Genomic DNA, 111161 nt, shown 5'->3' with positions numbered 1-111161 from the left:
GAGACTGACCCGGCCGCGCAGGCGCGCGGTGCGCGCCACGAACACGCTGTCCTCGACCTCCGGGGGGAGCCCGGGCTCGGCGGCCGAGCTCTCGCCCATCCGCTCGCGCAGGCGCTCGGCGCGTTCGGCGACCTCGTCGGGACCGACCGGCCGGCTTGGCCGCGCGGGGCTGCCGGCATAGGCGTGGCCGCCGTCGAGCTTCATGCGGGGGAACACGGTCGTGCCAGCCTCGATCACGGCGTTGTCGCCGATCTCGGCCCCGTCGAGGATCACGACGTCGTCCTCGATCACCACGTCGGAGCCGACCGTGCAGGCATGCACGACGCTGTTGCGCCCGACCGTGACCCGGTCGCCGACCCGCGTCCCGTGGGTGAGGGTGGCGATATGCACCGTCGAGCGGTGGCCGAGCCAGAACCGGTCCCCGAGGGTGATGGTCTGCCCGTCGGCGCGGATCACCGCCTCGTCGCCGATCCAGGCCTGCGCGCCGATGCGGGCGGCGCCGATCACCGTGCTGCCGCGCCCGCACCAGACCGGGCGGCTCGCGAAATCCGGCAGAACGCCCGCGTAGGGCAGGATCAGGTCGGGGGTCACACGGTCATCCTTCTCCGCCGATCGCGCCGCCGCGCCCGCGACCGGGGCGACGGCGGCTCGCTGTGCCATATAGAGGCGCGGCCGAGTGTGACAGGCGCCGGCGCAGCCCGCGCCGCCCGAAGACCACCGGACGAGCATCGTAGGACCGGACCATGACCGCCCCCGCCCCGAGCGTCGCCATCCAGGCCGAACCCTTCGACACCGCCGCCGAGATCGCCCGGATCGGCGCCGCGCTCGGCGGCCGGGCCGGGGCGGTCGTCACCTTCACGGGTCTCTGCCGGGACGAGGACGGGCGCCTCGCCGCCCTGGAGCTCGAACATTATCCCGGCATGGCCGAGGCCGAGATCCTCCGGGTCGCCGAGGCGGCCGTCACCCGCTGGCCGCTCCAGGCGCTGCGGGTCATCCACCGCCACGGCCGCGTCGTACCAGGCGACGGCATCGTGCTGGTGGTGACCGCCTCCAGCCACCGGGTCGCGGCCTTCGAGGCGGCGGATTTCCTGATGGACTATCTCAAGACCCGCGCGCCGTTCTGGAAGCGCGAGCACCTGGCCGACGGCACCACCGGCGGCTGGGTCGAGGCCGCCGCCCATGACGATGCGGCGGCCGAGCGCTGGCGCTGATCCGGCCTACAGGATCGCGTTGAGGAACACCGCCACGACCGCGCCGGCGATCGCGAGGCCGAGGATCACCACGCTGCTGAGCTGGTCCCCCGTATCCACGGTCCGGCCAGGGCCGAGGGAATGGGTGTGGGGCTCGTTGCTGCTCACGCGGTTTCTCCCGGATGCGCCCGGCTCCCGTCGAGAGCGGTCACGCGGGCCGACAACGCGTGAAACGCCGTCTGGTCGCGGGCCGCCGCACACAAGCTTGGTCGGGCGCCGCACTTGACCCAGGCCGGCCCGGAGCGTTCGTGAGCCCGCGGTACGGGAGCGATGATGACGGACGGTAAGCTTCAGGATCTGGACGGCCCGGTCGGGCCCTGGCGCGGTGCCCTGCCGCTGGCGGCTTCGGGGATCGCCGTCGTGTGCTTCACGGCGCTGCTGGCGCTCGCGTGGATGTCGGTGGGCACGCTGCTGCTGATCTTCGCGGGCGTGCTGCTCGGCGTGTTCCTCGACGGCCTGACCCGGGGGCTCGGCCACGTCCTGCCCCTGCCCCGGGGCCTGCGCCTGACCATCGCCAGCCTGGCGGTCGCCGTCGCGGTGCTCAGCTTCGGAACCTATGGCGGCGCCACCGTCGTCCAGCAGGGGCGCGACCTCGGCACCACGATCAAGGACCAGGCCGGCACGGTCTCGGGCTGGCTGTCAGAGCGCGGCATCGACGTGCCGAGCCTCGCCCCGCAGGGCGGCGGCAAGGACGGCTCGACCGAGTCCAACCAGAAGGAAGGCGGCCTCGGCGGCCTCGCCAACGGCCTCCTCAAGGGCAGCAGCTCGATCGTCTCCGACGCCGGCAGCGTCCTCGGGCCGGCGGCGGCCGTGATCCTCGGGCTGTTCGATGCGCTGGGCAACCTGCTGGTGATCGCCTTCCTGGGGCTCGCCTTCGCGGCCGACCCGAAGGCCTACCGGGACGGAGCGCTGCGCTTCGTGCCGCCGCAGAAGCGCCCGCGCGCGGCCAAGGTCCTCGACGGCGCCGGCGAGACCCTGCGGCACTGGCTGTTCGGCCAGCTGATCATCATGGCGGCGATCTTCCTCTGCACCTGGGCTGGGCTGGCCTTCCTGGGGATCGGCGGCGCGCTGATCCTCGGCCTCCAGGCCGGGCTGCTGGCCTTCGTGCCGACGGTGGGACCGCTGGTGGCGGGCATCGTGATCATCCTGGCGGCCCTGGCCTCGGGCCTCAAGGCGGTCATCGGCGCGGTGGGCGTCTACCTGGCGGTGCAGTGCCTGGAGAGCTACGGCCTGACGCCGTTCATCCAGAAGCGGGCGCTGGACATCCCCCCGGCCACGATCTTCGCCGGCCAGCTGATCCTGGGCGTGATCTTCGGGCTCTGGGGCATCGCCCTGGCGCTGCCCCTGATGGCGGTGATCAAGGTCCTGCTGGAGCAGCTCTACGTGGAGGACACGCTGCACGAGCCGGCGAGCAGCTGAGGCGCGGCACGGGGAACCCGCTGCTCACGGTTGAGGCGAGTGGGCTTGACCGAAATGATGTCCGACACGGGTCGATTGACGCCTGTCCGCTCCCGATCGGGCGTTGGGATAAGCAGAAGCCCCCTGTCGGTGCAGAACGGTCATCGCAGCGATCGGGTGACCTCGACGATGCCCCGGGCAGGACGGTTCAGGTGGACGGGCACGGGCCCCGCGCTGGTGATAGCCACGGTGGGGCAGAGGCGGAGTCGGTGCGCTCGATCGAAGAGCGGCTCGAACCATACCTCCGATCGCCCAGGTGGTTCAGCGACCGTGCTGCTGGTTGGCCGTTCGGAAGGGCGGGGCGGTCGATGTGGATCGGTCGTGTCCAAGCGGACCGCGATCGACCAGAGCGTGGCCGGACGACAGTCGGGCCGCCGATCCGGAAGTTCAAGCCGAAGGTCGGCTAGTCCTCGCGGCCCGCAATCATGCCGTCTGACTGGCGCCGGATCTCCTCGGCCAGGGCGTAGAGCAACATGCGCGAAGCCGTCTGCATCTCGGGCGAGCCGTGGCGCATAATTGCCTCGTGGTTGTCGATGCAGGCGCCTGCCATCGCATCGAACGCGTCGGGCGTCTTCGCCTCGCTTTCCGGTGGCGTCTCGGTGACCATGCAACCATCCGATCGCAGCGCCGGCGCGTCATCGCACAGGACTCGTATGTACGAAACCACACTTAAGGGCTATATCGACGAGGCGTCGGCAGGCGCTTCCAGTGCACAGGATGGAGGCCGCCTTGGCGGGAAACGCAGTCGATCACGGCAGCAACGGCGTCATCCAACCTGCGAGCATGCTTGGGCGCATAGCGTCAGCCCTCGGCGAACCCGAGGCGGCGCTCTTCGGCGAGGCGAGCGCATGGAGTGAGCTCGACGAGACGTGCGAGATGCTGCGGGTGTGGCATGCTCTGCAGGGGGCACAAGCCCGCCGGACGGTTCTCAACTTCGCGCACGCCGTCGCCGCGAAGGCCGACGCTTCACATCTTGGTATGCGGACAGCCAACGATCAGTCCGGATCGGCTGAGCCTGCACTGAGCTTGCCGATCGAGGCGCTCGCAGCCGAGACCGGCTAGGGCTCCCACCGCTCGCCCATCACGACTTCAGTCAGCAATGCCCACCCGGTCAGGAATAGGAATCACGGTTTCCGCCCGGCGGTCCCGCGAATCTGCCGCTTCTTGGCCAGTCCGAGGTCTGGCACCAGCAGCATGACGCTCACGTGCGCCCCGCGCTGCATGCCCTGCGAGGACAGGGCGCAGGCTCGGAGGGCTTCGCGTTGAAGACTGCGGAGCGGGGCTCGGATCTGGAAGGGCATGCGGCTGAGCGCCGGCCTTCAGCGAGGACCCCAGCAAACACGTTGCTGATAATACCCCGCATGCAAATCAGTTATGTTGCAACGGTTTTTACAGTCACCTGATTGACTTCCCTATGTCGAGCAGCGCATCCCTGCGCTTGTTCGCACTTTAGGCTGGTTGCTACCATTTGATCCATTCATTGAGCCGGATGCGGTCCATGCAGCTTGGTCTTTCGACTGGAGCATGCCGATGTCTCATGATCACTCAAGGAGCACCAGGACCCAGCAGTGTATCGCGGACGCGCTCGGAACAGGTGTAGAGAATTTCTTCACCGAACGCAGCGAACCGCAAGATTTACACGAAGTCGTTGAACTGCTGGCCGCGTTCGATCAGATCGTCGATCCAAGCGATCGCAAAGCTTGCATCGATTTCGTCCAGTCGGTCTTGAAACGTCAGAGGACGGCTTGACCAACATCTCAATGAAAACGCCGCTCTGGGCGATCGGATTGTCGAGCCAGCACCCGTCCGACCTCGAAGAGCGCTGCATCGATCAGCTTGCGCAGAATGGGCGAGCCGATCTGATTCATCAGCGGCCGAACCGCGATCAGGGCATCTGCGACACGATCGATTGTGTCCATCTGCTGATCGGCGGACTTTTGGGTCTCAAAGTAGCTATCGGTCAGATCGAGCGCGACGCCTATGCAGCGTAGGCCGCGACCATGCTCGTCGATCTCGACACGGCCACGCGCCACCACACGGCGCACGCAGCCTTTTCCATCGAGTGTCTTGAACTCCGCCTCGAAACGGCCAGCGGAGCGGTGCGCTTCTTGAACAAGATGAGCGACGCGTACTTGATCGTCGGGATGTATTCCACCCAAGAAAGATGTCATCGGCAGACCAGCTGCTGCATCCTTCTCGTCGAGCCCGAGAAAGTCCGGCAGCGCACCCGTTAGCTCGATGGTTTGGGTCGTGAGATCTGTCTCCCAGATGCCGATATAGCCTGATGCTTCGAGAGCGGCTTTCAGAGAAGGTGACATCTATTGCCCCGCAGGTCGCGCCGACCCGGACTAAAACGACCTAAGGTAGCAACAGGAAACTCGTATCGCAGTTCCAAGCTTAGCCTTGACGCGTCGGAACACGGGCACACCCTGCCAACCGTGAGCGGATCGAAGGACGGAGCGACAAAAGTCAGTTTCGGCGACCTGGCGACCCTTCCGACTGCGCGCGGCCATGGTGGCGGGCTGGCCTAGGCCGATCGCCTTGGCAAGGGCAGAGCCCTGCTCGGCGTAGCTCGGAGCGACCATCGGGTAGTCGACCGGCAGGCTCTAGCAGGCGCGATAGCTCTGAGGGCTCAGGCCTTTGGCGGTCAGAAGCCGCATCGAAGTCTTGCAGGTCTTGCCGCCGACGAAGCTCATGAGGCCGTTCTTGGGTGCCGATTTTCGGAACCTGGCAGCCGTTGGCTTCTCGATTCCGACTTCCTGCGATGCCTGATGGTCCGTATCCGGACGCTTGGTACCCGCCGCGGGGCGCCGGTTCCGACGCCAAGCCGAAATTGCCCGACGACAGACCAACGGCTGTTTTCGGGCCGCGCCCGTGTCGATCCAGGCGGCCGGGTTGTGCCGAATTCAGCCATCGCGCAGCCGAGCCTCGGAGCCAGAGCCGCGGACGGTTCAGGTCGAGAACCACCCGTGCGTCCTCTTCCGGGTTACGCTCCGCGCTGGGCGCACGGACGGTGTAAGCCCGCCGCGCCTGAATCCCCTGTCGTGCGCCTCCAGCCGGCGACCCGTCAGCCGCGCAAGCCAGCCTCGATCATCCGGGCCACCGCCAGCGCCCGTCCGTCGTCGCCGAAGCGGCCGATCACCTGCACGCCCACCGGCAGATGGTCGCCCGGCACCGGCACGTTCACGCAGGGCACGCCCATCAGGGTCCAGAGCTGGTTGAAGCGCGGGTCGCCCGTGGAGGCCAGGGTCGCGGGGGCCGGGCCGGGGGCCGAGAAGGTCAGGATCGCGTCGTAGTCGGCGAACAGGCCCTTGAGCACCCGGCGGGCCCGGTGGGCGTGGCGGCGGGCGTCGTCATATTCCGCGGCCGCGATCGCGGCCCCGGCATCGAGATGCTCCCGGACCCGCGGCGGCAGGGCGTCGCGATGCGAATCGTACTCCCAGGCCAGCGCCAGCCGGCCCTCGTAGTTCTGGATGATCCGGTGGCGCTCGAAGGCGAGCGCCAGCTCCGGCGGCAGCGCGAGGTCGGTCACCTGCGCGCCCGCCCGCTCGGCGGCCTGCCGCGCGCGGGCCAGGGCGGCCTCGGCCTCCGGCTCCGGGGCCTCGGCAAAGTCCTGCCGCACGAGGCCGATGCGCGGGGCCGAGCCCGGCTCGGCCCGGGCGATCTCCGGGCGGCCGGTCACCAGCGCCAGGGCGTGGGCGACATCCGCGACCCCGGCGGCGAACAGGCCCACGGTGTCGAGCGCCCAGGAATAGGTCTTGACCCCGACCGTCGGGATCAGCCGGAAGGATGGCTTCACCGCCGCGCAGCCGCAATAGCTCGCCGGCCGGATCACCGAGCCCGCGGTCTGGGTGCCGAGCGCCAGGGGCAGCAGCCCCGCCCCCACAGCGGCGGCCGAGCCCGCCGAGGACCCGCCCGGGGTGTGGCCGGGATCATGCGGATTGACCGTCTCGGTCGGATCGCTGCTGGCGAAGGCCGTGGTGGTGGTCTTGGCCAAAGCCACCGCGCCGAGGCCCTTCAGACGCGCCACCACCGCGGCATCGCCCCGGGGCCGCCAGCCCGCGTAGAGCGCGGAACCCATCTGGGTCGGCAGGCCGGCGCTGTCGATGATGTCCTTCACGCCGACCGCGATGCCGGCGAGCGGGCCGGAATCCGGGATCGCGGGCGTGTCGTCCAGCGTCACCAGCGTGCGCAGCTCGGGCTCCCGCGCCGCGATCGCCGCGCGGCACAGGTCGATCGCGCCCGAGGGCGTCAGGGTGCCGGCGTCGATGCGGGCGCGGAGATCGAGGAGTGACAGCATACTGTATTCAGGCCCGGGGCCGGCTCGCTGTCAACCGATCGGCCACAGGCCGGGCCATTCCCGAATCGGCGTTGACGAACGCTTTACGCGGTCGTGCGCATCGTCTGGGTCATGTGGCGTGGCGTATCCCTATTCTCCGCCCTGGCGCTGTTCGGCGCCGGGCTTACCGCGTGCTCGATCAACCGGTTCGAGCGGCGCGACCCATGGCGCGACCAGGCGGAGCAAGTCTGCCTGGCCAAGAAGCTCGTCGAGCAGACCGAGTTCATCACGCCGATCGCGGCGATGGACGGGCCGGGCCCCTGCGGCATGCAGCAGCCCTTCCGGGTGACGCGGCTGGCCGGCGGCACGGTGGTGATGAAGCAGCGGATGACGCTGGGCTGCCCGGCGCTCGCCGAGGCCGAGGCCTGGCTCGCCGACACGATCCAGCCAGCCGCGGACCTGTATTTCGGCGTGCCTGTGGCCGAGATCAACGCCGGCTCCTATTCCTGCCGGGGGCGCAACAACCAGCCCGGCGCCAAGCTCTCCGAGCACGGCTTCGGCAACGCGATCGACGTGATGTCGATCAAGCTCGCCGACGGCCACGTCATCACCGTCAAGGGTGGCTGGCGCGGCACGGAAGCCGAGCAGGGCTTCCTGCGCGAGATCTTCCTGGGCGCCTGCCAGCGCTTCACCACCGTGCTGGCCCCGGGCTCCAACGTGTTCCACTACGACCACATCCATGTCGACCTCGCCCGGCACGACCCGCGCGGGCTGAAGCGGATCTGCCAGCCGTTCATCAAGTTCACGCCCCAGCTCGGCACCGGGACCGAGCGGCCCCTGTCGCGCCCGCTGCCGCCAGCGCGCCAGCCGGCCGCCCCGCAGGCGCCCGTGGACGTCGAGGAGGATGATCCCTACGGCGTCTCGCCGATGTCGAAGGCCGCGAGCCCGACCCAGGTGGCCCGCGCGCCGGCGCGCGTGCCGGCCGCGCCCTCCGCCTACACCGCGGCGCCGCCGGTCCGGCCCGCGCCCCGCGTCGCCGCCGCGGCGCCCGAGGAACCGGCGCAGGATGACGACGAGCCGCTGCAGCTCGGCGCGCCGCCGTCGAGCACGGGGCCGATCTACTGAACTGCGGCCCCGGATTGCGGGACGATCGCAAGGTGGTAGTCTCGCGGCTTCCGCGGAGGGGGCAATGCCGGCGAGCTATATCCTGGACGAGCAGGACGAGCGGTTCGTGCGCGAGATGGTGGAGACCGGGCGCTACGCGTCGGTGAGCGACGTGATGCGCGACGGGCTCCGCCTCGTCGAGGAGCGCGAGCGGCGTCGCACCGCCAAGCTGGATGCCCTCCGTCGGGATATCCGTGAGGGCTTGGACAGCGGTCCCTCCGCGCACTTGGATATCGAAGCCGTCAAGGCCGAAGGGCGTCGCCGCTTGGCTGCCGTGCAATCCGCTTCCGGGCGCGGTGACTAGGATCGTCCGGCGCCCGCGCGCCGAAAAAGACCTTGTGGAAATCTGGGCTTACATCGCGCAGGACGACGTGCGGGCAGCCGACCGGCTGGTCGATCAGATCCAGGCCAAGCTCGTGTTGGTCGCCGATCGTCCGCTGATCGGCCGCGCGAGACCGGAATTGGCTGACGCGCTGCGAAGCATCGCGGTTGGAAACTACGTCTTGTTCTATCAGCCGACGCCCACCGGTATCGACCTCGTCCGGATCCGCAGCCGATATCTGGATCTGGATGCCTCCGACGTCGTGCCTTGACGCCGCGCTGCCGTCGATTCGGGCTGGCAATCCGCTACCGTTCAGGGGGGCAGCCCTGGTCGGTACGCCCTGCACCGGGACCGTGGCACCTGCGCCGCACCGCCCGGTAAACCGTCGGTTCACCCCTGAGCCGACTTGACTGGCGCCCCCGCCGAGCCATCGTCTCGCGCATGCAGGACAGCACCCCCGTCGAGGCACGCGCCATGCGCCCGATCCTTCACAGCCTGGCCCTCGGGCTGGCCCTCCTCTCCGTCGCGCAGCCGGCCCTGGCCCGCTCGGCCCGGGAGGATATCGAGCCCGCCGAGGAGCGGATCTTCCCGTTCGACGCGCAGATCCCCGGCTGCCAGGACCCGAGCGTCCTGGAGCAGGTCTCGACCAACTTCGCCGAGAAGGAGGCGAAGTACTGGAACTCGTCGATGACGATCCGGTCGTTCGACACGATCGAGCGCACCGCCTGGCGGCCCTGGGGGCTGGACACCTATCCCCGCCGGTTCTGCTCGGCCACCGTCACCACCTCGGACGGCGTGCGCCGCAAGGTCGATTACTCCGTGCGCGAGAGCCTCGGTATCATCGGGGCGACCTGGGGCGTCGAGTTCTGCGTGCACGGCCTCGACCGCGACCTGGCCTACGCCTACGCCACCGCCTGCCGGATGGCGCGGCCCTGAGGATGCGCGCCCGCGCCGCCTGCCTCGCCGGCCTGCTGCTCGCCGGGCCGGCCGCCGCCCAGGACATCGGCGGCTTCAGCCGCCGGGGCGAGCCGGGCGCGTTCGATTTCTACGTGCTGGCCCTGTCCTGGTCGCCGACCTATTGCGCGGGCGTCGGCGAGCGCCGGAACGATGGGCAATGCACCCCCGGCCGCGGCCTCGGCTTCGTCGTGCATGGGCTCTGGCCGCAATATACGCGGGGCTACCCGCAGAACTGCTCCGCGGTGGAGCGGGCGCCGACCCGGCAGGCGCTCGAGGTGGCCGGGCAGGTCTACCCGAGCGAGGGGCTCGCCCGGCACGAGTGGCGCGCCCACGGCACCTGTTCCGGACTCGATCCCGCCAGTTACTTCCAGGCCGCCCGCGACGCGCGCCTCGCCGTGACGATCCCCGACGGTCTCAAGGGCGGCGGCGGTCCGCAGAGCCTGGCGCCGATCGAGATCGCCCGCCAATTCGTGGCCGCCAACCGCGGCCTGCGCCCCGACATGATGGCGGTGACCTGCACCCGCGGGCTGCTCCAGGAGGTGCGGATCTGCTTCTCCAAGGACCTGCGCGGCTTCACCCCCTGCCCCGAGGTCGCCCGCGGCAATTGCCGCGCCCCGGAGATCACGCTGGACGCCGCCCGCTGATTTATTTGGCCGGTGTCGCGGTTTGAGGCTGGACCCGGGTCGCGCGATCCGCTTCAGGGCGCAGCCATGAACTATCGGCACGCCTTCCACGCCGGCAACCATGCCGACGTACTCAAGCACCTCGTCCTGGCGCGGGTGCTCGCGCATCTCGGCCTCAAGGACAAGCCGTTCCGGGCGCTCGACGCCTTCGCGGGCCTGGGCGTCTACGACCTGACCGCCGACGAGGCCGCCCGCACCGGCGAGTGGCGGGACGGCTGGGGCCGGATGGAGGCGCCCTTCGCGCCCGACATCGAGGCGCTGCTCGCGCCCTACCGGGAGGCCGTCGCGGCGGTCCAGGCCCGCTACGGCGCCAGCGCCTATCCCGGCTCGCCCGCGGTGATCCGCGAGGCCCTGCGGCCCGGCGACAAGGGCGTGTTCGTCGAGCTGCACCCGGAGGACGCCGCGACCCTGCGGGGGCGCTACGAGCGCGACGGCCGCACCAAGGTGCTCAGCCTCGACGGCTGGACCGCCGTCAACGCCCAGATCCCACCCCCGGAGCGCCGGGGCCTCGTGCTGATCGACCCGCCCTACGAGGTGCCGGGCGAGATCGAGCGCCTTGGCAGCCATCTCGCCCGCGCGGTGGCGAAATGGCCGACCGGGATCTTCCTGGCCTGGTACCCGATCAAGGACGCGGCCGCGATCGACCGCATGGTCCGCGACCTCGACGCCGCCCTGCCCCGCCCGGCCCTGCGCCTGGATCTCTTGATCGACCGGCCGGACGACCCGACCCGGCTGTGCGGAAGCGGCTTGATCGTGGTCAATCCGCCCTGGCGCCTCGCCGAAGAGGCGTTGTTGTTCCTGCCGGCCCTAGCTCAGCGGCTGGCCCGGGAGGAGTTCGGTGGGTTTCGCTGTGATTCGATCGGCCCCGCAAGCTGATTCGTCACTATTGAGATGGGTGAGCGCCGCCGCGGCAATTCTTTAAGAGATTTCGCGCCCGCGCGGCCGCCGCTGTTGTGGCGACAAAGACACATTTCTCAGCAGACCCACGCGCTACCCTCAAGAATGACTAAAAACTAGGCAAGTGCCATTTGTTTGTTTTTGTGTCACCGGCACGTCGGTGTCAGCTTGGCAGGGAACCAATTCCAACGAGCTGCGAAATCATGCTGAAGCGATCCACCCTGGCCGGCTTGGCCACCGTGCTGCTCACCTCGACCAGCATTCTCGCGGCCGATCTTGCAGCCCCGGCACCGGTTCCCGTCGCGCCTCCGGCCGAGCCCTGCAAGGCCACGCTGCTGGGCCCGGCCTACGCCGGCGTGATCAAGGCCAACCCGAACCCGACCTGCTTCTCGGCCGGTCCGCTGGGTGACCTCTATGTCGGCGGTGCCGTCACCGGCTACGCCTACACCCAGACCAACCCGTTCGCCTCGTTCTCGACGCCGGCCGCCCCCAACGACCGGGATCGGGCTGCGCGGGTCGACTTCTCGAACCTCCAGGGCATCATCCAGAAGCCCGAGGGCGCGTTCCAGTTCTACATCCAGGCCGGTGGCTACTCGATCCCGCAGCTCGGTTTCCCGACCCTCGGGACGTTCACACAGACCGACCTGCTGTTCGGACCGGTGCCCGTCGCCTACGGCAAGATCCAGATCAACGATGAATGGTCGATCCAGGGCGGTCGGATGTTCACCCTGATCGGCACCGAGCTGCTGTTCACCTACCAGAACCTGAACATCAACCGCGGCCTCCTGTTCGTGCAGGAGAACTTCATCAACCAAGGTGTGCAGGTCAATTACAGCAGCGGCCCGCTCTCGGTCTCGCTCGCCGGCACCGACGGGTTCTTCTCCAACGAGATCACCTGGTTCACCGGCAACGTCGCCTACAAGCTCGACGACTTTAACACGATCGGCGTCAACGGCGGCCTCAACGTCGGGCGCACCAATGCCCTCGACCGCAGCGCGCGCTACCAGTTCGCCACGCCGAACGCGCAGCAGAACAGCGGCATCTTCAACATCAACTACACTTACGCGAACGGTCCGTGGATCATCTCGCCGTACTTCCAGTTCACCAACGTCGAGCGTGATCTGCGGGTCGGGATCGGCAACACCGCCTCGACCTATGGCGGCGCCCTGCTGGCGGCCTACTCCTTCACCGACAACTTCTCGCTGGCCGGCCGCGTCGAATACACCGAGCAGACCGGCGTGCGGGGCTCCGGCGGGACGAACCTGCTCGGCTTCGGCGCCGGCAGCAACGCCTTCTCGGTCACCGTCACGCCGACCTTCACGTTCGACCGCTACTTCTTCCGGGTCGAATACGCCCACGTTGAGCTCGGCGGCATCACCCGCGGGAATCTGGCCGAGGGCACGCTGGGTACCGGCTTCGGCCGCACCGGCAACCGCACCTCGCAGGACCGCTACATGGTCGAGACCGGCATCACCTTCTGAGCCGATTCTCCAGGCCGGCCCTCGGGCCGGCTCTTCCAACAACCCTCGGGCGTGAGCCCGGGGGTTTTTTCGTGCGCGCGGAAAAGCCGTATTCATCGCGGAGGATTTGTTTTCTATCGTCATGATCCATGAAATTTAATATATAAGCTCCCTATATCGGCATAGGTGGGATTTTTTCTATCGTATTTTGTAGTATCAAATATGTGACTCGTGACATGAAAAACTTGCGCCTCCGGCCTCGTATCACGTATTGTTCTTTGCCCGTCGTTCGTGGGCAGGTCGAGGACATCTGGAAATGCCGGTGATCAAGGTTTTGTCGGACACGTTGCGGAGCGTTGCCGCACCCGGCATGTCGCCGAAGGCGTTGCGCGCCGCCGTCCGGGAAAAGCATCCCGATGCGTCCAAGAAAGATATCGTGCGGGCAGCCTTCTATGCCTTGATCGAGGAACAATCGCAGGACCCGTCCTGCCTGGCCGAGCTGCACGGTTTTGCCCTCGTCGAGCGCGTCTCCGAGGATGAGCGGACCATCAAGGTTGAGGGCCACAAGAAGAAGCGCCGGGTCGCCAAGACGGCCGAGGCTGCGACCGCCGAATTGGCCGAAGCGCTGAATTAGCGCTCGTTCCCAGGGCGTAGCGCTTGGGACAAGCGCTCGGATTCTGATTCCCCCGCTCCCTGACGCCGTGCCGTCATCGACGTGGACGGTCAGCGCCTCAAAGGCGGTCGCGGCCGTCCTGCGCCGCGGAGAATCGGGATCGGTCCCGATCAGCCCCGTTGGAGCAGGCGTCGCCCGGGACGATGCCCCTCCTCCCCGGTGTCGCGGAAACCGAGCTTCTGCAGGAGGCCCCAGGAGGCGACGTTGCCGGGGCGGCATTCCGCAACGATGATGCGCGCCGGGAAACGCCGTGCGAGCAGCGCGACGATTGCCGAGACCGCCTCGAAGGCGAAGCCGCGCCCGCGTGCCGCGCCCCCGACCCAGTAGCCGATCTCGATCGCGCCGGGGCCGCGCAGATGGGTGCCCACCACGCCGACGAGGTTCGGCCCGACGGACTCGTGGGATGCCGCCTCACGGGCCTCCGACGCGTCCGTGTGGCGCATCCAGGCCCCGAGGAAGCGGTCCTGGCCGCGGGTGCCGCTGCGGATCAGGTCTTCGGCATCGCGTACCGTGAAGGGGGCCGGCAGGAAATCGACCGCCGCGGTGATCGCCGGATCGTCGGTGATCCGGCGCAAATCCTGGGCATCGTCGGGCCCCAGCGCCGCGATCGACAGGCGGGCGGTCTCGATCCCGGGCAGGTCGGCGAGGCTGTCGCGGGTGGCGCGGATGGTAAACATCTCTGCGATGTGGGGTGCCGGCCGTGCCGGAAAAGGCACGGTTGTGCCCCCCGATTTCATCCCGCGCAGGCTTCGACGATCCGTGTGGCACAGCGCGGGGCGGTCACGGATAAGCTGGACGGGAACGGTTGCTTAACCTGAATCCGTCTTCATTGCGGCATCAAGTTGCGTCAGGCAAACGGGTGTGTCGATGCGGGTGCGCGGTACGGGTCGAGGGTTACGGACGCTGTCACGCGTCGCCCTCATCGGCATCATTGGTGGCGGTGCCGCCGCCTGTTCCTCGGACGCATCGCGCCTGAGCAACCCATTTTCCAACCCCTTCTCGTCGGAGCCTGCCGCCACCGGCAGCCTGCCGGAGGGCAGCCTCAAGCCGGCGCCGGCGATCCGCACCGGCCGGATCCAGTCCGAGGCGCTCGGCGCCCCCGGTGCGGCCCCGCGCCCGGCGGCCACGGCGATCCCGGCCCCGACCCCTGCGGCCGCGCCGGCCACCCGCGTCGCCTCCACCGGCGCCCCCGGCTGGAGCGCACAGGGTGGCACCCAGATCACGGTGTCGAAGAACGACAGCCTGAACCAGATGTCGACGCGCTTCGGGGTCCCCGCCTCCGCGATCCTGTCGGCCAACGGCCTGTCCAATGCCAGCCAGATCACCCCCGGCCGGCAGATCGTCATCCCGGTCTACAACGCCTCCGGAATGAACCCGGCCGCGGCCCCGATGACCGCGCGTCCGGCCCGGGCCGTCGAGGAGAAGCGTGAGGACGCCCGGCAGATCGAAGCGAAGGTTCCCTCCAAGCGCGAGGACGCCAAGGAGGCGGCCAAGCGTGAGGAGGCCAAGCGCGAAGAGGCCAAGCGCGAAGACGCCAAGCGGGCCGCCGCCGAGAAGGAGGCGGACCGCAAGGAGGCGCTCGCCCGGGATACCGCTGCCCGCAAGGTCGCGGATGAGAAATTCCGCAAGGAGGCTTCCCTGAAGGAGGCTCCCCTGAAGGAGGCCGACAAGAAGAAGCACGTCCGCCCGGGCCAGGCCGCCAAGGCGGATGAGAAGAAGGCCGATCCGAAGGCGGACGCGAAGGCCAAGGCCGAGGCGAAGGCGATGGAAGCCAAGGCCGAGGCCAAGGCGGCCGCGAAGGCCGAGGCCACCCAGAAGCTCGCCGAGGCCAAGGCCGCCAAGGAAGCGGCCCAGAAGGCCGCCGCCGCGGAGAAGCCCGAGAAGGTCGCCGCCAAGGAGGCGCCGAAGCCGGTCGCCGCGGCCGCGCCGGCCAAGCCCGAGCCCGCCGCCACCGGTTCCGTCGCCGATGCGACCCCGTCGGAGAGCTTCCGCTGGCCCGCCAAGGGCCGGGTGATCTCGGGCTACGGCACCTCGGGCAACGAGGGCATCAACATCGCGGTGCCGGAAGGCACGCCGGTGAAGGCCGCCGAGGAGGGCACCGTCGCCTATGCCGGCTCGGACGTGAAGGGGTACGGCAAGCTGGTGCTGGTGCGCCACGCCAACGGCTTCGTCTCGGCCTACGCCCATAACGGCGAGATCGACGTGAAGCCCGGCGACAAGGTCAAGCGCGGCCAGACCATCGCCAAGTCCGGCGCCTCCGGCAACGTGACCTCGCCGCAGCTGCACTTCGAGATCCGCAAGGGCGGCTCGCCCGTGGACCCGATGTCCCAGCTCGCCAGCAACTGAGACGGCGCGACGACACCTTAGGCGGCGGTCCCGAGAGGGGCCGCCGTTTTTGTTGGCGCCGCGCGACCGAGGCTCAGTGCCCTCAGCGCACCTGCGTGCTGAAATTCGGCTGGGGCTTCAGCTTGCCGTCCTTGCTCTGGGCTGCGACCGCCGCAGGCAGGAACTCGGCGAGGGCCGTCGGCACCCGCCCGGCGGGCAGGTTGAGGTCGTAGGCCAGCCGCTCGGTGACCGCCTCCGGCAGGCAGCCGGCAATGGCAGCGGCCGGGATGGGGCGGTTCTCACCGGACCCGATCCAGGACTCGACAGCGTCGCCGTGGCCGGCCTCGCGCAGGCGATCCAGGAAGGCGACCAGTCCGCCGGGATAGAATTTCGCCAGCGCCAACGCGAGCTTGCCGCTGCCGGCGTTCACGACCGCCCGGTCGGCTGCCGCGACCACGTCGCCGATCAGGGTCTTCACACCGTCGAGCAGGCCCATCGCGTCGTGTCTCCTGGTTCCGTCACCGCGCCCAAGGTCGGGCGTATCGGCCCGGCGGCAAGAGCGCATGCGGAAATTGCGCGGGGAATCGGTTAGGGTGCCGGATGCAGGGGGGGGAGCGTTCCGTGAAACGCGTGCTGGCCGGTGTTCTCGACGTCGCCTACCGGGAAGTCGGTCCTCCGGACGGGACGCCGGCGGTGCTGCTCCACGGCTTCCCGTACGACATCCACGCCTATGACGCGGCGGCCGAGCGCCTGGCCGGATCCGGGGTGCGCTGCCTGATCCCGTATCTGCGGGGCTACGGGCCGACCCGGTTCCGTGATCCCGCCACCCCACGCTCCGGCGAGCAGGCGGCCCTCGGTTCCGACCTCCTGGCCTTCCTGGACGCGCTCGGGATCGAGCGGGCGGTGCTCGCCGGCTACGATTGGGGCGGCCGGGCGGCCTGCGTGGTCGCGGCCCTCTGGCCGGATCGGGCCGCCGGGCTGGTCAGCTGCGGCGTGGGCTACAACATTCAGAATATCCAGGCCTCCGGCAAACCGGCCGCGCCGGATGTCGAGCACAGGTTGTGGTACCAGTATTATCTCCACGGCGAGCGCGGTCGCGCCGGCCTGGCAGCCAACCGCTCGGAATTCTGCGCGTTGTTGTGGCGGCTGTGGTCGCCGACCTGGCGGTTCACCGAAGAGATGTACGCCCGGACCGCCCGATCCTTCGAAGAGAACCCGGATTTCGTGGACGTGGTGGTCCACTCCTACCGCCATCGCTTCGGCCTGGTCTCCGGCGATCCGACGCTCGTCGCGATCGAGGCCCGGCTGGCATGCCAGCCGCCGATCACGGTACCGTCGGTGGTCCTGCTCGGCGCCGACGACGGCGTCGGCCCACCGCCGGCGACCGATACCGACGCGGCGCATTTCACCGGGCCCTACCGGCGCGCCGTCGTCTCGGGGGTCGGACACAACTTTCCCCAGGAGGCACCGGACACCTTCGCGGAGGCTGTGCTCGGCCTGCTGTGAGGGCCTGAGCAGGGGGCGTTGCTTTCGGGAAGCCCCTGGCTATAGTCCGCGCGCTTTCAGACAGGTCTGCGGACGCCGCAATCGGCGGCAGGCCTGCGTGCCAATCGCAGGAGACGCTCGTTGATCACCCCCGCCTTCGCGCAAGGGGCCGCTACGGCCGCTGGCGGAGCGGAGATCGCCTTTCAGGTGATCCCGTTCGTCCTGATCTTCGTGATCATGTATTTCCTGATCCTGCGACCGCAGCAGAAACGGGTCAAGGACCACCAGGCGCTGATCAAGGCGGTGCGCCGGGACGACACGATCGTCACCAATGGCGGCCTCGTCGGTCGCGTGACGAAGTCCGTGGACGACCAGCCGGAGATCGAGGTCGAGATCGCCCCGAACGTCCGCGTCCGGGTCGTGCGGACGATGATCTCCGAGGTCCGCGCCAAGGGCGGACCGGCCAAGGCCGCCTGACACCTTTCATGAAGCGGCCGGCGTAAGTCGCCGGCTTGACAGAGAAAACACCGGCCGATGCTGCGCTTCTCCCGTGCGAAGATCATCACGACCCTCGCGGCGATCCTGATCGGCTTGATGCTCGCGGTGCCGAGCTTCTTCACGCCCGAGCAGCGCAAGGGCTTCGTGGCGAGCCTGCCGTCCTGGTTCCCGACCTGGATCGTCCCGACCCGGGGCATCGTACTCGGCCTCGACCTCCAGGGCGGCTCGCAGCTGCTGCTGGAGGTCGACCAGAACGAGCTGATTGCCTCCCAGGCCAAGGCCCTGCGGGACGACGTGCGCCGCACGCTGCAACAGGAGAACGTCCGCGCCGACGGCGGTATCGGCCTGCTTCAGCGCGGCGTCCAAGTGAAGGTCGCGGACGATGCGGCCCGAGCCAAGGTCCTGCCGAAGCTGCAGGACTTGTCGCTGCCGATCACCACGTCGATCGGCCAGACCGCCGCCCGCACCCTCGATATCACTGAGCAGCCCGGTGGCGTGATCCGCCTGACACTCACCGACGCCGGCATCACCGACCGCACCCGCCGGGCGGTCAGCCAAGGCATCGAGGTCATCCGGCGCCGGCTCGATTCCACCGGCACCACCGAGCCCTCGATCCAGCAGCAGGGCGCCGACCGGATCCTGATCCAGGTCCCGGGCGAGCAGAACCCGGAGCGGCTGGAGAAGCTGCTGGGCTCCACCGCCAAGCTCGAGTTCCGCATGCTCGCCGACAGCCCCTCGGGCGACGTCGACATGCTGCCCTCCAAGGACGAGAAGGGCGCCAAGGTCCCGGTCGAGCGCCGGGTCATGGCCGATGGCGGCGAGCTGACCGACGCCCAGCCGGCCTTCGACCAGCAGTCGCACGAGCCGATGGTCAGCTTCAAATTCAACCTGCGCGGCGCCCAGCGCTTTGGCCAGGCGACCTCGGAGAATGTCGGCCGGCGCATGGCGATCGTGCTCGACAATGAGGTGGTCTCGGCTCCCGTGATCCGCTCGGCGATCACCGGCGGCTCGGGCCAGATCACCGGCAACTTCACGGTTCAGCAGGCCAACGACCTGTCAGTCCTGCTCCGGGCCGGCGCCTTGCCGGCGAAGTTCACCGTGGTCGAGCGCCGCGTCGTCGGCCCTGGCCTCGGCCGGGACTCGATCCAGGCCGGCAAGCTCGCGACCCTGGTGGCGGCGGGCCTCGTGGTCTGCTTCATGTTCGCCACCTACGGCACCTTCGGGTTCATCGCCAACATCGCCCTGATGGTCCATGTCGGGCTGATCCTGGGCCTGATGTCGGTGCTCGAGGCGACCATGACCCTGCCGGGCATCGCCGGCATCGTGCTCACTATCGGCACGGCGGTGGATTCCAACGTGCTGATCTACGAGCGCATGCGCGAGGAGAGCCATGCCGGCCGCTCGCTGATCTCCGCGCTCCAGGCCGGCTTCGACCGCGCCTTCGCGACGATCATCGACTCGAACTCGACCATGGCGATCGCCGCGCTGATCCTGTTCTTCCTTGGCTCCGGGCCGGTGAAGGGGTTTGCCGTGGTGTTCATCCTTGGCATCCTGACCACCGTCATCACCGCCGTGACGCTGACCCGGATGATGATCGCGGTGTGGTATAAGACGTTCAGGCCGAAGGCCCTGCCGTTCTGAGGCTTCAAATCTTCCGAGGAGGTTGGCCGGGCGATCCGACACAGACCTGTCATCCCGGGGCCGCGCAGCGGAGCCTGGGATCCAGAGCCGCCAACGGCGCCCGATCCTGCCGCCACCGCGCGTCTGGATTCCGGGCTCACCTACGGCGCCCCGGAATGACGGAGCGAGCGGGAAGAACCCGCGTCGATCATCCGGCGCCCCCGCGCGCCCGATACGCGAACCGAGACGAAAAAATGCGCCTGCTCCGCCTCTGGCCCGATGAATCGCATTTCGACTTCATGCGCTTCCGGCGGCTGACCTTTCCGCTCTCGGCGGTTCTGTCGCTCGTCACCGTAGTGCTGTTCCTCACCATCGGGCTGAACTTCGGCATCGACTTCAAGGGCGGCACCCTGGTCGAGCTGCAGGCCAAGTCCGGCACCGCCGACGTGGCCGCGATCCGGCACACCGCGGTGGGCTTCGGCTTCGGCGAGCCGGAGGTGCAGGAACTTGGCAACCAGGGCACCGTGCTGGTGCGCCTACCGCTCCAGCCCGGCGAGCAGGGCCAGACCGCCGTGATGAACAAGGCGCATGCCGCCTTCGACGCTGATTACGATTTCCGCCGCACCGAGACCGTCGGCCCGCGCGTGTCGGGCGAGCTGGTCCAGTCCGGCACGCTCGGCGTCGTGCTGTCGGTGGTCGCGGTGCTGCTCTACCTCTGGTTCCGGTTCGAGCGGGAGCTGGCGCTCGGCGCCATCGTCGGTACGCTCCACGACATCGTCCTGACGGTGGGCGTGTTCATCATCACCCGCATCGAGTTCAATATGACCTCTATCGCCGCGATCCTGACCATCGTCGGCTACTCGCTCAACGAGACCGTCGTGGTGTTCGACCGGACCCGCGAGCTGATGCGGCGCTACAAGACCATCCCCACGGTCGACCTGCTGAACCTGTCGATCAACTCGACCATGTCGCGCACCGTGATGACCTCGATCTCGTCGGGCCTGTCGCTCCTGGCGCTGGTCCTGTTCGGCGGCGAGGCGATCAAGGGCTTTGCCATCGTGATGCTCTGCGGCGTCGTGATCTGCACCTACTCGGCGATCTTCGTCTCGACTCCGGTGTTGATCTATCTGGGGCTGATGCTCTCGGGCGCCCGGGCGGCGGCCGAGCGCTCCGGCGTCCCGCAACCCGCCGAGTAATTTTTGACGCGATGGCCGAGCCGGCGAGTCCGAAAAACTTTGACTCCGGCTTCGTGCCGGGGCGCCACATCATCGACACCTATGGCAATGGCGGCTTCCGCTTTGCCGGGATGTCGCATCGCGGCTCGCTCCTGCTTCTGCCCTCGGGCGTGCGCGCCTGGGACGTGACCTCTCCGAAGGCGATCGACCGGACCGCGTTGCGGCCGGTCCAGGCCGAGGCGGCGGGGATCGAGTTGCTTCTGGTCGGCACCGGCCTCGACATCGCGGCCATCGACCCGTCCCTGCGCGGCTGGCTTAAGGATGCCGGCGTTGGCCTCGACGTGATGCAGACCGGGGCGGCGGCCCGCACTTACAACATCCTGGTGGCCGAGAACCGCAAGGTTGCGGCCGCCCTGATCGTGGTCGATTGATGCCGGAGGTCGACGACAAGCCTGCCGAGACCGGCCTGCCCTTCGCGCAGGCCCATTGCGAGCAATTGGCCCGGGAGGGCGACCCCGACCGCTACTATGCGACCCTGTTCGCCCCGGCCGCCGCCCGGCCGCACCTCTTCGCGCTCTATGCCTTCAGCCTGACCATCGCGCGGGTGCGCGAGGCCGCCTCGAACCCGATGGCCGGCGAAATCCGCCTGCAATGGTGGCGCGATGCGCTCCAGGGCGAGGCAAGGGGCGATGTCCGAGCCAACCCGGTGGCCGCGGCCCTCGAAGAGGCGATCCGCGTCAACCGCCTCCTGCGCCAGCCCTTCGTGGACCTGATCGACGCCCGGGTGTTCGACCTCTACGAGGACCCGATGCCCCGGGTGAACGACCTGGAGGGCTATTGCGGCGAGACCGCCTCCGCCCTGTTCCGGCTGGCGAGCCTGGTGATCGGCAACGGCACCGAGCCCGGCGGCGCGGGCGCTGCCGGCCATGCCGGCGTGGCCTACGGCCTCACCGGCCTGCTGCGCGCCCTGCCCTGGCACGCCCGCTCCGGCCAGGTTTACCTGCCCGCCGATGTGCTCGCCCGCTACGGCGTCACCCGCGAGGACATCACCAGCGGCCGCGGCGGCCCCGGCCTGCGCCGGGCCTGCGCCGACCTGCGTGACCTCGCCCGGACCCATCTCAAGGCCTTCGAGGCTGCCCGCCCGACTATCGCGCCGCTCGCAGGCACGGCGTTCCTGCCGGTGGCCCTGGTCGAGCCCTACCTCGCGACGATGGAGCGGGCGAGCTACGACCCGCTCAACACGATCATCGACCTGCCGCGCTGGCGCAGGCTGTGGCGGCTGTGGCGGGCGTCGCGACGGATTGGGTGAACACCTTCGAGCGAACGACCCTCACCGTCATTGCGAGCGCAGCGAAGCGACCCAGGGAAACGCTACCGTTCTGAGATCGCGCGCTGCCCTAGGTTGCTTCGCTACGCTCGCAATGACGGCGTAGAACGGGAACGTCACAGCACCCGCGCCAACCCGGGCACCAGCGCCGCCAAACGCGTTGGCGGGCCGAGTTCCGGTTCGGCCTCCGGGCTCGACAGGGTCGCGATCCGGCAGCGGCCATCTGGGCTCAGGCCGGTCACCAGGCGGCCCCCCGGTTCGAGGGCGGCGCGCCAGTGCGGCGGGATGGCCTCGACGCTGCCGTGGACCAGGATCCGGTCGAAGCCGCCATCCGGCAGCTCCGGGGCGAGGCCATTGGCCTGGACCACGTGGATTTCGGATTGGTCGGAGAGCCGTACAGCGGCCTCGCGGGCGAGCGTCGCATAGCGCTCCAGGCTCAGGACAGCGCCGGCCCCGAGCTTCGCTAGGAGCGCCGTCGTATAGCCCGAGCCGGTGCCGATCTCCAAAACCCGGTGGCCAGGCTCGACCCGCAGGAGCGCCAGCATCTGCGCCACCAGGGTCGGCGCGGTCATCGAGGCGCCGCAGGGCAGCGGCAGGGCGATGTCCCGCCGGGCCTGGGCGCGATGGGCCGCGGGGGCGAAGGGTTCCCGCGGGACCTGCTCCATGGCCCTCAGGATCGCGGTGTCCCGCATCCCCCGGCCCCGGAGCGCCATGACGAAGGCCGCGTTGCCGGCAGCCTCCTCAAGGCCGCCCAGGTCGATCACGCCGCGAAGGCCTGCGCGAAGCGGGTCAGGGTCGGCTCGTCCGTGAGGTCGAGGCGCAGGGGCGTCACGGAAATCCGCTTCTCCGCGATCGCCTTGAGGTCCGAGCCGTGGCCCGGCTCGAATCGGGCCTTGGCGAAGGCCAGCCAGAAATACGGATTGCCGCGCCCGTCCACCCGGGCGTCGATCGAGAGCAGCGCCTGGTTGCGGAAACCCTGCGCCGCCACCGCGACGCCCTGCACTTCCGCCGGCTCGCAATCCGGGAAGTTCACGTTGATCAGGATGCCGGGCTCGATCCCGGTCTCCAGGATCTTACGGACGACCTTCGGGCCGTGCTCGCGGGCGCAATCCCATTTGAGCGCGCTGCGGCCGCCGGCCCCGTAGGCCTGGCTCAGGGCGATCGAGCGGATGCCGAGGATCGTGCCTTCCATGGCGGCCGCGATCGTGCCCGAATAGGTCACGTCCTCGGCGACGTTCTGGCCGCGGTTGACCCCCGACAGGATCAGGTCCGGCCCGTGATCGCCCAGGATGTGGCGCACGCCCAGGATCACGCAATCGGAGGGCGTGCCCTTCACCGCGAAGCGCTGCTCCGAGACCTGCCGCAGGCGCAGCGGGTCGTTGAGCGAGAGCGAGTGCGAGACGCCGGATTGGTCGCTCTCCGGCGCCACGACCCACACGTCGTCCGACAGCTCCCGGGCAATCTCCTCCAGGGTGGCGAGCCCCGGCGCGTGGATGCCGTCGTCGTTGGTGACTAGGATGCGCATCAGCGGGCCCCTTCGATCCGGTTGAGCCCGCCCATATAGGGGTGGAGCACCGACGGGATCGTGATGCTCCCGTCCGGGTTCTGATAGTTCTCCATCACGGCGATCAGGGCGCGGCCGACCGCGACGCCTGAGCCATTCAGCGTATGGACATAGGCCGGCTTGCCGTCCTTGCCCCGGTAGCGCGCGTTCATCCGTCGGGCCTGGAACTCACCGCAGACGGAACACGAAGAAATCTCTCGGTGGGTGCGCTGGCCCGGCACCCAGACCTCGATGTCGTAGGTTTTCTGAGAGGCGAAGCCCATGTCGCCGGTGCAGAGCGTCATCACCCGGTAGGGCAGATCGAGTTTCTTGAGGACCGCCTCCGCGCAGGTGAGCATGCGCTCGTGCTCGTTGTCGGACTCGTCCGGCGTGGTGATCGAGACCATCTCGACCTTGTTGAACTGGTGCTGGCGCAGCATGCCCCGCGTATCCCGCCCCGCCGCCCCGGCCTCGGCCCGGAAGCAGGGCGTGAGCGCGGTGAAGCGCAGGGGCAGTTCTTCTTCGCGCAGGATGGATTCGCGCACGAGGTTGGTCAGCGGTACCTCCGCGGTCGGGACAAGCCAGAAATGCTCGTCGCTGACCGGTGCGGCGTCTTCTGCGGTCTGATCCGACTGGCGCTGCAGCGCCTTGACGTAATCCAAGCCCTTGAAGACCGAGAATTGATCGTCCTCGAACTTCGGCAGCTGCGCCGTGCCGAACATGGCCGCATCCCGCACCAGCACCGGCGGCGCGACCTCCAGATACCCGTGCTCCTGCGTGTGCAGGTCGAGCATGAACTGGCCGAGCGCCCGCTCCAGCCGGGCGAGCTGGCCCTTCAGCACCACGAAGCGCGAGCCGGAGAGCTTGGCGGCGGAGTCGAAATCCATCAGCCCGCAGGCCTCGCCGAGCTCGAAATGCTCCTTCCCCTCGGTCAGGCGCTCCCGGGTCGAGGCGTGGCTGCGGTAGAGGACGTTGCCGTGCTCGTCGGCGCCGTCCGGCACGTCAGGCTTCGGGCGATTCGGGATCGCGGCGAGCTTATCGGCTAGTGCCCTGTCGGCCTCACCTTCCGCCGCCTTTAGGGCCGGCTCGGCGGCCTTGAGGGCGGCGACCTCCGCCATCAGGGCCGCGGCGCGGGCCTCGTCCTTGGCCTTCTTGGCGCCGCCGATCTCCTTGGCCAGCGCGTTGCGCCGCTCCTGGTTGGCCTGGGCCGCCGAGACGGACGATTTCCGCGCCTCGTCGAGGGCGATCAGCTCGGCCGAGAGCGGCGCGAGGCCACGGCGGGCGAGGTCGCGGTCGAAGGCGTCCGGGTTGTCCCGGATGGCTCGGATGTCGTGCATCGTGTCGGCTCGGATCGGCGCGCAGGCTCGGGGCGCGCGGCCCCCGCTTTGCCGCATCGCGTCCGGTGGGACAAGCGCGGCACGGCTACTCCCTCGGCGGCGCGATCTTCAACTGGTCGATCGCCCAGAGCCAGGTCCCGTCCGGCTGCGCCCGGGCGACCTCCACCGAGAGCGCGCCGTTGGGCAACCGGGCGAAGGTGAGGGCGAGATCGCCGTTGCACACGGGCTCCAGCGTCTCGGGAGCCGGGAACTCGGATTTGCGCCCGAGCAGGTTGGCGTAGAAGGCCCGGATTTCGTCATGCCCGGTGGCGACCACACGCCCGACCGCCAGCACCGCCCCCGGCTCGTAGAGCGCCACCAGCCCCTCGACATCGCCGGCATTGGCGCGTTGGTTGAAGAGTTCGGCCAGCGCCGCCGGCTCGGTTGCAGCGTCCCGGTTGTCTTGGGCCATGCGTCGCTCCTGTGAAGGCTAGGGGGGTAACGGTTTCGGGGCGAAGGGCGGATCATCCCGTCCGCAGAAACGAGGCGCGGCGGTCTTCGCCCGCGGGACATTCGGGATCCGGCCTGGGGCCGGTCATGCGAGTCGCCGCCCGCCGCCATCCTCCACCGAGACGGCGACCGGGATCCCGGCCTTCACGCTCTCCGAGACCGTGCAGAAGCGCTGGAACTGGTCGAGCACCCGGTCGATCCGCGGCATCGCGTCGGATTCCGCGCCAAGAAGGATGCGCACGTCGATCCCGGTGATCCGCAGCCGGCCTTCCGGATTGCGCGTGACCCGGCAGGCGGCCTCTGCAGCGACGCCCTGGGCGTCCTGCCGGAACTTGCCCAGGGCGAAGACCAGGCTGGCGCACAGGCAGTTCGCCACCCCGGCGATCAGCATTTGCTCCGGGACCGGACCGGTGCCGCCGCCGATCGGGGGCGCCTCGTCGGTGAGGAGGCCGGGCAGGGCGGCGCCGAAATCGACCGTAAAGACGTAAGCGCCGACCTGGGTGATCCGGATCGTCGGTCCCGCTTCCATCGGCGCCCTCCCCGGCTTCTTGAAGGAGCCAACGCTCGATCACGAGGCGTGTTCGGCCCCGGGCCGATGCAATCGTCGGCCGGATGATTTTCGGAGCCGAACGCCGTAGTACGGTTGCTCCTCCGACCCGGCAGCCAACCCCCCCCGATCCGATGACGAGCCTCGAGACCCTGATGCCGCTCCTGGAGCGGATCGCCACCGCGCTGGAGCGGGCCGCCCCGCCCGCCCCGCCGGCCTTCGACCCGAACGCCGCCGACGCCTTCCTGTGGGGACCCGAGCGGCGGCTCACCCCGGTGCCCCAGGTGGCCCGGGTGGAGATCGGCCTGCTCACCGGCATCGATCGGGCCCGCGACACCCTGATCGAGAACACCGAGCGCTTCGCCCGCGGCCTGCCGGCCAACAACGCCCTGCTCTGGGGCGCCCGCGGCATGGGCAAGTCCTCGCTGGTCAAGGCGGCCCATGCCGAAATCAACGCCCGCCGGCCCGAGGGCGCGCTGCCGATGAAGCTGGTGGAGATCCACCGGGAGGATATCGAGGCCCTGCCCGACCTGATGGCGCTGCTGCGGCCCGATCCGCATCGCTGGCTGGTCTATTGCGACGACCTGTCCTTCGACGGCGACGACACCTCGTACAAGTCGCTCAAAACCGCGCTGGACGGCGGCATCGAGGGCCGGCCGGGCAACGTCCTGTTCTACGCCACCTCCAACCGCCGGCACCTGCTTGCCCGCGACATGGTCGAGAACGAGCGCTCCACGGCGATCAATCCCGGCGAGGCCGTGGAGGAGAAGGTCTCCCTCTCGGACCGGTTCGGTCTCTGGCTCGGCTTCCACAAATGCAGCCAGGACGAGTTTCTGGCGATGATCCGCGCCTATGCGGAGCGCTACAGCCTCGACCTGCCGCCCGAGCGCCTGCGCGCCGAGGCGCTGGAATGGGCCACCACCCGCGGCTCCCGCTCCGGCCGCACCGCCTTCCAGTTCATCCAGGATCTCGCCGGGCGGATGGGGAAGGTGCTGGATTGAGACGCTCCGGCGCCTGAAGCATCCGGCCCGCGCTCGCCCCCGTCATTGCTAGCGGAGCGAAGCAACCCAGGGCTACGCACCCTCCTGGGATCGCGCGCTGCGCTGGGTCGCTCCGCTCCGCTCGCGATGACGGCTTGGCATCTCAAAAGTCGATGGAAGCCGACAGCCACAGAGTGCGCGGGGCGCCCAGGATGAGGGCGCCGTTCGGGTTGGCGATCCAGTAGTGGTTGTCGGTGACGTTGCTCATCGTCGCGCGCAGCGTGACCGGCTTGTCCTGCACGAGCGTCGCGTAGCGCAGGCCGAGATCCAGGGTCGTCCAGTCTGGGATCTTCGAGAAGGGCAGGTTGGTGAACGTCGTGCCGGCATAGGACGCGCCGGTATAGACCACTGTGGCGATCGCCGTGAGGCCACGCAGGACCGGCGTGTCCCATTCGAGGCCCGTGGTGGCCTGGAAGCGCGGTGCGCCGGTTGCGGGATTGCCGTCGTAGAGGCCGCCCCGGGTCCGGCGCCAGCGGGCGTCGAGCAGGGTCGCGCCGACGATGACGCGCAGGTCGGGCACGATCTCGCCGAAGATCGTCCCCTCGAAGCCGCGATTCCGCTGCGTGCCGCCGACGCCGAAGACATTGGTCACGGGATCGACGTTCCCGGCCGGCTGGGTGATCTGGAAGGCGGCCAGCGTCGCCCCAAAAGTCTTGAAGTCGAGCTTCGCGCCGATCTCGTATTGCCGCGACCGGGCCGGCGGGAAGGTCTGCGTGGAGTTGATCGCGGAGCCGGGCGCCTTCAGCGCCGTCAGGCCCTGAACCGCGTTGGCGTAGACCGACAGCACCTCGGTGGGCCGTACCACCAGGCCGAAGGCCGGGGTCGTCGCGCTCTTGTCGTAGGTGTTGCTCAGGAGGCCCGTGACCGGGGCGTAGGTGCCGAGCTCAATCTCCTGCCGGCGGGCGCCCACCATCAGCTCGACCAGCCCGTCGGCCACCACATCGTGTCGGCCACGGCGTAGCTCGTCATCCGGTCGTAGCTCGCCCGGCCCCGGGGGAATGCAGATTTCGGTTGCCCCGGCCAGGCCAGGCGGACAGGCGCGTAGAGGTTGGAGTCATAGTCCGGGTAGGTGATCTGACCGAGCGTCAGATCCTGGTCGAGATACGTCGCGGTGAACACGGCCTCGTGCTTGATCCAACCCGTCTCGAAGCGCGCCCGGGCCCCCGCCTCGCCCGACAGCGTCGACGTGTCGCCGGTCTGGAAAATCGAGTTCACTTTGGTCCGCCCGGTCCAGTCCAGGAGGGTGAAGGCAGGATTCTCTTGCTTGTCGTAGATGAACCGGTTGCCGCCGAGCGCCGCGAACAGCGTGATGTCCGAGGTCAGGTCGAATTCCGCCCGCCCCAGAGTGGTGAGGCTGTCGGAACGGGAGAAATCGAAGTTCTGGGACATGTTCCGGCGCGGGTCGGGCGCCCGGGGGATACGCAGGCCCGGCACCGGATTGCCGCCGCGGGTCTGGGCGTCATAGGCGTCGTGCTGATAGATGACGTCGAGGAACAGGCGGAGGCGGTCGCCGTCATAGTCGAGGGCCAGCGAGCCGACGCCGTTGCGCTGGGCGGTGCGGTCGATCGGCGTGGCGCCGCCCAAACCTGCGCCGTTGATCCGCACGCCGATCTGCTTCGTGTCGCCGTAGCGCCGCGCCACGTCGATCTCTGCGCCGCCCCGCGTCGTGGAGGCGTAATCGACGGTCGCCCGATTGAGCGGCTCGTCGCCCGCGCGCTTGGTGACGACGTTCACCGTGCCGGCGACGCTGCCGAAGATTGAGGCCCCGAACAGGAACGCCGCCGGACCCTTGAGCACCTCGATCCGTTCGAGAGGGGCCGGATTGATCCGGTAATCCGGCACGAGGCCGTACAGGCCGTTCAGGGCGAACTCGCGGTTGTCGACTCGGAAGCCGCGGATCGTCAGCGCGTCGTAGCGGTTGCCGCTGCCGATCGAGGCACGAACCGATGGATCCGTGCGCGTCAGGACATCGCCGACGCTGACCGCTTGGAGGTCGCGGATCGTCTTCTCGGTGTAGCTCGCCGTGCTGAACGGCGTCTGCATGTAATCCCGGTTGCCGAGGATCCCGAGCCGGCTGCCGCGGGCGACCTGGCCACCGGGAAAAGCCTTCGGCAGGCCGCCCGCCTCCCCCTGCCCCACCCGGCCCGCTGTCGGATTGTGCGATTCGACCGAGAGCGTTTCGAGTTGGACCGAGGTTATTTCAGGGTGGATCGAGTTTTCCTGCGCCGTCGCGGCGTGGTTCGCCGTGAGGAGAAGCGTTGCCAGGGGTGCAATATGGCGGATGTATATGCTGGGCATGAAAAAGCGAGCGCCGATCCAGTCGCGAAACCATGTCGGCGATCGATTCCTCTGTCCGAACAGCGGACCGGAGTGGGAATCAACATTGCACCAACAGATCGCCGCTAGCAGTGGCAAGATGTTGGATCAAGAAATTAAACCTAGATTTTATCGATTGTAATTTGTCGAACAAAGATACTATTTGAATATTTTTCATAACTCTGTGGTATAGATTTGTTGATGCCGTGAATTTTCAATATGCGTTGCCTTAAAAGCGTTGATATCCAATCTTTTGCTTTGTCCAAGGTTGTCGGAGCGCAGCGTAGCTCTCGAAGGATCCCTGCACCCGGCTGCACGGGTCCTGGAGAAATCCCTTCGAGGTCCGCTTCGCGGGCGCTTCAGAATGACGTTGTTGTATGGACTCGCCGGGTATTGCGGAGGGCGGCGGGGATTTGGATATCCGGCGCTGCTGCGCGGGGCCTACCGCCCGCTCGATCCAAACCCGCCCGCACCCCGGCCGGAGCCAGACCCGGGCTCGTCTTCCAGCATGGTCAAGACCGGCCGGGTCACGCGTGTAAAAACCAGCTGCGCGATCCGGTCCCCGGGCTCGACCCGGATCGGATTCGCGGCGTCACGGTTCCAGGCCGAGACCATCAGAGGGCCTTCGTAATCCGCATCGATCACGCCGGTCCCGTTGCCGAGCACGAGGCCGTCGCGATGGCCGCGGCCGGAGCGGGGGAAGATCAGGCCGCACCAGTCGGGGTTGCGGATCAGCACGCTGAAGCCGGCCGGGATCAGGGCCGGCGCGCTCCCGGGCGACAGGACCAGTGGCTCGTCCAGGCAGGCATGCAGGTCGAGGCCGGCGGCAGCCGCCGAGCCCCAGCGCGGAAACCCCCAGCCCCGCAGCCGTGGGTCGAGGATGCGCAGGCCGACTTCCGGCAGCAGGCTCACGCGCCGAACCGCGCGATCACCTCGGCCACGGTCAAGATGCGCCGGGCGGCTTCGACATGCAGGCGCTCGACCATGCGCCCGTCCAACGCGATGACGCCCTGGGCCTGATTCTCCGGCGCGTCGAAGGCCGCCACCACCCGGCGCGCTTCGGCAATGTCCGCCTCGTCCGGTCCAAAGGCGGCGTTGGCCGGGCCGATCTGGCTCGGATGGATCAGCATCTTGCCATCAAAACCGAGATCGCGACCTTCGGCGCATTCCGCCTCGAAACCGGCACCATCCCGCAGGTCGGTGAAGACGCCGTCGATCGCCTCGATCTCGTAGGCCCGGGCTGCGGCCAGGACCTGCATCAGCCAGGGGCGCAGGGCTGCCCGCCCCGGGGGGCGGATCCGGGCCGCGGTCACGAGGTCGTTGGGGCCAATCACCAGGGCCGCGAGCCGTCCATCGACGTCCCGGGCGGCGCCGGCGATCTCGGCGGCGTTGACCACCGCCATCGGGGTCTCGATCATCGCCCAGATGCGGGTCGCAGGGGGAGCCTCTAGCCGGCGCAGGCGTGAGCCTACGGCGATCAGCGCGTCGGAGCTGCGCACCTTCGGCACCAGGATCGCGTCGGCCCCGGCCCCGGCCAAAGCCGCGAGGTCGGCCTCGCCGGCCTCGGTTTCGGGCGGGTTGATCCGCACCACGACCTCGCGCGGGCCGAAGCCCCGTGCCGAGACTACGGCAGCCACCGCGGCGCGGGCCGCTTCCTTACGCTCCGGGGCGACGCCGTCCTCCAAGTCGATCAGAATCACGTCGTCGGGGAGCGTGCGCGCCTTCTCGAGGGCACGGGCATTCGAGCCGGGCATGGCCAGCACGCTGCGGCGGGGACGGATCTCGCTCATCACGCTTCTCCCGGGCCGGCGGAACACCCTCCAGATCGCCGATAGCTTTCCGCCGCGTCCCGGGCAAGAACGCATCGTGGGGCAAGACGATGCGTTCACGATCGATTGCGGGGGCGGGATGGCGCGCTGGGTCGCGGGGCTCGACGGCTGCCGGGGGGCCTGGGCGGGGGCGCTCCTCGACCTCGACGATCCGGAGCGGCACCGCTGTGCCCTGTTTGCCGACGTGGCGAGCCTGCTCGATGCGCCGGAGCAGCCGCTGATCGTCGGCATCGACATGCCGATCGGGCTGCCGGACCGGATCCTTGGGGGTGGCCGGGGCGCCGACCGGGCCGCCCGGGCCCGGCTCGGACCCGCCCGATCCTCGGTCTTCCCGATGCCGCCCCGCACGGCTGTCTACGCGCCCGATTACGATTCCGCGAAGGCCGCCTCGCGGGCGGCCAGCGAGCCGCCCTTCGCGCCCTCGATCCAGGGCTACAATATCTTCCGCTCCGTTCGCGCCGTGGACACGCTCCTGCGGGCGCGGCCAGAGCTGCTGTCGCGGGTCCACGAGGTCCATCCGGAAGTCGCGTTCCACGCCCTCAACGGCGGCCGCCCCCTTGGTCTGCCGAAGAAGGGTGTTCGGGCTCGAGAGGGCTTGGCCCTGCGCCGGACTCTGCTTGACGCGGCCGGCCTTCCGGCTGCCCTCCTCGACGCCCGGGTGAAGGGGGTGCCAGCCGACGACCACCTCGACGCCCTGGCCGCCCTGGTGGTGGCCCGGGACATCCTCGATGGATGCGCTGTGCCGTTGCCGGACTCGCCGGAGCGAGATGCGTATGGCCTGCCCGTGGTGATCTGGGCACCCGCCGTGCGGGAGTGCCGATGAACCCCCTCGAAGCCGGGCCGTGGCGCTGAATTCTGCTGGATCACGCCGACGACCGGTGTGCGTTCGGACCGTTGCGCTCTAGCTCAGTCCCATGAGCGCCCCGCATCCCCTCCCGATCCGCCATGTCGCCCGGGCGATCGTTCTCGATCCGCAGGATCGGATCCTGCTGATCGCCTACGCGTCGGTCCATGCGAAGGGGCCGGACGGCGAGCCGCTGCAGTTCTGGTTCATGCCGGGGGGCGGGCTGGAACCGGGTGAGGACCACGTCACCGCCTGTCGGCGGGAACTGGGCGAGGAGATCGGCCGCGACGATGTCGCGATCGGCCCGCAGGTCGCGGCTTGCGACGGCCCGTTTCACCTCTTCCGCCAGTCACGGGACGCCCGCGAGCGCTACTTCCTGGTCCGCCTGCCCGACGACCGGGTCGATACCAGCCGTCTCGCCGAGACCGAGGACAACCCGGTGATCGGGACCCGCTGGTGGCCGCTCGCCGCGTTGCGGGGCAGCAGTGAGCGCGTCGAGCCGGCGGGTCTTGCCGATCTCGCGATCGATCTTGCCGCAGGGACTATTCCGACCCGGCCGCGCGTTCTGACTTGGCACGATCAGTGATCCCGATCTCGCATGTGCGAGATCATCGAACCCGATGGAGATTGCATGTTCCCTGAATTCCTGACCGAGGGCTACCGCGCGTTCCTGGCCGACCGGTTCCCGACCGAGCGCCGACGCTTCGCGCAGCTCGCCCAGAGCCAGGAGCCCCAGATCCTGGTGATCAGCTGCTGCGACAGTCGCGTGGCTCCCGAGGCTATCTTCGACGCCGGCCCCGGCGAGCTGTTCGTGATCCGCAACGTAGCCAACATCGTGCCGACCTACGAGCCGGACGGCGCCTATCACGGCACCTCGGCGGCCATCGAGTTCGCGGTCCAGGCTCTGGAGGTGAAGCACATCGTCGTGCTCGGCCACGCCACCTGCGGCGGCATCAAGGCCTTCGCCAACAAGGCTGCGCCGCTCTCGAGCAGCAACTTCATCGGCAAGTGGGTCTCGCTCGTGGCGCCTGCCGAGGCGAAGGCAGGCGATTCGAGCGCACCGGACTACCTGACCCGGATGGAGCACGCCATGGTCAGCCAGAGCATGGAAAACCTCTTGAGCTTCCCGTTCATCAAGGAGCGGGTCGAGGGGGGGCGGCTCAACATCCACGGCGCGCATTTCGGCGTGGCCAACGGTGTGCTGCTGGTGCGTGATTCCGAGACCGGGGACTTCCATCCGGCGGTGGACCAAGCCGGCCGGAAGGTTCTGCCAACCGCAGTCGCTTGCGATTGAAGAACTGCGTCACGGCAAGGCGCCGGGCCCGATCGCGATTTGGAAGGGCCCGGCCCATAGGACGGTTTGACCGGTAAAGGCTCCGTCGGGCGGCGTAGCCGCGCGCGGGATCCCCAGGCCTCCTGCTCTTCCTGTGGGGCTGGGCGATCGTAGATCGCTCGGCCTCGAAGAACGCTCCCGTTATCTTGGCGATCCCTGGAGAGCCCTTTCGAGGCCCGTCGACGCACTCATCAACGTCTTCGGGATCAGACAAAAAAGGCGGCGGGCCTGCGCCCACCGCCTCGCGCTGTGCCGCCCGGCCGAGGCCGGGCGATCCAACAAATTACATGGCGCCCGGCAGACGCTGGGCGTTGTCGTAATGCATCTGCAGGGTCGGGAGTGCCTGCTGGGCGTAGTTGCGCAGGGCCGGGCTCGGGCCACCCTGGGCATAGGCCTGGGTCATGGCGATCGTCATCTGATGCGCCTGGATCTGCTGGTTCGCATAGAGACGGTCAAAACGCGGGCCGGCCGGGGTGGACGACAGCTCGGCGAGCATCGCCTGCTGCTCGGGGCTTGGCGGGACAACCGTGGACGCGCCGGTCGCCATGGCATCGCCGCGGCCGAGGCGGCTGCCTGCCTGCGCACCGTTGGCTGCACCGGTACCGGCGCCCTGGAGACCGCCGACAGGACCGCCCGCCAGGGTGCCGCCGACCACGCCAGTCGCCGCGCCGACGCCGGCACCGACAGCGCCGCCCGCCACTGCAAGCGGGGCGGTCACGAGGCCGCCGAGGCCTTCGTCGCGCGCCGCCATGTAATTGTTCTCGCCGCCGGCCAGGGCAACGTTGGCAGCGCGGTGGTCACGGATCGCCTCTTGGGCGTAGGACCGGATCTTCGGATTGCGCGACTTCGACAGCGCGATCTGCGAGGACTGGATCTCGAAGGCGTTCGCCTGCATCGACTGCAGACGGAAATCGTTGGCACCCTGCGCGAAGGCCGGGGTCGACAAGGCCAGGACGAGCGCGGACGCAGCAGCGTAGTTCTTCAGCATGGGAACCTCGAGTTCGAGTGGAGACGCGAACCGGCACACTGGGCCAGGGGCGGAAGCCTGGACCTCATCCGAGGACCAAGATCTCGCAGCCGAAACCGTGCGGCGACACGTTCGCGAATTGGTTCGACAACGGGGCTATCGGCCTATGGTTCCTGCCGTTTTTTGCTTAGGGCCGGGGATTAAGGAGACTCTACTGGTGCAATCGGCTCCGTGATCCTGATCGAAGTTCAGATCCTGCGCGCGGTCGCTGCCCTGATGGTGGTCTGGCACCACGCGCGGCACGAGGCCGAGCTGATGGCCGCACGTGGCGCGGGGCCGGCCCTCGATCCCGGTACGCTTCTGCCGTGGTGGGGCGGGGTCGACTTGTTCTTCGTGATCTCGGGCCTCGTCATCGTGCATGCGAGCGGAAGACTCTTCGGAGCGCCCGGCGGGCGGGTCCGTTTCCTGGCCCACCGGGTCGCCCGGGTGGTGCCGCTCTACTGGCTGGTGAGCCTGCTTTATCTGGCGCTCGCCCTGGCATGCCCCGACCTCCTCGGGGATGCGGCGACCCTGGTGCGGGTGCCCGGCACGATCCTGGCCGGGTTCCTGTTCTGGCCGGCGGCCAGGCCGGACGGCATCGTCCAGCCCCTCTACGGACTCGGCTGGACCCTCAATTACGAGGCGTTCTTCTACGCGTTGTTCGCCCTCGGCCTCGGCTTCGGCCGGCGCGGTGCCGTGGCCTGGCTCGCCCTGGCCCTGGTGGCGCTGGTCGCCGTAGGCGTTCTGGTGCCCAGACTGCCGGTGCCGGTCCGGTTCTGGGCGAGTCCGATCGTGCTGGAATTCTTGCTCGGCGCCGGGCTCGCCCTGGCCCACCGCGAAGGCTTCGCGCCGAAACGTGCGCTGCGCCTCGGATTGGCGATCTTGGGATGCCTCGGGCTGAGCCTGGCCGCCCGCCTGCTCGTCGGCGACGGGGCCGCCGACGGCGTCCTGCGCCCGCTGCTTGTCGGCCTGCCGGCTTGTCTGCTGGTGGCCGCCGCGCTCGGGCCGAAGCGGTCGGCAGCTCAGGTCGCGGCGCTGCCGGTGCTGATGCGCGGGCTGGTGCGTCTCGGGGACGCTTCCTACGCCCTCTACCTTGTTCATCCCTTCGCTCTGCGTCTCGGGCGCGAGGCGTTGCTTAGGGTCGGCCTAGCCCCGGCCCTGCATCCCTGGGGCAGCCTCGTCGCGATGCTCGCCCTCAGCGTCGTGGCGGGTCTGCTGGTCCATCGCTACGTCGAGGGGCCCCTGACCCGGTCGCTGCGGGCGCGTCTCGATCGCGGCGAAGCGCAAAACCGTGTGCGCGCCGCCTCAGTCCCGGTTCCCCCCGGGCACCGGGCGGATTAGCCTCACGCGGTGGAGGAGGATGCTGCGATGAAGACCTTGCTCGTTCCCGTCGCGATGCATGACGGCCTGACCTCCGTGTTCGAGACGACCCGGCTCGCGGCGTCGCGCTTCGGGAGCCTGATCGAGGGCGTGTCCCTGCGACCGGCGCTCGCCGAGTACGTTCCGGTCGACATGGTCGGCGGCATGACCTGGCTGCGCGACGAGGAGGCCGATCGGGCCGAGGCCGAGGAGGCGGGTGGCCGCTTCGTCGCTTTCATGGACGCCGCCGGCATTCCGCGGCACGCCCGCGACGGGCTCTGCATTCCCGAGAAGGTGGCCGATGCCGGACCGCGCTATCGCTGGCGGCAGGACGTGCCCACTGGCGACGCGTTCCTCGGCCAATATGCCCGGCTGTTCTCGGCCACCGTCGTCGGCCGCCCCGGGACCACTGACAACGCCCCGCGCATGACCACCTTCGAGACCGCCCTGTTCGAGGGCGGCCGCCCGATCTTGCTGGCCCCTCCGGTCGCCCCCACGACGTTGGGCGACGCCATTCTGATCGCCTGGAACGGCTCCACCGAGACCGCTCGCGCGGTGGCTTTCGCCATGCCGTTCCTGCGCCGAGCCGAGCGGGTGCTGGTTCTCAGTGTCGAGGGCGGGATGGTCCCGGGGCCGAGTGCGCAGGACCTCGCGCAGGCCCTTGCGTGTGAGGGTGTGGCAGCCTCGCACCGGGCCCTCCCGGCCGGCCGCCGCGCGCCGGGCGAGACCTTCTTGGCGGAAGCCAAGGCGTTTGGCTGCGATCTCCTGATCAAGGGCGCCTACACCCAGAGCCGCCTGCGCCAGATGATTTTCGGCGGTGTCACCAGCCATGTGCTGGCCCATGCCGACATGCCGGTTCTGCTCGCACATTGATCAGATCTGGAACCGCCGTGCGCCCCTGGCGTTCGGCCACCGCAGCCGGATCAGGATCCCCGTGACGACAGCCGTGACCCGACTCCTTCTCGCCTCCCTATTGATGGTCGCTGCCGCGGCCGCCGTACAGGCGCAACCCACCACCGCCCGGTTCCGCGGCACGGTGGAATGGGCCGAGGCCGACCGCCTCCAGATCCGCCGACCTGGCGGAAGCAGCCTCACCCTGCGGATGAACCCGCGCACCCGCGTCTTCGCGGTGACCGAGGCGGCCCTACGCAACATCAAACCCGAGAGCTACGTCAGCGTACTGGCCGGGCCTGGGGCCGAGCCCCTGCGGGCCAAGGCCGTAACGCTGTACTCGCCTTCGGAACGTGGCTTCGAAGCGGGGACCCAGCCCTGGGATACCGATCCGGGCGCAACCTTCACGGCGGGCTGGGTCGCCGATCTGAAGCGCGGCCGCCCACTTCAGCTGACTTTGGGCTATGGCGGCGGTCAAGCGAGCTTCACGGTGCCGCCTGGGACTCCGATTACTGCGATCGCACCGGGCGAGAAGGCCCTGCTCGAGCCCGGCGCGGCCGTCACCTTGTTCACCCAGTCTGGACCGGACGGCGCCCTCTCGGTCGGTACGATCGCGGTGGGCCGACAAGGGGCCGTGCCGTCATTCTGACCGGCGGGCCCCAGGTTGATGTCGCGTCACCGATCCGCGCATCCGAGAGGCGCGCCGCGGCGTAAGCTGCGCTACATCGTTTTCCCATGACCGAGTCTGCCTTCGCCCTCGATCCGCGCCTCACCGCCGACACCGTCGAGGTGGGCGACCTCGCCCTGTGCCGCGTACTGCTGATGGATGATGCCCGGTTCCCCTGGCTGATCCTGGTGCCGCGCCGGCCCGATGTCTCGGAGATTACCGATCTGTCCGAGGCTGATGCCGCGGATCTCTGGCGGGAAATTCGCATCGCCACCGGGGTGATGCAGGCGCTGTCGAAGCCCGACAAGGTCAATGTCGGGGCGCTCGGCAACGTGGTGGCGCAGCTCCATGTCCACGTGGTCGGCCGCTTCCGCTCCGACCCGGCCTGGCCTGGGCCGGTCTGGGGCTTCGAGACGCGAAAGCCCTACCCGTTCCATGCCCGCGCCCAGCTGATCGAGCGCGCCGGCGCCCTGTTCTCCGCGGCCTGACCCTTCCATGACCGATCCCCGCGACACGCTCGGCTTCGTCCGCAACCGCCTCGACCGGCACTCGGCCGAGCAGCCGGAGGAGGCGGTGCCGGCCTTCGATGCGCCGGATGCGCGCCTCGTCCTGATCTGCGGCGACGGGATCGTGCTGCGGGGGGCGACCGCGCTGATCACCACCGCGGATGCGCCCGAGTTGCTGGGGACGCGGATCTTCCTCGGCCATCGGGACGGAGAACCGGTCTTCGCCGCCTCGGCGCCGGCCGAGGCCGCAGAGGGCTTCGCCGCGGGCGAGATCCGCACCCTCGATCTGCGCAGCATCGCCACCGAGTCCGCCGTGGAGGCCGAGGAGCTGGGCCTGCTCGCCGTGGCCAAATCCATGCTCGACTGGCATGCCCGCCACGGCTTCTGCGCCAATTGCGGAACCGCCACCGCGGCGAAGGCCGGTGGCTTCCGGCGGGAATGTCCGGCCTGCAATGCGCATCATTTCCCCCGGGTCGACCCGGTGGTGATCATGCTGGTGCGCCGGGGCGAGACCTGCCTGCTCGGCCGGGGGCCGCATTTCCGCCCGCACATGTACTCGTGCCTCGCCGGCTTCCTTGAGCCTGGCGAGACCATCGAGGACGCGGTGCGCCGCGAGGTTTTCGAGGAGACCCGGATCCGGGTCGGCGCCGTCACCTATCGGACCTCGCAGCCCTGGCCGTTCCCGTCCTCCCTGATGCTGGGCTGCGCCGCCGAGGCCCTCGACGGCGCCATCGTGACCGATCCGACCGAGCTGGAGGACGCCCGCTGGTTCGACCGCGCGGCCGTCGCCGCCATGCTGGCCGGCACCCATCCCGAAGGCATCCAGGCCCCGCCGCCGATGGCGATCGCCAACTGCCTGATGCGGGCGTTCGTGGCGGGTGAGACCTGAGCGTCCGCTTGTTCTAGCCCTTCCCACCCGTCTGCCGGCTGGGGTCGTCGGCGGGGTTGATGTAGTTCAGCCCGAACGGGCCGGAGCCGTTGACCTGCAACTCGACAGGCTCATCGGTGGTCCAGAGGGAATGGGGCATGTCCTCCGGCAGGAAGACGAAGCCTCCGGCCTTCAGCGCCGCGCCCTTGGACTTGTCGAGCGTCTCCCCGTGCTCGTGGTAGATCGAGCCCGACAGGATCGTCAGCGTCTCCGCCTTCGAATGCGTATGCGGCGCGATCACCGTGTTGGCCGGGAACTTCAGCCGCAGCACGAACGGGCCGGGCTTGGCCGGATCGCCGGCGACCTGGCTGATCTGCGTGCCCTTCGGCAGGTTCGCCGGCCCCGGTCCGTAGACCACCGACGCCCCGTCGGGCTTCACCACCATCCCGGGCGCGTCGTGATCGGCCGCAAGGGCCGGCCCAGCCGCGACGAGCATGGCCGCGACACCGAGCCAAGAACGGGTTGTCATGGAGCGCCTCCCAATTCCCGCGGGCGTCTTTCGCCCCCGCAGCCCTTTTCTGGCGCTGGCTTGGCGGTTTCCCAGGCGCGGGCGCTGGCGCAGATCGTCGCGGCTTGTCCCATCATTGCTTCGCTCCGCTCGCGATGACGGACTGGAATCATCGACCAGATCCAGATCACGCTTGAGGCAGGGGAGAGCGCGAGATCGAAACAGCCCTCAGATCGCCACCCGCGTCGGCGCGGCCTCAGCCGGTACCGCGGCCCGCATTTCCGAGAACGCCTCGCCCACCATCAGCAGCGCCGGCCCGTCGAATCCGGCTGCCTCGACTCGGTCGGCGAGGTCGGCGGCGGTGCCGCGCAGTGAGGCTTGGTTCGGGCGGCTGACGTTGAAGACCAGCAAAGCCGGCGTCGAGGGCGCCAGCCCCTCCTCCACCGCCCGGGCGAGCAGCGCCCGCAACGTGCGCTTCGGCATGTAGACCACCGTGGTCACGCTCGGATCGGCGAGCGCCCCCCAGTTGAGGTCGTCCGGCAGGGCGCCGCGGCGGTCGTGGCCGGTGACGAATTGCAGGCGGCGGGCGGCGTCGCGGTGGGTCAGCGACAGGCCCAGCGCCGCCGCCGCCCCCTGCGCGGCCGAGATCCCCGGCACCACGGTTACGGGGATGCCGGCGGCCCGGCAGGCGTCGATCTCCTCGCCGGCCCGGCCGAACACCAGCGGGTCGCCGGATTTCAGGCGCACCACCTGCTTGCCGGTGCGGGCGAGCTGCACCATCAGGGCGTTGATGTCATCCTGGCGGCAGGACGGGCCATGTCCGGTCTTACCAACGAGCATGGTCCGCGCCTCGCGGCGGGCATAGTCCAGGATCTCGGGAGCGACGAGATCGTCGTACAGGATCACGTCGGCGTTGCGCAGCGCCCGCAGGGCCTTGAGAGTCAGCAGCTCCGCGTCGCCCGGACCCGCCCCGACCAGGGTCACCGCGCCGCCCTTCGGCGCCGCCTCGGTGTCGCCGAGCAGCTCGGCCAGGTCCTGCTGCGTCGGCGCTCGGTCAGGCTCCGCGAAGGCGCGGTCGGTGAAGCGTTCCCAGAAGCTTCGCCGCTCACTGAACCCGTGGAACCGGGCGGTGACGCCGTCCCGCCAATCGCGGGCGGCTCCGACCCAGCGGGCGAACCCGCGGGGCAGCATCGCCTCGATCCGGGCGCGTACGGTCTGGCCGAAGACCGGGGCGGCGCCCTCCGTAGAGATGCCAACCACCAGCGGCGAGCGGTTGACGATGGCGCCGAACTTCACGTCGCAGAGATGCGGCCGGTCCACCGCATTGACAATGGCGCCGGCGCCCCGGGCGGCGGCCACGAAGGCGACGCAGTCGGTCTCGTCTTCCATGGCGCCGATGCAGAACGCCGCGCCCCAGAGGTCGTCCGGCGTCCAGGCGCGCTCGTGCAGGTCGACGTGCCCGTCAACGATCTCGCCCGGCACCGCGCGCAACTCGTCGCTGGGTTCAGGTGCGTAGACGTCCACATGAGCGCCGGCCGCGGCCAGGAGCTTCACCTTCCAGGGCGCCCCGCCCGAGGAGCCCGCCAGCACCACACGCTTGCCGCGCAGGGGCACAAATACCGGCAGCACCGCCAGCGGCTCGAGGCCGGCGGATTGGGTCTCGCGGGGGGCGCGGGCTGCGCGCAGGGGCACGGGCGAATCGGTCACGGGTCTGTCCTGAGCCTACATCGTGCCGGTCATCCCACCAGACAACCTCATCCGGCGTGTCGCGTCGCGGCCGCAAAGGGAGCTCCAGGGATCATCGCGAGCGCTGGAGGGCTCCTTCAAGGCGATCGCTTCGCGCCCGCGCCTCCTGATGAGGGGAGTGGTGGGACGGGCCGATCTGTTCTCGATCGGGCGTATATCAAAGAATCATGCGGCGCGGGCAGTCTCGGCCGTCAGCATCTTCCGGATCTCCGGGATGCAGGAGCCGCAATTGGTGCCGGCCTTGCAGGCAGCGCCCACCGCCTCGACCGACCCGGCCCCGGCCCCGATCGTGGCGGCGATCACGTCGGCGCCGACGCCGTGGCAGGCGCAGACCACCGGCCCCGCCGAGGCGGTAGCGGCGCGGCCGGAGAGCAGCGCCCGGCGCTCGGCGGCCTCGGGCTCCTCGATGGCGAACAAGGCCTTGGCCGCCTCCCAGTCGGGGCGCGCCTCCGCGGGGGCGTAGGCCAGGCACGCGACCAGCCGCGCGCCATCGTAGACGGCGCAGCGGTAACGGTCGCGGGCGTGGTCGGCATATTCGGCGAGCTCGAAGCCGGCGAGCGCCTCGCTCTGGATGAACCCCCGGACCATCAAGGCCACAGCGCTGGAACTCGCCGCGGTGGCGAATTGCACGCCCCAGCCGCCGGTGATCGACGCCCGCGCCCACCACCAGCCCTCCGGCAACGCCACCTGCCGGCGCGACAGCAGGAAACCCCGGGCCCGGTAGGCGACGGGCTCAAGGGCGGCCGGGGTCGCCTTCAGCTCAGGCTGGCCCGAGACCGGATCCGGCACGCCGCGCACCAGGGCGCCGACCCGCGCCTTCGACGCGTAGGCACTGCCCCAGTGCATCGGCATGAACAGGCAGCCCGGCACCACGGTGTCGGTGATCATCACCTCGAGCTCGGCCGCGCCGTGCTCGGTGCGCAATCGCGCGATGCCGCCCTCGGTCAGGCCGAGTCTGGCCGCGTCGTTCGGATGCACCTCGACGAACGGGACGGCGCGGTGGGCCGAGAGGCGCTGGCTCTTCCCTGTCCGCGTCATCGTGTGCCAGTGGTCGCGCACCCGGCCGGTGTTGAGCACGAAGGGAAAATCCTCCGAGACCGCCTGCGCCAGGCCCGGCGGCTGCACGGCTACGAAGCGGGCGCGCCGGTCGAAGGTGTAGAACCGGCCGTCGCCGAATAGCCGGGCCTTGCCCTGCGGCGCGCCTCGGGGCCCGGAGCGCTTCGGGATCGGCCATTGCACCGGCAGGGTGATGTCGTAGGCGGCGTCGCTGATGTCGGTGAGCGCGCCGAGATCGAAGTCGCGGGTGCCGTTGTTCTCGTAGGCCGAGAGGCCGGCATGCTCGCGGAACACCGCGGCAGCCGAGGAGAACGCGAAGGCCCGGTTGTGGCCCAGCCGACGGCCGACCTCGGACAGGACCGCCCAATCGGCTCGCGCCTCGCCGGGAGCGGTGAGGAACCGGCGCTGCCGGGAGATTCGCCGCTCGGAATTGGTGACCGTGCCGTCCTTCTCGCCCCAGGCGAGGGCCGGCAGCAGCACCGTGGTCTTGCCGAGGCCCAGCACAGTGTCGGAATCGGCCATCACCTCCGAGACGACATAGAGTTCGAGTCCCTTCAGGGCGTCGCGGATCCTGTCGGCCTGCGGCATCGAGACCAGCGGGTTGGTGCCCATCACCCACAGGGCCTTGATCTTGCCGCGGGCGACCGCCTCGAACAAGGCTACGGCCTTCATGCCCTCGCCGGTGACGATCCGGGGGGCGGCCCAGAACCGGCGCACCCGGTCCACCTCCTCGGGGGCGAAGTGCATGTGTGCGGCCAGCATGTTGGCCAAGCCCCCGACCTCGCGCCCGCCCATGGCGTTGGGCTGGCCGGTGAGAGAGAACGGCCCCATCCCGGTCTCGCCGATGCGGCCGGTGATAAGGTGGCAGTTGATGATGCTGTTGCCCTTGTCGGTGCCTTGAGCCGACTGGTTCACCCCCTGCGAGAAGGCGGTGACCACGCGGCGGGTGCCGGCGAACAGGTCGTAGAAGGCGGCGATGTCGGATGCCGGCACACCGGTGGCGGCGGCGACCGCGGCCACATCCGGCGCAATGCTGTGGGCGCGGTCGAGGGCGGCATCGAGCCCGGCCGTGTGGGAGTCCACAAAGGCCCGGTCGCGGAAGCCGTTATCGGCAAGGTGCACGAGCAGGCCCGAGAACAGAGCGACGTCGCTGCCGGGTTTGATCCCGAGGAACAGGTCGGCCTCCTGGCCGGTCTGGGTCCGGCGCGGGTCGATCACCACGAACTTCGTGCCCCGCCGGGCCTTGGCGTCGGCCATGCGCCGGAACAGGATCGGGTGGCACCAGGCGGTGTTGGACCCGACCATCACGATCAGGTCGGCCTCGTCGAGATCCTCATAGCAGCCCGGGACCGTATCGGAGCCGAAGGCGCGGCGGTGGGCCGCCACTGCGCTCGACATGCACAGCCGTGAGTTGGTGTCGACATGAGGGGTGCCGATGAAGCCCTTCGCCAGCTTGTTGGCGACGTAATAATCTTCGGTGAGAAGCTGCCCCGAGAGGTAGAAGGCGATCGAATCCGGCCCATGCGCCTCGGCCACCGCGCGCAGTTTTTCGGATACGGTCGACAGCGCCGCGTCCCACGAGGCCTGGACCCCATCAACCTCCGGATGGAGCAGGCGGTTCTCCAGCGACAAAGTCTCGGCCAGCGCCGAGCCCTTCGAGCACAGCCGGCCGAAATTGGCGGGATGCTCGGTGTCGCCCGCGATGGCCGCGCCCCCGCTCCCGTCCGGGGTCGCGAGGACGCCGCACCCGACCCCGCAATAGGGGCAGGTCGTCCGCACCGTCGGGTCTGCCACGGACAGGGTCATGGCTGGGTCCTCGAAAGTTTTTTGTTCGACATCCGCCGCAAGAGGCGGGCCGCCTATTCCCTCCCCCCTCTGCGGGGGAGGGTGGCCCTCGCGTCAGCGCGGGCCGGGAGAGGGGAGCGACGTATCCGGACAAGTCGCAACGGGCTTCAGATCCTGAACCGTCGCGCTGCCCCTCTCCCGCCCCGCATACGCGGGGCACCTTCCCCCGCAGAGGGGGGAGGGTTTTGCGCTCAGTACACGTCGGCCTGGTAGCGGCCGGCCTTCTTGAGGGCGCCGAGATAGGCAACCGCATCCTCGGGGCTCTTGTCGCCGAACTGCGCCGCCACGTCGATGATCGCCCGCTCCACATCCTTGGCCATGCGCTTGGCGTCACCGCAGACGTAGAAATGCGCGCCGCCTTCGAGCCACTTCCACAGATCGGCGCCGTTCTCGCGCATCCGGTCCTGGACGTAAGTCTTCTCGCTGCCGTCCCGGGACCAGGCAAGCGACAGGCGGGTCAGGATCTTGTCGTCCTTCAGCTTGTTCAGCTCGTCCTTGTAGAAGAAGTCCATCGCCTGGCGCTGGTGGCCGTAGAACAACCAGTTGCGGCCGGGCGCTTGGGTCGCGGCGCGCTCGCGCAGGAACGACCGGAACGGCGCGATGCCGGTGCCGGGGCCGCACATGATCACGTCCTTGGACAGGTCCGCCGGGAGGGCGAAGCCGTGGGCCTTCTGCAGGTAGATCTTGACGTGGGTCTGCTCGGGCAGGCGCTCGCCGAGATGCGTGGAGGCGACGCCCAACCGCAGCCGCGAGCGGTGATTGTAGCGCACTGCATCCACGGTCAGGGACACAATCCCGGTATCCATTTTCGGCGATGACGAGATCGAGTAGAGCCGCGGCTGCAACTCATCGAGGGCTTCCAGGAAGACCTCGGCATCGGGCCGGGCACCAGGGAACTTGTGCAGGGCGCCGAGCACGTCGAGATAGGCGGCGTCGCCGTCCGGATCCTCGCCGGAGGCCAGAGCCTGCGCTTTCTTGCGGGCCGCGCCCGAGGTGAGCAGCGACAGCAGCTGGTAGAGGTTGTCCGGCGCGGCGCCCAGCGCATAGTCTTTGAGGAGGTGATCGCGCAGGGTCTTGGTCCCGATCATCCGCTCGGGCCGGGCGCCGAGTTCGGCGATCACGGCGTCGACCAGCGCCGGGGCGTTGGCCGGGAACAGGCCGAGCGAGTCGCCGGCCTCATAGGTGATCGGCGTGCCGTCGAGACCGATCTCGATGTGCCAGGTCTCCTTCTCACCGCCCGGATCGTTGAGGCGGCGACGGGACAGGAACAGGGCCTCGACCGGGTTCTCCCGGCAGAAGCCGAGCGGCCCGAGATCGGCCGCCGGCTTCGGGGCGTCCTCCTCGGCCTTCGGGGTAGCCGGCGCGCCGCCGGCGGCGCCGAACTCCTCGTCCAGCTTCTTGAGCATGCGCAGGGTCTCCTTGCCGCCGGGCTGGCAAAGATTCAGGCGCTCCTCGTTCTTCAGGAAGATCGCGTTGGCGTAATCGGCGCAATTGTAGCCGCACTGGCCGCAATCCTGCTGGGCCATGGCGGCCATCAGCTTCTGCGGCTCGGGGCGGTCCTTGGCCATCGCCATCCGGTCGACGATCGACACCGAGGGGTCGTGCCAGGGCGCGTCGTCGTTGTCGGCGAGCTTGGGGCCGCCCGGGAGCGCCTCGCCCTGCGCAAGGGCGGTCGCCCCGGTAACGGCGGGGCCGAGTAGGGCGGCAAAGTAGCCCGAAAGCCACGAGCGCTGGTCGGCGTCGAAGGGGGCGGTCTCGGGGATCAGGACGAGGGGGGGCGCGACGTGCTCACTCATGCTGCGGCCTTCAGGGCTGGCTGTTCCTCGGCGGCGTCCCGCAGGGCTTCGGCGCCGGTGCGGGCGGTGAAGGACTGGAAGCTCTCGTCCGGGCTTTCCCGGCGGGCCAGGTAGGTGCGCAGCAGCGCCTCGACGCGGAACGGCGCGTCCTCGGCCTTCACGGCCTTCCAGATCTCGGTGCCGATCTTCGGGTTCTCGGCGAAGCCGCCGCCGACCACGATGTCGTAACCCTCGACGGTGTCGCCCTCCTCGGAGACGACCACCTTGGCGCCGATCAGCCCGATATCGCCGATGTAGTGCTGGGCGCAGGAATGGTGGCAGCCGGTGAGGTGGACGTTCACCGGGACGTCGAGCTCGGTGACGGTGCGCTCGACATGGTCGGCGATGATCAGCGCATGGCCCTTCGTGTCGGAGGCGGCGAACTTGCAGCCCCGGGCGCCGGTGCAGGCCACGAGGCCGGAGCGGATGCCGGCCGCCTTGATGGTCAGCCCGAGCGCTTCGACCCGGCTCTCCACCTCGGCCACCCGCGCATCGGGAATCCCCGAAAAGATGAAGTTCTGCCAAACGGTGAGGCGGATCTGGCCGTCGCCGCACTCCCGGGCGATCTCGGCCAAGGCACGGACCTGATCGCTCGTCATCTTGCCCACCGGCAGGACCACACCGATCCAGTTGAGGCCGGGCTGCTTCTGGGCGTGCACACCGACATGGGCGAACCGGTCGGTGGGCCGGCGCGGCGCCACATGGGCCGGATCGACCCGATCGAGCTTGCGGCCGAGCTTGTCTTCGACGGCGGCGAGGTACTTGTCGAAGCCCCAGGCGTCGAGGACGTACTTCATCCGGCTCTTGTTGCGGTTGGTCCGGTCGCCGTTCTCGATGAACACCCGGATGATCGCGTCCGCCACCGCGTTGCAATCCTCGGGCTTGAGCACGATGCCGGTGTCGCGGGCGAGGTCCCGGTGGCCGGAGATGCCGCCGAGCACGAGGCGCATCCACACGCCCGGCGCCACCGCGGCGCCCTCCAGCACCTCGATCGCCTGGAAGCCGATATCGTTGGTCTCCTCCAGGGTCGGCATCACGCCGCCGCCGTCGAAGGCGACGTTGAACTTGCGCGGCAGGCCGTAGAGCGAGCGGTCGTTGATGATCCAGTTGTTCCAGGATTTCGCCAGCGGGCGGGTGTCCAGCAACTCCTGGCTGTCGATGCCGGCGGTGGACGAGCCGGTGACGTTGCGGATGTTGTCGGCCCCGGAGCCGCGCGCCGTGAGGCCGATATCGACGAGCCCGTCGAGGAACGGCTGGGCGTGCTCGGGGCTGATCTCGCGCACCTGGAGATTGGCGCGGGTCGTCACGTGAACGTAGCCGCCGCCGTGCCGGTCGGCGAGGTCGGCCACACCGGCGAACTGCCAATGGTGCAGGATCCCGTTGGGGATCCGCAGGCGGGCCATGTAGCTCACCTGGTTCGGGGCGACCCAGAACAGGCCGTGGTAGCGCCAGCGGAAATTGTCCTCGGGCTTGGGCTGCTTGCCGGCGGCGGCCTCCGCGATCAGCCGGTTATGGCTATCGAACGGGCTCTCGGCGCGCTTCCACTTCTCCTGCTCGCAGAGCTTGCCACCGTCCTTGACGGTTTTGTCCTGCGCCTTGATGTGGATCGCGTCCGGCCCGGTCGGCTCGGCCGGCGCGGCCGGGCCCTGCCCGATCGCCAGGCCGCCGGTCAGGCGGGCCGCGGCGACGCCTGAAGCGAAGCCTTCGAGGTAGCGCTTCTGCTCTGGATTGAAGCCGTCCGGGGCGGTCTGTGTGGTGGTCTCGGCCATCTGCGCCTCCCTAAGCAGCCAATTGCTCGGGCGCCGGGCGCCCGAACATCAGATCGTCGACGTTCTCGACCGGATCGCCGGAGCGGATCAGGCCCTTGCAGGCACCTTGCTCGGCGATGTCACCCACGAACACGGCGCCGATCAGCTTCCCCTCCCGCAGCAGCAGCTTGCGGTAGAGGCCGGCGCCGGGATCGGACAGGACGATCGCCTCGGCATCCTCGGGCGTGTCCACGAGGCCGGCCGAGAAGACCGGCAGGCCCGAGACCTTCAGGCTGGTCGCGAGCGACGTGCCGCCATAGGCAGCGCTTTCACCGGCTAGGTGCCGAGCCAAGGTATCGGCCTGCTCGTAAGCCGGTTCGACCAGCCCGTAGATGAGGCCACGATGCTCGGCGCATTCGCCGAGCGCGAAGACACGTGGATCGGAAGTGGTCATCCGGTCGTCGACCTTGATACCGCGGCCGATCTCCAGCCCCGCCCCCTGGGCCAGGGCCACCGAGGGGCGCACGCCCACCGACATGACCACGAGGTCGGCCGGAAGGACGGACCCGTCGGCGAGGACGAGGCGCTCGACCTTGCCGTCGCCTTCCACCTGGGCGGTGTCGGCCTTGAGGATCACCCGGACGCCGCGGGCCTCCATGGCGTGCTTGACCAGCCCGGCAGCATGATGATCGAGCTGGCGCTCCATCAGCCGATCCATGACGTGGAGCAGGGTCGTATCGACGCCCAGCCGCGCCAGCCCGACCGCGGCTTCCAGTCCGAGCAGGCCGCCGCCGATGACGATGGCCTTGGCGTGCTGGACGGCAGCCCTGCGGATCGCCGCCACATCCGCGAGATCGCGGAACGTGATGACACCCGGAAGGTCCATGCCGGGCTTTGGCAGCCGAATCGGCAGGGATCCCACCGCCAAAACGAGCTTGTCGAAGGGCAGGACATGGGTCTCGCCAACGAGGACGAGGCCGTTCTCACGGTCAATCTGGGTGACCGGCGCGCCGGTGATCAGGCGGATTCCGTGGGCCGCATACCAGTCCAAGCCGCGGAATTCGCAGGCGGCCTCGTCGACTTCGCCGCCGAGCAGCGATGAGAGCAGAACGCGGTTATAGGCCGCCTGCGGTTCGGCGCCGACGCAGGTCACGTCGAAGCGGCCGGGGGACCCTTCTGTCAGGCGCTCCAGGAATCGGAGCGAGGCCATGCCGTTGCCGACCACGACGAGCCGCTCGCGCGGCAGGCCGGTCTCGGCGCGCGCATCGTGTACGCTGGTGTCCATGGGGGATGTCGCCATCTCTGGATCGCGTCTGGACCTCGATTGCAGGGTCGTCGGCGGACCGCCCACGAAAAAGCCGCTGCCGGTCATCCCCCGGTGCAGGCTTCTGCCTCAGGAGAACCGGATCAGCGGCCTCGCTGACGGCGCTGCCCGTCGCCATTGACGGACACAGAGAGGCTTGCAGAACTCGTGCCAGGCACGAGCACTCAATGTAAGCTATTCCGAGCGTTATAGAAAAGACGACCGTGAGGGAGTGGTCTCGATCGCAAAGGGCGATGACCGCACTGCACAAAAAGCAGGCGTAAGGTCGCCTAAACGATCAGCGCAGCTCAAGGCGAGCGGGTGTGATCGATGCTTGTGTAGCCGATCATGGACAATGGTCGGAGCGCATGCCGTCGTAGATGTTCACACGCGGCGTCTGCGCCTGTGAAATGGCGCCTCAATCGGCCGTCCAAATCGAACGGCTCACGACGAGATCGCGACGGCACGACAATTCCCCGGAGACAAAGTCTGGCCGGGTGATCCAAAGTCGTTGATGGATCAGATCAATGTCGAGAGCATCGCCAGCAGGCCGAGTGTTGGCATGGCGCCGGCCACGAGGACCCAATACCAAGAGGGGACACCGCCAGGACGGCGATTGTCGTTGCTGGCACGCGGCGCCTTTGCGCCACGGCGAACATAGCGTCGAAGTTCGACCCGCATACGCGGATGCGATGTCGACGATTCGGTATCGAGTTTACGGCATCCGGGCATGGCGAACACGTAACGGCCGAAACCCAGCAACGTTCCGCGCTTGAGTGTGTTCGCACAGCGCATCGATGATACGCGTCTCGCCTTACCCGCTTCCTCAGAGAGCCAGGGCGGCTTGGTACAGATCGGGCCGGTAGACTGCGTCCGCCTCCGTTTCGAGGTGGTCTTCGTGAGAGATCTGCCGCGAGGCGCGCATCTGGGCCACGAGCCAGCGGGCGGCCCCGGGGCGTGGCTCCTGTACGGAGGCGCTGAGGTCAAGATGCCCGCGCGCCGGCCGAAAGCTGCCGGCCGAATCCTGGATCGCGTCGCCCGCGAAGGCCCGGCCGATCAGCTCGGCATCGAGGTTGAGGTAGCTCCGATGCGCCAGGCGGTGAATCAGATCGGCGCGATTGGCCGGATCGGCGCACCATTGCCCGGCCCGCGCCACCGCCCGGACCAGGGGCAGCGTCGCGTCATCGAGCCGCGCTGACACGGCCAGCACCTTCTCGGGAGCGTCGGGGGCGAGGTCGCAGCCGAGCGCCGCGATCCGCCCGTGGCCCGCCGCCACGGCCACGTCGTTCCAGGGAGCGCCCGCGCAGTAGCCGTCGACCAGATTGCGGGCCAGGGCTTCGACGCTGTGCTGGGGCGGAACCACGACCATCCGGAAGGCCGACGGATCAAGGCCGCCGGCCTCGGCGAACAGCCGTAGCTGATAGCTGTGGCAGGAGAACGGATGCACAGTCCCGAGCGTCAGCGGCCGGCCGGCGTGCCGGCGCGCGGTCGCGATCCGGGCAAAGGCGTGGGCAACATCCACCAGGTCTTCGCTCACCGGTGCCATCGCGGCCCAGAGCCCATGCGACACCGTGATGGCGTTGCCGTTGACGCTGAGCTGGAGCGGGACCACGAGGTCGGACGGTGGGCCGGACAGGGCGAGCCGGCTCGCCAGGGCCAATGGAGCCAGCATGTGGGCGCCGTCGAGATGGCCGAGCGCGAGGCGGTCGCGCAGAGTTGCCCAGGAGGGTTCGGCGGAAAGGTCGAGGTCCAGCCCCTCGGAGCGGGCGAAGCCGAACTCGTGGGCCGCGATCAGCGGCGCGGCATCGCAGAGCGGGATATAGCCGAGCTGGAGCCTCATCCGAGCAGATCCGCCGTAGTGACGATGGCCCGGGCGATGTCGGCGATCTTCCGCTTCTCGTTCATGGCTTTGCGCCGCAGCTGCTTGTAGGCCTCGTCCTCGGTGAGCCCCTTCAGGTTCATTAGGATGCCCTTGGCGCGCTCGATCAGCTTGCGGTCGGCCAGCTCGCCGCGAGCCTCGGACAATTCGCGCTGCAGCCGCGCGAAGGCGTTGAAGCGCAGGATCGCAATGTCGAGGATCGACTTGATCCGCTCCGCCCGCAGCCCGTCGACCACGTAAGCCGAGATCCCGGCATCGACCGCCGCCTGCATCATGGTCGTGTCGGACCGGTCGACGAACATCGCCACCGGCCGCTCGACCTGCCGGGAGACACCGGACATCTGCTCCAGGATATCGCGGCTCGGGCTTTCCAAATGGATCACCACGACGTCGGGCCTGAGGGCGGTTATCCGCTCCAAAAGGTCGGCAGTGTCGGGGATCACCACGATCCGGCCGATGCCGGCGGCGCGCAATCCCTCCTCCAGGATGGCCGCGCGGGCGCGGCTCGGATCGATCACGGCGACGGTGAGATTGGATTCGGTCATCGGGGCCCGATCGGGGCGGGTCTTCTCAAGAGGGTGGCCCGGTTCGGGCACCCCCAGCCAAGCCAATGGACCAAGCAAAGTGTATGCCCCGCGGTCGCCGTCAGCGTTACCGCCGCGCAATGAAACGGTCCAGCTTCCGCCGCAATGCTGAGGCTACCTTTGCGACCTCGGAACTATCGCGGGGATCGGTGAAACGGATGCGCAGGCCAGACCAGCTTGCCCTGACGGATGCCACCTCCGGGCGCGTGTCGATGCCGTTTCTGCCCACGGTGGTGGTGGTGGCGATGCTGGGCGTCGCCTCGCTGTACTGCCCGTCGTCGCAGACGCCGCCGGAGGCCCTCACCGAGCTGAGCGTGCCCGAGGCTCCCTCGCCCACCGCCTTCGTCAAAACCGCGCCGGCCTCCGTGCCCGTCCGCCGCCCGGCAGCCCTGGCGTTCGCCGAAGTCTATCCCCTCGCCCCGCCGCAGCCGGCAAGGCCGGTGCTTGCGGCCCGGGCGACGGCGCATATCGCGACGGTGGGCCGCCATGCCTGCCCGGGTCGCCGCTGCCCGGAGACGCCCCAGCGCGTGATCGATCCGCTGGCGGCCGGCCGCGCGGAGGCCGCGGATTCCGACGAAGCCGGACTGCTGCCGCCTGCCGCCCTGCCCTTCGCCGCCTCGGTGGTTGAACGGTTGGCGCCCGCCGCCCGGGTCGTTGGCGATGCGGCCGATCTGGTGCGCGACGGCGCGGCCGCCTTGCACGGATCCGTTGCCCTGGTGGTGGCCGATTGCCTGCGCTGACGCGCGCGTCAGACCAACGGCACCGCACAGCGGCCCACTCGGCTTGCCGCGCAACCGCCCCTGGACCTCGCAACCGGGCGTCCTAGGTGCGTTGCAGCGGATGGCCGGGGCACCTGGCCTCGCGGGAGCCGGGGCCGGATGGCTGCACGCATTGAGGATTATGCGCTCGTCGGGGATTGCCGCAGCGCCGCGCTGATCAGCCGGCAGGGCAGCGTCGATTGGCTGTGCTGGCCGCGCTTCGATGCCGCTGCCCTGTTCACGAGCCTGCTCGGCACTGAGTCCCATGGCTTCTGGAAAATTTTCCCCGAGGCCGAGCATGTCGAGACCAGCTGGGCTTACCGGCCCGGTAGCCTGGTGTTGGAGACCCGGCACAAGACCCGGCTGGGCGAAGTGCTGGTCACCGATTTCATGCCGGTCGGCGACGGCTCCCATCTGGTGCGCTTGGTCGAGGGCGTGCATGGCCGCGTCGCAATGCGGATGGAGATGGCGGTCCGCTTCGATTACGGTTCCGCGGTACCCTGGGTCTCACGCTCGGAACTGGGGGATCTGCGCGCCGTCGCCGGACCGCACAAGGTGGTGTTGCGCACCGACGTCCACCTGAAAGGCTCGGATGCGCAGACCACGATCTCCGAATTCACCGTGCATGCCGGCGAGCGGCACCGCTTCGTTCTAAGCTATGGCGCATCTCACGAGGACGATCCGACCCCGATCGAGCCGCGCAAGGCCCTCGACACGACCGACCAGGCCTGGCGCGAATGGTCGGAGCGCTGTGCGGGGGGCACGGCATGGGATCGGATGCTGCAGCGCTCGCTCCTGACCCTGAAGGCACTGATCTACGAGCCCACGGGCGGCATTGTCGCCGCGCCCACCGCTTCCTTGCCCGAGGGCCTCGGCGGCGAGCGCAACTGGGATTACCGCTTCTGCTGGCTGCGCGACTCGACGTTGACGCTGATCGCCCTGATGGACGGCGGCTATATCGACGAGGCGCGCAACTGGCTGGGCTGGCTTCTGCGGGCCGTGGCCGGCAATCCCGAGCAGGCGCATATCCTTTACGGCATTGGCGGCGAGCGGCTGTTGCCCGAGATCGAGCTCGACTGGCTTCCCGGCTACGAGAACTCGAAGCCGGTGCGGATCGGCAACGCCGCCGCATCGCAGTTCCAGATCGACGTCTACGGCGAGCTGTTCGACGCACTCTACCAAGCCCATGCCCGTGGCCTGCCGATCAGCGAGGACGGATTACGGGTCGGGCTGGCCATCCTCGGCCACCTGGAGAAGGCTTGGCGCGATCCTGACGAGGGGATCTGGGAGGTGCGCGGCGGCCGGCGCCATTTCACCCATTCGAAGGTGATGGCCTGGGTCGCCTTCGACCGTGCCCTGCGCATGCACGAGATGCACGAGTCCGGCGCCACCGAGGAACAAGCTGCGCGTTGGCGCGCGGTCCGGGACGAGATTCACGCCGAAGTCTGTTCGAAGGGTTTCGACGCCAGGCTCAACAGCTTCGTCCAATCGTACGGATCGCAGGCGCTCGATGCGAGCCTGCTGCTCATCGCGCATACCGGCTTCCTGCCGCAGGACGATCCCCGGGTGGTCGGCACCGTCGAGGCGGTCGGCAAGGGGCTGATGCGCGACGGTTTCATCCTTCGCTACGAGACCGAGGGTCAGACCACCGACGGCCTGTCCGGCAACGAGGGGGCGTTCCTGCCCTGCACGTTCTGGTACGCGGACAACCTGATCGGCCTCGGCCGGCGGGACGAGGCGCGGGCGCTGATCGAGCGGCTGATCGGCATCTGCACCGATCTCGGCCTGGTGAGCGAGGAATACGACGTGCAAGCCAAGCGGCTTGTGGGTAACTTCCCCCAGGCGTTCACCCATGTCGCGCTCGTCAACACGCTGCTCAGCTATACGCGTGGCGAAGGACCGGCGGATCGGCAGGGTGGTAAGGCCAACGGAGCCCCTCCCGCCGTCCTTCGGCAGCGTGAAGCCGCCAAGCGGCACGCAAGAGGCGAACTGGAAGACGCGACATCATGAGCGGCGCTGACACTCCCGCCAAGGCGGGCTTCGCTGAGATCGACACGCTCAGCATCAACACCATCCGGACGCTCGCGATCGACGCGGTGCAGAAGGCGAATTCCGGCCATGCCGGCGCGCCGATGGGCCTGGCCCCGGTCGCCTACACCTTGTGGAATCACTATCTCCGCTACGACCCGGCCCATCCGCACTGGCCGAACCGCGACCGCTTCGTGCTGTCCTGCGGCCACGCCTCGATGCTGCTCTACGCCCTGCTGCACCTCGCCAACGTCGCCGAGAGCGACGGCGGCAACGCGCCGGCCGTGACGTTGGAGGAGATCAAGAAGTTCCGGCAGCTCGACAGCCGGACCCCGGGGCATCCCGAATATCATTTCACCACCGGCGTCGAGACCACCACCGGCCCGCTCGGCCAGGGTGTCGCGAACTCGGTCGGCATGGCGATCGGCGGCCGCTTCCTTGGCGCGCGCCTCAACCGGCCCGAGCTGCCGCTGTTCGACTACAACGTCTACGCCATCTGCTCGGATGGCGACCTGATGGAAGGCGTGGCCTCCGAGGCCGCTTCGCTCGCCGGCCACCTGCGGCTCGCCAACCTCTGCTGGATCTACGACGACAACACCATCACCATCGAGGGCCATACCGAGCTGGCCTTCGGCGAGGAGGTCGCGACCCGGTTCCTGGCCTATGGCTGGCAGGTGCTGCGGGTGGCCGATGCCAACGACCTGCACGCGATTGCCGGCTCCCTTGAGACGTTCCTGGCGACCAACGACCGGCCGACCTTGATCGTGGTCAAGTCGGTGATCGGCTACGGCGCCCCGAAGAAGCAGGGCACTCCCAAGGCGCATTCGGACGCGCTCGGCGAGGACGAGGTGAAGGGCGCCAAGCGCGCCTATGGCTGGCCCGAGGACGCGCAGTTCCTGGTGCCGGACGGGGTGCAGGAGAACTTCCGCGATGGGATCGGCCAGCGCGGCGCCGCCCTCTACGACGCCTGGCAGGGCCTGCTCGCCAAGGCGCGGGCGGCCGATGCCGACCATGCCGAGGACCTTGCCGCCCTGCTTGAGGGCCGCCTGCCCGACGGCTGGGACAAGGACATCCCGGTCTTCGAGCCCGACGCCAAGGGCTTGGCCACCCGGGAATCCTCCGGCAAGGTGCTCAACGCCATCGCGCAACACGTGCCGTTTATGCTCGGCGGCTCAGCCGACCTGGCGCCGTCGAACAAGTCGAACCTCACCTTCGAGGGCGCCGGCTCGTTCGGGCCGTTCTCGCCGGGCGGCCGCAACATGCATTTCGGCGTGCGCGAGCACGCGATGGGCTCGATCGTGAACGGGCTCGGCCTGTCCGGGATGCGGGCCTATGGCGCCACCTTCCTGGTCTTCGCCGATTACATGCGTCCGCCGATCCGGCTCGCCGCGCTGATGGAACTGCCGATCTTCCACATCTTCACCCACGACTCGATCGGCGTGGGCGAGGATGGGCCGACCCACCAGCCGGTGGAGCAGCTGCTGTCGCTGCGCTGCATCCCGGGCCTCGTCACCCTGCGCCCGGCCGACGCCAACGAGGTGGCCGAGGCCTACCGGGTGATCTTCTCCCTGAAGAACCAGCCGGCGGTGCTCGCCCTCTCCCGCCAGCCGCTGCCGACGCTGGACCGCTCGAAGTACGGCGCCGCCGCCGGCACCGCCAAGGGCGCCTACATCCTGGGCGATTGCGACGGCACCCCGGAGGTGATCCTGATCGGCACGGGTTCGGAGGTGCAGCTCTGCGTCGGCGCCTTCGAGGCCCTGAAGGCCGAGGGCGTGAAGGCGCGGGTCGTCTCGATGCCATCCTGGGACCTGTTCGAGCGCCAGGACGAAGCCTACCGGCACTCGGTCCTGCCCCCGGCGGTCAAGGCGCGGGTGACCGTCGAGCAGGGCAGCATGATCGGCTGGGACCGCTACGCCGGAACCGAGGGTACGGTCATCGGCATGGATACCTTCGGCGCCTCGGCGCCGATCAAGGATCTCCAGACCAAGTTCGGCTTTACCCCCGACAAGGTGCTGGAAGCCGCTCGGGCGCAGCTCGCCAAGCATAAACGATAAAGCGCGTCTCCTCCCCCTTGCGGGGAGGGGCCAGGGGTGGGGGTGGTTCAGAAGGAACCGCCGAGCTTCATCCGGCACCACCCCCACCTCCAACTCCTCCCCGCAAGGGGGAGGAGAGCAGGGCGTGATTAGGGAAGGACGAGGAACCGACATGAACGCGCTCAAGGCCCTGCACGACGAACAGGATCAGTCGGTTTGGCTGGACTTCGTGGCCCGGGGCTTCATCCAGAAGGGTGAGCTGAAGCGCCTCGTCGAGGAGGACGGCCTGCGCGGGGTCACGTCCAACCCCTCCATCTTCGAGAAGGCGATCGGCCACTCGGACGCGTACGATGCCAGCCTGAAGGCCGTGCAGGCAACCGGCGACAGCCGCGTCATCGACCTCTACGAGGGCCTGGCCATCGCCGATATCCAGGCCGCCGCCGACGTGCTGCGCCCGGTCTACGAGGCGAGCGACGGGGCCGACGGCTACGTCAGCCTCGAAGTGTCGCCCTATCTCGCGCTCGACACCGAGGCGACGCTCCACGAGGCAAGGCGCCTGCACAAGGCGGTCGCCCGCGACAACCTGATGGTGAAGGTGCCGGCCACCCCCGAGGGCATCCCGGCGATCCGCCAGCTCACGGCCGAGGGCATCTCGATCAACGTGACGCTCCTGTTCTCGCAGGAGGCCTACGAGGCGGTGGCCCGCGCCTTCGTCGACGGGCTCGACGAACGGGCGAAGGCCGGCCACGACGTGTCGAAGGTCGCGAGCGTGGCGAGCTTCTTCATCAGCCGGATCGACGTGCTTGTCGACAAGCTGCTCGACGAGAAGATCGCCGAGGCCAACGACCCCGACGAGAAGGCGGCGTTGGGCCAGCTCAAGGGCAAGGTCGCGATCGCCAACGCCAAGCTGGCCTACCAGCGCTACCGCACGATTTTTTCCGAATCCAAGTGGACGGCCCTGGCCGAGAAGGGCGCCAAGGCGCAGCGGCTCCTCTGGGCCTCCACGGGGGTGAAGAACAAAGCCTATTCCGACGTGCTCTATGTCGAGGAGCTGATCGGGCCCAACACCGTCAACACCATGCCGCCCGCCACCATGGACGCGTTCCGCGACCACGGCACCGTCCGGGCGACGATCGAGGAGGACGTGCCGGGGGCCGAGGCCGTGATGACCCGGCTCGCCCGGGCCGGTATCGACATCGAGGCTGTCGCCGAGCAGCTGGTCAAAGAAGGCGTACAGCTCTTCATCGACGCCGCCGACAACCTGCTCGGCGCCGTGGCCGGCAAGCGCGCAGCGCTTCTCGGCCAGCGTCTGGATGGCCAGAGCTTGGTCATGGACGACACCCTCGCCGCCGAGGCGAAGAAGACCGTCGAGGCCTGGCGGGCGAGCGGTTCGATCCGCCGGCTCTGGGCTGGGGACGCTACGGTCTGGTCCGGCCACGACGAGGCGAACTGGCTCGGCTGGCTGCATATCGTCGAGGAGGAGCTGGAGAAGGCCGCCGACTACGCAGCTTTTTCAGACTGGGTGAAGCAGGAGGGCTTCACCGATGCCGTGGTGCTGGGCATGGGCGGTTCCAGCCTCGGACCCGAGGTGCTGAGCCTGACCTATGGCCAGCGCGAGGGTTTCCCGAAGCTCCAGATCCTGGACTCGACCCACCCGGATCAAGTGCGCGCCCTGGAGGCGAGCATTGATCTCGGCCGGACGCTGTTCATCGTCTCGTCCAAGTCCGGCTCGACGCTGGAGCCCAACGTTTTTCGCGACTACTTTTTGGGACGCGTGAAGGAAAAACTGGGCGACCGGGCGGGCGACCACTTCGTCGCCGTGACCGACCCGGGCTCCGACATGGAGCGCGCGGCGCAGAAGGATAAGTTCAAGAAAATCTTCTACGGCGTGAAGCAGATCGGCGGGCGCTACTCGGTGCTGTCGGCCTTCGGCCTGGTGCCGGCCGCCGCCCTCGGCCTCGACGTGAAGGCCCTGCTGGAGACCGCGCGGATCATGGTCCGCTCCTGCGGACCGGTGGTTCCGCCCGCACAGAACCCGGGCGTTCTGCTCGGCGCTGCCATGGGGGCGGCGGCGCTCGCCGGTCGCGACAAGGTGACGATCATCGCTTCGCCGGGCATCGACAGCTTCGGCGCCTGGGCGGAGCAGCTCATCGCCGAATCGACCGGCAAGCAGGGCAAGGGCCTCGTGCCGGTGGATGGCGAGCCGGCGAGCGTCCCGGCGGTCTACGGCCGCGACCGGTTCTTCATCTATCTGCGCCTCGACGGTCAGGCCCAGGAGGCCCAGGACGAGGCCCTGCGCGCCCTGGAGCGCGATGGCCATCCCATCGTCCGCATCACCCTCGATTCGATCGAGCAGCTGCCGCAGGAATTCTACCGGCTGGAGATGGCCACTGCGGTCGCCGGAGGGGTGCTCGGCATCAACCCGTTCGATCAGCCGGACGTCGAGGCCAGCAAGATTGAGACGAAGAAGCTGTTCTCCGAGGCGGAAGCGAGCGGCGCCCTCCCCACGGAGACGCCTCTGTTCGAGGACGAGACCGTCGCGCTCTATGCCGACCCGAAGAACGCCGAGGCCCTGCCTCAGGCAACCAACGGCTTGGAGGCCGCGCTGAAGGCGCAGGTCGCCCGTCTGAAGGACGGCGACTATCTCGGGCTCCTCGCCTACGTGCCGCGCGACGCGAAGACCGCCGGTATCCTACAGGAGGCGCGGATTGCCGTGCGCGACGCCCGCAAGGTCGCGACCTGCCTGGAATTCGGGCCGCGATTCCTGCACTCCACAGGGCAGGCCTACAAGGGCGGCCCGGATACCGGGGTGTTCCTGCAGATCACCTCGGCGCCGACGGAGGACCTGCCCATCCCAGGCCGGGCGCTGGGCTTCGCCACCGTCGTAGCAGCGCAGGCCCGGGGCGACTTCGCGGTGCTCGCCGAGCGGGGTCGCCGGGCGCTGCGGGTCCACATCAAGAGCGACCTGGACACCGGGCTGAAGCGCATCGCGGCCGCGCTCCAGGCGGCGGTCGCTTAAGCATCGTTCCTCTCCCGCGCGGGGAGGAGCCGGAGGTGGGGGTGGTTGCGGATGAGACTCAGCGGTCCCGTCTGAACCACCCCCACCCCTGACCCCTCCCCGCAAGGGGGAGGGGAAAACTCCGAGGAGATGACGACAATGCAACTCGGCATGATCGGCCTCGGCCGGATGGGCGGCAACATTGTCCGGCGCCTCCTGCGCGACGGGCACACAGCCGTGGTGTTCGACCAAAACCCGGCGGCGGTGGCCGGGCTGGTGGAGGCCGGCGCGGTCGGCGCATCGAGCCTGGAGGATCTGGTCGCCAAGCTCGAGGTTCCGCGCACCGCCTGGGTCATGCTGCCGGCGGGCGCGATCACCGAGGAGGCGGTCAAGGCGCTCTCCGACCTGATGCAGGCGGGCGATTGCGTCATCGACGGCGGCAATTCGTTCTACGGTGACGACGTACGCCGGGGGATCGAGCTGAAGGCCAAGGGCCTGCACTACGTCGACGTCGGTACCTCGGGGGGCGTCTGGGGGCTGGAGCGCGGCTATTGCATGATGATCGGCGGCGACACGGAGACCGTCGACCGCCTCGATCCGATCTTCAAGACCCTGGCGCCGGGCGTCGGCGACATCCCCAAGACGCCCAACCGCGAGGGTCGCGACCCCCGCGCCGAGCACGGCTACATCCATGCCGGGCCGATCGGCGCCGGCCATTTCGTGAAGATGGTCCATAACGGCATCGAGTACGGCCTGATGCAGGCCTATGCCGAGGGCTTCGACATCCTGAAGCACGCCAATTCCGAGGCGCTTCCGGCCCAGCGCCGCTTCGACCTGAACATGGGCGACATCGCCGAGGTCTGGCGGCGCGGCAGCGTCGTTTCGTCCTGGCTGCTCGACCTGACCGCGCAAGCGCTCGCCGGCGACGAGAACCTTCAGGACTTCTCCGGCTACGTCGAAGATTCCGGCGAAGGCCGGTGGACGATCAACGCCGCCATCGAGGAGAGCGTGCCGGCCACCGTCCTGTCCAATGCCCTGTACCGCCGTTTCCGCTCCCGTGAGCAGGAAAGCTACGCCGACAAGCTCCTCTCGGCCATGCGCAAGGGATTCGGCGGCCACCAGGAACCGAAAAAGTCGTGAGTACCGGCCGATGAGCCTTCCGACCGGCACCCATCTCCTGCCCGATCCGCAGGCGGTCGCCCGCGAGGCGGCCGAGCGGCTGATCGTGGCCTGTGGCGAGACCGGGTCCGAGCGGATCGCGATCTGCCTGTCGGGAGGCTCGACCCCGAAGGTGCTCTACGGCCTCCTCGCCGGCCCGGACTATGCTGCGCGGGTACCGTGGGAGCGGATCCACTGGTTCTTCGGTGACGACCGGGTGGTCCCCTGGGACGATGAGCGCAGCAACGTCCGGATGGTCCGCGAGGCGTTCGGGCACGGCTCCCGGATCCCCTCGACCCATCTGCACTTCATTCCCTCCGACGCGGGCGCGGAGGTCGGGGCCCGGGCCTATGAGCAGACCCTGCTCGACTTTTACGGGTCCGAAACCCTCGACCCCGTCCGGCCGCTGTTCGATCTTGTCCTGCTTGGCCTCGGTGAGGACGGTCACACCGCCTCCCTGTTCCCTGGCAAGCCGGCGGTCGATGAGACCGCGCGGCTGGTCGCCCCCGTGCCCGAGGCCGGTCTGGAGCCGTTCGTACCGCGCATCAGCCTCACGCTTCCCGCCTTAGCCTCCTCTCGGCATGTGCTGTTCCTGGTCACCGGCACCGGCAAACGCCCTGCCCTCGCCCGTCTCGGCGCCGGGGAGGACCTGCCCGCGGGCCGAGTCGCCAGCGTCGGTGATGTGGCCTGGCTTCTCGACGCGGCTGCGGCTGGCTGAGCCCTGAATCCACCGTTACGGTCTGGCAAGGCGGTCGCGCTAGACCGGTCTGGCAGCTGCGCGGTCCGACCGCGCCGCGGGGGCGGTCCCATGCCACGAAGGGCCAGATGCGCGCGGGCACCGTCGTCCTCTACACCGATCAGCCCGCCCGGCGCGCCGACCTCTTGCGCGCCCTCGAGCCGTTCGCGCCCTGCACGGTGCTGGATGCCGCCGCCTCGGCGCCCGTTGAATCCTGTCTTGCCCTGGTCGTCGATCTCGACCTACTCCAGCCGTCCCCGCTCGTCGGACTGCGGACGCTGATCGCCGCCTCCCCGGCCCTGCCGCGGATTTTCCTGATGCGCAGCATGGGCGCCCGCAGCCTCTCAGCGGCGCGCGGGCTCGGCGCCCGCCTCTGCCTGCCGGAGGATACGCCGGTGGAAACCGTGGCCGAGGCGCTGCGGGCACAGCTATTGCCCACGGCGGCCACCGCGAAGCCCGTCGCGCGCGGCAACTCTCCGCTGGTCGTCCAGGCCGCCGACAAGGCCGGCGCGGTCATCGCCAACCTGCTCGATGCCGCACGAGACTCGGGCACTGTCGATGCCGCCCTGGTCAATGACGGCCTGGAGCCGATCCTCGGGGCGATCGGCCAGGGTGGCCTGACCTCTTGGCTCGACACGGTGCGCGCCTACGACGACGCCACCTATCAGCATTGCCTGCTGGTGGCGGGCCTCGCCGCGACCTTCGCGATCGACCTCGGCTTCTCGGCAGCCGACCGCCAGCAACTCGTGCGCGCCGCTCTGGTCCATGATGTCGGCAAGGCCAAGATCCCCCTCGCGATCCTGAATAAGGCCGGTCCCCTGGACCCGGCGGAGCGGGCGGTGATGCGCACGCATGCCGCCCTGGGTCACCAGATCCTGGTCCAGGCCGGAGGCTTCGACGACGCCGTATTGAAGGTGGTGCGCCACCATCATGAATTGCTCGACGGTTCGGGCTATCCGGACGGCCTCTCCGGCGACGCCATCGACGACATCGTCCGCCTGATCACCGTCTGCGACGTCTACGCCGCCCTGGTCGAGCGCCGTCCCTACAGGGCCCCGATGCCGGCCCCCGAGGCCGTGAGGATCCTCCACGGCATGGACGGCAAGCTCGACCGAGCCCTGGTGCGCGCCTTCGAGCGCTCCGTCGCGGGGTCCTGACCGACGCTGCCGGGTGCCGAAGCACGCCGGCCCCTTTCTCCCGCGCCGTCCTTGCGTGCGCAGCGAAGCAACCCAGGGAAACGCCACCTTCGGAGATCACGCGCCGCACCGGGTTGCTTCGCTGCGCTCGCAACGACGGTGGTTGAGCGGCGCGCGGATCGATTGGGCCTCGCATATAGCGGGGCCCATATATTGCGCCTCTGGAGCGAGATGGGCCGAGGCATGACGCATCTCGTCCGTTGGGAGGATTGTGATTTCGCCAGCATCCCATTTTGCGCAATCACATTGCCCGCTTGGGCCCTCCTTGCGCGAACTTCGCAACCCGTCTTCCGCACCTCCACGCTAGGCTTCGTCCAGCCTGACGGAGCGCATCCGAGGAGATCGCGAATGACCCCGCTGACCCATCCGGCCGAAGTCGAGGCGATGCTGGCGGATCTCGCGCTTGCAGCCCGGCGCTCTTCGGCCGCCTACCTGGCTTCTGCCCGGACGACCCTACTCAATATCCTGGCGCGGCCGGACTTCCTGGACCGGACGCGGCTCGTCGCGCCGCCCGGGGGGCTCGGCCGCAACCTGCTGTTCGGCAACCGAGCGCTCAGCGTCTGGGCCATGGTGTGGAACCCCGGTGCGGTCACGCCCGTGCACGATCACCACTGCTCCTGCTGCTTCGGCCTGCTCAGCGGCAGCCTGCGCGAGACCTGGTATCGCCCAATCAGCGAAACGCACGCGGTCGCGACCCTGGATGTGGTTCGCAGCCCAGGCTACGTGGCCTGCATGATGCCGTCGGGACCGAACCTGCACCGGATCGCCAATGATGGCCCGGACGCGGCGATCTCGATCCATGTCTACGGTTACGATCACCGGGAGCAGGCTTCCTCGATCCACCGCACCTACGCGATCGCGGAGGGGTGACGTGACACCCACACTGTCATTGCGAGCGGAGCGAAGCGACCTAGGGAAACGCCAGCGTTCTGAGACCGCCCGCGACACTGGGTTGCTTCGCTACGCGCGCAATGACGGTGGAAGCGGTCATCGATCGTCCAACCCGAAACCGTCACTCCATGTATAGCGTCGGCACGGCGGTCGTATACTTCATCTCCTCCATGGCGATGGAGGAGGACAGGTTCGAGAATTCGAGCTTGGCGATGAGCCGCTGGTAGACGGCATCGTAGGTCTCGATGTCGGGCACGACGATGCGCAGCAGGTAGTCGATCTCGCCGGTCAGGCGCCAGGCCTCGACGATCTCCGGGAAGCCGGCGACCACCCGGCGGAACGCGTCGGACCAGTCGGCCGCGTGGCGGGGCGCCTTCACGGCCACGAACACCGTGGTCGGCACGTTGACCTTGCGCCGGTCCACCAGGGCGACCCGGCCGCGGATCACGCCCGAGGCCTCCAGCTTCTTGACCCGGCGCCAGCACGGCGCGGCGCTCACGCCGACCCGCTCGGCCAGCTCGGCGACCGGCAGTGTCGCGTCCTGCTGGAGAACGTCCAGGATTTTTCGGTCCACCGCGTCCATGCGAAAGCTGCTCCCGCGCGGGGTTCGGGTTGCCCGGGCTACAGGAAGAAGTGCTTCGAGAGCTTCAGCCCCTGGGCCTGGTAGTTCGAGCCGGCCCCCGCTCCATAGAGTGTCTTGGGGACCGCCAGCATCCGCTCGTAGACGAGCCGGCCGACGATCTGGCCGTCCTCCAGCAGGAACGGCACATCGCGGGAGCGGACTTCGAGCACCGCGCGGGCGCCCGCCCCGCCGGCTCCGGCATGGCCGAAACCGGGATCGAAGAATCCGGCGTAATGCACCCGGAACTCGCCGACCAGCGGATCGAACGGCACCATCTCGGCGGCGTGGTCCGGGGGGACCTGCACCGCTTCTTTCGACGCCAGGATGTAGAACTGGCCGGGATCAAGGATCAGGGCACCCGAGCCGTCGGCCGCCAGGGGCTCCCAGAAATCCACCGCCCGGTGGCGGCCCGGGGCGTCGACATCGACAAGTCCGGTATGGCGCTTCGCCCGGTAGCCGATCAGGCCGTCGAATCCGGACAGGTCCACCGAGACCGCGAGGCCGCCCTGGAAGGACGGGGCGTTGGAATCGACCAGGGCCGAGCGCAGGTGCAGCTGGCCGAGTTCCATTTCGGTCAGCCGCGGCGACCCCTGGCGGAAGCGGATCTGCGACAGGCGCGAGCCGGTCCGGACCAGCACCGGGAAGGTGCGCGGCGAGATCTCCGCGTAGAGCGGCCCGGTATATCCGGGCTCGACTTGGTCGAATGCCTCGCCGCGGTCGGTAATCACCCGGGTGAACACGTCGATCCGGCCGGTGGAGCTCTTCGGGTTCGCGGCCGCCGCAAGGTTGCCCGGCAGCGCCAGGCTCTCCTGCAATTCGGCGATGTAGACGCAGCCCGTCTCCAGTACCGCGCCGGGGCGCAGGTCAATCTTGTGCAGTGACAGACGCTCGACGCAGGCCTGGACCGTCCGGGTCGCCCCCGGAAGGAAGCTTGTGCGGACCCGGTAGGCGGTTGCGCCGAGGCGCAGGTCGAGGCTCGCCGGCTGGATCTGGTCGCCCGCAAAAGCCTCGGCCACTCGGATACCGCCCGCCTGCGCCAACGCGGCGATCGCCTCGGCCGGTAGGATGCCGGAGCGGGGCCCGGCGCTCGGATCGGCGGTGCCCGCCTCGGCGGCCTGCTTGCCTGCGCCCGCGTTCATCGCGCCTCGACTCCTTCGCGCGCCTCCGGGTGGATCCGCGTCCGGATACGTTCTCCGCCGGGACTGGCTAATGTCGGCTTAATCGAGTGCGCGAGGCGCCCGGTGCCGCACTCGGATCCCATCGAATGGGCCTGCGGCATCATCCACGCGAGGTAGTCCGCCGCAATTGACGGGGATTTCACCGCCTACTACCACCGCCTGTGAAGCGTGTTCAGTTCGTTTTCATCGAATCGCACCGTTCGAAGAAGGGCCTTATAGGGCGATGTACAAGGCCGAGACGCGGGGAATTCGTGTGACCGTTCAGCCGCGCTTCGTCGAGGAAGAATCCTCGCCGAACGAGAGCCGATACTTCTTCGCTTACACGGTCGAGATCGTGAACACCGGCAGCGAGCAGGTGCAGCTGCGCTCCCGCCACTGGCGCATCATCGACGGTCATGGGGCCTGCCAGGAAGTGCGCGGCACCGGTGTGGTCGGCAAGCAACCCGTGCTGGAGCCGGGCGAGTCCTTCTGCTACACGAGCGGCTGCCCGCTCAACACGCCCGATGGGTTGATGGCTGGCAGCTACACCATGGCGACAGTGGCCGGCGAGAGCTTCGAGGCCGAGATTCCCGCCTTCTCCCTCGACAGTCCGCACGTCCGCCGAAGCCTGCACTGAGGTTCCGGTTCCGGGGCCTCGCTCCGGAGGGATCCATGTCTGGGAACGGCGAGCGGCTCAGTCCGCTCGACATGCTCGCCCGCCTCGTGTCGTTTGATACCGAGAGCGACAGGTCGAACCTCGCCCTGATCGATTCCGTCTGCGCCTATCTCGACGGTTGGGGTGTCCCCTACCTGCGTTTGCCGAACGCCGCCGGCGACAAGGCGGCGCTGTTCGCCACGATCGGCCCGATGATCGAGGGCGGTGTCGTCCTCTCCGGCCATACCGACGTGGTCCCTGTTGCGGGCCAGTCCTGGACCAGCGACCCCTTCACCCTGCGCGTCGCCGACGGCCGGGCCTATGGCCGCGGCGCGGTCGACATGAAGGCCTTCGACGCCTTGGCGCTGGCGCTCGTGCCCGACATGCTGGCGGCTAATCTCAAGCGGCCGATCCACATCCTGCTGTCCTACGATGAGGAGACCACCTGCCTCGGCTCGATGGACGCGATCACCCGGTTCGGCGCCGACCTGCCGCGCCCCGGCGCGGTGATCGTCGGCGAGCCGACCGGGATGGAGGTGGCGGACGCGCACAAGAGCATCGTCACCTGCCTGACCACGGTGTACGGCCATGAGGCCCATTCCGCCCGGCCTGCCCTGGGGGCGAACGCGGTGGCGGCGGCCTGCGAACTCGTCGCCGGCCTCAACCGGATCGCCGATCGGATGATCGAGCGCGGCGACGCGTCGGGGCGCTTCGATCCGGCCGCGACGACGGTCCATGTCGGGACGATCCACGGCGGCACGGCGCGCAACATCCTCGCCAAGGAGTGCCGGTTCCACTGGGAGTATCGCGGCCTGCCGGACCTCGACCCGGGCGAGATCCCGCGCCTGTTCGCCGAGGAGGTCGACCGGGTGACGCGCGAGCGCCTGAACCGCTACGGTGATTACGGGCGAATCGAAACGCTGGAGGAGGTCGACATTCCGGGGCTCGCACCCGAACCCGGATCCGAGGCCGAGCGGCTGTGCCTGCGGCTCGCCGGGCGCAACCGCACCATCGCGGTGCCCTACGCCACCGAGGCCGGGCGCTTCCAGCAGGCCGGGATCCCGACGGTCGTGTGCGGACCGGGTGACATTGCCCAGGCCCACCAACCCGATGAATTCATCACCCTCGACGCGCTCGACAAGGGCGAGTGGTTCCTGAGGGCCCTGATCGAGGCTTACGCGTCATGAACGCGCTCACCGGCATCACCATCAAGCTGCGACCGCTCGAACGCGAGGACCTGCGCTTCGTCCACCAGCTCAACAACAACGACAGCATCATGCGCTACTGGTTCGAGGAGGCCTACGAGTCCTTCGCCGAACTGCAGCAGCTCTACGAGCGCAACATCCACAACCAGACCGAGCGCCGCTTCATCGTGGCCGATCCGACAGGCGAGCCCGCGGGGCTGATCGAGCTCGTCGAGATCAACCATCTGCACCGGCGCTGTGAATTCCAGATCGCGATCCACCCGAGCTTTCAAGGCCGGGGCTACGCTTGGCAGGCAACGCGGATCGCCATGGATTACGCGTTCAGCGTCCTTAACATCCACAAGCTGTACCTGCACGTAGATCGCGACAATGCGCGAGCGGTGCGCATCTACGAGCGCTGCGGCTTCCACCCCGAAGGCGTCCTGAAGGACGAGTTCTTCGTGAACGGCCGCTATCGTGATGCCGTGCGGATGTGCCTGTTCCAGCCCGATTACCTCAAGAACCGCGGCCGCGGCGACATCGCCGAACCGGTGCTGAAGGTCTGAGCGAAACCACGCGGGAGGGGTCGCCCAGGCCCATTCGTGTTTCCGGGGCGACCCGGCGGGCGGGCTCCGCATGCGACGCTGCCCGCCCGGTGGTCTTGTTGCCGGCTTGCGCGCTCCCGCCCATTCCCCATGGAACCGCTACTGATTCGGCTGTCCGCCGATCTCGGCCTCGACCTCCTGTGGGTCGAGATCGTAGCGGCGGGAGCAGAATTCGCAGGTGATGACGATGCGGCCGTCGTCCGCCACGATGTCCTGGCGCTCCTGCGGCGAGAACGAGCGGATCATACCCATCACCCGCTCCCGCGAGCAGCGGCAGGCCTCCTGCACCGGCTGGCGGTCGAACACCCGCACCCCGCGCTCATGGAACAGCCGGTAGAGCAGGCGCTCGCTCGAGACGCTTGGATCGACCAGTTCATGATCCTCCACCGTGCCGACGAGGGAGCGCGCCTCGACCCAGGCATCGTCCTCGACGGCCTGCCCCGACAGGTGCGTGTGGCCCTCCGGGATGTCGCCCGGCGGAAGGTCAGCCAAGCGGGCGCGGTCGATCGACTGGGGCAGGAACTGCACGATCAGGCCACCGGCGCGCCAACGGCCTGTGCCCTCTTCCACCGCTTCGGCCACGGCGAGGCGCACCTGCGTCGGGATCTGCTCGGACTGGCGAAAATACTGGTGTGCGGCTTCCTCGAGGCTCTGACCTTCCAGCGCGACGACACCCTGGTAGCGGCTGGCCGCAGAGCCCTGGTCGATGGTCATGGCCAGATGGCCGGCACCGATCAGGTCGGCATCCTTCAGGGGGCGCTCACCCAGGGCGGCGACCCGTTCCGCGTCGAACCGCGCGGTGGCGCGCAGGCGGTCGGGCGCCTCGAAATCGACCACGATCATCGCCACCGGGCCGTCGGTCTTGGTCTGGAGCTGGAACCGGCCTTCGAACTTGAGCGACGAGCCGAGCAGCACCGTCAGCGCGGCGGCCTCGCCCAGAAGCCGGGCGACAGAATCGGGGTAGCCATGGCGGCGCAGGATCGTGTCCACCGCGGGACCGAGCCGGACCAGGCGCCCGCGCACGTCGAGGGCCTCGACCGCGAAGGGCAGGACGGCATCGTCCTCGCCGTCGTGGCCGTTGCCGACAGGTTGCCCGGCTTGCGTCTGGGATTGCGACTCTGGTCCTGAGGTCATGCCCGCTCCGATCGATACGTCCGGCTCCTGCGGCGGCCGCTCCGACGTGCCGGGGCGCAGATCCCGCTCCGGCGAGGAGCGGGATGGCGTGAGGAACAGGGCCCGTCCGGAACGATCTGATCCCTCACCCCGCCCGCGCCCGCACGGGAGAGGGGGCGCATCGCGCCACATCCGTCGCCGGGATGCTGCCATCCGGCAGCCGTGATGGGGATACGGGCCGCAAACGCCACCCGCTTAGACGCATATGGGGCGCGATGCCGGAAAGCGCGAGCCCGGGATCAGGGCGCCTCCGTGCCGAGGCACCAAGCCAAGATCCCTTTCTGCGCATGCAGGCGGTTCTCGGCTTCGTCGAACACCACGGAGCGCGGCCCATCCATGATCTCGGCGGTGACCTCCTCGCCGCGATGGGCGGGCAGGCAGTGCATGAAGATCGCGTCCGGGTTGGCGGCCGCCATCAACTTGGCGTTCACCTGGTAGGGGTTCAGCAGGTTGTGGCGGTGACCTTCGTCGTCGTCGCCCATCGAGACCCAGCAATCCGTCACCACGGCGTCGGCGCCCTGAACGGCCGCGAAGGCGTCGGTGGTGACGTTGATTGACGCGCCCTCGCCCTTCGCCCAGGCGATCAGGCCCGGGGGCGGCGCGAGCTCGGGGGGGCTGGCGATGTTCAGGCTGAAGTCGAGCCGTGCGGCGGCGTGGACCCAGCTCGCCAGGACGTTGTTGGAATCACCCGACCAGGCCACGGTACGCCCCTTGATCGGCCCGCGATGCTCCTCGAAGGTCATCACGTCGGCCATGATCTGGCAGGGATGCGAGACCTTGGTCAGGGCATTGATCACCGGCACGGTGGCGTGCTCGGCCAGTTCCAGCATCTGACCATGATCGAGGATGCGGATCATGATCGCGTCGACGAAGCGCGACAGCACCTGAGCGGTATCGCCGATGGTCTCGCCGCGGCCGAGCTGCATCTCGGAGCCGGTGAGCATCAGGGTCTCGCCACCGAGTTCGCGCATCGCAACGTCGAACGAAACGCGGGTCCGGGTCGAGGGCCGGTCGAACACCATTGCCAGGGTCTTGCCCACCAGCGGGCGCTCGACGGCGCGCTCGCCCTTGCGGCGGCGCGCCTTCATGGCGGCGCTCGCGTCGAGCACCCCGCGCAGGTCCGCCCCGGAGAAGTCCTTGAGGTCGAGGAAGTGGCGGGGGCCGGCACCCTTCAGGTGCGGGGCTGGGGCACGCGCCCGGCCGTCAATCTGGGCTTTCATCGCGTCACGTTCGCTAGAGCCTGCTCCACGATCACCTGATCATGAACGACACTCTATCTCCTGGTGGGGGCATTCTCGTCACGCACGGCGGGGATCGACCGCACCCGAAAATGCTTCGCACCGCCCCGCACCGGAACGCGGCGCAGGGCGGTGATTCTTGTACAGCGGGATCCAGCTGCTATTCGGCCGCTCCGCGCAGGGCCTCGAAGGATGAAGCGGCCTGATCGAGCCGCCGCACCGCCTCGTCGATCTCGCTGTCGCCGACGATCAGTGGCGGCAGCAGGCGGACGATGTTGTCGCCGGCCGGGATCACCAAGAGGTGGGCGGCCCGGGCGGCGGCGGCGAAATCGGTGTTCGGGACGCCGAGCTTGAGGCCGAGCATCAGCCCCTCACCGCGGATCTCCTGGATCACGTGCGGATGGCGGTCGCGCAAGGCAGCGAGCTTCTGCTTGAGCAGGAGCCCGGCATGGGCGACGCGGTCGAGGAAGCCGTCCTCCAGCACCACGTCCAGCACGGCATTGCCGACCGCCATGGCGAGCGGGTTGCCGCCGAAGGTGGTGCCGTGGCTGCCGGCGGTCATGCCGCGGGCCGCCTCGCGGGTGGCGAGGCACGCGCCCATCGGGAAGCCGCCGCCAATGCCCTTGGCGACGCTCATGATGTCGGGGGTGATGCCGGACCATTCATGGGCGAACAGCTTCCCGGTTCGCCCGACGCCGGTCTGAACCTCGTCCATGATCAGCAGCAGGCCATTCGCGTCGCAGATCTCGCGCAGGCGGCGCAGGTCCGCATGCGGGATCACCCGTACGCCCCCCTCGCCCTGGATCGGCTCGATCATCAGGGCGGCGGTCTCCGGGCCGATCGCTGCCTCCAGCGCGTCGTAATCGCCGGCCGGGACCTGATCGAAGCCGTCGACCTTGGGGCCGAAGCCCTCGATGTATTTCTGCTGGCCGCCGGCCGCCAGCGTCGCCAGGGTCCGCCCGTGGAAGGCGCCCGCGAAGGTGACGATCCGGTAGCGCTCCGGATTGCCGCCGGCCGCGTGGTACTTCCGGGCGATCTTGATCGCCGCCTCGTTGGCCTCGGCCCCCGAGTTGCAGAAGAACACCACGTCCGCGAAGGTCGCGTCCACGAGGCGCCGGCCGAAGCGCTCGCCGCCGGGGATCTCGAACAGGTTCGACGTGTGCCAGATCCGGTTCGCCTGCTCCGTGAGCGCGCCGACGAGATGCGGATGGGCGTGACCGAGGCCGTTGACCGCGATGCCGGCGCCGAAATCGAGGTATCGCTCCCCGGCTTCCGTCACGAGCCAGGCGCCCTCGCCGCGCTCGAAGGCGAGCGGCGCGCGGACGTAGGTCGGCAGAAGGGCTGACGTCACGGATCCCGTCTCCGTATCTTAGAAAGGCCCGGAGCAAGCCATAGCCGGCTCCAAATGAAAGTGCCGCCTCGTCATGGGCGGCACGCGCGCGATTACTATGAATCGACCGCCTCCTGTCAACGTTGCACGGACCATGCCGCGCGCACGGCCGCTCTGCGCGATGCTTGCGCGAACCGAATTTCGCGGTGCCTGAATGGGCTCGTCCCCCTGGCCCATGCTCTTGCGCGGCGGGGGGCGGTCATGCTCCAGCTCGCGCAGATTCGAGTCAGCGCGGGAGAATCGCATGAGCACGATCAAGGACCGTCTCGAGAAGCTTGGCCTCACCCTGCCGAAGGCGGCGGCACCGGTCGCGAACTACGTGCCGTTCGTTCGCACCGGCAACCTCGTGGTCATCTCCGGCCAGGTCTGCTTCGGTGCGGACGGGACCATCGCCCCAGAGCATAAGGGCAAGGTCGGCGGCAGCGTCTCGCCCGAAGCCGGCAAAGCGGCTGCCCGGCTCTGCGCCCTCAACGTCCTGGCCCAGCTCGAAGCCGCAGTGGGCGATCTCGATCGCGCGTTGGAGCAATGCGTGCGGCTGGGCGGCTTCATCAACGCCGCGCCGGGTTTCTCCGCTGTGGCCGGGGTCATGAACGGCGCCTCCGACCTGATGGTCGAGCTTCTGGGCGATAGCGGCCGCCATGCCCGCTCGACGGTGGGTGTTGCGGAACTGCCCCTCGACGCCGCGGTCGAGGTCGAGGCGATGTTCGAGGTCCGTTAGGCGTGGCTGCTCCCGACTGGCTTACCGCGCGGCCGATCGCCCATCGCGGGCTGCACGACCGGGCGGCGGGCCGGCCGGAGAACACCCTGGCGGCCGCCCGCGCCGCCATCGCGGGCGGCTTCGCCATCGAGTGCGACGTGCAGCTGAGTTCCGACGGCGAGGCGATGGTGTTCCACGACGCCGCCCTCGGCCGGCTGACTGAGGCGAGCGAGGCGATCGGGACCAAGTCCGCCGCCGAGCTTGGGAGCCTGTCCGTGGCCGGGACGTCGGAGAGGATCCCGACGCTCAAAGAATTCCTGGCTGCGGTGGCCGGGGCGGTGCCTGTCGTGGTCGAGGTCAAATCGCGGTACGACGGCGATCCGCGGCTGGCGATCCGCGCCGCCGAGATCGCCGTCACCTATGCTGGTCCGGTGGCGGTGAAATCCTTCGATCCGCAGGTGGTCGCAGCACTCCGCGACCTGTGCCCGCCGGCAATTCCCCGCGGGATCGTCGCCGAGACCACGCAGGATGATCCGGCCTATGCTGCCATGCCCTGGGCGACGCGTCGGGCTCTGTCCAATCTGCTGCATTTCTCGGAGTCGCGGCCGGACTTCCTGTCCTGGCGGGTCGATGACCTGCCCTGCGCACCGACCTACCTGTGCCGGCTCCTCAGCCGCATCCCGGTGATGGCCTGGACGGTGCGGACCGAGGAACAGCGTGCCCGCGCTGGCACGCACGCGGACCAGATGGTGTTCGAGGGGTTCGTGCCGTGACCGGTGCGGCCGGGGAGCGCCATCGGATCGCCGGGCGCCGCCTTGGGCTGGGCTTGTCCGCGCGCGATGCGACGGTTCCGGTGGCGCATCCGCCTCGATCTAGGGTGGCTCTCGATATGACTCAGCTTTCGCCCAGCGAAACGGCACGCCGCGCAGTCTTGAGCGAAATACGCTGACAGCGTAGAAAGTCCATGGACTTCGACTGAGATCCGGCAAAGCACGCGACGGTGTTGTCTGAGCGCGGCTTCAGCTTCGCCGACGCCGTTGCGATCTTCGGCGGTCCGGTCCTGGTCCGGCGGGACGCCGGCTGGATTATGGAGACGATCGGCACATCGCCGTTGGCTGCGTTGGCGCCGATTTCTTCACGGTCGTCTACACCGACAGCGGTGCGGTGCGGCGGATCATCATGGCCTGGAGATCCAACCGCAAGGAGAGAGCGGCATGGCAAAGATCAGTCTCGCCGACGCCTTGAACCGGCCCTCGACCATCGATCGCGCGAAGCTCGACGCCACCGCGGAGGGCGAGATCCGGGCTCACATGATCGAGGATGGCTTCGACCCGGATGAGCAAATCCCGGATGCGGCCTGGCGCGTCGAGCGCCCGCCGGCCGAGATCCGGCAACGCTTCGGGCTGACGCAGGAGCGATTCGCTGCGTTCATCGGCGTGCCGCTGGCGACCTATCGGAACTGGGAGCAGGGCCGGACATCGCTGCCCAGCGGAATCCGGGCCCTGTTCGACATTCTGGATCGGGAACCCGAAGCATCCCGGCGGGCTCTGGGGCATAAGACCGAAGCAGCTTGAGTTTCATCTGTCACCCATCTGACAAGGCCGCCGGCCAGCCGCGCGCATCCGCCCGCTTGCCCCTCTGCCCACCCCGGCTAGATTGAGCCCATGAAGCAAGAACCCGGGCCGGCGCCGGAGACCCCCACGCTCACCGTGCGGGCGATCACCGGCTTGAAGGAGATCGGCGCGGCGGCCTGGGATGCCTGCGCATTCTCCCCCGAGACCCTGGCGGCGGGCGATGAGACCCACAATCCGTTCGTCTCGCACGCCTTCCTGTCGGCGCTCGAAGAGTCCGGCTGCGTCTCGCGCAAGACCGGCTGGCTGCCGCTCCACGTCATGGTCGAGCGCGACGGCACGCTGCTTGGCGTGGCGCCCTGCTATCTGAAGTCGCACAGTCAGGGCGAGTACGTGTTCGATCACGGCTGGGCCGACGCCTACGAGCGAGTCGGGGGCGCCTACTATCCGAAGCTCCAGGTCAGCGTGCCGTTCACACCTGTGACCGGCTCCCGCTTCCTGATCGCCCCGGGTGCCGATCCTGACGAGGCCACCGCCGGTCTCGTCGCGGGGCTGCGGGCGCTGCGGGGCGAGACCAAGGCCTCCTCGATCCACGTCACATTCATGCGTGAGGCCGAGTGGGAGCGGGCCGGGGCTGCGGGCTTCCTGCAGCGCACCGACCAACAGTTCCACTGGGAGAATGCGGGCTACGCGAGCTTCGAGAACTTTCTCGAAGCGCTCGCGTCCCGGAAACGAAAAAACATCCGCAAGGAGCGGCGCGATGCGCTGGCGCCGGGGATCACCGTCGAGCACCTCACCGGCGCCGACATCACCGAGGCCCATTGGGACGCGTTCTACGCCTTCTACATGGACACGGGCGCCCGGAAATGGGGGCGCCCCTACCTCAACCGCCGGTTCTTCGGGCTCTTATCCGAGCGTATGGCTGACCGGGTGCTGCTGATCATGGCGCGGCGGGACGGCGCCTATATCGCCGGGGCGATCAACCTGATCGGCGACACGGCGCTCTACGGGCGCAACTGGGGCTGCACCGAGGATCACCCGTTCCTGCATTTCGAGATCTGCTACTATCAGGCGATCGATTTCGCGATCGCGCGCGGCCTCAAGCGGGTCGAGGCCGGGGCGCAGGGGGAGCACAAGCTCGCCCGCGGCTACAAGCCGGTGCTGATGCACTCCGCCCACGACATCGCCGACCCGGCCTTCCGTCGGGCGGTGGCCGATTACTTGCAGCGGGAGCGCGCCCACGTCGCCGAGGCGGTGGACGTCCTCGATACGCTCACGCCGTTCCGGCGGACGGACGAGGTCCGCGCGCCCGGAGCCTGCGACGATGCGGCAGAACCCGCACGACCCGCCCCCGAGAGCCCGAACACATGAGCCCGATCGATCACATCAAGACCTATGCCGACGAGCTGACGGCCCTGCGCCGCGACTTGCACGCCCACCCCGAGCTGGGCTTCGAGGAAGTACGCACCTCCGGCATCGTCGCTGAGCTTCTGGAGAAGTTCGGTTGCGAGGTGCATCGCGGCGTCGGCGGCACCGGGGTGGTCGGGCTGCTCAAGGGCCGGACGGATAACGGAAAGCGGATCGGCCTGCGCGCCGATATGGATGCCCTGCCGATCGAAGAAGAGACCAACCTCCCCTACCGCTCGACCTATGCGGGCAAGATGCACGCTTGCGGCCATGACGGCCACACCACGATGCTGATCGGGGCCGCCCGCTACCTCGCCGAGACCCGCGATTTCGACGGCACGGCCGTGTTCGTGTTCCAGCCCGCCGAAGAGGGCCGCGGCGGTGCGCGGGCGATGCTGAAGGACGGGCTGTTCGAGAAGTTTCCCTGCGACGAGATCTACGGCCTGCACAACCAGCCGGGCGGCGGTCACGGGCGGATCAAGCTGCGCCCCGGTCCGATCATGGCGGCGGCCGATTTCTTCGACATCCGCATCCGCGGAAGGGGCGCCCACGCCGCCCAGCCGCACGGGGGCAACGACCCGATCATCATCGCCACCGGCCTCGCCCAGGCGCTCCAATCGATCGTCTCGCGCAACGCCGACCCGCTGAAGTCGATCGTGCTGTCGATCACCAGGATCGAGGCCGGCACCGCCTACAACGTCATCCCGGAGACGGCGCATCTGGCCGGCACGATCCGCACCTTCGACAAGGAGATCCGGGCGCTGGCCGGCACCCGCATGCACGAGATTGCCGCCGGCTTCGCGGCTGCCTACGGGGCCGAGATCAAGGTCGATATCCAAGACATGTTCTCGGTGCTGGAGAACGCTCCCGAGCAGGCGGCGGCCGCGACTGCGGTGGCGACCGAGCTGCTCGGGCCCGACAATGTCGAACCGAACGCCGTGCCGAGAATGGGCAGCGAGGATTTCGCCGACATGGCCCAGGCGGTCCCGGCCGCCTATGTCTGGCTCGGCTCGAACCCCGGTCCGGGTCTGCACAACGCCAGCTACAACTTTGACGATTCGATCATCCCGATCGGCAGCGCCTTCCTGGCCCGAATGGTCGAGAGCCGCACCGCCGCCTGATCCGGCGCCTCACTTCGCTGCGGTCGCCACGCGTGACCGCAGCGTCGCAAGGGCGCGGGTGAAGAGCGCGGGCTCGTCGAGTGCCCGTGCGAGCACGATCGCACCCTGGATCTGCGCGACGATGTCCTCCGCCAGCGCCACGCTCGCTGAGTCGCTATGGCCCGCCCGTCGCAGGGCACCGGCCAGGGCGTCGACCCAGCGGGCGAAGTAGCCGCGCACCGCCTCGGCGAACAGGTCGCGGCTCGTACCGAGCGCCAGGACCCCGACTAGGCAGACCCGCCGCCCGGACCGGAAGTAGTGGTCGACGGACTCGAACATGTCCGAGATTGCCGTCTCTGGCGGATCCTGTTCGCGTAGCGGCCGATACAGGTGTGACTCGAACCAGGCGTCGATCTCCGCGATCACGCAGGCCGCCATCTCGGCCTTGCCGCCCGGGAACAGGTGATACAGGCTGCCCTTGCCGAGGCCCGTCGCCGCGCTGATCAGCGCCAGGCTGGTGCCCGCATAGCCGTGCTCGCGAAACACTTCCGCGAGCGCCGGCACCATGTCGCTCCGCGTCGTCACTGCGCCTAAAGGCCGAGATCGCTCAGGCCCGGATGATCGTCGGGGCGCCGGCCGAGGGGCCAATGGAATTTCCGGTCGGCCGCCGCGATCGGTAGATCGTTGATGCTGGCGATCCGTCGCTGCATCAGACCGTGCGCGTCGAATTCCCAGTTCTCGTTGCCGTAGGAACGGAACCACTGTCCCGTCGCATCGTGCCACTCGTAGGCGAAGCGCACGGCGATCCGATTGCCGCTGAAGGTCCACAGTTCCTTGATCAACCGGTACTCGAATTCATGCGCCCATTTGCGCTCGAGGAAGCCCACGATGGCCTCGCGCCCGGTCAGGAACTCGCTGCGGTTCCGCCAGACACTGTCCGGCGTGTAGGCGAGCGAGACCCGCTCGGGATCGCGCCCATTCCAGGCATCCTCGGCCATCCGGGCCTTCTGGGCGGCGGTCTCCTCGCTGAAGGGCGGGAGGGGCGGGCGTTCCGACATGGGCATGTCCTCGCGAGTTTGTACCGATCGGTACAGGGATGGACGCGTGGCTTTGCCAAGTCAACGGGAAGGGTGCTTGAGCCGGAATGGCGCTTGCGGTGGATGCCTCACGCCATCCACGATCAGCGCAGTGCTGGATCGGCGTTTTGGGCCCGGTAGGCGGCGGGCGCGGCACCGATCATCCGACGGAACATGGACGCGAAGGCGCTCGGGCTGTCGTAGCCCAAGGTGAGCGCTGCCTCGGTCACCGAGCCGCCGCCGACCAGGATGGGGAGCGCGGCCAGGACGCGGGCCTGCTGTCGCCAGACCGAAAACGGCACGCCGAGATCCCGCTCCGCCAGCCGCGCCAACGTCCGCGGCGAGACCCCCGCGACCTGGGCCAGCACCGCCATATCCTGCCGCGCGCTGGGATCGGCCAGGACGGCCTCGCAGGCGCGCCGAAGCCGCGGATCGGTCGGCATGGCGAGGCGCAACGGGCAAGAGGGCAGTGCAGCCACCTCGTCGAGCAGGACATCGAGCAAGCGATTGTGTCGCCCGTCCGGGTCGGCTTCTCCGCCGCCTTGGATCGCCCGCAGGATCAACGCGCGCAGGAGCGGCGTCACCGCGAGGCTGGTCGGTACGGCCGGCAGAGTTGCCGGGACGGCACGATCGGCGATGTAGAGGGTCCGGAGCGAGACCGCGCCGCGGGCGCGCAGCGCGTGATCGATCCCGGCGCCCACCCAGAGCGCCCGCTGCGGCGGTACGAGCCAGAGGCTGCCGGCTGCGCGGATCTCCATCACGCCGGCCGTGGCGAAGATCAGCTGCGCACGGGCGTGACAATGTGGGCCGACGGTCCCGCCATCGGGGTAGTCGCCGGCGACGCAGATCACCTTCGGGCTGCTGAAGGAGGGAGGACCGAACACGGATGGATCGTCAGGCCGCCGGCGCACCGAGATGGGTCACGAGAAAGTCGCGCGCGGCCGTGCTGGTGCGGTCGAAGTGCCGGAGATACGGATCGAAATGGCCGCCCGGGACCATCACGATGGTCTTGGGCGGCAGAGCGCGCTGATAGGCCTCCAGGCACAGGTCGGTGGCGGTCAGGACGTCGTCCTCGGCCACGATCATCAGCAGCGGCGTCGGGCTGATCCGGGCGATATGTACCCCCGGCTCGTTCTCGCGGGAGAGTTCGGCGCTGCGCAGCGTCACCGCGTTCTGCCAGTTCGGCGCGAAGGCGCGCGTGCCGGTGAAGAAGGCGTGACTGTCCGGTCCCGGCATCGCGCAAGGCTGAAGCGGATCGGCCGACACGGCCGGCAGCATGGCCGGCCCCTCGTCGCGAAAGCGGGCGGCGCGGTCGGCCTCGAAGCGGCGGAGCTGCGCCGGGACGAGATCGGCCCGGGTCCGGCGCTGCGCCGAGAGCGAGCCGCTGATAAACGGCACCTGCGCGACCACGCAGCGGACCCGGCGGTCGATCGCCGCTACCTCGATCACGTGCCCGCCGCTGTAGCTCGTGCCCCAGATCCCGATCCGTGCAGGATCGATCCATGGGATCGTCTGCGCGAAGCTGATCGCATCCCGGTATCCGCGCTTCTGCAGCACCGGATCGACCTCCTGCCGGGGCAGGCCTTCGCTGGCGCCGAAATTGGCATGGTCGTAGACCAGGATGCCGAGGCCCGCCGCCTGGAAGACCTCCGCGTAACGGTCGAGATACTGCTCTTTGACCGCCGAAAAGCCGTGGGCCAACACTACGGCGCCCGACGCGTTCTCCTGCGCGCTCGGCTGGTAGACCCAGCCACGCAACTTCCGCCCCTCGGAACAGAACTCGACATCCCTTCGCATCGGCCGCTCCCTGAAACACCGGGGCATCGTGCCGAACACTCCATAGATCGGCGCCGGAGAACCGGTCAAAGAACGCCGCGTATCGGCAAAAGCGTCGTGTCGCACGATCGTTCTTCCCGGCGTCGACAGCCAAGGCGATCGGTGTAAGTCTTGGGTCCAAAGCAACGTGGAACGCGACCCGCCCGAGCGGGCAGTGCGATTGGGGAGGCTTATGGCGCCAGACATTCGGGAATCGCGGGCCGCGCTCATTCTGCTCGCGGCGGTCGTCGGGGCCGTGCTGCTGTTCGGCGCGTTCACACTGATCACGCAGATCGGCTGACGAGCTTACCCTAAAGTACAACCATTGCGGGAGCTCCGATCAGGTAAAAAGTCGCGATCCACCGCGTCAGCGATCGGCTTTGCACCGGTTCGTCAGTAGACTGACCTGCCTGGACGCCAGGTTGCGCGGTTGAGTTAACCACCTCTTAATTCCATCATGGGTTGTATGGCCGTGAAGGAAGCGTGCGAGGGGCACGCCGGTGTCGGAGATCGCCCATGGTTGTCGATGCGATCAAGCGCACGCGCGGCCTGCCGGTGGATCTGTCGGCAGCCCTCGACGCGTCCGGCGTCATCGGTGCCTGGTCGTGGTCGCCCCGCTCTGATCGCTGCATCCTGGATGCCGGCGCCGCCGAGGTGCTGGCAGGTGATCCCGGGCTCGTCGGCCGTCCGCTTCCGCTGGAAATCGCCAGATCCTGCATTCATCCCGAGGATCGGCCCGCCGTGGTGCGCCACTTCCAGGCGGTCTGTGAGCGCGGGGGCCTGTTCGTAGCCGAATACCGCACGCTGTCGCCGGCCGGGCAGGTCCGCTGGATCCTCGATCGCGGCCGCGTGCCCGCCGCCGGGTCGAGCCGCCGGACCGGACACGGCCTCATCCTCGACGTGACCGACAACCGGCGCGACGACGAGCCCGAAATCCCTGCACAGGTCGAGCCGCTGGATGCGCTCTCTGTGGCGATCGACCGGGCGATCGAGTGCCGCGATGCGCTCGGAGGAGTTGCGGATTCGGAGCTGCAACTCCTCATCGACATGCTGCTGCTGCGCCTTGGGCAGAGCATCGCCAAGGGGGCTACCGGCACCGGAGCTCGGCGCGCGCACTAAGCGGCCGGAGGCCGGTGCCTCGCGACGTCGATCGGTCCGACCCGTAGGCGGGCCGCCGACTCACTGCACCAGCACAGCCTGGCTGCAGAGGGTTCCGTCCATCTCGACATCCGCGTAGCCGATCCGCAGGCCGAGGCTCTGCAGGACGGCGTTGAGCACCAGATCGAGGGGCGCGGCGGCCAGGCCGAGCGTCGTCGCGAGAGAGGTCTGGAGCAGCGGGGTCAGGCCGAAGCCGTTCAAGTTGAAGCTGAGATTGCCCAGCAGGCTGCCGGTCAGCGACTGCGCGACGTTCGTCGACGACACCGTGCGCACGGTATGGTTGGCGATATCGGCATCCGTGAAGGTGAGTGTCTGCGTGTTGGAGCTGATGTTCGTTACCGTCCGGCCGCCGATATTCGCCAGCGGCAGCGCGATCAGCACGGCCGGCTGCGACAGGTCTGGGCTGGTCGTACCGCCGTTGATCGAGGCGCGGTTCACCGCAGCAATGGCCAGTGTCGCGAGCCCGGTCTGCGCCTCGATGGTGGCCTGGCGACCGCCGCTGGGCCCCGAGCACGTGAGCGTTCGGAGTGTCGCCTGGGCGGAGGCGACCTCGGCGTAGATCGGCACGTAGACGGTGCCGAGCCCAAGTGGGGCCGAAATTGTGGCCTCGATCAGCAGTCGGGTCTGGGCGGTTTTGACCGTGGCGTTCGGGCTGCCGGGTCGGACCCATCCGGAACTGCGGCGGCGCTCGCCGATCGCCAACGTCAAGCGCGTGGAGAGCAGCCCCGGCACGGTGCCCCCGAGATCGATCGCAACCTGGTTCTGTCCGTTGGCGAGCGACGCGGTGGCGGCCAAGAGGTCCATCACGTCCAGCGACGGGCCGGCTAGGCCGCGTCCGGGGGCCAGAGCCGCCACATCGCCCAGGGCATCGACCTGGCCGACAGGAACGAGGTTGCCGGCATTCGGCAGCGCGTTGAGGATGCTCGAGAGGGCCGAGACCGCAGCGGAATTCCCCTGTGCGGCGACCCGCATCGCCATCAGCAACTGACCGACGCTCGCATTCGCCTGGACGATGTCAGTGTAGTTGGCCGCCTGCAGGTTGAGGCTTGCTGCCAGCGCATCGAGGACGCGCAGGCCATCGACCTTGGCGCTGGCCAATGCGTTATAATCGCTGACGCCCAGCGACAGCTTCGCTCCGAGCAATGCGCCGAGGACGGCGTTGGCGATGCCGCCACTCAACGCCGCGGTGCCCGAGCCGATGGTGAAGGCTGCGAACTGCGCGCTGGCTGCCGTGCCGGCGACCCGGATCGGCACGGTGGCCGGCAATCCGATCGCCCGGCCGAAGGTGACCGGCACCGTGGTCGACAGGCCGACCCGGACGGCGTTGGCGGGATTCGCGCCAGAGTTGAAGCGGCTGCCTGGGACGACGTTGGGCGCGCTGGCATCGTAGCCGCCGGTCGCCACCGTGGCCCGCGCCGGATCGTAGCCGTTATCGACGAGCGACCGGCGGGCGACCGTGTCCGCCTTGGTCGGGTCGACGGCCGCCAGCATGGCGGCGATATCGGCCGCGCCCTGCGCCTTGCGCCGAGCCTGAAACACCTGTCCGAGGTCGATCCCGACGGCGCCGGCGCCCATCAGCAAGGAACTGCCGAGCGCAACCAGGATCACGACATTGCCGCCCCGGGCCTGGCCGAAGCGCCGTGCGCGGAGAGCGGCCCGCCATACGGTCACAGACCGCCCTTTCGGACGCTGATGCTGCTGCGCAGGATGGTGGGCAGCATCGGGATCAGCTTCGCGAAAACGTTGATCCCCAGCGTGTTGGCATCCAGGGTCACGGTGACCGTGTAGAGCGTGGCATCGTTCGGATCGGGGCCGACCGAGACCTTGATGCTGTCGGGACGGAACATCGCGCCGCTGCTCAGGCTGCGGGTCACCATGGTCTGCGCGAGGGTCGCGCGCTCGGTATCGGTGACGCCGGCGATGGAGGCCCGGGCCGCCTCGGCGGCGATCTGGCGAAGGTTGTGGGCGGCGCCCAGGCAGATGCCGAAGACCGTGATGCCGGCAAACAACATCAGTACCACCGGGGCGACGAGGGCGAATTCGACCGCCGAGCTGCCGCTTCGGCAAGCCAAGCCGGGGCGTCCGCTTCGCCATAATCTTTGGAGCCAGCCCATCGAAACGCCCTCCGGGGGCACGCTGCTGCTGCAGCGGCACAACCCATGGTCGCATCGATCCTCTAATCAAAGGTTGTATTCATCGCCCGAATTCCAGTGTTTCGGGCCGGATACGGAAAATTTAGATATCCACCACCCGTCGCGAGGTCCCGATCCCCGACGGATCGAAGGCAGCGCTCTTGATCACGGCATGGACGGAGCGACCCGGCGCTAGGCCCAGCTCGAGACTTGCGGCCGCCGTGACGCGTGCGGCGATCAACGCACCATTGCAATCGATATCCACCGACACCTCGGCGCCGCTCGGGGTCAGCGCGAAGACGTGGCCGGGCAGGATATTGCGCGCGCTCAAGCCCCGGGGGGACTCGGTCGCCACCAGCACGTCGCGGGCGGGGATCCGCACGCGCAGCCGCGTTCCGGGTGGGTGCGCTGGCAGACCCGGAACGAGCAGCTGACCCGCTCGGCCCGTCAGCCGCGTCAGCCCGGTCTCCGGATCGGTCCCCGCAACCACCATGTCGAGGAGGGCCCCGGCCTCGGCCGCGTGGACCGGAACGAGGTCGGCCCGCCGCAGGATCGCCTCGGCGGGACCCGACGCGGCCACGCGCCCTGCTTCCAGCACGATCACCGTGGTGGCGAGCCGCGCCACCTCGGCGACAGCATGGCTGACATAGACGATGGGCACGCCGGCTTCGTCGCGCAGGCGTTCGATATAGGGGAGGATCTCGGCCTTGCGGGCCTCGTCCAGGGCCGCCAGCGGCTCGTCCATCAGCAGCAGGCGCGGCTTGGCGAGCAGCGCCCGTCCGATCGCCACCCGCTGGCGCTCGCCGCCCGAGAGGCCCGCGGGCCTCCGGTCGAGCAGGTGGCCGATCCCCAGCATCTCGGTCACCACGGCGAATCCGGCCGGGTCGGCGGCCCGGCCCCCGAAGACGCGGCCGTAGCCCAGATTGGTTCGCACGCTGAGATGCGGAAATAGCCGCGCATCCTGAAACACCACCCCGACTCGGCGGCGATGCGGCGGCAGGAAGATCCTCGCGGCGCTGTCCACCAGCGTGGTGCCTTCGGCGATGATCCGGCCGCGATCCGGTCGAGCCAGCCCTGCGATCAGGTCGATCAGCGTCGTCTTGCCGGACCCCGAGCGGCCGAACAGGGCGGTGAGGCCCGGCCCGGCCTCGAAGGCCGCCTCGAGGGTGAAGGCGCCGCGCCGGAGGATTAGGTCGATGGCGATGCTCACGCGATTCGCCCCCGGCGGCGTGGGCTCGTGGATCCGCCCCAGAGGTCCTGGAGCAGGCGCGCGCGGCGCAACGCGTTTTTCCCTCCCCCTTGCGGGGAGGGGCCAGGGTTGGGGGTGGTGCAGGACGAGGCGCAGCGGTGCCTTCTCAACCACCCCCACCGCCAACTCCTCACCGCAAGGGGAAGGAGCGCTTGTCGCGGCCTGCAAGGCTTGATGTCTAAAGATCGTAACGGGCGGCGGCGATGCGCGTTGGCACCCGCCACGGAGCGCATACGATGATCACCGTCCACCATCTCGAGAACAGCCGCTCGCAGCGGGTGCTCTGGCTCCTCGAAGAACTCAGCCTGCCCTACACGGTGAAGCGCTACGCCCGGGATCCGCAGACCATGCGGGCGCCGCCCGAACTCGTCACCGTTCACCCGTTGGGCAAGTCTCCGGTCATCACCGAGGACGGGATCATGGTGGCCGAGACCGGCGCCATCGTCACCTACCTCACCGACCGGGCCAGGGGAGCCCTGGTGCCAGCCCTGGGGACGCCCGAGCGCGCACGTTACATCTATTGGCTGCACTATGCCGAAGGCTCGGCGATGCCGCCGCTGCTGCTGAAGCTGATCTTTTCGCGTCTTACGCCGGGTAGCCCCTGGGCCCTGAGACCTCTGGTTCGCCGGATCGCCGACACCGTACTGCACGACTTCGTCGATCCGGACCTGCGCCGCCACGCGGCGTTCTGGGAGCAGGAACTCGCCGACCGGCCGTATTTCTGCGGGGCGGATTTCACCGCCGCCGACATCATGATGAGCTTTCCCCTCGAAGCCTTCGCGGCCCGCGGGACCGGCGCCGGGCCGCGGGTGACCGCCTGGCTCGCACGAATCCATGCCCGCCCGGCCTACCGGACGGCATTGGAGCGGGGCGGGCCCTACGCCTATGCTTGAGGCGCGCGCGCGCGTGTTCCCGGGCTCCGCCATTCAGCCCGTCCGAAGCCGTCGCCCGGCACGGGATGCCAGGAACTCCGAAATCAGCAGCGCCGTCACCGACAGGGCGACCGAGATCAGGGTCAGGCGCAAGGCCGGCCCCTCCCCGCCCGGGACCTGCGTCAGCGTGTAGATCGCCGAGGGAAGGGTCTGGGTTTCCCCGGGGATGTTCGACACGAAAGTGATCGTCGCCCCGAACTCTCCCATCGCTTTGGCGAAGGCGAGCACGGCGCCGGCGATGCAGCCCGGCAGGCTGAGCGGCAGCGTGACGGTGAGGAAGACCGCGAGCGGGCTGGCCCCGAGGGTCCCAGCGGCTTGTTCGAGCTTGGGATCGACCGCCTCGATCGACAGTCGCATCGCCCGCACCATCAGCGGAAAGCCCATCACCGCGCAGGCCAGGGCTGCGCCGGTCCAGCGGAAGGAGAAGACGATGCCGATCTCCGCGAGCGCGCCGCCGAGGAAGCCGCGCCGGCCGAGCGCCAGCAGCAGCAAGTAGCCGGTCACCACCGGGGGCAGGATCAACGGGAGGTGGACCAGCCCGTCGAGGAGCGCGCGACCGGGGAACCGGCGCCGCGCCAGAAGCCACGCCACCGCGAGCCCGGGCAGCAAGCTCGCGAGCGTCGCGACGCTCGCCACCCGGAGACTTAGGGCGACGGCGGTCCAGGCGTCTGGGGGCAGGCCGAACAAGATCGGTGCGCAGGTCTACTGGCTGACGCCGGGCTTCTCGACCACCGTGAAGCCCTGGTGCTCGAAGTAGCCCCTGGCTGCCGGGCCGCGCAGGTAGGTCAACAGGGCCGCGGCATCCGGGTTGGCCGAATCCTTGAGGAGGGCCGCCGGATACACGATCGGCGGATGGCTGTCGGATGGGAAGGTCGCGATGACGTGCACGCTCGGATCGGCGGCCGCATCGGTGGCGTAGACGATGCCCAGCGGCGCTTCGCCCCGGGCGACCAGCAACAGGGCGGCACGCACGTTCTCGGCCTGGGCGACCTGCCCCTTCACGGAATTCCAGGCGCCGAGCTTCTCCAGGGCAGCCTTGCCGTATTTCCCGGCCGGGACGGCATCGATCGTGGCCATGGCGAGCTTGCCGCCGCCGAGGATCCGGCTGAGCGTCGTGCCAAGATCCGGCGCCAGGGCGATCTGCGGATCCGAACCGGGTGTCTTCGGGCCGGAAGCGATCAGCACGAGCGCGTTGCGCAGGAGATCCACGCGCGAGCCCGGCTTCAGGCTGCCGGACTTCTCGGCATAGTCCATCCAGGCCTGGTCGGCCGAAACGAACAGGTCGGCCGGTGCCCCGGCCTCGATCTGCTTAGCGAGCGCATTCGAGCCCGCATAAGAGATCCGGGTGGTTTTGCCGGTGTCCTTGGCCCAGCTAGCCGCCGCATCATCGAGCGCATTCTTCAGGCTCGCCGCGGCGAAAACGACCACCGGATCGGCCGCTCGGCACGGGCTCCCCGCTGGGACAAGGGCCAGCACCGCGAGCAGGGTCCAGATCCGTCGGAAGACTCGCATCGGTTAGGGCCTTCCCTGTCGCGACCCGCCGGCGGGTTGGGTTCAGCGAGAACCATAGGACCGATTACCCTGTGGACCAAGCGCGGCCCAGGGTCCCGCGAGGTATCCACCATGCTCAGCTGAGCGGCGTCTCCCGGCGCTCGCGCGGAGCAGTTTCCGCCCGATGCAGCTGGCTCAGCAGGACCAGGAGATGGCCAGGTAGCGGGCCATCCGGCGCCGGGCCACCGAAGAGCCGCTCGCGCGGTGTCGGACGGGCGCTGCCGTCGTTGACGACGACGGGGCCGCGCGGTCCTGAACGCCTGGACTTGGTCACGCTGTACGCACCCTGCTCAATGACGGCTCTCGCGAAAGCCGGCAAAAACGCCGGCTGACGGCGCCGGTTCCGCAGGCATTCGGTGGATCCTGTGATTAACGCACAGACACTCTGCCGCATTCCTGGGCGGCTTCCGCTGCGAATCCGAGAGGCGGCTGCGACCTTACCAGGTCCGAATGTCACGCCGGTCCTGCGGCTCCGTTTCCGGGACCGGCGCCATGCCGGTCGCGACCAGACTGGCCCATAAGGCGACGAGGAGGGCCGTCGTGAGCGTGACGGCGGCGCTGACGATAAGAGGCGCGTTCATGGCTGCGTTGTCATCAATCAAAACGGGCGCGCCGGATCACGAAGAGCGGCGCGCCTGAGTTGAGGGTCTGGCCTTGGGGAAGCCGAGACTGTTGTAATCAGAGATCTCACGTGCGGAAACTGATTTACGTGGTTTTGAACATTCGGATTGCTGAATGTGACTGAGCGGCAACAAGCCAGCCATCGCGATCCTGCTGATGCCCGGCATTGCCACGGATGCGCCGCACCGGATCGAATCCGCCGGGCCGGATGCGATTTTTTCGTCTGGCCCCTGTGATGCGGCGCGCCCGGGCGCTACAGCCGGGCATCATGCTGGAAGGTCTGCCGCCCCACCGCCCGACTCACATCCTGCGCCTCACGACCGACGAACGGTCGGCCCGGGCGATGACGGATCTATTGGGCGAGATGTTCGATCCCACCGAGACCGCCGTCGCTGCGTTCGAGGATGCAGATGGCCGCACCTGGCGACTCGAAGCCTATTTCGCCGACGCGCCGGACGAGGATTACGTCCGTGACCTCATCCGCCCGGTGATCGGGGACGAGGCCGACGTGGCCGAATTCCGCACCATTGAGCAGCAGGACTGGGTCCGCACGTCCCTGGAGGGGCTGAAGCCGGTCCGGGCCGGTCGCTTCCTGATCCATGGCTCGCACGACCGCGACGCGGTGCGCGGCAACGACCTGCCGATCGAGATCGAGGCCGCTTTGGCCTTCGGCACCGGCCATCACGGCACCACCCTCGGCTGCCTGCGGGCGCTCGTCTCGGAGCTGAAGCAGCGGCGGCCAGCCCATGTGCTGGATGTGGGGACCGGAACCGGGATCCTGGCCTTCGCAGCCGCCAAGGCCCTGCGGCAGCCGGTGATGGCCGGCGACCTCGACGGCGTGGCTGTGCGCACCGCTCGGGAGAATGCACGGCTCAATGGTCTCGGGCCCTACCTCAAGCTCTACGAGGGGCCTGGGGTACGCCATCGGCTCGCAGACCGACCGCGGCACTTCGATCTCGTCTTCGCCAATATCCTGGCGCGGCCGCTTCGGCGCCTCGCCCCGACCCTGTCTCGGGTCGTCGCGCCCGCGGGCGTCTTGGTCCTCTCCGGGCTGATCGAGCGCGACGTCGCGGGTGTGCTCTCCACCTATCGCCACCAGGGGTTTCACCTCGTGCGCCATGGCCTGATCGAGGGCTGGGTCGCCCTCGTGCTGGCCCGCGGTGGTGCGGCGAAGCGGCCGCGGCGCTGAACCGGCGCCTCGTCCGCGCATTGCTCGGGCATGAGCCAGACGCCGCATCACGATCCGCTCGTTGACCCTTTGACTGAGGGCGCGCGGGCGCGAGCCCGGGGCCGGCCCAAGGATGCTTGCCCCTATCCGGTGGCGTCGCCGGCCCGCATCGCCTGGCTGGAGGGCTATGACGGGGTCCCGACCGGCCGAATTCGGGATCTGCCGATAGCGGATGCCTGATCGCGGGCAGGTTCTAGCGCACGGTCCGAAGCTGACCGGACCGGGGCGGATCCACCGGCGCCGTTTCGAAGGCCGGGCGCTCCGTATCGGTTTCCTGTGCTACCGGTGCGCCCAGAGCGGCCATCAGGATCCGCAATCCATCCACCCATTCCTCGGCCTCCGCCAGCGATCCGAAACCGTCGCGCCGGATCACGGTGTCGGGCTCGATCGTGGTGATGGCGTCGAAGAGGCCGTCGGGTCTGTCGCTGATCCGGTAGAAGACGCGGCGTGGCATGACCGAGAGATAGGGCAAAGAACTGACGTGATAAGATTGCGCCCGACGCTAAACCATAGGTTATGGCTACGTCTATGGATCTCCTGATGGATCCGATGCGGTTGCAGCCATGGACCGGCGGGCGATAGGCTCGCCCCATGACAGAGCCCAGCCCGAACCAGCCCCGCCACCGGTTCCAGACGTTCGACGATCCCAGCCATCGCAAGGGCGCCGAGCGGATCGAGGCCTTGCGCGCCGCCCTGCGCGAGACAGACCTCGATGGGTTCGTGGTGCCCCGGGCCGACGAGCACCAATCGGAATATGTCCCCGCCGACGCGGAGCGTTTGACCTGGCTCACCGGCTTCACCGGATCGGCCGGGACCGCGGTGATCCTTATGGAGTCCGCAGCCCTGATCGTTGACGGCCGCTACACCCTTCAGGCGCCCGAGCAGGTCGATACCCGCGTGGTCACCGTGGTGCCCTTGAGCGAATCGACTTCCGAGGCTTGGATCGCCGACAACCTCAAGCGTGATCAGGTTCTCGGCTATGACCCCTGGCTGCATACGCCGGACGGGGTCGCGCGCCTGGAGCGGGCGGCGGTGAAGGCCGGCGGTTCGGTGCGGGCCGTGTCGAACCTCGTCGACGCGGTTTGGGCCGGCCGGCCCAAACCGCCCGCCGGCGCGGTCGTCCTCCATCCCGAGGCCTTCGCGGGGGAGACGGTCGCCGCAAAGCTCACCCGCGTCCGTGAAGCCCTGGCCGAGGGCGGCTGCGACGCCCTGGTGATCTCGGATCCACACAACCTTGCCTGGGCGTTCAACCTGCGCGGCTCCGATGTCGGTCATACCCCACTGGCGCTCGGCTACGCGATCCTCCCGCGCGAAGGGCGGGCCCGGCTGTTCCTGTCCTCCCCCAAGGTTGATCCGGCCCTGCGGGCGGCCTTAGCGCCGGTGGCCGAGATCCTGACGCGGGCCGACCTCGATGATGGGCTCGGGTCCTTCAGCGGCGTGCGCGTCCGCGTGGATGCCGCCACCGGCGCCGTCGCCCTCAAGGAGAAGATCGAGGCCGCAGGTGGGACCGCCGATATCGGCAAGGACCCGATCACCGCCATGAAGGCGGTCAAGAACGTCGCCCAGATCGAAGGCGCCCGCGAAGCCCATATCCGCGACGGTGCGAGCGTCGTGCGCTTCCTCGCCTGGCTCGATGGTGCCGCCGCCGCGGGGGGCTTGAGCGAGATCGCCGCCGTCGAGGCTCTGGAGGATATCCGCGCGGCCGGCGGCGACCTGCGCGACGTGTCCTTCCCGACGATCTCGGGCTCCGGTCCGAACGGCGCGATCGTCCATTACCGGGTTACCCGTACCAGTGACCGGGTCGTGCGGCCGGGCGAGCTGTTCCTGATCGATTCAGGCGCGCAATACCCGGACGGCACCACCGACATCACCCGGACGGTCGCGGTCGGCGACCCGACGGATGCGATGCGCGATCGCTTCACCCGGGTGCTGAAGGGCCACATCGCCATCGCCCGGGCGGTCTTCCCGAAGGATACCACCGGCGCCCAGATCGACGCCTTCGCGCGCGCTCCACTCTGGCAGGCGGGACTCGATTTCGACCATGGCACCGGCCACGGCGTCGGATCCTTCTTATCGGTGCACGAGGGGCCGCAGCGTATCGCCAAGACCGGAGCGGTCGCCTTGGAGCCTGGGATGATCCTGTCGAACGAGCCGGGCTACTACGCGCCCGGCGCCTACGGCATCCGGATCGAGAACCTCGTCCTGGTCGAGCATCGCGCGATCCCCGGCGGCGAGCGCCCGATGCTCGGTTTCGAGACCCTGACGCTCGCCCCCTACGACCGGCGGCTGATCCGCCCGGACCTGCTGGCGCCGGAGGAGCGGGCCTGGATCGACGCCTATCACGCCCGGGTTCGTGACACCCTGGCACCGCTCGTCGACGCGGAAACCCGCGTCTGGCTGGATCGTGCCACGGCGCCGCTGGCAGGTTGAAGGCTGCGCGGCCATGCTGGGCGCGCCCTTGCGCGGGCGAAGGCGGCACGACAGAGTGGACGAACCGCTTGGTCGCCCTCGTTCGCTCACGCAACGGGCGGCCAAGCTTTTTAAGGGTGCTCGACCATGCCCCGACGCTCCCAGGATCTCGCCGAGGTTGCAAAAAAGGCTGCCAATGCGTCCTTCGGGAGCGCTCTGGTGCAGAGAGTCAGCCTCGGCGACATGGAAGGGTCCGACGGCGACGATGTCCGTCGCGTTCAGTTGATCGTCTCCGACGATGCCATCGACCAGCTCGACGGCGACAAGCTGCTCGATGCCGGCCTCGCGATCCGCAGAGCCTTGCAGAAGGCCGGCGAGACGCTGCGCGTGGTCGTCGAATATGCCGAGCAGCGCGAGCTCGACGGACTTGGCGCTGATTAATCCCGAACATCTGTTCAGCCAGGCGGATGCGTTTCTTCTCCAAATCGGCCGCGGCTCGTTGCGGCAGGCCGACCTGCGCCGGACCTTCTCGAACGCCTATTACGGCTTGTTTCACGCGATCCTGACGGCTGCGGCCGACGAGGCGGTGGGGCGGACGCGGCGCAAGGATCCGCTCTGGACGCTGGCGTATCGTTCGGTCTCTCATCAGCGCTTAAAAAGCATCTGCAACGATCTCCAAGCCGCGACGCTGAAGCCGAAGATCAGGCGGTACGAGCCCCCCGGTGGCTTTGGTGGTCACGTCGTCACGATTGCCGGGGCCGTTTCGGACTTGCAGGACCGGCGGCACGCTGCCGATTACGACCCGTCCCTATCCTTCCTGCAGACGGATGCGCGGGCGGCGCTGCAAACGGCCCGGTCGGCGGTCAATCGGCTGGCCCATCTCAACGCGGATCAGCGACGGGCCTTCCTCTACCTCATCCTGTTCGAGCCCCGCTGAGCGATCCCAGCGGCGTCATGGTCTCAGCCTCACGGAGCTGAGCGGAGGACAGGGCGTGGACCACCGCGCTATAAGGTCCTCCGTCACGAATAGCCTGCGCCGGTCCGGACGACATCGTCGGTGAAACCGCGAGCGCCCCGCGCGCGAAGGGACAGCATGATCCGCCGCCTCGCACTCCTGGTCCTGATGCTTGCCGCGAGCCTGTCGGCCGCGTCGGCTCAAGGCTTCCGCACGCCGCCCGATCTGGTGCGGTCGAGCCTCGTTGCGGAGCCCGTCGCGGTGGCGGGCGCACAGCCGTTCACGCTGGCGGTGCGGATGCAGGTGAAGCCGGGCTGGCACGTCTACTGGCGCAATCCGGGCGATTCCGGCCTGCCGCCGGAGGTGACCTGGACCCTGCCGGCGGGCTTCAACGCCGGCGCGATCCGGTGGCCGGCCCCCGAGCGCATCGCGATCGCGACCCTGATGAATTACGGCTACGAGGGCGAGGTCACGCTGCTCGTTCCGGTCACGCCGCCGCCGAGCCTCGATCCAGCCGATCCGGTGCGGATCCAGGCCAAGCTGACCTATCTGGTCTGCGAGACCGAATGCGTGCCCGGCTCCGCCGATCTCGCCCTGGTCCTGCCGGTGGGCGAGCCCCGGCCGGATGCCGGCCAGACCGCTTTGTTCGAGCGCGCCCGGGCCGCCCTGCCCGCACCGGCGCTCTGGCCACTGCGCCTCTCGAGCCAGGGCGATACGCTGCAGCTCGATTTCGCCGCCACCGGCCTCAAGCCCGAGACGATCAAGGGCGCGTCCTTCTTCCCCTATTCCGAGACCGCGATCGACAATGCCGCCGCCCAGGTGATGACGGTCGACGCATCCGGCCTGCATCTCACCCTCGCCCGAAGCAATCCGGCTGAGCCGGCACCGGCCGCCCTGCCCGGCGTGCTGACCGTCGAGGAAGCGACGGGCGTCGGTAGCCACCGCCTCGCCTTCGCGTATGGCGACGAGCCGGTGCTGCCGGCTCCGGCGACGGCGTCCGAAACCGCGACTCCGCCGCCGCCCGCCCCTGCCTTCGACGTCCTGACCCTCGCTACCGCGGCAGGGCTCGCCTTCCTCGGCGGCCTGATCCTCAACCTGATGCCCTGCGTCTTCCCGGTCCTATCGATCAAGGTGCTCGGCCTCCTGCGGCATGCGGGCGAGAGTCCCGCCCGCCTGCGGCTGCACGGTCTCGCCTATACGGCCGGCGTGCTGGTCAGTTTCCTCGGGCTGGCCGGCCTGCTGCTCGCCTTGAAGGGCGGCGGGGCGGCGATCGGCTGGGGTTTTCAGCTGCAATCGCCCGCCGTGGTGGCCGGGCTCGCCTACCTGCTCCTGGCCATGGGCCTCAGCCTATCCGGCGTGGTCCATCTCGGCGGCCGGCTCGCCGGCCTTGGCGACGGGCTGGCCCGGCGCTCCGGTCTGAGTGGATCGTTCTTCACGGGCGTGCTTGCGACCCTGGTGGCGACGCCCTGCACGGCGCCGTTCATGGGTTCGGCAGTGGGCTTCGCCCTGACCCAGAGCGCCGGCGTCGCGCTTGCCGTGTTTGCCAGTCTCGGATTGGGCCTCGCCTTACCGTTCCTGGCGCTCACCCTGTGGCCGCCGGCCCTGCGGGCGCTGCCACGTCCGGGCGCGTGGATGGAGACCCTGAAGCAGGTCCTGGCCTTCCCGGTCTACGCTACGGTGGCTTGGCTGGTCTGGGTCCTGGCGCAGCAGGTGGGGCCGCAGGGGCTGCTCGCCGGGCTGTTCGGCCTCGTCCTGGTGGGCTTTGCCGCCTGGGCCTGGGAGCACGGACACGCCGCGGCCCCCCGGGCCGGGCGGATCGCTCAGGGTCTTGCGGTGCTGACGATCCTGGCGGTCGCCGCCCTGACGCTGAGCCTCGGCCACGAGCGAGCCGCTGCCCCCGCCCAGGCTGCCGCCAACGGCGTCGAGCCGTTCACCCAGGCCCGCCTCGATGCCCTGGTGAACGAGCGCCGGCCGGTCTTCGTGAACATGACCGCCGCCTGGTGCATCACCTGCGCGGTCAACGAGACGACATCGCTCTCGACGAAGGCGGTGCGACAAGCGATGGCCGACCGGGGTGTTACCTACCTGAAGGGCGACTGGACCAACCAGAATCCCGAGATCACCCGCCTCCTGGAGAAGCACGGGCGCAGCGGCGTGCCGCTCTACCTGCTTTACGCGGGAAGCGGCGAGCCGCAGGTGCTGCCGCAGATCCTCACCGAGGGGACGGTTCTGTCAGCCCTGGAGACGGTGCCGGCCGCGGGCAAGAGCGCGGCTCTGACCCGCTGAATTGTCCCTGAGCGCAGCTAGGCTTCCAGCGAGAATGTCTCGTCGAAGGCGTAGCCCGAGCCCCGCACCGTGCGGATCGGGTCGGCCTGCCGCGGAGCATTGAGGGCCTTGCGCAGGCGCCCGACATGCACATCCACGGTGCGCTCGTCGATATAGACGTCGTGCCCCCAGACACCATCGAGGAGCTGCTCGCGGGAGAAGACCCGGCCGGGCGCCAGCATCAGAAATTCGAGCAGGCGGAACTCGGTCGGTCCGAGATGAAGCTCCTCGCCGGCGCGGCGGACCCGGTGGCCGGTGCGGTCGAGCTCGATATCGCCGGCTGCCAGCCGGTCCGCGACATGGGCCGGCTTGGCCCGGCGCAGCAGCGCCCGCACCCGAGCGAGCAGCTCAGGGACCGAGAACGGCTTGACGATGTAATCGTCCGCGCCCGTACCGAGGCCGCGGACACGATCGCCCTCTTCGCCCCGGGCGGTGAGCATGATGACCGGCAGCCGCTCGGTCTCGCGCCGGGCCCGGATGCGGCGACACAGCTCGATCCCCGAGAGGCCCGGCAGCATCCAGTCGAGCAGGACGAGATCAGGCGTGCGCTCGGCCAGGAGCAGCTCAGCATCGTCGCCGCGCGCGGCTGAATCCACCAGGAAGCCCTCGGCCTCAAGGTTGTACCGCAGCAGGGTGGTCAGGGCCTCCTCGTCCTCGACGATCAGGACTTGCATGCTCACGTTCGATAACCTGTTCCGTAGACGGCACCGGACGGCTCGTCCGCGTTGGATGGCGCGCGCAGGCAGATGGTGCGACAGACGCCGCGATCCCTCAACCCGCGTGCGCCACTCATCGCATTCTGCCCCCAGGCCGCATCGTGTGCTGCATGGTCCCCGCGTTACGGGGCCGTGGCGGCGGGACCGACCGTCGCGTAGTTCGACGCGTCGTTCTTCGGGCGCTCTCCGGCCAGCGTCTCACCGGTTGCGAGATAGTGGATCGTCTCGGCGATATTGGTGGTGTGGTCTCCGATCCGCTCGACGTTCTTGGCGCAAAACAGGAGATGCGTGCAGAACGAGATATTGCGCGGATCCTCCATCATGTAGGTCAGGAGTTCGCGGAACAGTGAATTGTACAGCGCATCGATCTCCCCGTCCCGCTCCCAGACATCGTAGGCCGCTTTGACGTCACGGCTCGCATAAGCGTCGAGGATATCTTTGAGCTGCGCCTCGGCGAGGTCGCTCATGTGGCGCACGCCGAGGACGATCTTCTGCGCGGGCGCCTGATCCGAGATCGCGACGACGCGTTTGGCGACGTTCTTGGCGAGATCCCCGATCCGCTCCAAGTCGCCGGAAACGCGGATCGCCGAGATGGTCTCGCGTAGGTCGATCGCCAGCGGCTGGCGCCGGGCGATGAGCAGCACCGCCCGCTCCTCGATGTCGCGCTGGAGCGCGTCGAGACGCTTGTCGGCGAGGATCACCGCTTGCGCGAGGGTGTCGTCCCGGCGGACCAGGGCGTCGGTTGCCTCGGCGGCCATCTTCTCGGCCACGCCGCCCATCTCGGAGATCGAGCGGCGCAGGTCATCCAGATCGGTGTCGTAGGAGCTGACGATATGGCCCGGCATGGTGGATCCTTCGATGGCGTCCCGCAAACCTTGATCCGCGAGGTCTGGCGGAAACCCGCTGCTACGATCACGGATACCGCGGCGCGTTCCCCGGTACCCAGTCCCTGTCACAGTCGAGAACATGATGCGGAGAGGTCAGGATCCGCACCCTGAAATCAACACGCATCGACAAGCAGGCAGCCTCCGCCGATGTTCCCGTATCAACGAGGCTTGTTCCGAAGTCGCGCCTGGCGATCTTACGATCAGGCGCGCCTCCTCATCTTGATGGCGGCTCACAGCGCTGCGTATGAGCCGTGTTCAATTGTCGGTCGAATGCTTCAGCCGAAGCGGCCGGTGATGTAGTCCTGGGTGCGCTGCTCCACAGGGTTCATGAACATCCGATTGGTGGGGCCGAATTCGATCAATTCACCCAGATACATGAAGGCGGTGAACTGCGAGATGCGGGCCGCCTGCTGCATATTATGCGTGACGATCACGATGGTGAACTCGTCGCGCAGCTGCTCGATCAGCTCCTCGATGCGCCCCGTGGAAATCGGGTCCAGCGCCGAAGTCGGCTCGTCGAACAGGATCACCTCCGGGCTCTGGGCCACGGTGCGGGCGATGCACAGGCGCTGCTGCTGCCCGCCCGAGAGGCCGGTGCCGGGCTGGCGCAGCTTGTCCTTCACCTCGTCCCAGAGGGCGGACTTGCGCAAAGCCTGCTCCACCCGCCCGTCGAGTTCGGATTTCGGCAGCTTCTCGTAAAGGCGCAGCCCGAAGGCGACGTTGTCGTAGATCGACATCGGGAACGGCGTCGGCTTCTGGAAGACCATGCCGATGCGCGCGCGCAGATCGTTCAGATCGACGGACGGATCCAGCACGTTCTGGCCGTCGAGCAGGATCTGACCCTCCGCCCGCTGCTCGGGGTAGAGGCTGTAGATCCGGTTGAAGCAGCGCAGCAGGGTGGACTTGCCGCAGCCGGACGGTCCGATCAGGGCCGTGACCTGCCGGTCGTGGAAGTTGATGTCCACGTTCTTCAGCCCGTGGAAGCTGCCGTAGTAGAAGTTCAGCCCCTTCACGGCGATCCGGACCGCACCACCCTCGTTGGCGTGGTTGCGGGTGAGATCGACCGTGGGGATCGCGGAGGCGGCGTTCATCGTCGTGTCCTCGAGAAGGGTCTTAGCGCGACATCTGCGGCTTGATGACGAGACGGGCGATGATCGACAGCACCAGGATCGTCGCGGTGATGAGGAGCGCCCCGGCCCAGGCGAGGCTCTGCCAGTTCGGATAGGGCGAGAGGGCGAACTGGTAGATCATGACCGGGAGGTTCGCGACGCCGCCCATGAGGTCGGGGGAGAACCAGGAATTGTTGTTGAGCGCGGTAAACAGCAGCGGCGCGGTCTCGCCGGCGATGCGGGCCAGCGCCAGGATGATGCCCGTGACGATGCCGGCCGAGGCCGCGCGCCAGGTGACGCTGATGATCACCGTCGACGGCGGTGCGCCCAGCGCAGCCCCGGCCTCGCGCAGGGTGCCGGGCACCAGACGCATCATATCCTCGGTGGTGCGCACGATCACCGGCACGGCGATGATGGCGAGCGCCACGCCGCCGGCCCAGCCCGAATAGGTCCCCATCGGCCGCACCATCAGGGTGTAGACGAACAGGCCAATCAGGATCGACGGCGCCGAGAGCAGGATGTCGTTGAGGAAGCGGATCAGCCCGGCGATCTTGGAGAACCGGCCGTATTCGGCCAGGTAGGTGCCGGCCATCACGCCGATCGGCGTTGCGATCGTGATGCCGATCCCTGTGAGCACCAGGCTGCCCAGGATTGCGTTGGCGATGCCGCCGCCTTCGGAGCCGGGGCCCGGGGTCGGATGCATGAACATGGCGGGTGTGAAGCCACGCACGCCCTGGACGATCAGCATCAGCAGGATCGATCCGAGCACCACGGCGCCGACCACCGTGGCGACCAGGCAGGCTGTCCGCAGCACCCGGTCGGCGACCCGACGGCTGTGGCGGACCCGCCCGGAGCGGCGCGGCGCGGCGTCGGAGATGGTCATGGGATTGGACGCGTCCATCGTGAGCCCTCCTCAGGCAGCCTTGACGCGGCGCGTCAGCAGCCGGGCGATGATGAGCACCACGAAGGTGATCACGAAGAGGATGCAGCCCAGAGCCATCAGCGCGTTGAGCTGGAGACCGTCGGCCTCGTTGAATTCGTTGGCGATGCGCGACGCGATGGTCGAGCTCGGGTCGAAGATCGAGGCCGAGAGGCGGTTGGCGTTGCCGATCACGAAGGTCACCGCCATCGTCTCGCCGAGCGCGCGACCGAGGCCGAGCATGATCGCCCCGATGATCGAGACGGAGGCCTGAGGCACCAGCACGTGGCGCACCACCTCCCAGGTGGTGCAGCCGATGCCGTAGGCGCTCTCGCGCAGCACGGTGGGGATCTGGTCGAGCATGTCCCGGGCGATCGAGGCGATGAACGGCACGATCATGATCGCCAGGATGATGCCGGCGGTGAAGACGCCGACACCGGACGGCACCCGTGCATAGAACAGCGTGCCGACGACCGGCATGCCTTCGACCAGGTTCGAGACCGGGATCTGGATGAAGCGCGCGAACAGGGGCGCGAAAACGAACAGGCCCCACATGCCGTAGATGATGCTCGGCACCGCGGCGAGCAGCTCGATGGTCATCGCCACCGGCTTGCGGGCCCAGCCCGGGCAGAGCTGCGTGAGGTAGACGGCGATCCCCAGGGAGACCGGCACGCCGATCAGAAGCGCCAGGGTGGCCGAGGCCACGGTGCCGATGACGGCGACCAGGGCGCCGTATTGCTCGGTCCCGACGTTCCAGGCGCTGGAGGTCAGGAAGGCGAAGCCGAATTCCCGGAAGGCCGGCCAGCCGCCATACAGGATCGAACCCAGGATCCCGGCCAGCACGATGAGCACGAACAGTGCGGCACCGTAGGAGCAGACCCGAAACAGGGTGTCGAGGCTCCGGCTCGGCCCTTTGCGCGCAGCGGCTGCGCGGGGTCGTGCGAGGGCAATCGTCTCGGTCAAAGCGGGCATCCGCGATTCTCTGCGAAGGGGGCGTGGTAGCGCGGTGCGGGCCGCGAGGCGAGGGAGGGGGTTGCAACCCCCTCCCCAACTGACTCACATGTTGAAGACGGGCTTACCGTCTTTGCCCTTCACAGATTTCCACTCTTCGTGGATCAGAGCGACGACGTTGTCCGGAAGCGGCACGTAATCGAGGTCTGCGGCGAGCTTGTCGCCGTTCTTGTAGGCCCAGTCGAAGAACTTCAGCGTATCGGCGGCCTTGGCCGGATCGGTCGCTTCCTTGTGGACAAGGATGAAGGTCGCCGCCGTGATCGGCCACGCGTCGTCGCCCGGCTGATTGGTCAGGGAGATGCCGAAACCGGGAGCCGACTTCCAGTCGGCGCTGGCGGCGGCGGCCTGGAAAGCCTTGTCTTCCGGCTGCGGATACTTGCCGGCCTTGTTCTGCAACAGGGCGTAAGCCAGCTTGTTCTGCTTGGCATAGGCGGATTCGACGTAACCGATGGCGTTCGGCACCTGCTTGACGGTGGCGGTCACGCCCTCGTTGCCCTTGCCGCCCTGCCCGACCGGCCAGGAGATCGTCGTCGCCGCGCCGTACTCCTTCTTCCAGGTCTCGGAGGCCTGGGACAGGTACGTCGTGAAGATGTTGGTCGTGCCCGAGGCGTCGGACCGGTAGACCGGGGTGATGGTGGCGTCGGGGAGCTTCACGCCCTCGTTGAGCTTCGCGATCCGCGGATCGGACCACTTCGAGATCTTGCCGGCGTAGATGTCGGCCAGAATGTCGCCGGTGAGCTTCAGCTTGCCGGGCTCGAGTCCGGCGATGTTCACCACCGGCACAACGCCGCCCATCACGGTCGGGAACTGGACGAGGCCGTCCTTGGCCAGCTGCTCGCCCTTGAGCGGCGCGTCGGTGGCGCCGAAATCGACGGTCTTGGCCTGGATCTGCTTGATGCCGCCGCCGGAGCCGATGGACTGGTAGTTCAGCCCGGAGCCGGTCTCCTTGCGGTAGGCTTCGGCCCACTTGGAGTAGACCGGGAATGGGAAGGTGGCGCCGGCCCCTGTGATGTCGGCAGCGAGTGCCGCGGACGCCAGCTGAACCGTCGCGAGGCCGACGGCGAGCGCGTAAGCGAAGGGTCTCAAGGATATCTCCGTTGCCGTCGGGCGAAAGCCTGCGCCTCTCTGCCGGCAAGCCCATGCCCGCGGCAGAGCTGTGCGGCCGGTCTTCCTAAAGACCCGGCGCCGGCCGCCCGATGGGTCGGGCGTTACGACAGTGAGATGACATGGGCATGACACCGCGTCGCAGGGCCGAGGGACCGGTTTCGGTCGCTCGTGCGTTCAGGCCCTGTGGCGGCGCTCGACGATGCCGTCCGCGATGCTGGGAAGGTGGTCGGATCGTGGATGACCAGGGGACCGACGCGGAGGCAGGTCCCGACGCGGGCTGGCGCGCCTTGCATGCTGACCGCGAGGCCGTGGAGCGTGCGCTGAGCCTGGCGCAGGCGCGCCAGCGTTACGGCACCGACGCCGAGGCGATCGCGCAGGCGCGGCTCGAGGAGGCCGAGCTTTTGGTCGATCTCGACAGGATCCTGACGCAGATTCGGGCGGCCGAGTACCGTCGGCGACCCGGCTCGCGGCGCTGGTAGCGCCTACAAAAAAATTCTGCCGGAGCGAATACGGATCCGGCAGTTGGACGGCCCTAGCCGGCCCGGCGCAGCTCGCGCTCCTTCTGGCGCAGGCGCAGCAGGAGCTCGACGTGGGTGTCGGTGATCGGCTGCGTGTCGACGCTGCCTTCGTAAACGGTGCGAAGCGTCAGGCCGAGCTGCTGCGTGTCGATCGCCTGTTTGAGGCGCCGACCGAGGTGCGGGCGCCCATCGGACGCGACGATAGACGGCTTCATGTGTTCCTCCCGCCCTTAAACCGCGTACGCCTCAGCACGGCACCGGGATGAAAACAGTCTCGGTAAAAATGGTTAATGAAGGGTTACGCTCAACCAACGGTTAAGGTTGACGCGTGTTTACGCGTCCGCGCCTTGAAGCAGCCGGGCTGCCGCCGCCCGAGCTTCGTCGGTCACGGTGGCGCCGGCCAGCATCCGGGCGATCTCCTCGCGGCGCTCCGCCACCGGCAGGCTCGCCACCCGGGTGGCGACGCGGCCGGCGCCCTTCACGGGCGCCTTTGCGATCAGAAAATGCGTGCTCGCCCGCGCCGCGACCTGGGGTGCGTGGGTCACCGCGACGACCTGCACCGTGCTGGCGAGGCGCGCCAGGCGCAGGCCGATCGCGTCGGCCACGGCGCCGCCGACGCCGGTGTCGATCTCATCGAAGATCAGGGTCGGGGCCGAGCCCTTGTCGGCGAGCACCACCTTCAGGGCCAGCATGAAGCGCGACAACTCGCCGCCGGAGGCGACCTTCATCATCGGGCCGGGCTTGGTCCCGGGATTAGTCTGGGCCCAAAATTCGACCCGGTCGATACCGGCCGGATCGCGGGCCTCCGGATCGGTGGCGATCTCGGTGATGAACCGGGCGCGCTCCAGCTTCAGCGGCGGCAGCTCGGCCTTCACGGCGGCATCGAGCTGCTTGGCCGCCCGTCGGCGCCCGGCGCTGAGCTTTTCCGCCGCCTCGGCGTACACGGCCTCGGCCTTGGCGCGGGCCTGTTCCAGACCTTCCAGGGCCGCTTCGCCGGCATCAAGGGTTGCGACCTCGCCGGCATAGCGCTCCGCCAGAGCCGCGAGGTCGTCGGCCGGGACGTCGTATTTGCGGGAGGCAGCACGCAGGGCGAACAGCCGCTCTTCTGCCCGTTCCAGGTCGCGCGGGTCGAACTCCGTCTCGGCGACGGCTGCGTCCAGGACCGCGCGTGCCTCGTCGAGGGCGACCAGGGCGGCGTCGAGGGCGTTGACGCAGGGATCGATCAGCGCCGGGAGATGGCCGGCGCGGCGCTCCAGCTTGCGCAGGGCGGCCGAGATATGTGGCACGCCGGAATGTGGACCGCCGACCGCGTCCAGCGCCTCGTTCAGCTCGCGGGCGACCTTTTCCGATTGCTGCATGATGCTGCGGCGCTCGGCGAGCTGGGCTTCCTCCCCGGGCAGCGGCGCCAGGGCGGCGAGTTCCTCGACCGCGTGGCGCAGAAAATCGGCCTCCTTCCGGGCGGCTTCGATGCGGGCGCGGTGCTCGGCGAGCTCTGCGCGGGCCGTGCGCACGGCTTTGGCCGCTGCCGCGACCTTCCCCAGCTGGGTCTGCAGCCCCCCGAAGGCGTCGAGGATCGCCCGGTGCGAGGCCGGGTCGGCCAGGGCCCGGTCATCGTGCTGACCGTGAATCTCCACCAGCGCCGCGCCGATGGCCCGCAGGACCTGCACGCCCACCGGCTGGTCGTTGACGAAGGCGCGGGTGCGGCCGTCCGCCATCTGGGTCCGGCGCAGGATCAGGTCGCCCTCGGTATCGATCTCGGCCTCGGCCGCGATCTGGCGGGCCGGATGGTCGAGGGGCAGGTCGAACACCGCGGTGACCCCGCCCTGGGCCTCGCCGTGGCGCACGAGCCGGCCATCGCCGCGGCCGCCCAGGGCCAGGGCGAAAGCGTCGAGCAGGATCGATTTGCCCGCGCCCGTCTCCCCGGTGAGGACACTCAGCCCCGTCCGGAAATTCAGTTCGAGCCTGTCGATCAGAACGATGTCGCGGATCGCGAGCTGCGCCAGCATGCGGCGACGGGATTCCTGAGGAAGGGACCGCAGACATAAGGCCGCTGCGGCGCGGATTCACCCCAAAAATGCGACGTCCGCCATCCCCAGTGCCGCGGGGCTGCGCAGACGAGAAAGGCCCGGAGCGGCGGCTCCGGGCCTTGGGGCGTCGTCGTGCGGGCTGCAGCCCGCGCGGTTCTCACTCGGCCGAGGCGGTCTTACCGGTCACGGTCCGATAGATCTTGGACAGGAACGAGGTCTTCTCCTCGCGCGGCTCGAGGCCGCCCTGGGCCAGGAGCGCGTGCGCATCCTTGTACCAGGGGCTATCCGGGAAGTTATGCCCCAGCACGGCCGCGGAGTTCTGCGCCTCCTGGGTGATGCCGAGCGCCCAGTACGCCTCGGTCAGGCGCTCGAGCGCCTCTTCCGCATGGCGGGTGGTCTGGTACTTGGCGACGACGTCGCGGAACCGGTTGATCGCGGCCGGGAAGTTGCGCCGCTCCAGGTAGAAGCGGCCCACCTCCATCTCCTTGCCGGCGAGCTGGTCACGGGTGATCTGGATCTTGGACCGTGCGTCGGTCGAATATTCCGAGGTCGGATACTTCTGGACCAGCTCCTGGAGGGCAACCAGAGCCTTCTCGGACCGGTCCTGATCACGGGTCACGTCCGGGATCTGCTTGTAGTTCGACATCGCCATCAGGTACTGCGCGTAGGCGGCATCCTTGCTGGCCGGGTGGCGCTGCAGGTACCGCTTCGCCGCGCTGATCGCCTCGTCGTACTTCTGGCCCTCGTAGTTCGCGTAGGCTGTCATGAGCAGCGCCTTCCGGGACCACTCGGAATACTGGTACTGCTTGTCGAGGTTGTCGAATTTCTTGACGGCGCCCTCGTAGTCGCTGTCTTCCAGCTTGGCCAGGCCCTCGCTGTAAAGCTTGTCCGCCGGGACGTCCGGTACGACCTCGGGCTTATACTTCTCGGCGAAGAGGTTGGTCGGGTCGAAGTCGCAGCCACCGAGGCCCAGGCCGAGGACGGCCACGAGGGGCGCCATGAAGGCCGCCGCCCGGCGATGACGAATGGTGACAGGCATCTGGCGCTCTTTCCCGGAACCGGCGCACGTCCCGCGCCGTCGTGCCATCGCGTGAGTGGATCCGACCCGACCGGGCCGTGCCCGTCGTTCACGGACTATTAAACGGTGACGTTTGATTCGGGCACGAAAGCGGCAAGGCTGCGGCAGCCTGGATCGGTTGCCGGCTGTGGCCCGCGGGTGACAGTTTCGGGATCAGAGCTCGCCGGCGAAGGCGGCGATGCCGAGGCCGACGCCGAGTTCCGAGAGCACGGCCTCGCGGCGCGAGCCTTGCGCCTCGACGATGGCGTAGTTCGATCGGTCGGCGAACAGGGCGGAGAGCACGCCGACGTTCATCCGGTGGCCGCCACAATAGGAGCGGTAGGCCCCCTGGATCGGCAGGCCGGCCAGCGCGAGGTCGCCGACCGCATCGAGGATCTTGTGGCGGACGAACTCGTCCGGGAAGCGCAGGCCCTCGGGATTGACCACAGCGGTCTCGCCGACGGCGACGGTGTTCTCCAGCGAGGCGCCCAGCGCGAAGCCGGCCTTCCAGTAGCGCTCGACGTCCTTCATCATCCCGAAGGTGCGGGCGCCGGCGATCTCCCGGCGGTAGGTGGCGGGCGACAGGTCCATCGCCTTGCGCGACCGGCCGATCATCGGGCTGTCGAAATCGATCTCCACGTCGAGGCGGAAGCCCCGGTCGATCGGGCGCAGTTCCGCGAAGGCGCGGCCGGTCTCGATGCGGACGTGGCGCAGGACCTTGAGCCAGCGGCGCGGGGTGGCGCAGGAAGCGATCCCGACCGTGTCGATGGCGTGAACGAATTGGAGGGCAGACCCGTCGAGGATCGGCATCTCGGGCCCGTCGATCTCGACCAGGGCGTTGTCGACACCCAGTCCGTAGAGGGCCGACATCAGATGCTCGATGGTGGCGACGGCACCGGTCTCGACGTCACCGATGACGGTGCAGAGTTCGGTGGCGGAAACGAGGGCGTGATGGGCCTTGATCAGGCGGTCGTTGCCATGGGTGGTGCTGGTGCGAAGAAACGCGATGCCGTGATTGGCGGGAGCGGGCCGAATCGTGATCTCGGCCGGGTTTCCGGAATGGACCCCTACGCCCGAGAGCGTCACGGGCCCCTTCAGGGTCGTCTGTTTATGCGTTCGCATTCATTAGCCCCCGGCCGCGATCAGGTCCCGCCATCCCGACCGGGGATGGTGAGGAAACTGTCCGATCCGTCCGCTGCTTGAAGCCACATCCGCGCTATCAGGTTGTGTCCTGCAGCGCGTCTCATTGGTCTACGAGTGTCTATAGCTGCACCGCACAGGGCCGCCAAATCACGGATTCTTACGCTCTGTTACAGACACGCTTGCTGCTGGGAGCCGCTAAAAACGTGATGGCACAAAGGCTTAAAGCTTGGTTAATGCGTGGCTAACCGACGGTCATTCTGTGGCGTCGATGCATCACGCGCCTGGGGATAGCGTCACAAACGTTAACGCCGCTGTGACTCCTGTCCTCCGGATCAGCAACCAAGAATTGCTTCTGTGCAGCGCGAAGAGCCGGCGGTTTCCCGCCGGCTCTGCTTCTCGTCCCGGATCGAGGCCGTTCAGTTCGCCTGGCGGCGGAGGAACGCCGGGATCTCGAGCTGGTCGTCGTCCATCATCCGCGATTGGGGCGCGATGCGGCCTTGGGCATCGAGGCCGCCCTGGGCCGGCCGGTACTGCGGCGCCGCCGGGAGCGGGGCGCGCGGGGCCGGCGGCACGTGGGGATGGTTCAACTGCGGCTGAGCCAAGTGCTGCGGCTGGGCTGCGTGCGGCTGCGGAGCGACCGGGGCCGCGGCCCGCGGGGCGGGCACGCCTTCCATCTCGTCGCGCTTTCCACCGAAGCCGACGGTTGCGAGGCGACGCAGCAGCGAGGTCCGCTTGGACTCCGGCGCTGCTTCCTCGGCCGCCCGGTTCGCCAGGATCTGATTCTGGGCGATCGCCGGCAACTCGTGGATCTGCGGCATGCGCGGGGCCCGGGCGAGCGGCGCGGCGGCCGGGGCAGCCGGACGCGGCGGCACGAACGGGCCGGCCTGGAACTGCGGCGCCGGCTCGGCCTGCTGCTGGGCGGGGGCCGGGACGAACGGCGCGGCGGCGCGCGGCTGGGCCGGGGCGAGGTGGACCTCGTCACGAGCGACCGGCGCGGGCGCCTCGAACCGGGTCTCGGTCCGGGCCTCGGGGGCCGGCTGCGGGGCGGCCGGCGCCACGTTCTGTGCGGGAGCCTGGGCGATCGAGTCCGTGCGGATGCTCGGAACCGGCGAAGACGCGCGGGCCCGGGCCTCGGCCCGCAGGCGCTCGGCCACCTCGGCGATGCGCTGCTCGGTCTCGGCGATGGCCGGGTTGTTGGTCGAGTTGGCCGAGATCAGCAGCGGCTCGATACCGGTGGCGACCACCGACACGCGGATGATGCCGTCGAGGCTCTCGTCGAAGGTGGCGCCCAGGATGATGTTGGCGTCCTGATCGACCTCCTCGCGGATGCGGGTGGCGGCCTCGTCGAGCTCGTACAGGGTTAGGTCGGAGCCGCCGGTGATCGAGATCAGCAGGCCGCGGGCGCCCTTCATGGAGACGTCGTCGAGGAGCGGGTTGGCGATGGCGGCTTCGGCGGCGCGGTTGGCGCGCTTCTCGCCCGACGCCTCGCCGGTGCCCATCATGGCCTTGCCCATGCCGCGCATGATCGCCCGGACGTCGGCGAAGTCGAGGTTGATCAGGCCTTCCTTGACCATCAGGTCGGTGATGCAGGCGACGCCCGAGTAGAGCACCTGGTCGGCCATCGCGAAGGCGTCGGCGAAGGTGGTCTTCTCGTTGGCGACCCGGAACAGGTTCTGGTTCGGGATCACGATCAGGGTGTCGACCGCGGCCTGCAGCTCCTGGATGCCGGACTCGGCGGTGCGCATGCGGCGCACGCCCTCGAACTGGAACGGCTTCGTGACGACGCCGACCGTCAGGATGCCCATGTCGCGGGCGGTGCGGGCGATGACCGGCGCGGCGCCGGTGCCGGTGCCGCCGCCCATGCCGGCGGTGATGAAGCACATGTGGGCGCCCGAGAGCTGGTCCCGGATCTCGTCGATCACCTCGTCGGCGGCGGCGGAGCCGACCTCCGGGTGGGAGCCGGCGCCGAGGCCCTGGGTGACGCCCAGGCCCATCTGGATCACCCGCTCCGCCTTCGAGGAAGTGAGCGCCTGCGCATCGGTGTTGGCGACCACGAACTCGCAGCCGAGCAGGCCCGACTCGATCATGTTGTTGACTGCGTTGCCGCCTGCGCCGCCGACACCGAAGACGGTGATGCGGGGCTTGAGTTCCCGGATGTCCGGCGCCTGGAGGGTAATGGCCATGGTGTCGAGCCTCTCGCTTACTCTGCTTTCCGTGCGGCGCTGCGGCGCCGATCTTTTTTCGATCCCCTGCCGGTGAGGGCGGGGGTGAAACCTTAGAAGCTGTCCCGGATCCAGCGCCCGACCCGGCTGATGTACCGGTCCGATCCCGTGGCCGCGAAGGCGCCGTGCCCCCGCGGCTCGAAGTGCTCGGCATGCGCCACCTGCGGGTAGACCAGCAGGCCGACGGCGGCCGAGAAGGCCGGTCCCTTGGCCGCCTCGGGCAGGCCGCGGATCCCGAGCGGCCGGCCGATCCGGACCTGGCCCTGGAGGACCCGCCGGGCGACCTCCGGCAGGCCGACGAGCTGGCTGGCGCCGCCCGTCAGCACCACCCGGCGGCCCGCCTGGGCGGCAAAGCCGGCGTCGCGCAGACGGTCGCGCACCAGCTCGACCACCTCCTCGACCCGCGGCTTGATGATCCGCACCAGCTGCGAGCGCGGGATGTGGGCCGGGGCCTCGCCCTCGTCCTCGCCGACCCCGTGCACGGCGATCATGTCGCGATCGTCGGACGGGGTGGAGAGGGCCGAGCCGTAGAGGGTCTTCAGCCGCTCGGCCGCGGCCATGCGGGTGGAGAGACCCCGGGCGATGTCCATGGTCACGTGGTGGCCGCCGACCGCCACCGCGTCCACGTGGACGAGGTGGCCGCCCGAGAACACCCCGACGCTGGTCGTGCCGCCGCCCATGTCGACGACGCAGACACCCATCTCGGCCTCGTCATCCACCAGGGCCGAGAGCCCGGCGGCGTAGGGCGTGGCGATCACCGCCTCGACCCCGAGATGGCAATGCTCCACCGCCAGCATGACGTTGCGGGCGGCGGCGAGCTCGCTGGTGACGACGTGCAGGTCGACCCCGAGGGCCTCGCCGATCATGCCCGACGGATCGATGACCGCACCCTGGCCGTCCAGCGCGTAGCCGGTCGGCAGCGCGTGCAGCACGGCCCGGCCCGGGCTGACGCCGTGGGCGCTCGCCGTCTCCAGCACCCGCTCGACATCGCTGCCGGTGACGGTGCCGGAGCGAACGTTCACCCGCGCCTGGAAATGCTGCGATGCGAGGCGGCCGCCGGACATGTTGACGATGACCGACTGGACCTCGACCTTGGCCATCCGTTCGGCGGCGTGCACCGCCTGCCGGATTGCGCCCTCGGCGGCAGCGAGATCGACGATCGCACCACCCTTCAGCCCCAGCGAGCGCTGGTGGCCGATGCCGATGATCCGGGCGAGGTGCGTCCGGCCGCGCAGGGTCGAGAGCGCTTCGGCGGGCTGCAGCTCGGCGATGAGGCAGACGACCTTGCTGGTGCCGATGTCGAGCACCGAGAGGGTGGTCGAGCGTCGGGCCGAGAGCGGCTTCAGTCGCGGCGTGAGGCCGTGTTGGCTGTGCATAGACACTACCGGACGCAGAAGACGGGACGGGCGGAGATCGCGGTTGAGGGCATCAGCTGGCCGCGCCCTTCTTCTTCGCCTTCTGGGCTTCCGCACGGGCGGCGGCGGCCTCCTCGGTCAGGCGCACCACCACGCGGTCGGGCATGCGCAGATCCACCGCGATGATGTCCTTCTCGAGCAGCCCGGCGTCGCGCTCGAACCTTACGAGGCGGGCGAGCGCCGCGGCCGGCTCGTTCTCGGGGAGGCGCACATCGACGCCGTCGAGCTTGAGCGTCCAGCGCCGGCCGGAGACGTAGGTCCCGGCCTTGATCCGCTCGGAGAGCGGCCCGGCGGCGGCGATGAGGGCGAGGTATTCCGGAAGCTTGTTGTTGGCGTCGTCGCCGACGACCAGCGGAAGGCTGGCGTAGCGGTCGTCCCGCATGGCGTCGATGACGGTACCGTCGGCTGCGATCACGTTGATCTCACCATTCTTCTGCCAGAGGGCGGCGGGCTCGCGCTCGACCTGGGTGATGGCGATCTCGTTCGGATAGATCTTGCGGACCGAAGCCTGGGCGATCAGCGGCACGCGCAGCAGCTTCTCGCGCACCTCGACGACGTCCAGGAACGGGACCGAGGAGCGCCAGTCGATCCCAGCGGCGGCGAGCACCTCACGCTCGTACATCCGCGAGATGCCCGAGATGGTCACGCGCTCGACGCCGAAGCCGAGGACCCGGGCGGCGATATCGAGGGGCCGGCCCTGCTCCGCCACGAAGGACTCGTAGCGCCCGCTTGCCACGAAGCCGGCGAGCGCCACGGCGGCGAGAGATACAGACACGCCCACAGTGCCGACGCCCCGCGGCAAACGCTCGGTCAGCTGCTGGCCCTTGCGGGCCCGGCGCACCGAGAGGGAGCGGGCCGGGGCGCGTCCGGTCAGCCGGTCCAGCGCGGCGCCGACAAGGCGCGCGGGAAGGCTGCGACCGGCAGCGTCACCGCCGCTCAGCGATTCAGAGAAGCGTCCTCCACCATCCATCGGACGAGCTCACCGAAACCAAGGCCCGCATGGGCCGCCATCTCAGGCACAAGGCTTGTCTGGGTCATGCCGGGTTGCGTGTTGACCTCGAGAACCACGAGCAAACCGGTTCCACCCGGTGTGTCGTCGTAGCGAAGGTCGGCACGGCTGACGCCCCGGCAGCCCAGTGCTTGATGCGCCGTTAACGACAACTCTTGGACACGCTGGTAAACATTTGGTTTAAGTTCGGCCGGCAGCACGTGGACCGAGCCCCCCGGGGCGTACTTCGCGTCGTAGTCGTACCACTCCCCCGTGGAGGCCTTCACCTCGATCACCCCGAGGGCCTTGTCGCCCATCACCCCGCAGGTGAGTTCGCGACCGGCTATGTAAGGTTCTGCAAGGACTTGCTCGCCGAACGTCCACTCTTCCGAGGCGAGGATCTGGGGTGGGTGCGACCGGCCGTCGCGCACGATGATGACCCCCATGGAGGAGCCCTCGGCGATCGGCTTGACCACGTAGGGCGGCGGCAGCGGATGGTTTTTTGCGGCCTCGAACCGGTTAACGACCCGACCCTCGGGCACGTCGACGCCGGCGGCGCGCATCACCGTCTTCGCCCGCTCCTTGTTCATGGCCAGCGCCGAGGCGAGTACGCCCGAGTGGGTGTAGGGAATCTTCAGGATCTCCAGCAGGCCCTGGATCGTGCCGTCCTCGCCGTCCGGGCCGTGCAGGGCATTGAAGGCCACGTCCGGTCGCAGGGCGGTGAGCACGGAGGCGATGTCGGCGCCGACATCGACCCGGGTGACCCGGTACCCCTCCCCTTCGAGCGCCGCGGCGCAGGCCGCGCCGGAGCTGAGCGAGACCTCGCGCTCGGCGGAGGTGCCGCCCAGGAGGACGGCGACGTGCTTGGACATGGTGGGCTCCTCGGAAAGGTCAGTCTCGAACGGGGACGTAGGCGGAGACGGTGCCGCCGGCCGGCTCGATCATCACCGCGTCGCGCATGATCCGTTCCCTTCGCGCCTCGATCTCAGGTCTCGATCGCAGGCACGCCGATCCGCCGGATCTCCCAGCGCAGCGCGATCCCGCTGGTCTCCCGCACCCGGCGCCGGACCTCCTCGCCCAGCCCCTCGATGTCGGCGGCGGTGGCGCCGCCGGTGTTGATCAGGAAGTTGCAATGCATCGGCGAGACCTGGGCACCCCCCCGAGTCAGGCCCCGGCAGCCGGCGGCGTCGATCAGCTGCCAGGCCTTGCCGCCCTCCGGGTTGGCGAAGGTCGAGCCGCCGGTACGCTCGCGGATCGGCTGCGCGGCCTCGCGGGCGGCGGTCACACGCGCCATCTCGGCCTCGATCGCGGCGCGGTCGCCAGGCTTTCCGCGAAACAGGGCGCGGGTGAAGATCACGTCCTCGGGCGCATCGGAATGGCGGTAGGAGAACCCCATATCGGCGTGGCCGAAGCGGCGCAGCGCGCCGGTCCGGTCGATGCCATGGGCCTCGACCAGCACGTCCGTGGTCTCGCCGCCATGGGCGCCGGCGTTCATGCGGAGGGCGCCGCCGATCGAGCCCGGGATGCCCCGATAGAAGGCGAGCCCGTCGAGCCCGGCCTCGGCCGCCGCCTTGGCGAGGCGCATATCCGGCACGGCGGTGCCGACTTGCAGCGTCTCGCCATCGATCGCAATGCTGCCGAACGCCTTGCCGCCGAGCCGGATGACCACGCCCGGCACCCCACCATCGCGGACGATCAGGTTCGAGCCGAGGCCGATCGCCGTGACCGGCACGTCCGGCTCCAAGGCGGCGAGCAGGAGCGCGAGATCCTCCTCGTCGGCCGGGGTGAACAGAACCTCGGCCGGGCCGCCGACCCGGAACCAGGTGAGGTCGGCCAGCGGCTGATCGGCGATCAGGCGCCCGCGCAGGGCCGGCGCTGCGGCGCGGATTCGGTCGTGAAGCGATGCGGTCATGGTGTGATCTCCCCTCTCCCCGCTCGCGGGATCACGGTTTTCACACGGCTCAGGAGGCGGCACCGGTCTTCGCTCCCCGCGCGCGTGGAGAGGCCCGCATGGACCTTGTCGTCCGTGCGGGAAGCGCAGGCGAAGCCGGAGCGGCGGTGAGGGGGCTTGAACGGATGAAGCTCATCCGGAGCCGCCCCCTCACCTTCGGCTGCCGCCTCGCTCCGGCGACGACAAGGTCGCCGGAGCCCTCTCCCCGCAAGCGGGGCGAGGGGATCAACGTGTCGACGATGGAGCTGAAACATAGACCGCCGCCGTGCAAAAGGCATGAAATCCGAGCTGTAAATTCGCTAGGCCTTCGGTGGGAGGGATGCGACGTCCCGGTCGTTGCGTCGAGGCGGCTCCGACAAGGCTTCGTCCGGAGCCGCCCCTTTACTTTTGCCCTTCGGGCTTGCCGCGCTTCCACCCTCTCCACGCGTGCTGGGAGAGGGTGGAAGCGCGGCCAGGATGGTGTCCAGAACTGCACCGATATTGTTGGCGATCTCGGGATTCCAGAAACGGAGGACGCGGTAGCCCTGCGCTGTCAGCCATGCGTCCCGAACGCGATCGCGCGCATTGTCCGCGTGTTGGCTACCGTCGATCTCGACGATGAGACGCGCCTCGCGACAGCAGAAATCCGCGACGTAGAGCCCGATCGATTCCTGTCGCACGAACTCGAAGCCGGCGAGACGTCGATCGCGCAGGCGATACCAGAGACGGCGCTCCGCCTCCGTCTGAACGAGGCGCAGATGCCGACGGAATCGCGCGGGTTCCGTCTGGGCCGATCGCATCCCCCCTTACTTCCCCCGCGCGGCGAGTTCGCTCGGCAGCGCGTAAGCCCATTGCGTGATCGTGCCGGCGCCCAGGCACACGACGTAGTCGGTGGGCTTGGCGAGTTCGGCGACGATCCCCGCCAGCTCCTCGGGGCGCTCCAGGGGACGGGCGTCGCGGTGGCCGCGGGAGCGTAGGCCCGACACCAGGGCGTCCCGATCGATCCCTTCGATCGGCGCCTCGCCGGCCGTGTAGACCGGGGCCACGATCACTGTGTCGGCATCGTTGAAGCAGGTGCAGAAATCGTCGAACAGCGAGGCCAGCCGGGTGTAGCGGTGCGGCTGCACCACCGCGATGACGTTGCCGTCGGTCGAGGCGCGGGCGGCCTTGAGCACCGCCTTGATCTCCACCGGATGGTGTCCGTAATCGTCGAAGATCGTCGCCCCGTTCCACTCGCCGGTGCGGGTGAAGCGGCGCTTGACGCCGCCGAAGCCCGCCAGGGCCCGGCGGATCGCGTCGTGCGAGACGCCGAGCTCGTTGGCGACGGCGAGCGCTGCGGTGGCGTTGAGCGCGTTATGCTTGCCCGGCATCGGCAGGACGAGATCTTCCATCTCCATGCGGAAGCCCGGGCG

General features: G+C 68.9%; 111 protein-coding genes (2 of these 111 only partly in view). 53 read left to right on the top strand and 58 right to left on the bottom strand.

What is annotated here, in order from left to right:
• Window positions 1-591, bottom strand: partial view of a gamma carbonic anhydrase family protein gene (locus tag MKK65_RS13285; protein WP_243958171.1) — the 5' portion only. The gene continues 429 nt to the left of window position 1, outside the view; the window shows 591 of its 1020 coding nt (coding positions 1-591); it begins with the start codon at window positions 589-591; its stop codon lies beyond the left edge, outside the window.
• Window positions 592-743: 152 nt separating this feature from the next.
• On the opposite strand from MKK65_RS13285, the gene MKK65_RS13280 reads away from it, so the two are divergent.
• A complete protein-coding gene (locus MKK65_RS13280) occupies window positions 744-1211 on the top strand; it encodes a molybdenum cofactor biosynthesis protein MoaE (protein WP_243958170.1) in 468 nt (155 codons plus the stop codon).
• A gap of 6 nt (window positions 1212-1217) precedes the next feature.
• Here MKK65_RS13280 and MKK65_RS13275 read toward each other — a convergent pair whose 3' ends face one another.
• Entirely contained in the window at window positions 1218-1358 is a 141-nt protein-coding gene (locus tag MKK65_RS13275) for a hypothetical protein (RefSeq protein WP_201025816.1), read from the bottom strand.
• Between the two features lie 165 nt (window positions 1359-1523).
• Here MKK65_RS13275 and MKK65_RS13270 point away from each other — a divergent pair, with 165 nt between their 5' ends.
• Window positions 1524-2669 (top strand): AI-2E family transporter, encoded by a 1146-nt coding sequence (locus MKK65_RS13270; protein WP_058194589.1) that lies wholly within the window; start codon window positions 1524-1526, stop codon window positions 2667-2669.
• A 442-nt stretch (window positions 2670-3111) separates the two neighbouring features.
• Here MKK65_RS13270 and MKK65_RS13265 read toward each other — a convergent pair whose 3' ends face one another.
• Window positions 3112-3315 carry a hypothetical protein gene (locus tag MKK65_RS13265; protein ID WP_243958168.1) on the bottom strand — a complete coding sequence of 68 codons (204 nt, stop codon included), beginning with the start codon at window positions 3313-3315 and terminating at the stop codon, window positions 3112-3114.
• Between the two features lie 110 nt (window positions 3316-3425).
• On the opposite strand from MKK65_RS13265, the gene MKK65_RS13260 reads away from it, so the two are divergent.
• Together MKK65_RS13260 and MKK65_RS13255 are read left to right on the top strand one after the other, a co-directional pair.
• A complete protein-coding gene (locus MKK65_RS13260; protein WP_243958166.1) occupies window positions 3426-3770 on the top strand; it encodes a hypothetical protein in 345 nt (114 codons plus the stop codon).
• A 468-nt stretch (window positions 3771-4238) separates the two neighbouring features.
• Complete coding sequence (locus MKK65_RS13255; RefSeq protein WP_243958164.1) at window positions 4239-4457, top strand: hypothetical protein; 219 nt, start codon at window positions 4239-4241, stop codon at window positions 4455-4457.
• Window positions 4458-4465: 8 nt separating this feature from the next.
• Here MKK65_RS13255 and MKK65_RS13250 read toward each other — a convergent pair whose 3' ends face one another.
• Together MKK65_RS13250 and MKK65_RS13240 are read right to left on the bottom strand one after the other, a co-directional pair.
• Entirely contained in the window at window positions 4466-5026 is a 561-nt protein-coding gene (locus tag MKK65_RS13250; RefSeq protein WP_243958162.1) for a PAS domain-containing protein, read from the bottom strand.
• Between the two features lie 749 nt (window positions 5027-5775).
• Window positions 5776-7008, bottom strand: a complete 1233-nt coding sequence (locus MKK65_RS13240) for an amidase (RefSeq protein WP_243958160.1) — start codon at window positions 7006-7008, stop codon at window positions 5776-5778.
• Between the two features lie 111 nt (window positions 7009-7119).
• Here MKK65_RS13240 and MKK65_RS13235 point away from each other — a divergent pair, with 111 nt between their 5' ends.
• The 8 genes from MKK65_RS13235 (at window position 7120) to MKK65_RS13200 (ending at window position 13104) form a co-directional block, all read left to right on the top strand.
• A complete protein-coding gene (locus MKK65_RS13235; RefSeq protein ID WP_243958214.1) occupies window positions 7120-8112 on the top strand; it encodes an extensin family protein in 993 nt (330 codons plus the stop codon).
• A gap of 64 nt (window positions 8113-8176) precedes the next feature.
• Window positions 8177-8455: a type II toxin-antitoxin system ParD family antitoxin gene (locus MKK65_RS13230; RefSeq protein WP_058191322.1), complete on the top strand. Its 279-nt coding sequence runs from the start codon at window positions 8177-8179 to the stop codon at window positions 8453-8455.
• Entirely contained in the window at window positions 8448-8744 is a 297-nt protein-coding gene (locus MKK65_RS13225) for a type II toxin-antitoxin system RelE/ParE family toxin (protein ID WP_243958158.1), read from the top strand. The genes MKK65_RS13230 and MKK65_RS13225 overlap by 8 nt, the downstream gene beginning before the upstream one ends.
• A 203-nt stretch (window positions 8745-8947) precedes the next feature.
• A complete protein-coding gene (locus MKK65_RS13220) occupies window positions 8948-9409 on the top strand; it encodes a hypothetical protein (RefSeq protein ID WP_058191443.1) in 462 nt (153 codons plus the stop codon).
• A gap of 2 nt (window positions 9410-9411) precedes the next feature.
• Window positions 9412-10074, top strand: a complete 663-nt coding sequence (locus MKK65_RS13215) for a ribonuclease T2 (RefSeq protein ID WP_243958156.1) — start codon at window positions 9412-9414, stop codon at window positions 10072-10074.
• Between the two features lie 66 nt (window positions 10075-10140).
• Window positions 10141-10989, top strand: coding sequence for a 23S rRNA (adenine(2030)-N(6))-methyltransferase RlmJ (locus MKK65_RS13210; RefSeq protein ID WP_243958154.1), 849 nt, complete (start codon window positions 10141-10143; stop codon window positions 10987-10989).
• 224 nt (window positions 10990-11213) lie between these two features.
• Window positions 11214-12491 (top strand): porin, encoded by a 1278-nt coding sequence (locus MKK65_RS13205; protein ID WP_058191325.1) that lies wholly within the window; start codon window positions 11214-11216, stop codon window positions 12489-12491.
• 295 nt (window positions 12492-12786) lie between these two features.
• On the top strand, window positions 12787-13104 hold the full coding sequence (locus tag MKK65_RS13200) for a hypothetical protein (RefSeq protein ID WP_058191326.1): 318 nt from the start codon (window positions 12787-12789) through the stop codon (window positions 13102-13104).
• Window positions 13105-13253: 149 nt separating this feature from the next.
• On the opposite strand, the gene MKK65_RS13195 is transcribed toward MKK65_RS13200, so the two are convergent.
• Window positions 13254-13820: a GNAT family N-acetyltransferase gene (locus MKK65_RS13195; RefSeq protein WP_243958153.1), complete on the bottom strand. Its 567-nt coding sequence runs from the start codon at window positions 13818-13820 to the stop codon at window positions 13254-13256.
• Between the two features lie 190 nt (window positions 13821-14010).
• Here MKK65_RS13195 and MKK65_RS13190 point away from each other — a divergent pair, with 190 nt between their 5' ends.
• Complete coding sequence (locus MKK65_RS13190; protein ID WP_243958152.1) at window positions 14011-15489, top strand: peptidoglycan DD-metalloendopeptidase family protein; 1479 nt, start codon at window positions 14011-14013, stop codon at window positions 15487-15489.
• A gap of 82 nt (window positions 15490-15571) precedes the next feature.
• Here the strand turns inward: MKK65_RS13190 and MKK65_RS13185 are convergent, their stop codons facing one another.
• The gene (locus tag MKK65_RS13185) at window positions 15572-15964 is read right to left on the bottom strand and encodes a YidB family protein (protein WP_243958151.1); all 393 of its coding nucleotides are present in this window, start codon (window positions 15962-15964) and stop codon (window positions 15572-15574) included.
• Between the two features lie 125 nt (window positions 15965-16089).
• Here MKK65_RS13185 and MKK65_RS13180 point away from each other — a divergent pair, with 125 nt between their 5' ends.
• From MKK65_RS13180 to MKK65_RS13155, 6 genes are all read left to right on the top strand, one after another.
• Window positions 16090-16974, top strand: coding sequence for an alpha/beta fold hydrolase (locus MKK65_RS13180; RefSeq protein WP_243958150.1), 885 nt, complete (start codon window positions 16090-16092; stop codon window positions 16972-16974).
• Window positions 16975-17094: 120 nt separating this feature from the next.
• Window positions 17095-17430, top strand: a complete 336-nt coding sequence (yajC, locus tag MKK65_RS13175; RefSeq protein WP_243958149.1) for a preprotein translocase subunit YajC — start codon at window positions 17095-17097, stop codon at window positions 17428-17430.
• 57 nt (window positions 17431-17487) lie between these two features.
• Window positions 17488-19092: a protein translocase subunit SecD gene (secD, locus tag MKK65_RS13170; RefSeq protein ID WP_243958148.1), complete on the top strand. Its 1605-nt coding sequence runs from the start codon at window positions 17488-17490 to the stop codon at window positions 19090-19092.
• Window positions 19093-19325: 233 nt separating this feature from the next.
• Window positions 19326-20267, top strand: coding sequence for a protein translocase subunit SecF (gene secF, locus MKK65_RS13165; protein WP_058191332.1), 942 nt, complete (start codon window positions 19326-19328; stop codon window positions 20265-20267).
• A gap of 11 nt (window positions 20268-20278) precedes the next feature.
• Window positions 20279-20677, top strand: coding sequence for an Mth938-like domain-containing protein (locus MKK65_RS13160; RefSeq protein ID WP_243958146.1), 399 nt, complete (start codon window positions 20279-20281; stop codon window positions 20675-20677).
• Entirely contained in the window at window positions 20677-21555 is an 879-nt protein-coding gene (locus MKK65_RS13155) for a phytoene/squalene synthase family protein (protein WP_243958144.1), read from the top strand. The genes MKK65_RS13160 and MKK65_RS13155 overlap by 1 nt, the downstream gene beginning before the upstream one ends.
• Before the next feature lie 134 nt (window positions 21556-21689).
• Here MKK65_RS13155 and MKK65_RS13150 read toward each other — a convergent pair whose 3' ends face one another.
• The 5 genes from MKK65_RS13150 to MKK65_RS13130 form a co-directional block, all read right to left on the bottom strand.
• A complete protein-coding gene (locus MKK65_RS13150; RefSeq protein ID WP_243958142.1) occupies window positions 21690-22337 on the bottom strand; it encodes a protein-L-isoaspartate O-methyltransferase family protein in 648 nt (215 codons plus the stop codon).
• Entirely contained in the window at window positions 22334-23098 is a 765-nt protein-coding gene (surE, locus tag MKK65_RS13145) for a 5'/3'-nucleotidase SurE (RefSeq protein WP_243958140.1), read from the bottom strand. Before surE ends, MKK65_RS13150 begins: the two co-directional genes overlap by 4 nt.
• On the bottom strand, window positions 23098-24453 hold the full coding sequence (serS, locus tag MKK65_RS13140; protein ID WP_243958138.1) for a serine--tRNA ligase: 1356 nt from the start codon (window positions 24451-24453) through the stop codon (window positions 23098-23100). The genes surE and serS overlap by 1 nt, the downstream gene beginning before the upstream one ends.
• 85 nt (window positions 24454-24538) lie before the next feature.
• The gene (locus tag MKK65_RS13135) at window positions 24539-24904 is read right to left on the bottom strand and encodes a YybH family protein (protein ID WP_243958136.1); all 366 of its coding nucleotides are present in this window, start codon (window positions 24902-24904) and stop codon (window positions 24539-24541) included.
• A 123-nt stretch (window positions 24905-25027) separates the two neighbouring features.
• The gene (locus MKK65_RS13130; RefSeq protein ID WP_243958134.1) at window positions 25028-25471 is read right to left on the bottom strand and encodes an OsmC family protein; all 444 of its coding nucleotides are present in this window, start codon (window positions 25469-25471) and stop codon (window positions 25028-25030) included.
• 152 nt (window positions 25472-25623) lie between these two features.
• On the opposite strand from MKK65_RS13130, the gene MKK65_RS13125 reads away from it, so the two are divergent.
• Window positions 25624-26490: an ATP-binding protein gene (locus MKK65_RS13125; protein ID WP_243958132.1), complete on the top strand. Its 867-nt coding sequence runs from the start codon at window positions 25624-25626 to the stop codon at window positions 26488-26490.
• Between the two features lie 142 nt (window positions 26491-26632).
• On the opposite strand, the gene MKK65_RS13120 is transcribed toward MKK65_RS13125, so the two are convergent.
• The 4 genes from MKK65_RS13120 to MKK65_RS13105 form a co-directional block, all read right to left on the bottom strand.
• Window positions 26633-27466 carry a TonB-dependent receptor gene (locus tag MKK65_RS13120; protein ID WP_243958130.1) on the bottom strand — a complete coding sequence of 278 codons (834 nt, stop codon included), beginning with the start codon at window positions 27464-27466 and terminating at the stop codon, window positions 26633-26635.
• Window positions 27442-28827, bottom strand: a complete 1386-nt coding sequence (locus MKK65_RS13115) for a TonB-dependent receptor (RefSeq protein WP_243958128.1) — start codon at window positions 28825-28827, stop codon at window positions 27442-27444. Before MKK65_RS13115 ends, MKK65_RS13120 begins: the two co-directional genes overlap by 25 nt.
• Window positions 28828-29286: 459 nt before the next feature.
• Window positions 29287-29757 carry a dUTP diphosphatase gene (gene dut, locus MKK65_RS13110; RefSeq protein WP_243958126.1) on the bottom strand — a complete coding sequence of 157 codons (471 nt, stop codon included), beginning with the start codon at window positions 29755-29757 and terminating at the stop codon, window positions 29287-29289.
• Window positions 29754-30635: an HpcH/HpaI aldolase/citrate lyase family protein gene (locus tag MKK65_RS13105; protein WP_243958125.1), complete on the bottom strand. Its 882-nt coding sequence runs from the start codon at window positions 30633-30635 to the stop codon at window positions 29754-29756. The genes dut and MKK65_RS13105 overlap by 4 nt, the downstream gene beginning before the upstream one ends.
• 118 nt (window positions 30636-30753) lie before the next feature.
• On the opposite strand from MKK65_RS13105, the gene MKK65_RS13100 reads away from it, so the two are divergent.
• From MKK65_RS13100 to MKK65_RS13090, 3 genes are all read left to right on the top strand, one after another.
• A complete protein-coding gene (locus MKK65_RS13100; RefSeq protein ID WP_243958213.1) occupies window positions 30754-31497 on the top strand; it encodes a DUF429 domain-containing protein in 744 nt (247 codons plus the stop codon).
• A gap of 91 nt (window positions 31498-31588) precedes the next feature.
• Window positions 31589-32104 carry an NUDIX hydrolase gene (locus MKK65_RS13095; RefSeq protein WP_243958124.1) on the top strand — a complete coding sequence of 172 codons (516 nt, stop codon included), beginning with the start codon at window positions 31589-31591 and terminating at the stop codon, window positions 32102-32104.
• Window positions 32105-32149: 45 nt separating this feature from the next.
• A complete protein-coding gene (locus MKK65_RS13090; protein ID WP_058191447.1) occupies window positions 32150-32812 on the top strand; it encodes a carbonic anhydrase in 663 nt (220 codons plus the stop codon).
• A 322-nt stretch (window positions 32813-33134) separates the two neighbouring features.
• Here the strand turns inward: MKK65_RS13090 and MKK65_RS13085 are convergent, their stop codons facing one another.
• Window positions 33135-33839: a DUF4142 domain-containing protein gene (locus MKK65_RS13085; protein ID WP_243958123.1), complete on the bottom strand. Its 705-nt coding sequence runs from the start codon at window positions 33837-33839 to the stop codon at window positions 33135-33137.
• 210 nt (window positions 33840-34049) lie between these two features.
• On the opposite strand from MKK65_RS13085, the gene MKK65_RS13080 reads away from it, so the two are divergent.
• The 5 genes from MKK65_RS13080 (at window position 34050) to nudC (ending at window position 38169) form a co-directional block, all read left to right on the top strand.
• Window positions 34050-35198, top strand: coding sequence for an acyltransferase family protein (locus MKK65_RS13080; RefSeq protein ID WP_243958122.1), 1149 nt, complete (start codon window positions 34050-34052; stop codon window positions 35196-35198).
• A gap of 27 nt (window positions 35199-35225) precedes the next feature.
• Complete coding sequence (locus MKK65_RS13075; RefSeq protein WP_058191346.1) at window positions 35226-36089, top strand: universal stress protein; 864 nt, start codon at window positions 35226-35228, stop codon at window positions 36087-36089.
• 73 nt (window positions 36090-36162) lie between these two features.
• Complete coding sequence (locus tag MKK65_RS13070) at window positions 36163-36756, top strand: hypothetical protein (protein ID WP_243958121.1); 594 nt, start codon at window positions 36163-36165, stop codon at window positions 36754-36756.
• 86 nt (window positions 36757-36842) lie between these two features.
• Complete coding sequence (locus tag MKK65_RS13065) at window positions 36843-37262, top strand: HIT domain-containing protein (protein ID WP_243958120.1); 420 nt, start codon at window positions 36843-36845, stop codon at window positions 37260-37262.
• Between the two features lie 7 nt (window positions 37263-37269).
• A complete protein-coding gene (nudC, locus tag MKK65_RS13060) occupies window positions 37270-38169 on the top strand; it encodes an NAD(+) diphosphatase (protein ID WP_243958118.1) in 900 nt (299 codons plus the stop codon).
• Between the two features lie 13 nt (window positions 38170-38182).
• Here nudC and MKK65_RS13055 read toward each other — a convergent pair whose 3' ends face one another.
• The 8 genes from MKK65_RS13055 to MKK65_RS13020 form a co-directional block, all read right to left on the bottom strand.
• Window positions 38183-38677 (bottom strand): cupin domain-containing protein, encoded by a 495-nt coding sequence (locus MKK65_RS13055; protein WP_243958116.1) that lies wholly within the window; start codon window positions 38675-38677, stop codon window positions 38183-38185.
• A 207-nt stretch (window positions 38678-38884) separates the two neighbouring features.
• Window positions 38885-40363, bottom strand: a complete 1479-nt coding sequence (gene cysG / locus MKK65_RS13050) for a siroheme synthase CysG (protein WP_409565427.1) — start codon at window positions 40361-40363, stop codon at window positions 38885-38887.
• Window positions 40364-40567: 204 nt separating this feature from the next.
• Window positions 40568-43264, bottom strand: coding sequence for a nitrate reductase (locus MKK65_RS13045; protein WP_243958114.1), 2697 nt, complete (start codon window positions 43262-43264; stop codon window positions 40568-40570).
• Window positions 43265-43494: 230 nt separating this feature from the next.
• Window positions 43495-45099 carry a sulfite reductase subunit alpha gene (locus tag MKK65_RS13040; protein ID WP_243958112.1) on the bottom strand — a complete coding sequence of 535 codons (1605 nt, stop codon included), beginning with the start codon at window positions 45097-45099 and terminating at the stop codon, window positions 43495-43497.
• Window positions 45096-46907 (bottom strand): NirA family protein, encoded by a 1812-nt coding sequence (locus MKK65_RS13035; protein ID WP_243958110.1) that lies wholly within the window; start codon window positions 46905-46907, stop codon window positions 45096-45098. The genes MKK65_RS13040 and MKK65_RS13035 overlap by 4 nt, the downstream gene beginning before the upstream one ends.
• A gap of 10 nt (window positions 46908-46917) precedes the next feature.
• On the bottom strand, window positions 46918-48186 hold the full coding sequence (locus MKK65_RS13030; protein WP_243958108.1) for an NAD(P)/FAD-dependent oxidoreductase: 1269 nt from the start codon (window positions 48184-48186) through the stop codon (window positions 46918-46920).
• Window positions 48187-49015: 829 nt separating this feature from the next.
• Window positions 49016-50029: a CmpA/NrtA family ABC transporter substrate-binding protein gene (locus MKK65_RS13025; RefSeq protein WP_243958106.1), complete on the bottom strand. Its 1014-nt coding sequence runs from the start codon at window positions 50027-50029 to the stop codon at window positions 49016-49018.
• The gene (locus tag MKK65_RS13020; RefSeq protein ID WP_058191368.1) at window positions 50026-50613 is read right to left on the bottom strand and encodes an ANTAR domain-containing response regulator; all 588 of its coding nucleotides are present in this window, start codon (window positions 50611-50613) and stop codon (window positions 50026-50028) included. Before MKK65_RS13020 ends, MKK65_RS13025 begins: the two co-directional genes overlap by 4 nt.
• A gap of 197 nt (window positions 50614-50810) precedes the next feature.
• Between MKK65_RS13020 and MKK65_RS13015 the strand changes: the two genes are divergently transcribed.
• From MKK65_RS13015 to MKK65_RS12980, 8 genes are all read left to right on the top strand, one after another.
• Complete coding sequence (locus MKK65_RS13015) at window positions 50811-51392, top strand: hypothetical protein (protein ID WP_243958104.1); 582 nt, start codon at window positions 50811-50813, stop codon at window positions 51390-51392.
• A gap of 138 nt (window positions 51393-51530) precedes the next feature.
• Window positions 51531-53420, top strand: a complete 1890-nt coding sequence (locus MKK65_RS13010) for a glycoside hydrolase family 15 protein (protein WP_243958102.1) — start codon at window positions 51531-51533, stop codon at window positions 53418-53420.
• Window positions 53417-55492, top strand: a complete 2076-nt coding sequence (gene tkt / locus MKK65_RS13005) for a transketolase (RefSeq protein WP_243958101.1) — start codon at window positions 53417-53419, stop codon at window positions 55490-55492. The genes MKK65_RS13010 and tkt overlap by 4 nt, the downstream gene beginning before the upstream one ends.
• A gap of 151 nt (window positions 55493-55643) precedes the next feature.
• The gene (locus tag MKK65_RS13000) at window positions 55644-58490 is read left to right on the top strand and encodes a bifunctional transaldolase/phosoglucose isomerase (RefSeq protein WP_243958100.1); all 2847 of its coding nucleotides are present in this window, start codon (window positions 55644-55646) and stop codon (window positions 58488-58490) included.
• 138 nt (window positions 58491-58628) lie between these two features.
• Window positions 58629-59609 carry a phosphogluconate dehydrogenase (NAD(+)-dependent, decarboxylating) gene (gnd, locus tag MKK65_RS12995; RefSeq protein WP_058191382.1) on the top strand — a complete coding sequence of 327 codons (981 nt, stop codon included), beginning with the start codon at window positions 58629-58631 and terminating at the stop codon, window positions 59607-59609.
• Window positions 59610-59619: 10 nt separating this feature from the next.
• Complete coding sequence (gene pgl, locus MKK65_RS12990; protein ID WP_243958099.1) at window positions 59620-60345, top strand: 6-phosphogluconolactonase; 726 nt, start codon at window positions 59620-59622, stop codon at window positions 60343-60345.
• 107 nt (window positions 60346-60452) lie between these two features.
• The gene (locus MKK65_RS12985; RefSeq protein WP_243958098.1) at window positions 60453-61520 is read left to right on the top strand and encodes an HD-GYP domain-containing protein; all 1068 of its coding nucleotides are present in this window, start codon (window positions 60453-60455) and stop codon (window positions 61518-61520) included.
• 387 nt (window positions 61521-61907) lie between these two features.
• Window positions 61908-62429, top strand: coding sequence for a cysteine dioxygenase (locus MKK65_RS12980; protein WP_243958097.1), 522 nt, complete (start codon window positions 61908-61910; stop codon window positions 62427-62429).
• 142 nt (window positions 62430-62571) lie between these two features.
• Here MKK65_RS12980 and MKK65_RS12975 read toward each other — a convergent pair whose 3' ends face one another.
• Together MKK65_RS12975 and MKK65_RS12970 are read right to left on the bottom strand one after the other, a co-directional pair.
• On the bottom strand, window positions 62572-63033 hold the full coding sequence (locus MKK65_RS12975; RefSeq protein ID WP_243958096.1) for an Lrp/AsnC family transcriptional regulator: 462 nt from the start codon (window positions 63031-63033) through the stop codon (window positions 62572-62574).
• 38 nt (window positions 63034-63071) lie between these two features.
• Window positions 63072-64211 (bottom strand): 2'-deoxycytidine 5'-triphosphate deaminase, encoded by a 1140-nt coding sequence (locus tag MKK65_RS12970; protein WP_243958095.1) that lies wholly within the window; start codon window positions 64209-64211, stop codon window positions 63072-63074.
• Between the two features lie 262 nt (window positions 64212-64473).
• Here MKK65_RS12970 and apaG point away from each other — a divergent pair, with 262 nt between their 5' ends.
• The 3 genes from apaG to speG are packed head-to-tail and all read left to right on the top strand — an operon-like array spanning window position 64474 to window position 66634.
• A complete protein-coding gene (gene apaG, locus MKK65_RS12965; RefSeq protein WP_007562424.1) occupies window positions 64474-64866 on the top strand; it encodes a Co2+/Mg2+ efflux protein ApaG in 393 nt (130 codons plus the stop codon).
• Between the two features lie 35 nt (window positions 64867-64901).
• Window positions 64902-66071 carry an acetylornithine deacetylase gene (argE, locus tag MKK65_RS12960; RefSeq protein ID WP_243958094.1) on the top strand — a complete coding sequence of 390 codons (1170 nt, stop codon included), beginning with the start codon at window positions 64902-64904 and terminating at the stop codon, window positions 66069-66071.
• Window positions 66072-66085: 14 nt separating this feature from the next.
• Window positions 66086-66634 carry a spermidine N1-acetyltransferase gene (gene speG / locus MKK65_RS12955; RefSeq protein WP_280139118.1) on the top strand — a complete coding sequence of 183 codons (549 nt, stop codon included), beginning with the start codon at window positions 66086-66088 and terminating at the stop codon, window positions 66632-66634.
• A 138-nt stretch (window positions 66635-66772) separates the two neighbouring features.
• On the opposite strand, the gene MKK65_RS12950 is transcribed toward speG, so the two are convergent.
• The 3 genes from MKK65_RS12950 to MKK65_RS12940 all read right to left on the bottom strand — a co-directional run bounded on the left by MKK65_RS12950 (window position 66773) and on the right by MKK65_RS12940 (window position 70435).
• Window positions 66773-67807, bottom strand: a complete 1035-nt coding sequence (locus tag MKK65_RS12950; protein WP_243958092.1) for an Hsp33 family molecular chaperone — start codon at window positions 67805-67807, stop codon at window positions 66773-66775.
• 278 nt (window positions 67808-68085) lie between these two features.
• Window positions 68086-69066, bottom strand: a complete 981-nt coding sequence (argF, locus tag MKK65_RS12945) for an ornithine carbamoyltransferase (protein ID WP_243958091.1) — start codon at window positions 69064-69066, stop codon at window positions 68086-68088.
• 178 nt (window positions 69067-69244) lie between these two features.
• Window positions 69245-70435, bottom strand: a complete 1191-nt coding sequence (locus MKK65_RS12940; protein WP_243958090.1) for an aspartate aminotransferase family protein — start codon at window positions 70433-70435, stop codon at window positions 69245-69247.
• A 283-nt stretch (window positions 70436-70718) separates the two neighbouring features.
• Between MKK65_RS12940 and MKK65_RS12935 the strand changes: the two genes are divergently transcribed.
• The 5 genes from MKK65_RS12935 to MKK65_RS12915 all read left to right on the top strand — a co-directional run bounded on the left by MKK65_RS12935 (window position 70719) and on the right by MKK65_RS12915 (window position 75270).
• Entirely contained in the window at window positions 70719-71192 is a 474-nt protein-coding gene (locus MKK65_RS12935) for a RidA family protein (RefSeq protein ID WP_058191403.1), read from the top strand.
• Between the two features lie 2 nt (window positions 71193-71194).
• Entirely contained in the window at window positions 71195-71944 is a 750-nt protein-coding gene (locus MKK65_RS12930) for a glycerophosphodiester phosphodiesterase family protein (RefSeq protein ID WP_243958089.1), read from the top strand.
• 441 nt (window positions 71945-72385) lie between these two features.
• Window positions 72386-72745: a helix-turn-helix domain-containing protein gene (locus MKK65_RS12925; protein WP_243958088.1), complete on the top strand. Its 360-nt coding sequence runs from the start codon at window positions 72386-72388 to the stop codon at window positions 72743-72745.
• 90 nt (window positions 72746-72835) lie between these two features.
• Window positions 72836-74113, top strand: a complete 1278-nt coding sequence (locus MKK65_RS12920; RefSeq protein WP_243958087.1) for a GNAT family N-acetyltransferase — start codon at window positions 72836-72838, stop codon at window positions 74111-74113.
• Window positions 74110-75270, top strand: a complete 1161-nt coding sequence (locus tag MKK65_RS12915) for a M20 aminoacylase family protein (protein WP_243958086.1) — start codon at window positions 74110-74112, stop codon at window positions 75268-75270. Before MKK65_RS12920 ends, MKK65_RS12915 begins: the two co-directional genes overlap by 4 nt.
• Window positions 75271-75279: 9 nt before the next feature.
• Here the strand turns inward: MKK65_RS12915 and MKK65_RS12910 are convergent, their stop codons facing one another.
• The 4 genes from MKK65_RS12910 to MKK65_RS12895 all read right to left on the bottom strand — a co-directional run bounded on the left by MKK65_RS12910 (window position 75280) and on the right by MKK65_RS12895 (window position 78122).
• Window positions 75280-75816, bottom strand: a complete 537-nt coding sequence (locus MKK65_RS12910) for a TetR/AcrR family transcriptional regulator (protein WP_243958085.1) — start codon at window positions 75814-75816, stop codon at window positions 75280-75282.
• A gap of 23 nt (window positions 75817-75839) precedes the next feature.
• Window positions 75840-76307 carry a DUF1348 family protein gene (locus MKK65_RS12905; protein WP_058191419.1) on the bottom strand — a complete coding sequence of 156 codons (468 nt, stop codon included), beginning with the start codon at window positions 76305-76307 and terminating at the stop codon, window positions 75840-75842.
• Between the two features lie 122 nt (window positions 76308-76429).
• Window positions 76430-77209, bottom strand: coding sequence for an AraC family transcriptional regulator (locus tag MKK65_RS31370; protein WP_058191420.1), 780 nt, complete (start codon window positions 77207-77209; stop codon window positions 76430-76432).
• A 10-nt stretch (window positions 77210-77219) separates the two neighbouring features.
• Window positions 77220-78122, bottom strand: a complete 903-nt coding sequence (locus tag MKK65_RS12895) for an alpha/beta hydrolase (protein ID WP_243958084.1) — start codon at window positions 78120-78122, stop codon at window positions 77220-77222.
• 534 nt (window positions 78123-78656) lie between these two features.
• Between MKK65_RS12895 and MKK65_RS12890 the strand changes: the two genes are divergently transcribed.
• Window positions 78657-79259: a PAS domain-containing protein gene (locus MKK65_RS12890; protein ID WP_243958083.1), complete on the top strand. Its 603-nt coding sequence runs from the start codon at window positions 78657-78659 to the stop codon at window positions 79257-79259.
• A gap of 60 nt (window positions 79260-79319) precedes the next feature.
• Here the strand turns inward: MKK65_RS12890 and MKK65_RS12885 are convergent, their stop codons facing one another.
• From MKK65_RS12885 to modC, 3 genes are all read right to left on the bottom strand, one after another.
• Window positions 79320-80969 (bottom strand): TadG family pilus assembly protein, encoded by a 1650-nt coding sequence (locus MKK65_RS12885; protein WP_243958081.1) that lies wholly within the window; start codon window positions 80967-80969, stop codon window positions 79320-79322.
• Complete coding sequence (locus MKK65_RS12880) at window positions 80966-81370, bottom strand: TadE family protein (protein ID WP_243958078.1); 405 nt, start codon at window positions 81368-81370, stop codon at window positions 80966-80968. The genes MKK65_RS12885 and MKK65_RS12880 overlap by 4 nt, the downstream gene beginning before the upstream one ends.
• A gap of 163 nt (window positions 81371-81533) precedes the next feature.
• The gene (gene modC, locus MKK65_RS12875) at window positions 81534-82640 is read right to left on the bottom strand and encodes a molybdenum ABC transporter ATP-binding protein (RefSeq protein WP_243958076.1); all 1107 of its coding nucleotides are present in this window, start codon (window positions 82638-82640) and stop codon (window positions 81534-81536) included.
• Window positions 82641-82915: 275 nt separating this feature from the next.
• Between modC and MKK65_RS12870 the strand changes: the two genes are divergently transcribed.
• Window positions 82916-83572, top strand: coding sequence for a glutathione S-transferase (locus MKK65_RS12870; RefSeq protein ID WP_243958075.1), 657 nt, complete (start codon window positions 82916-82918; stop codon window positions 83570-83572).
• Between the two features lie 33 nt (window positions 83573-83605).
• On the opposite strand, the gene modB is transcribed toward MKK65_RS12870, so the two are convergent.
• The 3 genes from modB to MKK65_RS12855 all read right to left on the bottom strand — a co-directional run bounded on the left by modB (window position 83606) and on the right by MKK65_RS12855 (window position 85743).
• A complete protein-coding gene (modB, locus tag MKK65_RS12865; protein WP_243958073.1) occupies window positions 83606-84298 on the bottom strand; it encodes a molybdate ABC transporter permease subunit in 693 nt (230 codons plus the stop codon).
• Window positions 84299-84313: 15 nt separating this feature from the next.
• The gene (modA, locus tag MKK65_RS12860; RefSeq protein WP_243958071.1) at window positions 84314-85123 is read right to left on the bottom strand and encodes a molybdate ABC transporter substrate-binding protein; all 810 of its coding nucleotides are present in this window, start codon (window positions 85121-85123) and stop codon (window positions 84314-84316) included.
• 476 nt (window positions 85124-85599) lie between these two features.
• Window positions 85600-85743, bottom strand: a complete 144-nt coding sequence (locus MKK65_RS12855) for a hypothetical protein (protein WP_201025724.1) — start codon at window positions 85741-85743, stop codon at window positions 85600-85602.
• A gap of 308 nt (window positions 85744-86051) precedes the next feature.
• On the opposite strand from MKK65_RS12855, the gene MKK65_RS12850 reads away from it, so the two are divergent.
• Both MKK65_RS12850 and MKK65_RS12845 read left to right on the top strand, forming a co-directional pair.
• The gene (locus MKK65_RS12850) at window positions 86052-86972 is read left to right on the top strand and encodes a 50S ribosomal protein L11 methyltransferase (protein WP_243958211.1); all 921 of its coding nucleotides are present in this window, start codon (window positions 86052-86054) and stop codon (window positions 86970-86972) included.
• A 30-nt stretch (window positions 86973-87002) separates the two neighbouring features.
• Window positions 87003-87191, top strand: a complete 189-nt coding sequence (locus tag MKK65_RS12845; protein ID WP_082643169.1) for an Rmf/CrpP family protein — start codon at window positions 87003-87005, stop codon at window positions 87189-87191.
• Window positions 87192-87204: 13 nt separating this feature from the next.
• Here MKK65_RS12845 and MKK65_RS12840 read toward each other — a convergent pair whose 3' ends face one another.
• On the bottom strand, window positions 87205-87465 hold the full coding sequence (locus MKK65_RS12840; protein ID WP_058191452.1) for a hypothetical protein: 261 nt from the start codon (window positions 87463-87465) through the stop codon (window positions 87205-87207).
• 137 nt (window positions 87466-87602) lie between these two features.
• Between MKK65_RS12840 and MKK65_RS12835 the strand changes: the two genes are divergently transcribed.
• The 4 genes from MKK65_RS12835 (at window position 87603) to MKK65_RS12820 (ending at window position 92661) form a co-directional block, all read left to right on the top strand.
• Complete coding sequence (locus tag MKK65_RS12835) at window positions 87603-89441, top strand: aminopeptidase P family protein (protein WP_243958069.1); 1839 nt, start codon at window positions 87603-87605, stop codon at window positions 89439-89441.
• Between the two features lie 126 nt (window positions 89442-89567).
• Entirely contained in the window at window positions 89568-89861 is a 294-nt protein-coding gene (locus tag MKK65_RS12830; RefSeq protein ID WP_243958067.1) for a hypothetical protein, read from the top strand.
• Window positions 89848-90357, top strand: coding sequence for a hypothetical protein (locus MKK65_RS12825; RefSeq protein ID WP_243958065.1), 510 nt, complete (start codon window positions 89848-89850; stop codon window positions 90355-90357). The genes MKK65_RS12830 and MKK65_RS12825 overlap by 14 nt, the downstream gene beginning before the upstream one ends.
• Window positions 90358-90513: 156 nt before the next feature.
• Window positions 90514-92661 carry a protein-disulfide reductase DsbD family protein gene (locus tag MKK65_RS12820; RefSeq protein WP_243958063.1) on the top strand — a complete coding sequence of 716 codons (2148 nt, stop codon included), beginning with the start codon at window positions 90514-90516 and terminating at the stop codon, window positions 92659-92661.
• A gap of 17 nt (window positions 92662-92678) precedes the next feature.
• Here the strand turns inward: MKK65_RS12820 and phoB are convergent, their stop codons facing one another.
• The 6 genes from phoB to pstS all read right to left on the bottom strand — a co-directional run bounded on the left by phoB (window position 92679) and on the right by pstS (window position 98428).
• Window positions 92679-93374, bottom strand: a complete 696-nt coding sequence (phoB, locus tag MKK65_RS12815; protein ID WP_058191432.1) for a phosphate regulon transcriptional regulator PhoB — start codon at window positions 93372-93374, stop codon at window positions 92679-92681.
• 164 nt (window positions 93375-93538) lie between these two features.
• Window positions 93539-94261 (bottom strand): phosphate signaling complex protein PhoU, encoded by a 723-nt coding sequence (gene phoU / locus MKK65_RS12810; RefSeq protein WP_058191433.1) that lies wholly within the window; start codon window positions 94259-94261, stop codon window positions 93539-93541.
• A gap of 317 nt (window positions 94262-94578) precedes the next feature.
• Complete coding sequence (gene pstB, locus MKK65_RS12805; RefSeq protein WP_243958061.1) at window positions 94579-95394, bottom strand: phosphate ABC transporter ATP-binding protein PstB; 816 nt, start codon at window positions 95392-95394, stop codon at window positions 94579-94581.
• A 22-nt stretch (window positions 95395-95416) separates the two neighbouring features.
• On the bottom strand, window positions 95417-96313 hold the full coding sequence (gene pstA, locus MKK65_RS12800; protein ID WP_243958059.1) for a phosphate ABC transporter permease PstA: 897 nt from the start codon (window positions 96311-96313) through the stop codon (window positions 95417-95419).
• Between the two features lie 12 nt (window positions 96314-96325).
• A complete protein-coding gene (gene pstC, locus MKK65_RS12795) occupies window positions 96326-97303 on the bottom strand; it encodes a phosphate ABC transporter permease subunit PstC (protein WP_058191435.1) in 978 nt (325 codons plus the stop codon).
• 84 nt (window positions 97304-97387) lie between these two features.
• Window positions 97388-98428, bottom strand: coding sequence for a phosphate ABC transporter substrate-binding protein PstS (gene pstS, locus MKK65_RS12790; protein ID WP_058191436.1), 1041 nt, complete (start codon window positions 98426-98428; stop codon window positions 97388-97390).
• A gap of 254 nt (window positions 98429-98682) precedes the next feature.
• Between pstS and MKK65_RS12785 the strand changes: the two genes are divergently transcribed.
• Window positions 98683-98928 (top strand): hypothetical protein, encoded by a 246-nt coding sequence (locus MKK65_RS12785; protein WP_243958057.1) that lies wholly within the window; start codon window positions 98683-98685, stop codon window positions 98926-98928.
• 53 nt (window positions 98929-98981) lie between these two features.
• On the opposite strand, the gene MKK65_RS12780 is transcribed toward MKK65_RS12785, so the two are convergent.
• The 11 genes from MKK65_RS12780 to murC form a co-directional block, all read right to left on the bottom strand.
• The gene (locus MKK65_RS12780) at window positions 98982-99182 is read right to left on the bottom strand and encodes a hypothetical protein (RefSeq protein WP_058191438.1); all 201 of its coding nucleotides are present in this window, start codon (window positions 99180-99182) and stop codon (window positions 98982-98984) included.
• 117 nt (window positions 99183-99299) lie between these two features.
• Complete coding sequence (gene recN / locus MKK65_RS12775; protein ID WP_243958056.1) at window positions 99300-100973, bottom strand: DNA repair protein RecN; 1674 nt, start codon at window positions 100971-100973, stop codon at window positions 99300-99302.
• Window positions 100974-101151: 178 nt separating this feature from the next.
• On the bottom strand, window positions 101152-102033 hold the full coding sequence (locus MKK65_RS12770; protein WP_058191440.1) for an outer membrane protein assembly factor BamD: 882 nt from the start codon (window positions 102031-102033) through the stop codon (window positions 101152-101154).
• Between the two features lie 192 nt (window positions 102034-102225).
• On the bottom strand, window positions 102226-103173 hold the full coding sequence (gene lpxC / locus MKK65_RS12765) for a UDP-3-O-acyl-N-acetylglucosamine deacetylase (protein ID WP_243958054.1): 948 nt from the start codon (window positions 103171-103173) through the stop codon (window positions 102226-102228).
• A gap of 437 nt (window positions 103174-103610) precedes the next feature.
• Entirely contained in the window at window positions 103611-105377 is a 1767-nt protein-coding gene (ftsZ, locus tag MKK65_RS12760; protein WP_243958052.1) for a cell division protein FtsZ, read from the bottom strand.
• 92 nt (window positions 105378-105469) lie between these two features.
• Window positions 105470-106792: a cell division protein FtsA gene (gene ftsA / locus MKK65_RS12755; RefSeq protein WP_007562333.1), complete on the bottom strand. Its 1323-nt coding sequence runs from the start codon at window positions 106790-106792 to the stop codon at window positions 105470-105472.
• Window positions 106793-106844: 52 nt separating this feature from the next.
• A complete protein-coding gene (locus tag MKK65_RS12750) occupies window positions 106845-107801 on the bottom strand; it encodes a cell division protein FtsQ/DivIB (protein WP_243958051.1) in 957 nt (318 codons plus the stop codon).
• Window positions 107768-108691 carry a D-alanine--D-alanine ligase gene (locus MKK65_RS12745; RefSeq protein ID WP_243958049.1) on the bottom strand — a complete coding sequence of 308 codons (924 nt, stop codon included), beginning with the start codon at window positions 108689-108691 and terminating at the stop codon, window positions 107768-107770. The genes MKK65_RS12750 and MKK65_RS12745 overlap by 34 nt, the downstream gene beginning before the upstream one ends.
• A gap of 113 nt (window positions 108692-108804) precedes the next feature.
• Window positions 108805-109731, bottom strand: coding sequence for a UDP-N-acetylmuramate dehydrogenase (gene murB / locus MKK65_RS12740; protein ID WP_243958047.1), 927 nt, complete (start codon window positions 109729-109731; stop codon window positions 108805-108807).
• A 338-nt stretch (window positions 109732-110069) separates the two neighbouring features.
• Window positions 110070-110549: an endonuclease domain-containing protein gene (locus tag MKK65_RS12735; RefSeq protein ID WP_243958045.1), complete on the bottom strand. Its 480-nt coding sequence runs from the start codon at window positions 110547-110549 to the stop codon at window positions 110070-110072.
• A 6-nt stretch (window positions 110550-110555) separates the two neighbouring features.
• Window positions 110556-111161 carry the 3' end of a UDP-N-acetylmuramate--L-alanine ligase gene (murC, locus tag MKK65_RS12730; protein ID WP_243958043.1) on the bottom strand. 801 nt of this gene lie beyond the right edge of the window, so only the last 606 of its 1407 coding nucleotides appear in the window; the start codon falls outside the window, past its right edge; the stop codon is at window positions 110556-110558.

Source organism: Methylobacterium sp. J-001, from assembly GCF_022829565.1.
Classification (GTDB): Bacteria; Pseudomonadota; Alphaproteobacteria; order Rhizobiales; family Beijerinckiaceae; genus Methylobacterium.
The sequence above is the reverse complement of the archived record's forward strand: the minus strand, read 5'-3'. Positions and strand labels throughout refer to the sequence as shown.

Bases quoted from the DNA above. Each gene is read 5' to 3' on its own strand.
- MKK65_RS13265 (WP_243958168.1), bottom strand. From the start codon at position 3,315: ATGGTCACCGAGACGCCACCGGAAAGCGAGGCGAAGACGCCCGACGCG.
- gnd (WP_058191382.1), top strand. From the start codon at position 58,629: ATGCAACTCGGCATGATCGGCCTCGGCCGGATGGGCGGCAACATTGTC.
- pstC (WP_058191435.1), bottom strand. From the start codon at position 97,303: ATGCCCGCTTTGACCGAGACGATTGCCCTCGCACGACCCCGCGCAGCC.
- MKK65_RS12780 (WP_058191438.1), bottom strand. From the start codon at position 99,182: ATGAAGCCGTCTATCGTCGCGTCCGATGGGCGCCCGCACCTCGGTCGG.
- MKK65_RS13220 (WP_058191443.1), top strand. From the start codon at position 8,948: ATGCGCCCGATCCTTCACAGCCTGGCCCTCGGGCTGGCCCTCCTCTCC.
- MKK65_RS13020 (WP_058191368.1), bottom strand. From the start codon at position 50,613: ATGACCGAATCCAATCTCACCGTCGCCGTGATCGATCCGAGCCGCGCC.
- pgl (WP_243958099.1), top strand. From the start codon at position 59,620: ATGAGCCTTCCGACCGGCACCCATCTCCTGCCCGATCCGCAGGCGGTC.
- MKK65_RS13195 (WP_243958153.1), bottom strand. From the start codon at position 13,820: ATGTTTACCATCCGCGCCACCCGCGACAGCCTCGCCGACCTGCCCGGG.
- MKK65_RS13115 (WP_243958128.1), bottom strand. From the start codon at position 28,827: ATGCCCAGCATATACATCCGCCATATTGCACCCCTGGCAACGCTTCTC.
- MKK65_RS13105 (WP_243958125.1), bottom strand. From the start codon at position 30,635: ATGAGCGAGATCCGTCCCCGCCGCAGCGTGCTGGCCATGCCCGGCTCG.
- MKK65_RS12835 (WP_243958069.1), top strand. From the start codon at position 87,603: ATGACAGAGCCCAGCCCGAACCAGCCCCGCCACCGGTTCCAGACGTTC.
- MKK65_RS13075 (WP_058191346.1), top strand. From the start codon at position 35,226: ATGAAGACCTTGCTCGTTCCCGTCGCGATGCATGACGGCCTGACCTCC.
- MKK65_RS12975 (WP_243958096.1), bottom strand. From the start codon at position 63,033: ATGGACGCGGTGGACCGAAAAATCCTGGACGTTCTCCAGCAGGACGCG.
- phoB (WP_058191432.1), bottom strand. From the start codon at position 93,374: ATGCAAGTCCTGATCGTCGAGGACGAGGAGGCCCTGACCACCCTGCTG.
- MKK65_RS13255 (WP_243958164.1), top strand. From the start codon at position 4,239: ATGTCTCATGATCACTCAAGGAGCACCAGGACCCAGCAGTGTATCGCG.
- MKK65_RS13125 (WP_243958132.1), top strand. From the start codon at position 25,624: ATGACGAGCCTCGAGACCCTGATGCCGCTCCTGGAGCGGATCGCCACC.
- MKK65_RS13190 (WP_243958152.1), top strand. From the start codon at position 14,011: ATGCGGGTGCGCGGTACGGGTCGAGGGTTACGGACGCTGTCACGCGTC.
- MKK65_RS12950 (WP_243958092.1), bottom strand. From the start codon at position 67,807: ATGACCTCAGGACCAGAGTCGCAATCCCAGACGCAAGCCGGGCAACCT.
- MKK65_RS13000 (WP_243958100.1), top strand. From the start codon at position 55,644: ATGAACGCGCTCAAGGCCCTGCACGACGAACAGGATCAGTCGGTTTGG.
- MKK65_RS13210 (WP_243958154.1), top strand. From the start codon at position 10,141: ATGAACTATCGGCACGCCTTCCACGCCGGCAACCATGCCGACGTACTC.
- MKK65_RS13055 (WP_243958116.1), bottom strand. From the start codon at position 38,677: ATGACAACCCGTTCTTGGCTCGGTGTCGCGGCCATGCTCGTCGCGGCT.
- MKK65_RS13250 (WP_243958162.1), bottom strand. From the start codon at position 5,026: ATGTCACCTTCTCTGAAAGCCGCTCTCGAAGCATCAGGCTATATCGGC.
- MKK65_RS13100 (WP_243958213.1), top strand. From the start codon at position 30,754: ATGGCGCGCTGGGTCGCGGGGCTCGACGGCTGCCGGGGGGCCTGGGCG.
- murB (WP_243958047.1), bottom strand. From the start codon at position 109,731: ATGACCGCATCGCTTCACGACCGAATCCGCGCCGCAGCGCCGGCCCTG.
- MKK65_RS13270 (WP_058194589.1), top strand. From the start codon at position 1,524: ATGACGGACGGTAAGCTTCAGGATCTGGACGGCCCGGTCGGGCCCTGG.
- MKK65_RS13235 (WP_243958214.1), top strand. From the start codon at position 7,120: ATGTGGCGTGGCGTATCCCTATTCTCCGCCCTGGCGCTGTTCGGCGCC.
- MKK65_RS13085 (WP_243958123.1), bottom strand. From the start codon at position 33,839: ATGCTGAAGAACTACGCTGCTGCGTCCGCGCTCGTCCTGGCCTTGTCG.
- lpxC (WP_243958054.1), bottom strand. From the start codon at position 103,173: ATGCGAACGCATAAACAGACGACCCTGAAGGGGCCCGTGACGCTCTCG.
- MKK65_RS12840 (WP_058191452.1), bottom strand. From the start codon at position 87,465: ATGCCACGCCGCGTCTTCTACCGGATCAGCGACAGACCCGACGGCCTC.
- apaG (WP_007562424.1), top strand. From the start codon at position 64,474: ATGTACAAGGCCGAGACGCGGGGAATTCGTGTGACCGTTCAGCCGCGC.
- nudC (WP_243958118.1), top strand. From the start codon at position 37,270: ATGACCGATCCCCGCGACACGCTCGGCTTCGTCCGCAACCGCCTCGAC.
- MKK65_RS12855 (WP_201025724.1), bottom strand. From the start codon at position 85,743: ATGAACGCGCCTCTTATCGTCAGCGCCGCCGTCACGCTCACGACGGCC.
- MKK65_RS12890 (WP_243958083.1), top strand. From the start codon at position 78,657: ATGGTTGTCGATGCGATCAAGCGCACGCGCGGCCTGCCGGTGGATCTG.
- MKK65_RS12980 (WP_243958097.1), top strand. From the start codon at position 61,908: ATGACCCCGCTGACCCATCCGGCCGAAGTCGAGGCGATGCTGGCGGAT.
- secD (WP_243958148.1), top strand. From the start codon at position 17,488: ATGCTGCGCTTCTCCCGTGCGAAGATCATCACGACCCTCGCGGCGATC.
- MKK65_RS13010 (WP_243958102.1), top strand. From the start codon at position 51,531: ATGGCTGCACGCATTGAGGATTATGCGCTCGTCGGGGATTGCCGCAGC.
- MKK65_RS13215 (WP_243958156.1), top strand. From the start codon at position 9,412: ATGCGCGCCCGCGCCGCCTGCCTCGCCGGCCTGCTGCTCGCCGGGCCG.
- MKK65_RS12845 (WP_082643169.1), top strand. From the start codon at position 87,003: ATGAGCCAGACGCCGCATCACGATCCGCTCGTTGACCCTTTGACTGAG.
- serS (WP_243958138.1), bottom strand. From the start codon at position 24,453: ATGCACGACATCCGAGCCATCCGGGACAACCCGGACGCCTTCGACCGC.
- tkt (WP_243958101.1), top strand. From the start codon at position 53,417: ATGAGCGGCGCTGACACTCCCGCCAAGGCGGGCTTCGCTGAGATCGAC.
- MKK65_RS13035 (WP_243958110.1), bottom strand. From the start codon at position 46,907: ATGGCCGAGACCACCACACAGACCGCCCCGGACGGCTTCAATCCAGAG.
- MKK65_RS12970 (WP_243958095.1), bottom strand. From the start codon at position 64,211: ATGAACGCGGGCGCAGGCAAGCAGGCCGCCGAGGCGGGCACCGCCGAT.
- argE (WP_243958094.1), top strand. From the start codon at position 64,902: ATGTCTGGGAACGGCGAGCGGCTCAGTCCGCTCGACATGCTCGCCCGC.
- ftsZ (WP_243958052.1), bottom strand. From the start codon at position 105,377: ATGGCCATTACCCTCCAGGCGCCGGACATCCGGGAACTCAAGCCCCGC.
- MKK65_RS12745 (WP_243958049.1), bottom strand. From the start codon at position 108,691: ATGTCCAAGCACGTCGCCGTCCTCCTGGGCGGCACCTCCGCCGAGCGC.
- MKK65_RS13200 (WP_058191326.1), top strand. From the start codon at position 12,787: ATGCCGGTGATCAAGGTTTTGTCGGACACGTTGCGGAGCGTTGCCGCA.
- MKK65_RS13135 (WP_243958136.1), bottom strand. From the start codon at position 24,904: ATGGCCCAAGACAACCGGGACGCTGCAACCGAGCCGGCGGCGCTGGCC.
- MKK65_RS12850 (WP_243958211.1), top strand. From the start codon at position 86,052: ATGCTGGAAGGTCTGCCGCCCCACCGCCCGACTCACATCCTGCGCCTC.
- MKK65_RS12920 (WP_243958087.1), top strand. From the start codon at position 72,836: ATGAAGCAAGAACCCGGGCCGGCGCCGGAGACCCCCACGCTCACCGTG.
- MKK65_RS13130 (WP_243958134.1), bottom strand. From the start codon at position 25,471: ATGGAAGCGGGACCGACGATCCGGATCACCCAGGTCGGCGCTTACGTC.
- MKK65_RS13040 (WP_243958112.1), bottom strand. From the start codon at position 45,099: ATGAGTGAGCACGTCGCGCCCCCCCTCGTCCTGATCCCCGAGACCGCC.
- MKK65_RS12830 (WP_243958067.1), top strand. From the start codon at position 89,568: ATGCCCCGACGCTCCCAGGATCTCGCCGAGGTTGCAAAAAAGGCTGCC.
- MKK65_RS12905 (WP_058191419.1), bottom strand. From the start codon at position 76,307: ATGTCGGAACGCCCGCCCCTCCCGCCCTTCAGCGAGGAGACCGCCGCC.
- MKK65_RS12770 (WP_058191440.1), bottom strand. From the start codon at position 102,033: ATGCCTGTCACCATTCGTCATCGCCGGGCGGCGGCCTTCATGGCGCCC.
- argF (WP_243958091.1), bottom strand. From the start codon at position 69,066: ATGAAAGCCCAGATTGACGGCCGGGCGCGTGCCCCAGCCCCGCACCTG.
- MKK65_RS13155 (WP_243958144.1), top strand. From the start codon at position 20,677: ATGCCGGAGGTCGACGACAAGCCTGCCGAGACCGGCCTGCCCTTCGCG.
- MKK65_RS13030 (WP_243958108.1), bottom strand. From the start codon at position 48,186: ATGGCGACATCCCCCATGGACACCAGCGTACACGATGCGCGCGCCGAG.
- MKK65_RS12925 (WP_243958088.1), top strand. From the start codon at position 72,386: ATGGCAAAGATCAGTCTCGCCGACGCCTTGAACCGGCCCTCGACCATC.
- pstB (WP_243958061.1), bottom strand. From the start codon at position 95,394: ATGAACGCCGCCTCCGCGATCCCCACGGTCGATCTCACCCGCAACCAC.
- phoU (WP_058191433.1), bottom strand. From the start codon at position 94,261: ATGCCGGGCCATATCGTCAGCTCCTACGACACCGATCTGGATGACCTG.
- surE (WP_243958140.1), bottom strand. From the start codon at position 23,098: ATGCGCATCCTAGTCACCAACGACGACGGCATCCACGCGCCGGGGCTC.
- MKK65_RS12820 (WP_243958063.1), top strand. From the start codon at position 90,514: ATGATCCGCCGCCTCGCACTCCTGGTCCTGATGCTTGCCGCGAGCCTG.
- MKK65_RS13065 (WP_243958120.1), top strand. From the start codon at position 36,843: ATGACCGAGTCTGCCTTCGCCCTCGATCCGCGCCTCACCGCCGACACC.
- MKK65_RS12750 (WP_243958051.1), bottom strand. From the start codon at position 107,801: ATGGATGGTGGAGGACGCTTCTCTGAATCGCTGAGCGGCGGTGACGCT.
- MKK65_RS13205 (WP_058191325.1), top strand. From the start codon at position 11,214: ATGCTGAAGCGATCCACCCTGGCCGGCTTGGCCACCGTGCTGCTCACC.
- MKK65_RS13185 (WP_243958151.1), bottom strand. From the start codon at position 15,964: ATGGGCCTGCTCGACGGTGTGAAGACCCTGATCGGCGACGTGGTCGCG.
- MKK65_RS13230 (WP_058191322.1), top strand. From the start codon at position 8,177: ATGCCGGCGAGCTATATCCTGGACGAGCAGGACGAGCGGTTCGTGCGC.
- MKK65_RS13090 (WP_058191447.1), top strand. From the start codon at position 32,150: ATGTTCCCTGAATTCCTGACCGAGGGCTACCGCGCGTTCCTGGCCGAC.
- MKK65_RS13260 (WP_243958166.1), top strand. From the start codon at position 3,426: ATGGAGGCCGCCTTGGCGGGAAACGCAGTCGATCACGGCAGCAACGGC.
- MKK65_RS12935 (WP_058191403.1), top strand. From the start codon at position 70,719: ATGAGCACGATCAAGGACCGTCTCGAGAAGCTTGGCCTCACCCTGCCG.
- MKK65_RS13015 (WP_243958104.1), top strand. From the start codon at position 50,811: ATGCGCAGGCCAGACCAGCTTGCCCTGACGGATGCCACCTCCGGGCGC.
- MKK65_RS13025 (WP_243958106.1), bottom strand. From the start codon at position 50,029: ATGAGGCTCCAGCTCGGCTATATCCCGCTCTGCGATGCCGCGCCGCTG.
- recN (WP_243958056.1), bottom strand. From the start codon at position 100,973: ATGCTGGCGCAGCTCGCGATCCGCGACATCGTTCTGATCGACAGGCTC.
- MKK65_RS12910 (WP_243958085.1), bottom strand. From the start codon at position 75,816: ATGGTGCCGGCGCTCGCGGAAGTGTTTCGCGAGCACGGCTATGCGGGC.
- pstA (WP_243958059.1), bottom strand. From the start codon at position 96,313: ATGGACGCGTCCAATCCCATGACCATCTCCGACGCCGCGCCGCGCCGC.
- MKK65_RS12915 (WP_243958086.1), top strand. From the start codon at position 74,110: ATGAGCCCGATCGATCACATCAAGACCTATGCCGACGAGCTGACGGCC.
- secF (WP_058191332.1), top strand. From the start codon at position 19,326: ATGCGCCTGCTCCGCCTCTGGCCCGATGAATCGCATTTCGACTTCATG.
- MKK65_RS13160 (WP_243958146.1), top strand. From the start codon at position 20,279: ATGGCCGAGCCGGCGAGTCCGAAAAACTTTGACTCCGGCTTCGTGCCG.
- MKK65_RS13240 (WP_243958160.1), bottom strand. From the start codon at position 7,008: ATGCTGTCACTCCTCGATCTCCGCGCCCGCATCGACGCCGGCACCCTG.
- MKK65_RS13045 (WP_243958114.1), bottom strand. From the start codon at position 43,264: ATGACCCTGTCCGTGGCAGACCCGACGGTGCGGACGACCTGCCCCTAT.
- MKK65_RS12895 (WP_243958084.1), bottom strand. From the start codon at position 78,122: ATGCGAAGGGATGTCGAGTTCTGTTCCGAGGGGCGGAAGTTGCGTGGC.
- MKK65_RS12735 (WP_243958045.1), bottom strand. From the start codon at position 110,549: ATGCGATCGGCCCAGACGGAACCCGCGCGATTCCGTCGGCATCTGCGC.
- MKK65_RS12870 (WP_243958075.1), top strand. From the start codon at position 82,916: ATGATCACCGTCCACCATCTCGAGAACAGCCGCTCGCAGCGGGTGCTC.
- MKK65_RS13095 (WP_243958124.1), top strand. From the start codon at position 31,589: ATGAGCGCCCCGCATCCCCTCCCGATCCGCCATGTCGCCCGGGCGATC.
- MKK65_RS12985 (WP_243958098.1), top strand. From the start codon at position 60,453: ATGCGCGCGGGCACCGTCGTCCTCTACACCGATCAGCCCGCCCGGCGC.
- MKK65_RS13280 (WP_243958170.1), top strand. From the start codon at position 744: ATGACCGCCCCCGCCCCGAGCGTCGCCATCCAGGCCGAACCCTTCGAC.
- ftsA (WP_007562333.1), bottom strand. From the start codon at position 106,792: ATGCACAGCCAACACGGCCTCACGCCGCGACTGAAGCCGCTCTCGGCC.
- modA (WP_243958071.1), bottom strand. From the start codon at position 85,123: ATGCGAGTCTTCCGACGGATCTGGACCCTGCTCGCGGTGCTGGCCCTT.